At 35.1% G+C, this 115,343-nt stretch carries 94 protein-coding genes, 4 tRNA genes and 1 pseudogene (1 of these 99 cut by a window edge); 62 read left to right on the plus strand and 37 right to left on the minus strand.

Features of this window, described 5'->3' with window-relative positions; genetic code table 11:
* Positions 1-19 precede the first annotated feature (19 nt).
* Positions 20-415 (plus strand): hypothetical protein, encoded by a 396-nt coding sequence (locus tag AAGD99_RS05010; protein WP_341822763.1) that lies wholly within the window; start codon positions 20-22, stop codon positions 413-415.
* A 1-nt stretch (position 416) separates the two neighbouring features.
* On the opposite strand, the gene lpdA (AAGD99_RS05015) is transcribed toward AAGD99_RS05010, so the two are convergent.
* The 5 genes from lpdA (AAGD99_RS05015) to AAGD99_RS05035 form a co-directional block, all read right to left on the minus strand.
* Positions 417-1,802 (minus strand): dihydrolipoyl dehydrogenase, encoded by a 1,386-nt coding sequence (gene lpdA / locus AAGD99_RS05015; RefSeq protein ID WP_341822764.1) that lies wholly within the window; start codon positions 1,800-1,802, stop codon positions 417-419.
* 803 nt (positions 1,803-2,605) lie between these two features.
* A complete protein-coding gene (gene gyrB, locus AAGD99_RS05020) occupies positions 2,606-4,993 on the minus strand; it encodes a DNA topoisomerase (ATP-hydrolyzing) subunit B (RefSeq protein ID WP_341822765.1) in 2,388 nt (795 codons plus the stop codon).
* Between the two features lie 466 nt (positions 4,994-5,459).
* A complete protein-coding gene (locus AAGD99_RS05025) occupies positions 5,460-6,068 on the minus strand; it encodes an SCO family protein (RefSeq protein WP_341822766.1) in 609 nt (202 codons plus the stop codon).
* A gap of 44 nt (positions 6,069-6,112) precedes the next feature.
* Positions 6,113-6,808: a DNA polymerase III subunit epsilon gene (gene dnaQ, locus AAGD99_RS05030; protein ID WP_253309507.1), complete on the minus strand. Its 696-nt coding sequence runs from the start codon at positions 6,806-6,808 to the stop codon at positions 6,113-6,115.
* Positions 6,809-6,832: 24 nt separating this feature from the next.
* Positions 6,833-7,483, minus strand: coding sequence for a Tim44/TimA family putative adaptor protein (locus AAGD99_RS05035; protein ID WP_264688327.1), 651 nt, complete (start codon positions 7,481-7,483; stop codon positions 6,833-6,835).
* Between the two features lie 164 nt (positions 7,484-7,647).
* Here AAGD99_RS05035 and secB point away from each other — a divergent pair, with 164 nt between their 5' ends.
* From secB to uvrC, 13 genes are all read left to right on the plus strand, one after another.
* Positions 7,648-8,151: a protein-export chaperone SecB gene (gene secB, locus AAGD99_RS05040; protein WP_341822767.1), complete on the plus strand. Its 504-nt coding sequence runs from the start codon at positions 7,648-7,650 to the stop codon at positions 8,149-8,151.
* 14 nt (positions 8,152-8,165) lie between these two features.
* Entirely contained in the window at positions 8,166-10,742 is a 2,577-nt protein-coding gene (acnA, locus tag AAGD99_RS05045; RefSeq protein WP_341822768.1) for an aconitate hydratase AcnA, read from the plus strand.
* Positions 10,743-10,860: 118 nt separating this feature from the next.
* Positions 10,861-14,001, plus strand: a complete 3,141-nt coding sequence (gene putA, locus AAGD99_RS05050; protein WP_341822769.1) for a bifunctional proline dehydrogenase/L-glutamate gamma-semialdehyde dehydrogenase PutA — start codon at positions 10,861-10,863, stop codon at positions 13,999-14,001.
* A 183-nt stretch (positions 14,002-14,184) separates the two neighbouring features.
* On the plus strand, positions 14,185-14,835 hold the full coding sequence (locus AAGD99_RS05055) for a protocatechuate 3,4-dioxygenase (RefSeq protein ID WP_264735873.1): 651 nt from the start codon (positions 14,185-14,187) through the stop codon (positions 14,833-14,835).
* A 96-nt stretch (positions 14,836-14,931) separates the two neighbouring features.
* Positions 14,932-16,434 carry a leucyl aminopeptidase gene (locus tag AAGD99_RS05060; RefSeq protein WP_264735874.1) on the plus strand — a complete coding sequence of 501 codons (1,503 nt, stop codon included), beginning with the start codon at positions 14,932-14,934 and terminating at the stop codon, positions 16,432-16,434.
* Between the two features lie 245 nt (positions 16,435-16,679).
* A complete protein-coding gene (locus AAGD99_RS05065; protein ID WP_006015760.1) occupies positions 16,680-16,892 on the plus strand; it encodes a hypothetical protein in 213 nt (70 codons plus the stop codon).
* A gap of 5 nt (positions 16,893-16,897) precedes the next feature.
* The gene (nuoG, locus tag AAGD99_RS05070) at positions 16,898-18,946 is read left to right on the plus strand and encodes an NADH-quinone oxidoreductase subunit NuoG (protein WP_341822770.1); all 2,049 of its coding nucleotides are present in this window, start codon (positions 16,898-16,900) and stop codon (positions 18,944-18,946) included.
* Complete coding sequence (gene nuoH, locus AAGD99_RS05075) at positions 18,930-19,955, plus strand: NADH-quinone oxidoreductase subunit NuoH (protein WP_264687804.1); 1,026 nt, start codon at positions 18,930-18,932, stop codon at positions 19,953-19,955. The genes nuoG and nuoH overlap by 17 nt, the downstream gene beginning before the upstream one ends.
* The gene (hemB, locus tag AAGD99_RS05080; protein WP_341822771.1) at positions 19,948-20,952 is read left to right on the plus strand and encodes a porphobilinogen synthase; all 1,005 of its coding nucleotides are present in this window, start codon (positions 19,948-19,950) and stop codon (positions 20,950-20,952) included. Before nuoH ends, hemB begins: the two co-directional genes overlap by 8 nt.
* A 137-nt stretch (positions 20,953-21,089) precedes the next feature.
* On the plus strand, positions 21,090-21,848 hold the full coding sequence (locus AAGD99_RS05085; RefSeq protein ID WP_341822773.1) for a phosphatidylglycerophosphatase: 759 nt from the start codon (positions 21,090-21,092) through the stop codon (positions 21,846-21,848).
* A gap of 44 nt (positions 21,849-21,892) precedes the next feature.
* Positions 21,893-22,732: a glycine--tRNA ligase subunit alpha gene (locus AAGD99_RS05090; RefSeq protein ID WP_253307313.1), complete on the plus strand. Its 840-nt coding sequence runs from the start codon at positions 21,893-21,895 to the stop codon at positions 22,730-22,732.
* Positions 22,733-22,735: 3 nt separating this feature from the next.
* Positions 22,736-24,829 carry a glycine--tRNA ligase subunit beta gene (gene glyS / locus AAGD99_RS05095; protein ID WP_319803098.1) on the plus strand — a complete coding sequence of 698 codons (2,094 nt, stop codon included), beginning with the start codon at positions 22,736-22,738 and terminating at the stop codon, positions 24,827-24,829.
* 7 nt (positions 24,830-24,836) lie between these two features.
* The gene (uvrC, locus tag AAGD99_RS05100; protein WP_341822775.1) at positions 24,837-26,657 is read left to right on the plus strand and encodes an excinuclease ABC subunit UvrC; all 1,821 of its coding nucleotides are present in this window, start codon (positions 24,837-24,839) and stop codon (positions 26,655-26,657) included.
* A gap of 50 nt (positions 26,658-26,707) precedes the next feature.
* Here uvrC and AAGD99_RS05105 read toward each other — a convergent pair whose 3' ends face one another.
* From AAGD99_RS05105 to AAGD99_RS05115, 3 genes are all read right to left on the minus strand, one after another.
* Entirely contained in the window at positions 26,708-27,313 is a 606-nt protein-coding gene (locus tag AAGD99_RS05105; protein WP_253307316.1) for a CvpA family protein, read from the minus strand.
* A 57-nt stretch (positions 27,314-27,370) separates the two neighbouring features.
* Complete coding sequence (locus AAGD99_RS05110) at positions 27,371-27,967, minus strand: riboflavin synthase (protein WP_341822776.1); 597 nt, start codon at positions 27,965-27,967, stop codon at positions 27,371-27,373.
* A 240-nt stretch (positions 27,968-28,207) separates the two neighbouring features.
* The gene (locus AAGD99_RS05115) at positions 28,208-29,995 is read right to left on the minus strand and encodes a hypothetical protein (protein ID WP_341822777.1); all 1,788 of its coding nucleotides are present in this window, start codon (positions 29,993-29,995) and stop codon (positions 28,208-28,210) included.
* Between the two features lie 145 nt (positions 29,996-30,140).
* Between AAGD99_RS05115 and pheS the strand changes: the two genes are divergently transcribed.
* The 16 genes from pheS (at position 30,141) to ruvC (ending at position 45,002) form a co-directional block, all read left to right on the plus strand.
* On the plus strand, positions 30,141-31,184 hold the full coding sequence (gene pheS, locus AAGD99_RS05120; RefSeq protein WP_264735885.1) for a phenylalanine--tRNA ligase subunit alpha: 1,044 nt from the start codon (positions 30,141-30,143) through the stop codon (positions 31,182-31,184).
* Entirely contained in the window at positions 31,185-32,477 is a 1,293-nt protein-coding gene (gene glmU, locus AAGD99_RS05125) for a bifunctional UDP-N-acetylglucosamine diphosphorylase/glucosamine-1-phosphate N-acetyltransferase GlmU (RefSeq protein WP_253307320.1), read from the plus strand.
* Positions 32,478-32,548: 71 nt separating this feature from the next.
* Positions 32,549-33,013, plus strand: a complete 465-nt coding sequence (locus AAGD99_RS05130; RefSeq protein ID WP_341822778.1) for a hypothetical protein — start codon at positions 32,549-32,551, stop codon at positions 33,011-33,013.
* 330 nt (positions 33,014-33,343) lie between these two features.
* The gene (gene rplU / locus AAGD99_RS05135) at positions 33,344-33,646 is read left to right on the plus strand and encodes a 50S ribosomal protein L21 (RefSeq protein ID WP_096617066.1); all 303 of its coding nucleotides are present in this window, start codon (positions 33,344-33,346) and stop codon (positions 33,644-33,646) included.
* A gap of 10 nt (positions 33,647-33,656) precedes the next feature.
* On the plus strand, positions 33,657-33,926 hold the full coding sequence (gene rpmA / locus AAGD99_RS05140; protein WP_096617064.1) for a 50S ribosomal protein L27: 270 nt from the start codon (positions 33,657-33,659) through the stop codon (positions 33,924-33,926).
* A gap of 9 nt (positions 33,927-33,935) precedes the next feature.
* Positions 33,936-34,012: transfer RNA gene (locus AAGD99_RS05145), tRNA-Ile, on the plus strand.
* 133 nt (positions 34,013-34,145) lie between these two features.
* Positions 34,146-34,295, plus strand: coding sequence for a transposase (locus tag AAGD99_RS05150; protein WP_264731404.1), 150 nt, complete (start codon positions 34,146-34,148; stop codon positions 34,293-34,295).
* Positions 34,296-34,363: 68 nt separating this feature from the next.
* Positions 34,364-35,623: a DEAD/DEAH box helicase family protein gene (locus AAGD99_RS05155; RefSeq protein ID WP_341822780.1), complete on the plus strand. Its 1,260-nt coding sequence runs from the start codon at positions 34,364-34,366 to the stop codon at positions 35,621-35,623.
* Positions 35,624-35,757: 134 nt separating this feature from the next.
* Entirely contained in the window at positions 35,758-37,890 is a 2,133-nt protein-coding gene (locus AAGD99_RS05160; RefSeq protein ID WP_341822781.1) for a hypothetical protein, read from the plus strand.
* A gap of 213 nt (positions 37,891-38,103) precedes the next feature.
* On the plus strand, positions 38,104-39,450 hold the full coding sequence (locus tag AAGD99_RS05165; protein ID WP_341822314.1) for an IS110 family transposase: 1,347 nt from the start codon (positions 38,104-38,106) through the stop codon (positions 39,448-39,450).
* 170 nt (positions 39,451-39,620) lie between these two features.
* Positions 39,621-40,793 carry a hypothetical protein gene (locus tag AAGD99_RS05170; RefSeq protein ID WP_341822782.1) on the plus strand — a complete coding sequence of 391 codons (1,173 nt, stop codon included), beginning with the start codon at positions 39,621-39,623 and terminating at the stop codon, positions 40,791-40,793.
* Between the two features lie 169 nt (positions 40,794-40,962).
* Positions 40,963-42,135, plus strand: coding sequence for a methionine adenosyltransferase (metK, locus tag AAGD99_RS05175; RefSeq protein ID WP_264735890.1), 1,173 nt, complete (start codon positions 40,963-40,965; stop codon positions 42,133-42,135).
* Between the two features lie 125 nt (positions 42,136-42,260).
* Entirely contained in the window at positions 42,261-42,935 is a 675-nt protein-coding gene (locus AAGD99_RS05180) for a TenA family protein (protein ID WP_341822783.1), read from the plus strand.
* Positions 42,936-42,978: 43 nt separating this feature from the next.
* Positions 42,979-43,638: a TenA family transcriptional regulator gene (locus AAGD99_RS05185; RefSeq protein WP_341822787.1), complete on the plus strand. Its 660-nt coding sequence runs from the start codon at positions 42,979-42,981 to the stop codon at positions 43,636-43,638.
* Positions 43,639-43,685: 47 nt separating this feature from the next.
* Complete coding sequence (locus AAGD99_RS05190; protein WP_341822789.1) at positions 43,686-44,513, plus strand: cytochrome c oxidase subunit 3; 828 nt, start codon at positions 43,686-43,688, stop codon at positions 44,511-44,513.
* The gene (gene ruvC / locus AAGD99_RS05195; protein ID WP_253309367.1) at positions 44,514-45,002 is read left to right on the plus strand and encodes a crossover junction endodeoxyribonuclease RuvC; all 489 of its coding nucleotides are present in this window, start codon (positions 44,514-44,516) and stop codon (positions 45,000-45,002) included.
* Between the two features lie 44 nt (positions 45,003-45,046).
* Here ruvC and ruvX read toward each other — a convergent pair whose 3' ends face one another.
* Positions 45,047-45,514, minus strand: a complete 468-nt coding sequence (gene ruvX, locus AAGD99_RS05200) for a Holliday junction resolvase RuvX (RefSeq protein ID WP_253309368.1) — start codon at positions 45,512-45,514, stop codon at positions 45,047-45,049.
* 374 nt (positions 45,515-45,888) lie between these two features.
* On the opposite strand from ruvX, the gene gatB reads away from it, so the two are divergent.
* The 4 genes and pseudogenes from gatB to AAGD99_RS05220 all read left to right on the plus strand — a co-directional run bounded on the left by gatB (position 45,889) and on the right by AAGD99_RS05220 (position 49,212).
* Positions 45,889-47,313 carry an Asp-tRNA(Asn)/Glu-tRNA(Gln) amidotransferase subunit GatB gene (gene gatB / locus AAGD99_RS05205; protein ID WP_341822790.1) on the plus strand — a complete coding sequence of 475 codons (1,425 nt, stop codon included), beginning with the start codon at positions 45,889-45,891 and terminating at the stop codon, positions 47,311-47,313.
* Between the two features lie 227 nt (positions 47,314-47,540).
* Complete coding sequence (locus AAGD99_RS05210) at positions 47,541-47,924, plus strand: helix-turn-helix domain-containing protein (protein WP_341822791.1); 384 nt, start codon at positions 47,541-47,543, stop codon at positions 47,922-47,924.
* A gap of 100 nt (positions 47,925-48,024) precedes the next feature.
* A pseudogene (locus tag AAGD99_RS05215) lies at positions 48,025-48,673 on the plus strand (IS630 family transposase); the annotation flags it as partial.
* A complete protein-coding gene (locus AAGD99_RS05220) occupies positions 48,670-49,212 on the plus strand; it encodes a hypothetical protein (protein ID WP_341822792.1) in 543 nt (180 codons plus the stop codon). The pseudogene AAGD99_RS05215 and the gene AAGD99_RS05220, both read left to right, overlap by 4 nt.
* Here AAGD99_RS05220 and AAGD99_RS05225 read toward each other — a convergent pair.
* Positions 49,199-50,213, minus strand: a protein-coding gene (locus AAGD99_RS05225; RefSeq protein WP_341822277.1) for an IS630 family transposase whose coding sequence is annotated in 2 segments (ribosomal slippage) — positions 49,199-49,747 and positions 49,749-50,213 — 1,014 coding nt in all. Because the reading frame shifts where the segments join, the coding sequence is not laid out codon by codon here. The two genes, AAGD99_RS05220 and AAGD99_RS05225, sit on opposite strands and share 14 nt — an antisense overlap.
* Positions 50,214-50,324: 111 nt before the next feature.
* Here AAGD99_RS05225 and AAGD99_RS05230 point away from each other — a divergent pair.
* Together AAGD99_RS05230 and AAGD99_RS05235 are read left to right on the plus strand one after the other, a co-directional pair.
* Complete coding sequence (locus AAGD99_RS05230; protein WP_341822794.1) at positions 50,325-51,659, plus strand: NB-ARC domain-containing protein; 1,335 nt, start codon at positions 50,325-50,327, stop codon at positions 51,657-51,659.
* Between the two features lie 100 nt (positions 51,660-51,759).
* Positions 51,760-53,076, plus strand: coding sequence for an ankyrin repeat domain-containing protein (locus tag AAGD99_RS05235; RefSeq protein WP_341822795.1), 1,317 nt, complete (start codon positions 51,760-51,762; stop codon positions 53,074-53,076).
* Positions 53,077-53,160: 84 nt separating this feature from the next.
* Here the strand turns inward: AAGD99_RS05235 and AAGD99_RS05240 are convergent, their stop codons facing one another.
* The 7 genes from AAGD99_RS05240 to AAGD99_RS05270 form a co-directional block, all read right to left on the minus strand.
* On the minus strand, positions 53,161-53,580 hold the full coding sequence (locus tag AAGD99_RS05240; RefSeq protein WP_096560637.1) for a hypothetical protein: 420 nt from the start codon (positions 53,578-53,580) through the stop codon (positions 53,161-53,163).
* A 6-nt stretch (positions 53,581-53,586) separates the two neighbouring features.
* Positions 53,587-54,960 carry a cysteine--tRNA ligase gene (gene cysS / locus AAGD99_RS05245; protein WP_341822798.1) on the minus strand — a complete coding sequence of 458 codons (1,374 nt, stop codon included), beginning with the start codon at positions 54,958-54,960 and terminating at the stop codon, positions 53,587-53,589.
* The gene (locus AAGD99_RS05250; RefSeq protein ID WP_341822799.1) at positions 54,953-55,609 is read right to left on the minus strand and encodes an exopolysaccharide biosynthesis protein; all 657 of its coding nucleotides are present in this window, start codon (positions 55,607-55,609) and stop codon (positions 54,953-54,955) included. The genes cysS and AAGD99_RS05250 overlap by 8 nt, the downstream gene beginning before the upstream one ends.
* Positions 55,610-55,699: 90 nt before the next feature.
* The gene (locus AAGD99_RS05255) at positions 55,700-56,356 is read right to left on the minus strand and encodes an exopolysaccharide biosynthesis protein (RefSeq protein WP_264735898.1); all 657 of its coding nucleotides are present in this window, start codon (positions 56,354-56,356) and stop codon (positions 55,700-55,702) included.
* Positions 56,357-56,582: 226 nt separating this feature from the next.
* Positions 56,583-57,677: a hypothetical protein gene (locus AAGD99_RS05260; protein ID WP_341822800.1), complete on the minus strand. Its 1,095-nt coding sequence runs from the start codon at positions 57,675-57,677 to the stop codon at positions 56,583-56,585.
* 289 nt (positions 57,678-57,966) lie between these two features.
* Positions 57,967-58,134, minus strand: a complete 168-nt coding sequence (locus tag AAGD99_RS05265; protein WP_006013840.1) for a twin-arginine translocase TatA/TatE family subunit — start codon at positions 58,132-58,134, stop codon at positions 57,967-57,969.
* Between the two features lie 173 nt (positions 58,135-58,307).
* Positions 58,308-59,036 (minus strand): ABC transporter ATP-binding protein, encoded by a 729-nt coding sequence (locus tag AAGD99_RS05270; RefSeq protein WP_253309408.1) that lies wholly within the window; start codon positions 59,034-59,036, stop codon positions 58,308-58,310.
* Between the two features lie 148 nt (positions 59,037-59,184).
* Here AAGD99_RS05270 and AAGD99_RS05275 point away from each other — a divergent pair.
* The 13 genes from AAGD99_RS05275 to AAGD99_RS05335 all read left to right on the plus strand — a co-directional run bounded on the left by AAGD99_RS05275 (position 59,185) and on the right by AAGD99_RS05335 (position 75,946).
* Positions 59,185-59,261: transfer RNA gene (locus AAGD99_RS05275), tRNA-Arg, on the plus strand.
* A 783-nt stretch (positions 59,262-60,044) separates the two neighbouring features.
* A complete protein-coding gene (rpsL, locus tag AAGD99_RS05280) occupies positions 60,045-60,419 on the plus strand; it encodes a 30S ribosomal protein S12 (RefSeq protein WP_006279787.1) in 375 nt (124 codons plus the stop codon).
* A 5-nt stretch (positions 60,420-60,424) separates the two neighbouring features.
* Entirely contained in the window at positions 60,425-60,904 is a 480-nt protein-coding gene (rpsG, locus tag AAGD99_RS05285) for a 30S ribosomal protein S7 (RefSeq protein ID WP_341822801.1), read from the plus strand.
* A 21-nt stretch (positions 60,905-60,925) separates the two neighbouring features.
* Complete coding sequence (fusA, locus tag AAGD99_RS05290; protein ID WP_341822802.1) at positions 60,926-62,998, plus strand: elongation factor G; 2,073 nt, start codon at positions 60,926-60,928, stop codon at positions 62,996-62,998.
* 11 nt (positions 62,999-63,009) lie between these two features.
* Positions 63,010-64,182: an elongation factor Tu gene (tuf, locus tag AAGD99_RS05295; RefSeq protein WP_341822803.1), complete on the plus strand. Its 1,173-nt coding sequence runs from the start codon at positions 63,010-63,012 to the stop codon at positions 64,180-64,182.
* Between the two features lie 13 nt (positions 64,183-64,195).
* A tRNA-Trp gene (locus AAGD99_RS05300) sits at positions 64,196-64,268 on the plus strand.
* Positions 64,269-64,287: 19 nt separating this feature from the next.
* A complete protein-coding gene (gene secE, locus AAGD99_RS05305) occupies positions 64,288-64,488 on the plus strand; it encodes a preprotein translocase subunit SecE (RefSeq protein WP_205517846.1) in 201 nt (66 codons plus the stop codon).
* Entirely contained in the window at positions 64,478-65,314 is an 837-nt protein-coding gene (gene nusG, locus AAGD99_RS05310) for a transcription termination/antitermination protein NusG (RefSeq protein WP_341823216.1), read from the plus strand. The genes secE and nusG overlap by 11 nt, the downstream gene beginning before the upstream one ends.
* A 2-nt stretch (positions 65,315-65,316) precedes the next feature.
* Positions 65,317-65,757, plus strand: a complete 441-nt coding sequence (locus AAGD99_RS05315; RefSeq protein ID WP_253307298.1) for a 50S ribosomal protein L11 — start codon at positions 65,317-65,319, stop codon at positions 65,755-65,757.
* 4 nt (positions 65,758-65,761) lie between these two features.
* On the plus strand, positions 65,762-66,415 hold the full coding sequence (gene rplA, locus AAGD99_RS05320) for a 50S ribosomal protein L1 (protein ID WP_182183217.1): 654 nt from the start codon (positions 65,762-65,764) through the stop codon (positions 66,413-66,415).
* Between the two features lie 12 nt (positions 66,416-66,427).
* Entirely contained in the window at positions 66,428-66,946 is a 519-nt protein-coding gene (gene rplJ, locus AAGD99_RS05325; RefSeq protein ID WP_253307300.1) for a 50S ribosomal protein L10, read from the plus strand.
* A 26-nt stretch (positions 66,947-66,972) separates the two neighbouring features.
* Entirely contained in the window at positions 66,973-67,374 is a 402-nt protein-coding gene (gene rplL, locus AAGD99_RS05330) for a 50S ribosomal protein L7/L12 (RefSeq protein ID WP_341822804.1), read from the plus strand.
* 58 nt (positions 67,375-67,432) lie between these two features.
* Positions 67,433-75,946: a DNA-directed RNA polymerase subunit beta/beta' gene (locus AAGD99_RS05335; RefSeq protein ID WP_341822805.1), complete on the plus strand. Its 8,514-nt coding sequence runs from the start codon at positions 67,433-67,435 to the stop codon at positions 75,944-75,946.
* A gap of 6 nt (positions 75,947-75,952) precedes the next feature.
* Here the strand turns inward: AAGD99_RS05335 and dusB are convergent, their stop codons facing one another.
* Complete coding sequence (gene dusB / locus AAGD99_RS05340) at positions 75,953-76,915, minus strand: tRNA dihydrouridine synthase DusB (protein ID WP_341822806.1); 963 nt, start codon at positions 76,913-76,915, stop codon at positions 75,953-75,955.
* Between the two features lie 27 nt (positions 76,916-76,942).
* Positions 76,943-77,986: a hypothetical protein gene (locus tag AAGD99_RS05345; RefSeq protein WP_341822807.1), complete on the minus strand. Its 1,044-nt coding sequence runs from the start codon at positions 77,984-77,986 to the stop codon at positions 76,943-76,945.
* A gap of 335 nt (positions 77,987-78,321) precedes the next feature.
* Between AAGD99_RS05345 and serS the strand changes: the two genes are divergently transcribed.
* From serS to AAGD99_RS05380, 7 genes are all read left to right on the plus strand, one after another.
* Entirely contained in the window at positions 78,322-79,599 is a 1,278-nt protein-coding gene (gene serS, locus AAGD99_RS05350) for a serine--tRNA ligase (protein ID WP_341822808.1), read from the plus strand.
* Between the two features lie 34 nt (positions 79,600-79,633).
* Positions 79,634-80,905: a phosphoribosylamine--glycine ligase gene (purD, locus tag AAGD99_RS05355; protein ID WP_253307305.1), complete on the plus strand. Its 1,272-nt coding sequence runs from the start codon at positions 79,634-79,636 to the stop codon at positions 80,903-80,905.
* Between the two features lie 1,459 nt (positions 80,906-82,364).
* A complete protein-coding gene (locus AAGD99_RS05360) occupies positions 82,365-82,964 on the plus strand; it encodes a peroxiredoxin (protein WP_253309335.1) in 600 nt (199 codons plus the stop codon).
* Positions 82,951-83,889 (plus strand): thioredoxin-disulfide reductase, encoded by a 939-nt coding sequence (gene trxB / locus AAGD99_RS05365; protein ID WP_341822811.1) that lies wholly within the window; start codon positions 82,951-82,953, stop codon positions 83,887-83,889. Before AAGD99_RS05360 ends, trxB begins: the two co-directional genes overlap by 14 nt.
* Before the next feature lie 236 nt (positions 83,890-84,125).
* A complete protein-coding gene (locus tag AAGD99_RS05370) occupies positions 84,126-84,704 on the plus strand; it encodes an ankyrin repeat domain-containing protein (protein ID WP_341822812.1) in 579 nt (192 codons plus the stop codon).
* A gap of 53 nt (positions 84,705-84,757) precedes the next feature.
* Positions 84,758-85,772, plus strand: a protein-coding gene (locus AAGD99_RS05375) for an IS630 family transposase (RefSeq protein WP_341822214.1) whose coding sequence is annotated in 2 segments (ribosomal slippage) — positions 84,758-85,222 and positions 85,224-85,772 — 1,014 coding nt in all. Because the reading frame shifts where the segments join, the coding sequence is not laid out codon by codon here.
* A complete protein-coding gene (locus AAGD99_RS05380) occupies positions 85,769-86,917 on the plus strand; it encodes a hypothetical protein (protein ID WP_341822813.1) in 1,149 nt (382 codons plus the stop codon). Before AAGD99_RS05375 ends, AAGD99_RS05380 begins: the two co-directional genes overlap by 4 nt.
* On the opposite strand, the gene AAGD99_RS05385 is transcribed toward AAGD99_RS05380, so the two are convergent.
* The 4 genes from AAGD99_RS05385 to tldD all read right to left on the minus strand — a co-directional run bounded on the left by AAGD99_RS05385 (position 86,862) and on the right by tldD (position 92,748).
* Complete coding sequence (locus tag AAGD99_RS05385) at positions 86,862-87,794, minus strand: tyrosine recombinase XerC (protein WP_341822814.1); 933 nt, start codon at positions 87,792-87,794, stop codon at positions 86,862-86,864. The genes AAGD99_RS05380 and AAGD99_RS05385 overlap by 56 nt on opposite strands.
* A gap of 2 nt (positions 87,795-87,796) precedes the next feature.
* Positions 87,797-89,185, minus strand: coding sequence for a dihydrolipoyl dehydrogenase (gene lpdA, locus AAGD99_RS05390; protein ID WP_264735912.1), 1,389 nt, complete (start codon positions 89,183-89,185; stop codon positions 87,797-87,799).
* Positions 89,178-90,287, minus strand: coding sequence for a PQQ-binding-like beta-propeller repeat protein (locus AAGD99_RS05395; RefSeq protein ID WP_341822815.1), 1,110 nt, complete (start codon positions 90,285-90,287; stop codon positions 89,178-89,180). The genes lpdA (AAGD99_RS05390) and AAGD99_RS05395 overlap by 8 nt, the downstream gene beginning before the upstream one ends.
* 1,042 nt (positions 90,288-91,329) lie before the next feature.
* Positions 91,330-92,748 (minus strand): metalloprotease TldD, encoded by a 1,419-nt coding sequence (gene tldD / locus AAGD99_RS05400; RefSeq protein ID WP_341822816.1) that lies wholly within the window; start codon positions 92,746-92,748, stop codon positions 91,330-91,332.
* 62 nt (positions 92,749-92,810) lie between these two features.
* Here tldD and AAGD99_RS05405 point away from each other — a divergent pair.
* From AAGD99_RS05405 to AAGD99_RS05420, 4 genes are all read left to right on the plus strand, one after another.
* Positions 92,811-92,895, plus strand: a tRNA-Leu gene (locus AAGD99_RS05405).
* A gap of 70 nt (positions 92,896-92,965) precedes the next feature.
* Positions 92,966-93,436 (plus strand): hypothetical protein, encoded by a 471-nt coding sequence (locus tag AAGD99_RS05410; protein ID WP_341823218.1) that lies wholly within the window; start codon positions 92,966-92,968, stop codon positions 93,434-93,436.
* 260 nt (positions 93,437-93,696) lie between these two features.
* A complete protein-coding gene (locus tag AAGD99_RS05415) occupies positions 93,697-94,404 on the plus strand; it encodes a uroporphyrinogen-III synthase (RefSeq protein ID WP_264687969.1) in 708 nt (235 codons plus the stop codon).
* Positions 94,404-95,183, plus strand: coding sequence for an exodeoxyribonuclease III (locus AAGD99_RS05420; RefSeq protein WP_253309345.1), 780 nt, complete (start codon positions 94,404-94,406; stop codon positions 95,181-95,183). Before AAGD99_RS05415 ends, AAGD99_RS05420 begins: the two co-directional genes overlap by 1 nt.
* A 37-nt stretch (positions 95,184-95,220) precedes the next feature.
* Here the strand turns inward: AAGD99_RS05420 and AAGD99_RS05425 are convergent, their stop codons facing one another.
* From AAGD99_RS05425 to AAGD99_RS05465, 9 genes are all read right to left on the minus strand, one after another.
* Positions 95,221-96,312: a hypothetical protein gene (locus AAGD99_RS05425; protein ID WP_341822817.1), complete on the minus strand. Its 1,092-nt coding sequence runs from the start codon at positions 96,310-96,312 to the stop codon at positions 95,221-95,223.
* A gap of 35 nt (positions 96,313-96,347) precedes the next feature.
* Entirely contained in the window at positions 96,348-98,915 is a 2,568-nt protein-coding gene (gene polA / locus AAGD99_RS05430; protein ID WP_341822818.1) for a DNA polymerase I, read from the minus strand.
* Between the two features lie 1,058 nt (positions 98,916-99,973).
* Positions 99,974-101,224, minus strand: coding sequence for a citrate synthase (locus tag AAGD99_RS05435; protein WP_341822819.1), 1,251 nt, complete (start codon positions 101,222-101,224; stop codon positions 99,974-99,976).
* 80 nt (positions 101,225-101,304) lie between these two features.
* Positions 101,305-101,574, minus strand: a complete 270-nt coding sequence (gene rpsT / locus AAGD99_RS05440) for a 30S ribosomal protein S20 (protein WP_006279236.1) — start codon at positions 101,572-101,574, stop codon at positions 101,305-101,307.
* Between the two features lie 51 nt (positions 101,575-101,625).
* Positions 101,626-102,351, minus strand: coding sequence for a lysophospholipid acyltransferase family protein (locus AAGD99_RS05445; RefSeq protein ID WP_341822820.1), 726 nt, complete (start codon positions 102,349-102,351; stop codon positions 101,626-101,628).
* Between the two features lie 55 nt (positions 102,352-102,406).
* Entirely contained in the window at positions 102,407-103,393 is a 987-nt protein-coding gene (locus tag AAGD99_RS05450) for a tyrosine-type recombinase/integrase (RefSeq protein ID WP_341822821.1), read from the minus strand.
* A gap of 373 nt (positions 103,394-103,766) precedes the next feature.
* Positions 103,767-104,402, minus strand: coding sequence for a DnaA ATPase domain-containing protein (locus tag AAGD99_RS05455; protein ID WP_253309351.1), 636 nt, complete (start codon positions 104,400-104,402; stop codon positions 103,767-103,769).
* A gap of 129 nt (positions 104,403-104,531) precedes the next feature.
* On the minus strand, positions 104,532-105,605 hold the full coding sequence (locus AAGD99_RS05460) for an AI-2E family transporter (protein ID WP_264735948.1): 1,074 nt from the start codon (positions 105,603-105,605) through the stop codon (positions 104,532-104,534).
* A 49-nt stretch (positions 105,606-105,654) separates the two neighbouring features.
* Positions 105,655-106,563 carry an alpha/beta hydrolase gene (locus AAGD99_RS05465; protein ID WP_253309353.1) on the minus strand — a complete coding sequence of 303 codons (909 nt, stop codon included), beginning with the start codon at positions 106,561-106,563 and terminating at the stop codon, positions 105,655-105,657.
* 84 nt (positions 106,564-106,647) lie between these two features.
* On the opposite strand from AAGD99_RS05465, the gene ispF reads away from it, so the two are divergent.
* Both ispF and prmC read left to right on the plus strand, forming a co-directional pair.
* The gene (gene ispF / locus AAGD99_RS05470) at positions 106,648-107,985 is read left to right on the plus strand and encodes a 2-C-methyl-D-erythritol 2,4-cyclodiphosphate synthase (protein WP_341822822.1); all 1,338 of its coding nucleotides are present in this window, start codon (positions 106,648-106,650) and stop codon (positions 107,983-107,985) included.
* Between the two features lie 607 nt (positions 107,986-108,592).
* Positions 108,593-109,432, plus strand: a complete 840-nt coding sequence (gene prmC, locus AAGD99_RS05475) for a peptide chain release factor N(5)-glutamine methyltransferase (protein WP_341822824.1) — start codon at positions 108,593-108,595, stop codon at positions 109,430-109,432.
* A gap of 99 nt (positions 109,433-109,531) precedes the next feature.
* Here prmC and AAGD99_RS05480 read toward each other — a convergent pair whose 3' ends face one another.
* From AAGD99_RS05480 to virB9, 5 genes are all read right to left on the minus strand, one after another.
* The gene (locus AAGD99_RS05480; RefSeq protein WP_341822825.1) at positions 109,532-110,383 is read right to left on the minus strand and encodes a P44/Msp2 family outer membrane protein; all 852 of its coding nucleotides are present in this window, start codon (positions 110,381-110,383) and stop codon (positions 109,532-109,534) included.
* A 122-nt stretch (positions 110,384-110,505) separates the two neighbouring features.
* Positions 110,506-112,521 carry a type IV secretory system conjugative DNA transfer family protein gene (locus AAGD99_RS05485; RefSeq protein ID WP_341822826.1) on the minus strand — a complete coding sequence of 672 codons (2,016 nt, stop codon included), beginning with the start codon at positions 112,519-112,521 and terminating at the stop codon, positions 110,506-110,508.
* Between the two features lie 30 nt (positions 112,522-112,551).
* On the minus strand, positions 112,552-113,544 hold the full coding sequence (gene virB11, locus AAGD99_RS05490) for a P-type DNA transfer ATPase VirB11 (protein ID WP_253309358.1): 993 nt from the start codon (positions 113,542-113,544) through the stop codon (positions 112,552-112,554).
* A 1-nt stretch (position 113,545) separates the two neighbouring features.
* Positions 113,546-115,042, minus strand: coding sequence for a TrbI/VirB10 family protein (locus AAGD99_RS05495; protein WP_341822827.1), 1,497 nt, complete (start codon positions 115,040-115,042; stop codon positions 113,546-113,548).
* Between the two features lie 16 nt (positions 115,043-115,058).
* Positions 115,059-115,343 carry the 3' portion of a P-type conjugative transfer protein VirB9 gene (gene virB9 / locus AAGD99_RS05500; protein WP_250295789.1) on the minus strand. Its footprint extends 516 nt past the window's final position, so only the last 285 of its 801 coding nucleotides appear in the window; its start codon lies beyond the right edge, outside the window; it ends in the stop codon at positions 115,059-115,061.

The raw sequence follows: 115,343 nt of genomic DNA on the forward strand, positions 1-115,343 counted from the left end.
TAGAATTTTATTAAGCTTTATGATAGTTGAGTTAAAAATGCCTAAAAGTAGTAACAGTAAAAAAGAATCTAACGTGAAAAATAAGCCTCAAGAACAAAGAGAAGGCAGAAGCGGAGGTTTTTTAGAACTGCTAAAAAATATAATAAAAATTCTTTTCAATTCGGTTGTTGACCTACCTGAGCACGAGCAGCATAATAAAATGAAAAGCACTAATCTACAACAAGGTTTGGATACTAAAGGAAAAGGCCCAGAAGATCTTCATCCAAAGGCAAAGCTTGAAGTCAAAGAAGCAGCTAAGGGATTGAAAGAAGAGTTACAGAATTCTGATGCTGGTGGTAATCAATCTATTAAAATTAAAGTGCCTAATCAAACTACTACCCAAGACATTGACAACTCTAAAACGATGGAACGTTAGTTCAACTATTTAACGACTCATCATCTGCAGCAAGCACTGATTCGTGTATCATCTCTGAAATGGTTGGATGAGGAAAAATCGTAGATTTTATGTCGAAGTCTGTTCCTTCTAGTTGCTTTGCAAGAGCAAAATTGCTAATTAACTCCGTTACTTCTGCACCTATCATGTGGCTACCCAGAAGTTCGCCTGTCTTTTTGTCTATAATTGTTTTCACTAACCCTTCAGTTTCACTGAGTGCAATAGACTTACCATTAAAGTTAGAGTGAAATTTTCCTATTTTTACATCATACCCACCTCTTATTGCCTGTTCCTCAGTAAGGCCGATGCTCGCTATTTGTGGATGAGAATAAGTGCAATTTGGTATGCATTCTTTTTTTAACGCATGAGCACTTTTACCAGCAATCTTTTCAACGCAGATCACAGCTTCATGGCTCGCTTTATGTGCTAAACATGGTGGGCCAGCTACATCACCTATTGCATACACATTTGATTCACTAGTTTCATACCATTCATTCATTTCAATAAAACCAGAAGGGCTTAATTTAATTTTTGTATTTTCTAAACCTATATTTTCAATATTTGCTTGAATTCCAACCGCAACAATCACCCTATCAAATTCTTTGCTCTCGCCACTACTTAGTAGCACTTGAGCAGAGTCTTTACTTTTAGTAAGAGCTTTTACGCTACTGTTTGTATATATTTTTATCCCCTGTTTTGTGAATATTTCTTCTGCTAGGCCTGAAATGTCTTTATCTTCCAGCGGCAAAATAGTGCTCTTTATCTCTATGATTGTTACATCAACCCCCAAAGTACTATAAAAACTTGCAAATTCTATTCCAATTGCACCAGACCCTATGATTAGTAGTGATTTTGGTAATCTCTCTGGAGTCATAGCGTGCTGCGCATTCCATATTAAATCTCCATCTGCCTCTATTTCAGGCAGATTCCGTGCCCTCACTCCTGTTGCTAAAATGATATGTTTGGAAACAATTTCTTGTTCTTCCTTATCGCCAGCAACTTTTATAGTACTATTGCCTGCAAGTTTACCAAAGCCTTGATGAACTTTGATGTTATTTTTTTTCATCAAATATGCAACACCGCTTGACAATTTATCAACAACGTTTCTTGAGTATTTCACTATTGATTGTATATCAAAACTCGCTCCCTTTACTTCTATACCAAACTCTTTTGATCTTTTTATTAGCCTATAAACCTCAGATGCTCTAAGTAGTGATTTTGTTGGTATACATCCCCAATTTAAGCATATACCGCCTAAATTTTTTTCTTTTTCTACAATTGCAGTTTTAAACCCAAGCTGTGCCGCCCTAATTGCTGCTATATAACCACCAGGACCGCTACCTATAACCGTAATATCATACTCATTCATCAGTTTTCTTCGTATTCAAAAAGATTATATATAACAGATGGAACCCGTATGATCAATATTCAGGTAGCTGACAACATAGAAACGAAAAAACTTGCTTGACAAACTCCGCCAGCCCCCTTATTGTAGTATTAAGGGTATTTCTGACTCAAAACTTGTTTTTGACCTGCAGGCTCAATGACAAAATTCAGTAAAAAACTTAGGGTATTTTTTGGCGGATTACATAAAATTATAGCGGCTGCATGTCTTTTTTATTTTTTCTACATTCAGCCAAATCGCGCTTATTTTAAGCGTTAGCACATTATTACAGCGCCACTTACAGTAATATAGAGTCAAAACTCGCACCACGGGGCTTCTTTTGCCTTTTTTTTCGTTTGGTAAATTTCTTAATGTTTATAGCTAAAGTAACTTAAGAGACCGAAAATGGTCAGCACTCCTTTTTTTGTCATCCCAGTGCCCCTATGATGTCATTCCAGTCTGGAATCTAGTTCTTATTGTACATTTACTTGGTGTAGAGTTAAGTTTTCTGGATCCAAGTAGTCAAGCTACTCGGATGACACCTTGACAATCGTCATCCTGCTACGTGTTAGCGGATGAGATACCGCGAATGAATCGCGGTATGACGTAGGATTGCTGTCATCCCGCTACTTGTTAGCGGCTGAGATACCGCGAATGAATCGCGGTATGACGTAGAAGCTATACTTTTATACTCACCAACTCAGTATCCAATCTGGATCCAAGTGTCAGCTACTTGAATGACACAGTTTTTGCTTAAACCCGTAACGTTCGTACATTTTGCTAAAAGTTCAAATATCAACATCATGCACGTTGAGTGCATTACTATTAATAAAATCACGGCGTGGTTCAACTATATCACCCATTAATATTGAAAATATGGAATCAGCTTCTTCACAATCTCTTATTTCAACCTTCAATAAAGTTCTAGCCTCAGGATTTAACGTAGTATCCCATAGCTGATCAGCATTCATTTCACCAAGACCTTTAAATCTCTGCAGAGTTAAACCTTTTTTACCATAGTCCATTATTATTTTTGCAAGCGTACTTGGAGAAGTGATTTTTATTTCAGTTTCTTGTGACTTTAAAAATGAATCACCATTAAATAAATTACTTATACCATCAAGCAAACTTAATATGCTTTGCATATCTTTGCCTTCAAGCATACTAAGTGCAAATATATATTTGTCTGCCAATCCTTGAAATAATTTAGAGATGTGAATTTCTTTTTCTTCATCCTTTATTTCTACTTCCCAAGTATATTCACTGTACATTAATTTTAAATACTTTAATATCTCATCAGCCGATGATAGAGCATTCTTTTTGCTTAAAATTAGCAATGACTCTAAGAGATTTTGTGGTATTTCTCTATCATAATTTTTGCTAATATTAGAAATGCTAACGCATTTATTCAAAATAAGGCGCAAGTCGTTAAATTCTGTAGCTGTACCACTTAGTGTTAATCTTTTAACTGCTGAGTTTATTATATACTCTTCAAAAGTTTCGTCATCTTTAATATAAGTGTCTTTAGCATTCTTTGTAACTTTATAAAGGGGTGGCTGTGCTATGTATAAGTAGCCTTTTTCAATAACTTCACGCATATGTCTAAAAAAGAAAGTTAGAATCAAAGTTCTTATATGTGAACCATCAACATCTGCATCTGTCATGATGATAATTTTATGATATCTAGCTTTTTCAATATTGAAGTGTTCACTCCCTATTCCAGCACCAATTGCAGTAATTAAAGAGCCTATTTCTGCAGATGAAAAAATACGATCTAAACTTACACGTTCTACGTTTAGAATTTTTCCTCTTAAGGCAAGCACTGCTTGTGTTTTACGATTACGCCCCTGCTTTGCAGTACCACCTGCTGAATTACCCTCTACTATAAATAATTCCGATAACTTAGGGGCTTTTTCCTGGCAATCAGCAAGCTTTCCTGGCAGAGTTGCAATATCAATATTGTTTTTGCTTTTAACTAACTCTCGTGCTTTTCTTGCGGCTTCTCTTCCTTTTGCTGATCTGATTGCTCTTTCTACTATACTTGCTGCCAATTTGGGATCAGTTTCAAGGATTGTGCTCAATTTATCAGAAACTATGCTCTCCACAACTGTACGCGCTTCAGAACTAACTAGCTTGTCTTTTGTTTGTGAAGAAAACTTAGGGTCAGGCATCTTGAGAGATAAAACACAAGTTAAACCTTCTCTAACATCCTCTCCAGTTAAATTTACTTTTGCTTTCTTTAAAAACCCTTCATTAGTTGCATAGTTATTGATACATCTAGTTAGTGCAGATCTAAATCCTGCCAAATGCGTACCACCATCTCGTTGCCTTATATTATTCGTGAAGCATAACATATGTTCATAGTAGGAATCATTCCATTCCATCGATATTTCCAAGCTGATGCCAAGATCTTCTGCATCTCCTTTCATACTGGCAATTTTAGTTACATGTGTCTTATTCTTATCTAAGTACCGCACAAAATTCGCTGTACCAAAATTGTCTTTAGATTGATTGCTCTGATTGAAATGAGATTCTGTATATGGTTCATTGCGCAGATCACGTAAAGTAATGTCGATATTTGAATTTAAAAATGCTAATTCTCTTATACGACTTTCAAGCGTTGAGTAACTGAAATTAATGCCATTAAAAGTCTCTGTTGATGGCATGAACGTGACTTTAGTTCCTCTTTTGTTTGTATTTTCGTTGACTACCTTTAAAGGTTCAATAGACTCACCATCTTCAAAGCGCATAAAGTGTTCTTTCTTATTGCGCCAAATAGTTAATTCCAACCAGCTTGATAATGCATTCACAACTGAGATTCCAACACCATGTAATCCCCCAGAAACTTTATAGGTATTACTGTCAAATTTACCACCAGCATGGAGTTGAGTCATTATTACCTCTGCTGCTGATATTCCTTCTTCTTCATGAAGGTCAGTTGGAATGCCACGACCATTATCAGTTACAGATACTGAACCATCTTTATTTATGCTAACTTCAATTTTATCACAATATCCAGCTAAAGATTCATCTATTGCGTTGTCAACAACCTCATATACCATGTGGTGCAAGCCAGATCCATCGTCAGTGTCACCAATGTACATACCTGGACGTTTCCTTACAGCATCAAGACCCCTTAAGATTTTTATTGCATCGGCATTATAACTATTTTCCATTAGATTGCTTCGTTTATGAATGTTAATTAATATTACATCCAGATATACTAGTTAGCAACATTTTTAAACTGATAACCCACATTAAAAGCACAACTTTACGAACGTTTATTTTTTAAGGACAGCAAATGGTGTCATTCCAATGCGTCTTCCATAACTGTACGAACATTCATTTTTGAAGGTAAATTGCACAACAGATGATGTCATTCCAGTCTGGAATCCAGAAATTTTGCTTATAACTGAGCTGATGAGCTAAAGGTAGTTGTCTTACGCTAAAACAAACGTTTTTAATTAAGTTGCATAGAAGCTGGATCCCAGTGTCTGGGCACTGGGATGACACCTCACTGGTGGGAATTGCTCCCAAACTACAACGTTCGTACAGTTGTGTATGTCTTCCCATGGAGATTGCTCTCAAATCATAATGCTCATGCAGTTGCGTGCTCGACTAATTAACAGAAAAATCTATAATTCAGTTTACGTATTTTCTTATCTCAGCCAAAATCTTATCAGATTGACTTTCGTCTGAATTTAAATCAGCTGCAAAGTGTGTAACATATTTTCCTCCAGGGCCAATAAGATATATTATCGAAGAATGGTTGATTTCTTCTTCTCCGTCTACTTTGCTTGCATATACTTTATATTTCGCAACTACTTCGTCTATTTTTTCTCTTTCACCAGTTAACATTTGTATTCTATGGTCAAATTGCTGCTGAAATTCTTTAAGTCTTTCCGTGCTATCGCGCTCAGGATCAACTGTGATGAAGAATGTTTGTAGCTTGTTGGTAGTTTTCTCATCTAACTTTGCAAGTGTTTCTGAAATTATCCCAAGGTTCATAGGACAAATTCTTTTACATGAGGAAAATCCAAAGAAAATCATCATGTATTTATCTTTAAAATCACTACTGCGCAGAATCTGTCCGTCCTGATTAATTAAAGAAAAATCTCCGCCTATCTTAACTTCCGCGTTGTGAATCGCTGCCGGGGCAAATATTCCTTTTTTAGTGAAATAACAATAACCTAAAAAAACAACTGCTAATGCTGCTAGCACATTAGATAACAATCTTATAAACCTTACCATTAGAATGCTCTCAGTAAAATCAAATTGTATCTTTATTGGTTAACCTATTCAATATATTTATCCCAAAGTGTATTGTTAATTTTGTCTAACAGTTTCTTATGTTCATCAATTTCTTCACTATTTGGTGAATGTTCTCTGGGAGTTAGATTACGCACTTTATGCTGAACGAATGTAGAGTTACTGTCCTGATTGCATTCATTATCAAACAGAAAGGTTTGTAACCCTCCTGTAAGTTCAACATATACCTTTGCAAGCAATTGAGCATCAACTAGTGCTCCGTGCAATTCTCTATTCTCTAGCGATATATCAAAACGCTTACATAATGCATTCAAAGAAGCAGGTGATCCTACGAATTTTTTCCTCGCAAGAGGTAATGTATCTAGCACTCTATCTGAGGAAATTAACCCAGCATTCAGCTTGCTTAACTCCATGTTAAGGAACTTAACATCGAATTCAGCGTTGTGAATTACCAAAATATCATTAGATATAAAGTCAAGAAATTCAAGTGCAACATCTGAGAATAATGGTTTATCTTCTAAAAATTCTTCACTAATACCGTGAATCTTAAACGAGTGATAAGGTATATCTCTTTCTGGGTTAAGGTACCGATGGAGTACTTTACCTGTTGGAATACGATTAATTAATTCCACACACCCTATTTCAATAATTCGATGACCAGATCCAGTGTCAAGACCTGTCGTTTCAGTGTCAAGTACTATTTCGCGCAGCTTGCTTTCCATGGTTAACTCTAAATGAAACTAATCTTACTTGTCATTTGTCTTATCGTTATTTGTCTTTTTATAGTTAATAGAAACAAGCAACCAGCTTGGGTCTGATGAATTAACATTTTTTTTGAATTGCCATACATCCTCAACTTTATTAATGGTGGATGTGCTACCTGATATTATATTTTCTGAGCTATCTTTAATAAAGTTAATTTGCTCTGAAAGGAAATATACTGCAATAAACACTGTGTTTTTTACTAGCTTTATTTCTAAAATCTTTTGTGAAACGATAGAAACAATTATAGACTCGTGCACCTCTTTACGATGTTTAATCTTCTCTGCAAAATTATCATATAAGTCTTTATCGAGAAGTGGTTTTAACTGAGACAAATTTCCTTGATTAAAATACTTTATTATTAATTCAAAAGCTATGCTTGAACCTTCTATAAAGTGGGAAATAGAAAAATCTTTGTTTTTTTTTAATATTTGTTCATAAGTAACTTTTATTGAATTTTCATCGTTGCTATCAATGTAACCCTCAATGTTTTCTACTACATCTTCTTTACTTCGGCTTACATCCAACACACTAGTTAGCTTTTTTAGATTGAGATTGGCTGACCTTCCTAAAGAATTATACAAACGTGAAAAAATGAACGCCGCTAATAAAGTATATATTACAAGCTCTATCATAGTAACTCAACTCCTTGGCATATAAAGTATCCGAACATTATTAATTATTAATGAAAATATGTTTTTCATATCAACTTATAATCAGGTTTGCTATTCGTTTGTAAATGAATATATTATATAAGAAAGTATTAAATATCTCAACTTAATTAAAGGAGACGTAAGAAATGCCACAACAAAAAATGAGAATTCACGGTCAATATGTTAAAGATCTATCGTTTGAGAATCCGAATTCGCCATTCCTTTCTTCAAATAAAGCTCCCGATATTAATGTAATGGTTAATATCAATTCAGCGAAACTAGAAGGAATGGAAAACAAAGAAGGAGTAAATGAAGAAAAATCTTTCCATGAAATTACTTTACATATAGAAGTCAGAGCAACGATAAAAGATGAAGGTATAAAAGATGGCGTAGCTTTCATTTGTGAGACAAAATATTGTGGCATTTTTTCAATAGAAAATTTTAAAGAGTTGAGTGAGGAAGAGGTAAGACAAGCTTTGTTTATTGGCGGACCTACTTTTCTTTTCCCTTTTGCAAGAGAAACAATTGCAAGAGTTACAAGCAGTGGTGGATTTCCCCCATTGATGCTAGATCCTATAGATTTCGAAACTATGTACGAGCAGCAAAGTCAACAACAAAGAAGTAACGGTAGTAATTCCAATTTTAACTAATATGATGTAACCTGATGAATAATTCTTTAAACGCAAAAACGACTTTAAACATTGACGGGAAGTCATACAACTATTTTAGCCTAAATAGTGCTAGTGAATTTTTAGGAATAGATGTAACTAAATTGCCCTGCTCACTTAAGGTTCTGCTTGAAAATTTATTGCGCAATGAAGATGGAGTAAACGTAAAGCTGGATGATATAAAAATACTAGCAAGTTGCGTTAATAAACACGCTAATCATGAAATTAGCTACAAGCCAGCAAGGGTGTTGATGCAAGATTTTACAGGGGTTCCTGCTGTCGTCGATTTAGCTTCTATGCGGAGTTATGTCAAGAAAAATGGAGGCGATCCAAGCAGCATAAATCCGTCTGTGCCCGTTGATCTTGTGATCGACCATTCTGTTCAAGTAGATAGTTATGGAAGTGTTTCCGCATTCAGTAAGAATGTTGAGCTAGAAGTAAAAAGAAATTTGGAGAGATATCAATTCTTAAAGTGGGGAGAATCATCCTTCACAAATTTTAGAGTAGTACCGCCAGGTACTGGAATTTGCCACCAAGTGAATCTTGAGTATTTAGCGCAAGTTGTATGTAATAAGGATGGGGTTTTGTATCCTGATACTTTGGTTGGTACGGATAGCCATACTACGATGGTTAACGGGTTATCAGTCCTTGGTTGGGGTGTTGGAGGCATAGAAGCTGAGTCTGTGATGCTTGGTCAACCAATTAGTATGGTAATTCCAGAAGTAGTTGGATTTAAATTAATTGGCAGACTGCCGGAAGGAGTAACTGCGACTGATTTAGTGCTGACGGTTACCAATATCCTAAGAACAAAGGGTGTTGTTGGTAAGTTTGTAGAATTTTATGGTGATGGTTTAGATTATTTATCTTTGGCAGATAGGGCAACTATAGCAAACATGGCCCCAGAGTATGGCGCAACTTGTGGATTTTTTCCAATTGATCAGAAAACGCTAGATTATTTAAGCTTAACCGGAAGGCCAGAAAAGCTAGTTGAGGCTTATGCGAAAGAGCAAGGATTGTGGCGTGGCAATAATGAGTTAGCATTTTTTGACACACTAGAGCTTGATTTATCAAGCGTGAAGCCAGTAATGGCTGGTCCCAAAAGACCACAAGATAAGGTTTTTCTTTCACAAGTGGCAGAGTCTTTTTCTAAATCATTTTCAGTTAACGAATCAAAGGAAAGTGATAAGCTTCAAGATGGAAGTGTAGTTATTGCAGCAATAACAAGCTGCACTAACACCTCAAATCCAAGTGTAATGATTGCTGCAGGTCTTGTAGCTCGTAATGCAATTAAACTTGGATTAAAATCAAAGCCTTGGGTTAAAACTTCTCTTGCTCCAGGGTCACAAGTTGTAACAGAATATTTAGAAAAGTCTGGATTGCAGGTAGATCTAAATGCTTTGGGTTTTAATCTAGTTGGATATGGTTGCACAACTTGCATTGGGAATTCTGGTCCACTTAATAAAGATATAGAAGATGGCATTAAAAACAAAAATTTAACTGTTGCTGCAGTTTTATCTGGTAATCGTAACTTTGAAGGAAGAATTCATCCGTTAGTCAAAGCTAATTACTTGGCATCTCCTCCACTTGTTGTTGCATATGCACTTGCTGGTACTGTGCAAACTGATTTGACAAAAGATTCAATATGCAAAGATAAGAATGGAAATGATGTCTATCTCAAAGATATATGGCCAACAAACAATGAAATCGAAGATTGTGTTAAAAATGTGGTAACACGTGAGATGTTTATACAAAAGTATAAGGATGTTTTTTCTGGTGATGAACATTGGCGAAAGATAAAGTGTGAAAAAAGTGAAATCTATAATTGGGATGCAAACAGCACTTACATACAAAATCCGCCTTATTTTGATAATTTATCACCTAAAAATAATAAAATCGATATAAAAGGTGCACAAATATTGGCAATGTTTGGCGATAGCATAACCACTGATCACATTTCCCCTGCTGGAAATATTGCCTCAAGTAGTCCTGCAGGTATATATTTAAAAAATCTTGGAATTGAGCCACAGGACTTTAATTCGTATGGGTCTCGTCGTGGTAACCACAATGTAATGATGCGTGGGACTTTTGCTAACATTAGAATAAAAAATGAAATGGTAAGCATCGAAGGCGGCTATACAAAATATATTCCTTCTCAAGAAACTATGTCGATTTTTGATGCAGCAATGCGCTACAAGGAAACTCTCATCATTGTGGCAGGAAAGGAGTATGGCACAGGTTCAAGTAGGGATTGGGCAGCAAAGGGTACTTTATTGTTGGGGATTAAAGTTGTAATTGCAGAAAGCTTTGAGCGTATACATAGGTCCAACTTGGTCGGCATGGGTGTTCTTCCACTTATATTCCAAAATGGAATAACCAGAAAGATATTTGATGGTAGTGAGGTAATAAGCATAAAAGGTGAAATAGTGCCAGGTGGAAATCTAGAATGTATCATCAAAAGAAAGGATAATTCAAAGCAATCAATTCAACTCAAATGCTGTGTACAAACCGCAACTGAGATTAAATACTTAATGCATGGCGGAGTGTTAAGCTACATACTTGCACAATCCTTTTAAAGTTATTGCATGGACTTCTTTTAGCCAGCCCTGATCCCTTTATAAATAACAATTTGCTCTGTGCAAAGTTGTGATATAATTTTACCTTACATATAGTAAAAGTGTTTTATAGATAATTATGATTACCTCTATACAAGAACCTAACGAATTGAGAAAACGTTTACAAGGATTTTATCGTGCTGATGAGAAAAGTTATGTACGCCGCCTTATAGAAAAAACAGAGCTTTCGGCTGATTCAAAAAATAGAATTTATAATATAGCAAAACAAGTTATTGAAAAGATTAAAGGCAACAAATTAGATGTCATAGATTCTTTCATGCAGCAATACTCGCTTCCCAACGACGAAGGAATAGCGCTTATGTGTCTTGCTGAGTCACTACTTAGGATACCAGATGATTATACAATAGATGAGCTAATCAAAGATAAAATTGCCAATCAAGAATGGAGTAAATATTTAGGACATTCTTCTTCATTGTTCGTCAATGCTTCCACGTGGAGTTTAATGATAGGAAGTAGTATATTGAGAGATAATGAAGGCGATTCGAAGTTCTATTACGCAATTTCTAAATTACTTAAAAATTTAGGAGAGCCGATTATTCGCAAAGCAGTAAAACAAGCAATGTCTATGCTTGGTAAGCATTTTGTTATTGGAGAGACTATAGAGAAAGCACTGGAAAATGTAAAACCAAATGATAATAGCAAATTCTTATGCTCTTTTGATATGCTTGGCGAAGCTGCTCACACAGCTGAAGATGCAGAAGAGTATTTTGATTCATACATGCACTCAATAAAAGCTATAGGTGAATCCACTGAAATAAATGATTGTTTTAAATCGCATGGAATTTCAATCAAACTTTCTGCTTTACACCCACGTTATGAATTCAGCCAATTCGATAATATAGCTGAAGAGTTGAGAGCTAAACTGCTAGAGCTTTGTCATGAAGCAAAAAAGTACAATATTTCATTATGCATAGATGCAGAAGAATCAGAAAGACTTGAGATGTCATTAGTTTTATTCGAGCAATTGCGTCTTGATGACTCACTTTCTGAGTGGGAAGGGCTCGGCTTGGCTGTACAAGCATATCAAAAACGTGCTTTGTCTGTTCTTGACTTCGTGGAGGATGTTGCTATTCGGTCAAACCATAAAATTATGGTTAGGCTTGTAAAAGGTGCATATTGGGATTCAGAGATCAAGCGTACGCAAGAATTGGGATTAAATGATTACTCAGTATTTACAAGAAAAAGCTATACTGACGTATCTTACCTCGCGTGCGCACAGAAACTTTTGAGTAAACCAAACAGCTTTTACCCATGCTTTGGAACTCATAACGCCTATACTTTTGCTTCTATCATGGAACTTGCTGATAAAAACCACCCTGGATTTGAATTTCAACGCTTACATGGAATGGCAAAAGACTTATATGATTATGCAATGTCAGAACTTGCAACAAGCATCAGTTGCCGTATATATGCACCAGTTGGTAAACGTAGTGATTTATTACCATACCTTGTTAGACGTCTTCTTGAAAATGGAGCTAATAGTTCGTTTATCAATCAAATAAATGATTCTAACGTTAAAATTGAAGAGTTAGTTTTAGATCCGTCAGAAAAAGCTAAAAGCTTGGAGTATGAACCTCATCCAAATATTCCATTGCCACAAGATATTTTGAAAGAAGAAAGAAAAAATTCCTTAGGAATGGATATTAGTGATTCAATTATAGTTTCGCAACTTGCAAATGATATAAAAAAATTTAGTGAAAAGAAATGGCAAGTTGGACCAATAATTGACGGACAGTCACTTTTTGATGATGCCAAGTTTACTGAAGTGGTGAATCCTGCACATTTGGAGCATGTAATAGGAGAAGTGTCGAACGCAACAAGCGATCAAGCTTTAAACGCTCTTGAAATAGCACATAGTACTTTTACTGAATGGCAGAATGTTTCAGCAGTAGAGCGCGCTAAATACCTCGAAAAAGCTGCAGATTTGCTTGAAGAAAGGATGAAAGAGTTGATTTACATTCTGATCGTAGAAGCAGGAAAAATTTTATCTGATGCAATAGCGGAAGTAAGAGAGGCAGTGGATTTCTTACGTTACTACGCAACGATAGCAAAAAATGAACTGAACGACTGGAAAAAATTGCCAGGTCCAACGGGTGAAGATAACTTCATCTTTTTTGAAGGCAGAGGAGTTTTCCTGTGTATATCACCATGGAATTTTCCACTTGCTATCTTCATTGGGCAGGTTTCAGCTGCACTTGCAGCAGGTAATGCGGTGCTGGCAAAACCGGCAGAGCAAACGCCGATTATTGCCTACGAAGCTGTTAAGATACTACATGAAGCTGGGATACCAAAAAATGTGTTACACCTCATTCCTGGGGATGGTGGATATTTAGGCAAAATATTAGTTCCAGACAATAGAATTGCTGGAGTAGCTTTTACTGGCTCAACACAAACTGCTCAAATAATTAATAAAATGCTTGCGGATAGGGATGGTCCTATTGTACCGCTTATTGCTGAAACAGGAGGGCTCAATGCTATGATTGTTGATAGCTCCGCTCTCTTAGAGCAAGTGACTACAGATGTTGTACTTTCTGCGTTTCGCAGTGCCGGCCAACGCTGTTCTGCACTTAGAGTGCTGTTTATTCAAGAGGACATAGCAGAGAAGCAGATAAAAATGATATGTGGTGCAGCGCAAGAACTCAAGATTAGTGACCCAATACAACTTAGTACTGATATTGGTCCAATAATTGACAAAGCATCTATCGATATGCTAACTCAACATACGCAAAAAATGTCAGAGGACGAAGATTCAAATCTGTTATTTAAAGTACCCATGGATACAAATTCTCATAATGGTTATTTCTTTCCTCCATATATTTATGAGATACAAAAAATTTCGCAATTAAAGCAAGAAGTATTTGGTCCTATTTTGCATATCATACGTTTTAACAAGTCAAATTTGAATGAAGTTATAAATGATATAAACAATACAGGATATGGGCTCACGTTTTCTTTGCAGAGTCGGATACAAAGTCAAATTGACACTATAAGTAAAAAAATATCAGTTGGAAATGTCTACATCAACCGTAACCAGATAGGTGCAGCAGTTGGGATACAACCATTTGGTGGTAGAGGACTATCTGGCACTGGGCCAAAAGCTGGTGGTCCTCATTATTTACAGCGTTTTTCTACAGAAAAAGTTGTAAGTGTTAACACTACAGCATTCGGTGGTAACACTACACTTATGTGTTTGGATTAATTTGCGGGCCCTAATTTTTCTCCTATCTTACCCCTAAGCTAGACGTTCGTGCAGTTATGTACACAGCGCTAAGATCCGAAAAGGACCAGCTTATGCACTGAAATAAAGCGGCTCCAAAGGAAGTCTTATCTTTAAACAAAAGAAAAAAGCTGCTATAATCTGAATAAAAGCATTATAAATGAAATGAATGTGAAAAATATCTTATTAGCGCTTTTAGTACAAACGGTATTCAGTTTGCCGCTATTTGCAGCTGATCCTGTTTTGCTCAACTGCATTGAAACTCCAGAAATATATGACCTTGATGCAAGGCCAAAAAATTTTAGCTCTTCAAACAATTTAAGAAGGAAAGCTGGTTCTCCAAATAGTGCAATAGGAGAATTAATACACATAGTGGGTAGAATTACTGATATAAACTGTTTACCAATACAAAATGCTGTAGTTTCTATATGGCACGCGAATTCACGCGGCGTGAACCATTACGATGAGAATATAGAGGATAATCAACTCGATCCGAATTTTGCTGGATCAGGAAGGTTTGTAGTGAATAATCTTGGCTATTATAATTTTATTACGATAGCACCTGGTAAAATTGGTGAGAGAGCTCCACATATTAACTTTCTAGTTCAACATCCAGATTTTCCAGAATTCACAACGCAAATGTTTTTTGCTGACCATAATTGCGATAATTGTGCTGATCCTGTTCTTGGAGATTTTGTTAGTAATGGGCTTGCAAGCCTTCTCATAACACCATTTACTTACAGTGATCAGGTCATAAAAACCTATACGTTTAACATTACCTTGGGTGGATATAATAAGTTCTCTAATAAAAGATAAAAACCCTTGCATGTAAGGTAGTCCATAGTAAACTTGAATGTTATTGTACTTAGGATGTATATGAAAAATATCTTACTGATGTTTTTGCTATGTTTTATGTACAGTTTACAATTATTTGCAACGGAGATGCCAGCAATGAAAATAACAATTTCTAAAATTTCGCCCGATTTTAAAACAATAGTAATGGGTTTATTTGAGGACAACGAAACCGTAAATGATGGCGGAGTTTTGCAAGGAAAACAGATCATAGATAATATAAAGCAATTTAGCGATTTTAATGGAAGCTTTGGTGAATTTTCTTCTACCATTTTACCAGAAGGAAAAAACGTTGTAGTTGTTGGACTTGGTAAGAAGGATGAATGGAATGAAAATAAAGAATTAAATATTGGTGGTAAAATATATTGTGAGCTAAGCAGATTAAAAATTAAGAAAGCAGCGATTTTAATCGAAGGTAGTGCAGCAAATGTTGCATATGGTGCGTTTCTGCGTAGTTTTAAGTTTGATAAGTATAAAACTAAAAAGGATGAGAAAATTACAGAGGTAGAGGAAATTACCGTATTAGTAAAAGATGAGCAATTAAGTAATGCTGAAAGATCATTTGAGCACTCAAGGCAAGAAGGTGAGAGTATATTCCTTGCGCGCTCTTTTATAACAGAGCCTCCTAACATTCTATATCCAGAATCCTATGCTGATCATATAAAAAAAGAGCTTACTAAGCTTGGCCTTGAAATCGAAGTGCTTGATAAAAAGCAGATGGAAGAGAAAAAAATGGGAGCCTTGCTTGGAGTCGCACAAGGAAGTAGTAAAGAACCAAAATTAGTAGTGATAAAATGGAATGGGGCTTCTAAAGAACAAAAGCCAATAGCTTTTGTTGGTAAAGGTATAACGTTTGACACTGGTGGAGTATCACTCAAACCTTCACGTGGTATGGAGTCGATGAAATATGACATGGCAGGCTCTGCTGCTGTAGTTGGGGTGATGCATGCTTTAGCAGGACGAAAAGCAAAAGTAAATGCAATCGGCGTGGTTGCACTTGCAGAGAATGCAGTGGGTGGTAATGCTCAAAGGCCGAGTGATGTAGTAACTTCAATGTCTGGACAGACGATAGAAGTGTTGAACACCGATGCAGAAGGAAGGCTCATACTTGCAGATGCTTTATGGTATACGCAAGACAGATTCTCACCAAAATTTATGATTGATCTTGCAACTTTAACTGGTGCTATAGTGGTTGCACTTGGAAATAACGAATATGCTGGTCTTTTTTCAAATAATGATGAATTAGCAAACCGTCTGATTGATGCAGGAAATGAAGTAAGTGAGAAGTTATGGCGTTTTCCTATGAATGAAACTTATGACAAAATTATTGATTCACCGATTGCTGATGTTCAAAACATCGCTCCTGCAGGCTCTGGTGGAGATAGCATAATGGCTGCACAGTTTTTACAGCGTTTTGTGAATGAAACTTGCTGGGCACATTTAGATATCGCAGGCACTGCTTGGTACGAAAAAGGTACTGACATTTGTCCAAGAGGAGCAGTAGGTTTTGGTGTAAGGTTACTTAATAAGTTGGTTAAAAAGTACTACGAAGCCAATGATTAAAGGTCTTTATACTGGATTTATGGCTTGACTCACAGCTACATGAACGTTTATTTTCGAGGCGCAGCAAATGAAAGTAGCTGATGCATATTTCTTTTTTTCTGGTCAAGCACTGGAATGATATCAAGGAGTAACTTTTTATTTAAACAATGATTATAATAAGAGATCTATTGAAATTTTAAAGTTATTAAATATTGACGCTATATACTTAAGTGTTAAAATAGAATGAAAAGTTTTTAGGAGTTTATATGGCAGTAGGTGGGAAAGCAAAGACAGCTAGTAAAAATAACCCTACTCAGCGTAAGAAGGCCGAGCAAAAAATGTATAAAGATAAACCGGTAAAACCTGTTAGATATATAGATCGTGACTCGCGCATGAATTATATGTCTGCTCAATATGACAACGGCAATCTGGTTGAAGATGAGGTAAGCGGCAATCCTATAAAGTGGGAAGCTGTATAATAGTTGTGGTTAAAGTTACTATTAATTCTAAGGAATGTGAAGTAGAGCATGGGCTCACTATAATTCAAGCTTGTGAAGTCGTGGGCGTTGAAATTCCACGTTTTTGCTATCATGAGCGTTTAGCAATTGCTGGTAACTGCAGAATGTGTTTGGTTGAAGTTGAGGGTGGGCCTCCAAAACCAGTAGCCTCTTGTGCAATGCCAGTTGCAGAAGGGATGGTTATTCACACTGATACCCCTAAGGTTAAAAAAGCACGTGAAGGTGTGCTTGAGTTTTTGCTAATTAACCACCCGCTTGATTGCCCAATTTGCGATCAAGGTGGTGAATGCGATTTGCAAGATATCACGATGGCTTATGGGAAAGGAACCAGCAGACTTGATGAGCATAAGAGGGCTGTGCCAAAAAAACACTTCGGACCACTGATTGAGACTGCGATGAATCGATGCATTCATTGCACTCGGTGTGTTAGATTTTTGTCTGATGTTGCAGGTACAAATGAACTTGGAGGAATCGGAAGGGGAGAAAATGTAGAGATTAGCACTTACATAAAAAGGCATATTAGTTCTGAATTATCTGGAAATATCATAGATCTCTGCCCGGTAGGGGCTTTAACTTCAAAGCCTTACTCCTTTACAGCGCGTCCATGGGAGCTATCACATTGTGAGACTATAGATGTGCTAGATGCTGTGGGAAGTAGCATTAGAGTTGATTATCGTGGCCTGGAAGTTATGCGAATATTACCAAGACTGAGCGAAGAGGTAAATGAAGAATGGATATCAGATAAAACCCGCTTTGCCTATGATGGACTAAAAGTTCAGCGTCTTGATCAACCTTATGTAAAAAAAGATGGTAAATTAGCCCCAGTTGATTGGAATGAAGCATTAACTATTGCTGCAAAGAAATTAAAGAATACAAAATCAAATAAAATAGCTGCAATTGCAGGTGATTTAGCAGATTGTGAGTCTATGCTTCTACTCAAAGAAGTGATGCAGAAGCTCGGCTCGGGGAATATAGACTGCAGGCAAGATGGTGCAAAGCTTATACCAAGTAATCGCGGATCTTATGTGTTCAATACCACTATCCAGGGTATAGAGAATGCAGATTTGTGTCTGCTTATAAATACAAATCCAAGGATAGAAGCACCGATCATTAATGTAAGATTGAGAAAGAGATATTTACAGGGCAACTTTCCTATTGCAAGTGTTGGTCCTAACATTGAATATTTGTATCATGTTGAGAAATTGGGCGATAATCCTGATGTTTTGAGTAAAATAGCAAATGGAAATCATAAGTTCTGTGAGCTGCTGGTAGCCGCCCAAAACCCTATGCTGATCATTGGTCAAGATGCATTAATAAGAGATGATTCTGAATCAATTCTAATTCTAGCTGGCAAAATTGCAGAAAAATTTAACATGATCAGAGATGATTGGAATGGCTTTAATGTGCTGCATAAAGCTGCAGCAAGAGTCGGTGGTCTGGACGTTGAGTTTGTTCCTGAAAAAGGTGGAAAAGACACTAATCAGATACTGGAAAATGCAGAAAGTGGTGACATAGAAGTGGTTTATCTTCTTGGTGCAGATGAAATTGATACATCAAAATTAGAAAATACATTTGTAATTTATCAAGGTCATCACGGTGATAAGGGTGCACATGTGGCAGATGTTATCTTGCCTGGTGCTGCATATACAGAAAAATATGCAACTTATGTAAACACTGAAGGTCGAGTGCAAAGAACAAATTTAGCTGTATTCCCACCTGGTGAAGCAAAGGAGGATTGGTTAATTATTAAAAATCTTTCACAATATTTAGACCTTTCTTTACCGTATGATAGTTTATTTGATGTGAGAAAAAAATTAGATACTATCGGTCCACAGTTTAGAAATGCCGATCAAGTGGTAAAAAACACATGGGTGCCAATTAGCAATGATGGGATAAGCTTAAGTAATACACCTTTCACTTTAAAGGAGTGTAATTTTTATATGACGGATTCAATAAGTCGCGCTTCAAAAATAATGGCAGATTGTACTAAAGCTTTTTATGAACACGCTAGTTAATATTTTATTTATTTTAGTACCGCTACTACTTTCAGTTGCGTACTTGGTATACTTTGAGCGTAAGGTTATTGGTGCAATTCAACTGAGACACGGCCCAAGTGTAGTTGGACCTTTTGGGCTATTGCAGCCATTTGCAGATGCTATTAAGCTACTGATTAAAGAGCCGATAATACCATTTAGAGCGAGCACCATACTGTTCATTATGGCTCCAATGCTTACCTTTATCTTGGCATTAATTGCCTGGGCAGTTATACCGTTTGGTGCTGAAGTAATTGTAGAAAATGGCCAGCAAGTAGTGATTCCTAAGGTTATAGCAAATATTAATGTTGGAGTGCTTTATGTGCTAGCTATATCGTCGCTGGGAGTATACGGCGTAATTATTGCAGGCTGGTCAAGCAATTCTAATTATGCATTTCTTGGCGCTATACGGTCGGCTGCTCAGATGATTTCATATGAAGTTTCAATAGGCTTAATAGTTGCTACAGTTGTTGTTACAACTGGTACGTTGAACCTTGGAGAGATGGTGGTAGCGAAACACAACATGCCATTTTGGGTTGATTTGCTACTAATGCCTATAGGAATAATATTTTTTATTTCTTTGCTTGCAGAAACTAATCGTCACCCATTTGATTTACCAGAAGCTGAAGCAGAGCTTGTCTCTGGATATAACGTTGAATATTCATCCATGCCTTTTGCCCTCTTTTTTCTTGGAGAATATGCAAATATGATTCTAGCAAGTGCTATGATGACGATATTCTTTCTAGGAGGATGGTATCCGCCGCTGGAGTTCAGTTTACTTTACAAAATTCCAGGTTTGATTTGGTTCGTTTTGAAGATAGTTATACTTTTGTTCGTATTTATTTGGATTAGAGCAACAATACCTCGCTATCGATATGATCAGCTAATGCGTCTTGGTTGGAAAGTGTTTCTGCCAATATCGGTGCTTTGGGTGGTACTCATTTCAGGAGTGTTGCTCTTTACTGGGAATTTACCTGGGTCCAATGTTTAATTTTCCAAATACAAGATTAAGGCGCAGGCGCTCGAGCAAATGGGTTCGCAATTTAACAAGTGAAAATAGTCTATCAGTAAATGATCTGGTTCTTCCTCTGTTTGTTCACGACAGAAAAGAAACAACTGAACCAATTTCTGGCTTACCAGGCGTAAAGTGTTATTCAATAGATGGATTAGTGTCTATAGTTAAGGAAGCTAAAGATTTAGGAATTAATGCTGTTGCAATTTTTCCTGTAGTTGATAGTAAACTAAAATCTGAAAACGCTGAGGGAGCATATAATTCTGACAACTTAATCTGCAAAGCAATCCGTGCTGTAAAATTAAAGGTACCTGAAATTGGTATTATTGCAGACGTTGCACTGGATCCATACACTATTCATGGCCATGACGGCATTTTAAAAGATAATCAGATGGATGTAGAAAACGATGAAACTATATCAGTACTGTGTAAGCAAGCACTTGCTTTAGCGAAGGCAGGATGTGATATAGTTGCTCCTTCTGATATGATGGATGGTAGAATAGGAAGAATCAGAAAATCATTAGATGATAATAACTTTCAAGACGTATTAATATTATCTTATGCGGTGAAATATTGCTCTAGCTTCTATGCTCTATTCAGGCAAGTCGTTGGTTCATGTGGGCTATCACATTCTATAGACAAAAGTGGTTATCAAATGGATTATAAAAATGCGCACGAAGCAATGTGCGAAATTGAAATGGATATAAATGAAGGTGCAGATTTTATTATGATTAAACCAGGTATGCCATATTTGGATATTATCAAAACAGCAAGTGATAAGTTTAATTTTCCGATTTTTGCTTACCAAGTAAGCGGTGAGTACGCAATGATAAAAGCTGCTGCAAATAATGGCTGGCTAGATTATGACAAGGTGATTTATGAATCTTTGATTGGTTTCAAACGTGCGGGTGCAAGTGCAATATTCACTTACGCTGCACTTGATATTGCAAAAAATTTAAGTGCACAAGCCCTATAAAATTACTAAATTTTTGGCGCATGTTCTTCTACTGTTGCTGTATATTACCTAAAATTTTCCAATACATGTTTTAAGTTATTGATAAGTCCGTTACAATACAGTATTATAAATAATATAAACCAAGTGTTACTTAGAGCATGGGGATTTTTTTTAAATTTTTGGGAAAGATGCTAGGTAAGGTTTTTCCTGCCAAAACAGTAAGCTCTTTTTTGGGAATAGGATATTTACCAGGTTGGCAGAACTATTGGTCTTCTTTTTTAATATTATTTATTGTCGATGTTATATTGATTTTTACATATGGAGGCGAATATTTACTATATAAAATGCCAAATTCAGGAATAGTTGTAGCTGCTGTTTTTACAAAATTGGCAATAGTTATGTTAGTAATACAATTAATTGGAATATTTATTTTTCATGCTCAGGACCCTTCAGCAAACAGTGGTGAAGAAATAGTAATACAAATAGCGTCAGGGCAAGTATTGACTGTAGCACTTTCAATGCCAGCAATAATGTCAATTTATTATACTGTAAGTAAACTCTATGGGAGTATATGTAAGCAGATGTTTCAATGCCCATTTTGGTTTAATGATTTTATGCACTTTTTCTTTTTTCTTATGATACCTTACGTATTTTTTAATGTCGTAGAAGTGATAAAACCATGGCCAATAAGTTCAATACAACTCAGCTATAATAATGCAATTTCAATTACATTTGAGGGGATTTTTCACACATTTTATGCGGTGATTTTACTGTATTTAACAGCATTTATATTCTGCGATTTAACTATGCATGATGCAATTGTCCTAAATAAAAGCATAATTCAGTATGTGAGGGAAAGTTCAGCAGTTTTAGGTGATTATTTACATAGTGCTGCAAAAAAAATAAATATTGAATAGTACTTATTTATTTATATATTTAGTATAAAAAGTGTGCAATTTGTGTGAATTTACAAAGTATAATAAAAGAGTTGCAAGATTTTTGGGCTGGTGAAGGGTGCGTTATACTTCACCCATACACATCTGAAGTTGGTGCTGGTACATTACATCCTGCAACAATTATGTCTGCAATTGATACAAAACCGACAAAAATTGCATATCTACAACCAGTAATTAGGCCAGCAGATGGACGCTATAGTGATAATCCTAATCGCTTGTATCAACATCACCAATATCAAGTTATAATAAAGCCATCTGGTAATAATTTACAAAACGTCTATTTAGATAGTTTAAAAGCTCTTGGCATATCTACAGAAAAATATGATATTAAGTTTGTTGAAGATGATTGGGAAAACCCAAGTGTTGGTGCATCAGGACTTGGATGGGAAGTTACATGCAATGGAATGGAAGTAACACAGCTTACTTATATACAGCAAGTTGGAGGGATTGACTGCAAGATGATTCCTGGTGAGGTGGCATATGGGTTGGAACGTTTAGCAATGTGCATACAAGGTGTAGATAATGTTTACGATATAACTTGGAACGATAACGGTGTAACTTACGGAGATATTTTTAAACAAAGAGAATATGAATTTTCTTATCTAGCGTTAGATTATTATGATACTAAAGTGGTACAGCAGCAATTTGAAGATACGGAAAAATTATGTAAGTTCCTTATTGAAAAGGAGCTACCAATTGCAGCTTATGACCAATGTATTAAAACTAGTCACCTACTTAATCTGCTTGATGCAAGAGGTGTGCTTGGTGTCAATGAACGTACAGCGCATATTGGTAGAGTTAGAGAGCTGACAAAAAAATGTTGCGAATTGTACATGAGTAAATAGCGTATGTCGTTGCAGTTGTTATTTGAGTGCCTTTCAGAAGAAATACCATCGAGAATGCAGAATGTAGCTGCAACTCAAGTTAAGAGCTGTATTGCCAATGTTTTTAACAAAAATAATGTAAAATTTACATCAATGGAGGTTTTTGTAACGGCACGTCGCATTACCCTATTTGTTGACAACATAAATGCTTTGGAGCTAAAGGATTCCAATAACGAAGTTAAGGGACCAAACATTAACGCACCAAAAAGTGCTATCGAAGGTTTTTTAAGAAAATATCAGAAAAATGAAGAAGATTTGCTCGTTCGAAAAGTAAATAATGAGGATTTTTACTTCATTAAAAGAGAAAGCTGCTCATTTAACATCAGAGAATTCCTCAAAAATCAACTGGAGGAAATGCTCAAAAACTTTTCTTGGTTGAAGAGCATGAGATGGGGCGAAGGAAAAGAAAGGTGGGTTAGGCCAATTAAAAACATTTTATGCATTTTAAATGACGAAATAATACCTGTGTCTTTTGCAGGGATCACAGCATCTAACACAACATATGGCCATCGATTTCTCTCAAGTGATGCGACGTTAACTATTAAAGCACCTAAAGACTATTTTGAATTGCTAGAAAAAAACAGCGTAATTCTCCAGATGGACAAAAGAAAGCAATTTATACTAGATCAGATTAATAAATTCACAAAAGAGCAGAATTTACAACTTGAGAAAAATGATTATTTACTAAATGAATTGACAGGGCTTATAGAGTGGCCAATCGTACTGTTTGGTGAAGTGAATCAAGAAAAGTCATTTGGATTACCGAAGGAAGTAATTCTTAGTATAATTAATACGCAGCAAAAATATCTTGCTTTAAGTAATGGAAAGAGAATTTCACACTTTGTCACTGTTGTCAACGTCAACAATGGTGAAGTTGTTAAAGGACACGAAAGAATATTAGAAGCACGTCTTGCTGATGCACAATTTTTGATATCTCAGGACAAAAAGGAAGATCTGGATCATTATGTCAAAAAATTGGGTTCGATATTATTTCATGCTTTTCTTGGCAGCGTGGGGGAAAAGGTGAAGCGTATTACGTCTCTGTCAAAGTATATAGCTATATTTATTCCACATGCTTCGCTGATAAAAGTTGAACGTGCTGCATATTTGGCAAAAGCTGATTTGGCAACATCGATAGTAAGAGAGTTTCCAGAATTACAAGGAGTAATGGGTGGGTATTATGCTTCTTATTTTCAAGAAGATAGAGAAATAGTGGAAGCTATAACTGAACACTATAAGCCAATCGGGCCAGAGCAGGAGTGTCCTAAATCCCCTTCAGCAATTGCTGTATCAATTGCAGACAAAGTGGATAGCTTAGTTGGTTTAATTGCAGCAGGTGAGAAAATCTCTGGTTCGTATGATCAGTTTGGTTTGCGGAGAATGACAATTAGTATAATTAGAACAATACTTGAAAATAATTTGCATATTCCAATTAGGCTATTGATAGATAAGTCAGTATCTTTATATTCAAGGCTTCTATTTAATGAAAATACAACGTCAGTTGATAAGCCAAATAGAAAACAAATTTCAGAACTAGTATTTAGATTCTGCTTAGAAAGATTCAAGGTTATTTTAAAAAATAGAGATATAAGGCAAGATGTCGTAGATTCAATACTATATAAAATCGATATTAATGATCTGCTGACAGCAGAAAAGCAAACTGTTATATTGGATCGTTATCTTAGTACGCCAGAAGGTGAACAGATTCTAAGCACTTACAAAAGAGTCAGTAACATGATGAGCAAAGTAAGGAAAAGTGATGGCACTACTTATAGTGCATCTTACGGTAAGAGATTTTTGATTGAAAATGAAGAAATTGCGCTATCAAATTGTGCTATAACTGCTTGTAAAAACATAAAACAAGCGATAAAAAATAACCACTTTAATGCAGCGCTTGATGAACTTGCTGGTTTTGCTCCGTTTATCAATCAGTTTATGGACAGTGTAAAGATTAACTGTGATTCTGATAAGCTGAGAAGAAACAGATTATCTTTGCTTGAAAATGTAGTTTCCGTCTTTCATTTAGTAGCAGATTTTAACCTCATACAAGTCAAGTAATGGATAAATGTTCAAGCAATATAAAGAACAGATAAAATTATCTCCGCAGTCTTGTGGTGTGTATAAGATGATTGGAGATAAGGATAAAGTTTTATACATTGGTAAAGCAAAAAACTTGAAATCGAGATTATCTGACTACCTTCAATTCGAAAACCTTTCTGAACGAATTAGAGTTATGCTCTCACAGGTTGTTAAGGTTGAAATATTCATCACTGAGAATGAAATCGAAGCACTGCTTCTTGAAGCACAGTTAATAAAATCATTGAAACCACTTTATAATATTGTGCTCAAGGATGGAAAATTTTATCCTTATATAACAATTTCCAAGCACGATTATCCAAGAATAGCAAAATATAGAGGCAAATTTAAGAAGAATGAGTTTCATTATTATGGTCCCTTTACATCTGCCGCTGCTGTTAAGCAAACTATATTGTCATTGCAAAAAGCTTTTCTCCTAAGAGTATGTTCAGATCAATACTTTTCCTCAACAAAAAGACCATGTATTGAATATCAAATTAAGCGCTGCTCAGCACCATGCATAAACAAAATCACAAAAGACGACTACTGCCAATCAGTAAAACAGGCACGAAATACATTGCTTGGAAGAAATAAGGAAGTGAAAGAACAGTTACTTTTCACAATGAGAAAGTGCAGCAGTGAAGAAAACTATGAGCTTGCTGCTATATATAGAGATCGGGTAAAGTTTCTTGAGCAAATTCAAATACAGCACACGGATTTTTCTTTTGAAAAAGATGCAGATTTCTTCAGTATTGTACGTGAAGAGGATCTAGCATGTATTAGTGTGTTATCGTTCAGAAATAAAGACAACTACGGCAGCACTCCTTACTTTGCCGAGAACTGTGGTGATCACTCAAATGATGAAATTTTATCCACCTTTTTGGTCAATTTTTATAATTCAGCTAACATATCTCCAATACAAATTTACGTTCCAGATTCTATTGTGGATAAGGAAATTATAGAACAAGCACTATATAAGGTTGCTCAAAAGCCAGTAAAAGTTCTGCATGCAAAGAATAAAAAAGAGCGTGATTTATTGAAATTTGTTTATGATAACTCTCAGCATAGCTTAGAGCAGAAGCTTATCGATTATAGAAATAACCTAGAAAAGCTTGAGGAGCTTAGCAAAATCTTCTTGTTACCAAACATTCCAAAGCGTATTGAGGTTTATGACAATAGCCATATATTTGGAAATCAACAAATTGGTGTAATGGTTGTTGCAGGGCAGGAGGGTTTTTTAAAAAGTGAGTACAGAAAATTTACTATAAAGGAAAAATTTTCAGGCGATGACTATAAAATGATGAGGGAAGTGCTAACCAGACGTTTCTCCGGCAATATAAAAGGCATAATACCTGATTTTTTACTGATTGATGGTGGACCAGGACATGTTTCCATAGTACAGAATGTACTGGAAGTATTGAATATAAACGTTCCTTTTGCTTGTATGGCAAAAGGTCCTGATCGTAACGCAGGAAATGAAACATTTTATATGCTGGGCAGGGAAGAATTCAGTCTGGCAAATGACAGCAAAGTCATGCTTTACTTACAATTGCTGCGTAATGAAGCCCACCGTTTTGCGATAACTTCACATAGAAAAAAACGCGATAAACAGTTTATAGTTTCACAATTAAGCAAAATACCCGGCATTGGCAACAAAAGGAAAAAGGCGTTGATGTCTTATTTTGGTTCAGTGAAAAATATAAGCAAAGCTTCTCTGGCTGAAATTCAAAACGTACATGGAATTAGTAAAGGTTTAGCAGAAGTCATTCTTAAATACGTGAATTATAAGAGAGGAGTGCTCTTAACCTGACACATATGGCTTTTTGAATACTCCTAATGAACATATTTATAAATAAATATTTACTCTTCTTTTTTATTGTTTTTGGGTTTTTCTTGATCAACCATTTCTCCACCGATCTCTTTTATTTTTAGTATCAACGACTCTGGTACATACATGTCAATTACTTCTTCTGCTGTCACAAATAAAGCCTGATAAGAGTGTGAATTTATTATCCAATTAGGCAATATGTCTTCTGCTTTTATTTCAGAATGTTCCTCTTTTTTGCCATATTCTTTTTTGTCATATACTGTGTAGCAATATAAGTGCACAGCAAAAAATAATACATAAGAGAGCAATATTCCTTTAAGCACTCCGAGAAAGATTCCAGTAACTCTATCGATAAACCCCAACCTTATGGGTGATAATATGTACATTAGCCAGTTGTTTATTATCATGAATATAAGATTAAGTATAATAAATACAGAGATTGTAGAAAGTATGTTTAGTATAACTTTAGAATCAAAATATTTACTATAATTTGGAGTGAAAAAATCATAGTGATTAGCTGTCAGAAAAATTGATAAAAATAGAAACATCAATGCGCATAGCTCTTTTATAAAACCTCTAGTTACCGAGATTATTACGCATAGAACAACAATGAAGATAATTAGGCTATCGAAAAGCATATTTTATATCTATATGGTTTTCAAGATATAATAGTTGTAAATAACAAGGTTGTAAAATTAATTGTATTTATGCTGCATCAATTGATCTAAATACCTAGCGATAATGTCAATTTCTAAATTCAGATAATCATTTATTTTGTTGTACTGAAAAGTTGTATTTTCCCATGTATAGGGAATTATATTTACTATAAATTCCTGATTAATAACTGAATTCACTGTGAGGGAAACCCCGTCTAGTGTAACGGAGCCTTTTTTTGCAACAAATTTAATTAATTCTTGTGGGCACGATAGTTTGATTTCATGAGAATCTAAATTTCGCTCAATTGTTAAAATTTTTACTATCCCATCAACATGACCCTGAACCAAGTGGCCATCGATTCTGTCGCTTAGCCGCATTGCTTGTTCTAGGTTTATTTTTTTTCCTATTCTCCACGTATTTAAGTTAGCAACCTTCATAGTTTCTTGAGACACTTGAACTGTGAATACATCGTTCAGTATGTTCACAACAGTTAAACATATACCAGAGCAAGCTATTGAATCTCCTTTGTTTATAGAGGGTAAATTTTGTGTTTTGATATGGAAAATTTGATCAAAGTTGGAGTGAGTGGTAGTATCAGTTATAGTCCCGATATCCGTGATAATTCCTTTAAACATATGGTGAAAATAAATAATTTTACCATGAAAAATTTTTTACAACAACTTACTTCTATTTTGTTATAGCTAAAGTAATTCTGGTTTACCGACGATTTAAAAAACGACAAATTCGTCATTCCGCTGCTTGTTAGTGGGATCTATGTGAGATACCGTGACGGTATGACGTAGGACTGCTGTCATCCCGCTGCTTGTTAGCGGGATCTATCCGCGGCGGTATGACGTAGGAAAACTGAGCCTGCACTAGCTATAGGCGCGAGAAAGGGGATCGTTTTCACTTACTTGCTTAACAGATTCTATAGAATATTCAGAATATATAAAGTAAGCTAAACTCAAAACACATAATGTAATCAATGTCGGTAACCCTATGTTCAATGCTAACCCAATATTTTCTCTTTTTTCTGGTGGCACTAATCCTTTTAACATTGACACTTTTCCTAATGGAAAATGCCATAAGCAAAGTGTTGATGCAGATGCTACTATTATAAATAGACAAAAATAAGCCTTTTTTGAGGAAAATACAGTTTTTAACGGTGATTTGAGTGTAATGTTAGTAGGTGGTAGAGTTTTAGCTTCATTTGTTGCTGGTGAAGGATCTTTAGATTTATTTATTGGTAAAGGGTTTGTAGATTTATGAGGAGTATTTTCATGTTGCGTAGGAGGTTGTTGTATATAAACACCTGAAACTAATTTGAGCAATTGCTCTTTTTTTTTATATACTTGCTTATGTAAATACTCTTTTGGAAAAGAAGACTTGCCAGATGGTTGTGGTATTTCTAGTATTTCTAATACTTCTGATATCTCACCTGACTCCAATATTTCATGTAATTGTTTATCTTGAAAATAAACAATATTGAATATTGAGTTAAAAACATTGCGAAATGTTTCTGGATCTTGATTTTTGTATCCATTCATCACTTCAATAAATATTTCATCGAGTTTTTTTCCCCTGCGCTCAATCTGGTTATCTAACATAGCTACTCTAGCATCATTTTGTGCTTGTTTTATGGCTAATTGTTTTTCTTTCTCTGATAGTTCTTTGGTCTGCTTTTTTGACTTCTTTTTTCTGTTAGCCTTAAAATACTCTGTGTGCGAAGTAGTTTGACCTACATTCTGTTCTGCTCCTTGAGGTATTGGATTTCCTATACTACTTGTCATCCAAGTAGCTGACACTGGGGTCCATTTTTCTTTTTTTTTCTGGATTCCAGCGTCAAGCGCTGGAATGACACCAAATGGTATATTGTTGCTCTGTATAGAAGGTTTTGGTGTTCTTAAAAGGGATAACCTTATTACATCATTAAAAAAATTGGATAAGGGAAGGAAGATTCTATATTTTGGTATATTAGCTTTTATTGCAGCAGTAACCACTGGAGCTTTACAATTTACTTTGCTTGCTACGTTAAAGCCAAACGAGCCTGTAAATGGTACAATTTGTCTATTTTGTGCGTTTTTTTGCTTAGTTTCACTCTGTTCTTGTCTGTCTTTATTTTCTGCTTCTTTTACTTGTAGTGTAACTTGACTCTGTTCCTCATTTTCAGTTTTTTCTGCATGTTTTAGCTTTTCATTTAAAAATGACCCTATTTGGTGCAAATTATCTAAGTTAATGTCTTTAACATTTGTTTGTAGTATGATTGTTATTCCTTGCAGAAGGATTTGAGGCGGAGCATTATTTACGAATTCTTCTACAGTTTTATCACTATTAGTTTTACAGTAGTTATTATATAATTCACTGCTTTCTTTTGGTACTTTTATGTTGACTGTAAAATTTTTTTCCCGAGAAAGGCAGATTTTAAAAAAATCAATTAAAGATTTTATTTGAAATGGTCTTGTATTAAAGGTGTCTTTACCTGTTGCTGTTAGCTCAAATGAAAATTCTTGTATATTACTTTCAATACTTCTCGAGCGAATGGTACTGATCTTAATTATTTTGCTAGAAAATGCTTTACTTATGTTTTTGGATCTTTCCTTAAAGAACTTAGGTAAATCCTCTATTTTGTACTTATTATCAGTTTCAGTGTCACTGTTGTGCATGGTTGATACAGCAAATTCATCAACACAAAGGTAAATAAAAAAAACTAATTGGTCAATAAATTAATAATCAAAATGGGACAGTTTTTAGATTGTTGATGCTATTCAAGATTTTACTATAATTAAAGTTTAAGCCAGCGTTTCTAAGATGAATAAAGAGTTACTGAATGAAATACCTTCACTTGAAGATAAAGCGGTCTCTGAAATTGAGAATGCTTCTTCTTTACAAGATTTAGAAAAAGTCAGGCTATCATATTTGGGAAAAAAGGGTGTAATTAAAGCTTATTTTGACAACTTAAAAGAGATAGAAGACGCAGGAAAAAAGCGCAATTTAGGCGAAGTTATCAACGTTTTACGTAATAAGCTAGATCAGCTTATAATGAATAAGGAAAATGCACTAAAAGCCGAAGAAGTTAACTTTAAATTGCAGAACGAGGCGGTTGATATCACGTTGCCCGTTAGACCAGAAAAAATGGGCAAGGTCCATCCACTCAGTAAGGTTCTAAATGAAGTAAAGCTTATTTTTGCACATATGGGTTTTAAAGCAGTTGATGGCCCTGACATTGAAGATGAATTTCATGTATTTGATGCACTGAATACTCCAAGTCACCACCCTGCGCGGGAGGAGCAAGATACCTTCTACTTAAAGAATAAAATAAACGACAAAAGAATGGTGCTGCGCACTCATACCTCATCTGTGGAGATCAGAACTATGGAAAAAGCGAAAACTTTTCCGATTAAAATCGTATCTCCTGGTAGAGTATACAGAAACGACTTTGATGCAACTCACACCCCTATGTTCCATCAAATAGAGGGGTTATATGTCAATGAGAATGTCAATATGGGCCAGTTAAAATTTACTATTCATCACTTCCTTAATAAGTTTTTTGGAGATAAAGGGCTGAAGATACGTTTTCGTAATAGTTTTTTCCCTTTTACCGAGCCTTCTGCAGAAGTGGACATAAGTTATAAAGGTAGTAAATGGATAGAAGTACTGGGATGCGGTATGACGCATCCAAATGTATTTCAAAATGTTGGAATAGATCACACTAAATACAGCGGTTTTGCGTTTGGCATTGGTATAGAAAGGCTTGCAATGCTAAAATATCAAATTAGCGACTTAAGGAGCTTTTATGACAACAAAATCAGCTGGCTTGATCATTACGGTTTTCATTTTTCATCTTTAAGATAAGTGATAAGTAAAACTCATACGTTCGTTATACTTGCTGCAGGGCATGGCAGGCGGATGAATTCAGATTTGCCTAAGGTCCTACACAAAATAGGCAGTTTTTCCATGCTCCAGCATGTCATTTACAATGCAAAACAGTTAAATCCTGAAAATATTGCTGTTGTAGTTGATCTGCCTTTAATTGAAAGACTAAAGTGCTTTAAGGATATACAGTTAATTACACAAGAATTAACACTTGGCACGGGAGATGCAGTCAAAACTGCGATGAGAAACCTGAAAGAATTGCCAGATTCGAGCATAATTATTGTGCAGTATGGAGATACCCCACTCATAAAAAGCAGCACAATAACTAAAATGGTTAGTTGCTTAGAAGGCAAGGCTCTAGTTTGCCTAGGTTTTAGGACAAGCAATAAAGAATACGGTAGGTTAATTATTGAGAATGGTTCCTTAAGAGAAATCGTAGAAGCAAAGAGTGATAAAAATAATCATGAAGAGTTTCTTGCAAATGCTGGAATAATGGTTGCATGTGCAAAGAATTTACGTGAATTGGTGGAGAAAATAGAGTGCAATAGCTCAACTCATGAATATTATTTGACCGATATAGTTTCCATTGCAGTGAAGAGTAATTTAAATGTCGGTTACGTTATTACCGGTGGAGAAGAGGCAACGGGAATAAATAACAGAAATGACCTTATAAAAGCTGAATTTTACTTTCAAGAAAACAAAAGAAAATTTTTTACCAACTCTGGAGTAACGCTTGTTGCTCCAGAGACTGTTTTCTTTTCTCTTGATACGCAAATTGCCAGAGATTCAGTTATTTACCCATATGTTTTTTTCGGTACTGGAGTGAAAATAGAGTCTGGTGCGAAAATACTGCCATTTTCGCATTTAAAAAACTGCTTAATTAAAAGTAATGCTGAGGTCGGTCCATTTACCAGAATACGCGGAAACACAACAATTGGTAATAAGGCAAAAATAGGAAATTTTGTGGAAGTGAAAACAAGTGAAGTTGGTCAAAACACTAGAATAAAACACTTAAGTTATATAGGAAATGCTAAAGTAGGGCAGAGGAGTAATATAGGAGCAGGTACTATTGTTTGTAATTATGATGGGAAAAAGAAACATAAAACGAACATAGGAAGCAATTGCTTTATTGGTGCCAATAGCTCACTCATTGCACCGCTTAATGTTCATGATGACTCTGTAATTGCGGCAGGTAGTGTTATAGTGGAAGATGTACCAGAAAAAAGCCTTGCAATAGCAAGAGAAAAGCAGGTGATTAAGAGAATAAAGTAATTCGCTGTAATTATATTATTTTTAATGCTTATATTTGTATACATGCGTATATCAATATTTGGAGGGTAAAAATGAAAAAATTACTTACCTTAGTAGCTATATTGCCTGCTGTTTCTTTGTCAGTACCATGTTTTGGAGTTGATTGGGTTAGAGATAGGATCTATACTTCTTCGTCATACAGTTCTGGCAATTTTAGTCATAGTATCGGTTATCACTACACAAACAGCGTAAAAATTTCAGTTGAGCCTATGATTTCAGTTGCAAATATTTTTAAATATAGACTGCAAGGAGGAATTTTAGCAAATTTACGTTATCATTACGAGTTTACAAACACGGATATCACTCCGTATGTCAATGTTGGTATAGGCGCTGCTATCGATTTGAGTAAGTTAGAATTTGGTTTCTCATATAAAATAAGCTCTGGTCTGGACCTTCCGCTTTCTTCAAGGACAAGTGCTTTTGCTGGTTATAGTCTATTGAAAGCATTTGAAGATTATAATCATGGATTTGAGCTTGGAATAAATTATAACTTATAAAACCCCAGCTGAATAGCAACAGGTTGTACTTTTTTCAAATTGAAGCTGAATTTTTGCTAGATAATTAATAAGCCATATTATGGAGTTTTAATTAGAGACCTACCGCAAAAGCAAAGTGAGGGAGATTAAAAATGATCAAGTTTTGCTTCTGTTCAAAACAAGATTTTTTGAGAATTAATTATTGTCTGAGAAAAAGCAGATAACAAGGTGAAAAAAGATAGAAGTATTTAAGTAGCTCAGAAGGAGCATTAAGTCATGTTTTTTATTTATATTGACAGCATATATGACATCGTTTACGATTAAAGTTAATAACAATAATTTATATTTATCATGTTTGCAGTAATTGAGACTGGTGGAAAACAATATTTAGTAAAAGAAGGCAGTATAATAAAAGTAGAGAAGTTAGAAGTTGAAGAAAAAAAAGAGGTAGAAATCAATAAGGTGATTTGTATTTCAAATAATGGCTTATCTTATTCATCTAATGCTACTGTTAAAGCTGAAGTATTGGAGCAGTGTAGAGGAGAAAAAATTATAATCTTTAAGAAGAAAAGAAGAAAAAATTACCGTAGAAAGACTGGTCATAGGCAGTATATAACTGTTCTTCGTATCAATGAAATTAATCTTCAAAAGTAAGAGGTAAGATATGGCAACTAAAAAATCAGGTGGTAGTTCCTGTAATGGTAGAGATTCAGCAGGTCGTAGGTTAGGAATAAAGAAGAATGGGAAGGTTATTCCTGGTAACATAATTGTGCGCCAAAGAGGCACAAAATTCCATCCTGGGAAGAATGTTGGTATAGGTAAAGATCATACGATTTTTGCCAAAGTAGAAGGCTGGGTCAGCTTTAGAAGGTCAGCAAATAAAAAGACTTTTATTGATATCTTGCCTACAGATAATATGAAAGCTTCAGCTTGAATAAATCAGGGGTCTGTAGCTCAGGTGGTTAGAGCGCACGCCTGATAAGCGTGAGGTCGGAGGTTCAACTCTTCCCAGACCCACCATTTAACCTATTCGAACTTTTCTCTATAGTAATTTAACATAGCACAAAACTGACCTTAACCAGAAAAAGTGGAGAGAAAGAAAGGGCGTTTTTTATAGTGAAAATATTTTTTCAAGTTTGAATAATGAATAGTGATGGCAAACAGAAGAGAATATACAGTTGAGTTTAACATTAGGAGCTGTAAAGCTAGTGAGAGAAACGATTACAAAAATAGCAAGAGACTAGGTGTAAGTGATGGTGTGTTGGGCAAATGGGTAAGGAAATATAATAAAAAAAATCATTGATATTTCGTGTTAAGTTAAGTATACTAAAAAGCTACTCACAAAGTAGGATATAATAGAGAGGTAGAACTGTGGGTGCACAGGTACTTAGCAAATTTAATGATGAATTCAAAGCAAGTTATATTGAAGGATTAAAAAAAACTTATTTTGGTGTTTTGTTGTCAACAACCTCTGAAGTTAGAGAAGAAATAGAAAAGTTAATAGAAGACAATCTAACTAAAGGTAAGATAACTATAGATGGAAAAGAAGTTTACGTGGGTTTAATACATCAAAATGATGATACGTATAGTGTTGAATTTAGTGAGGATGATTCTCAGCTAGGTATAAAGGGTGCGTATGTTTATGAACTGCTAATCAACAAGGGTAGGGCAGGTAAGAAAATATTAAGTGTGAAAATTAAAGGTGATAGTAAGGGAAAAGATACTATAATAGGTGGTCCAGGTAAAATCTCAATATTTCCACAACATCTACTTTACGTAAAAGAAGCAATAGCCCATTTGGAAGATGGTGGGAACCCTATTACGGAGTTAGCACTTGCAACAGGAACTGGAAAAACTTTTATAGAATTGCTTGTAGGATATCTGCCAGCTAGACTAATGGGCATACATTACATATCTTTAGCACCAGATACTGATTTAGTAGAACAGAAACGTGATGATTGGAAAAAACTATTATCTAATGTAGGCGTTAATGATATTAAGTTAAATGGAATCAATAATAAAGGAAATTGTGCTATATTAAGCAATAAGGGTCTTCTGGAGAATTGGAATCAGTTCTTGGAGGTTGTAGGTCTTGAGAATCTTCCTGGTATTATAAAAGCCTTGGGTATTCAGGATAAAGAATTTAAAGTAAGAGATGGAAAAATAAGTATAGATGGTAAGAGTTTTGTAATTCACAAGAATGAAATTCAGTTTGGCGATCAGAAATACAAGGTTAAAGATGGCAAAGTTAAAATTAATAATGAAGAATTTACTCTTGATATTGAGAAGCTAGTATTCCTATCTTTTGATGAAGAACATAGGGTAGATAAAGAAGAGATGTATAAGTATCGCATGGGATTGTTGTCTGCACTTTGTCCTACGTTGTTTTTGAGCGCAACACCTTCTGGCAATATTTATGAATATGTTAAAAACAATAACGGCTTGATAAAAACACTTTCTCTGAAAGATAAAATGGAATCTGGTGCTTACGGCCCTCTGGAGCTTAAAGTTCATCAAAGCGTAGAAGAACCCTTGGTCACTAAATATATTAGTGAGCTTGAAGGTGCGGTAACTTTTAGGGAGGAAGCAAGAAGTAAAAATCTTTTTATCATACGCCGTGCACAGACTTAGAGGATGAAGATTTAAAAAAGGATATAGAAAATTATATATTCTACAATATTCAAAGCGTAGTTGGTGAACCAGCTCTCGTTTTAGCAGAGTCTAATAATCTGAAAGGTGAGTTCAGGAAGAAGATTACCCATGACGTGTTTAAAGACGGGATTAGTTACGGCTATAATACGGTTGGCAAAAAACGCAATGAAATAATAAATCACTTAATTGATGTATATGGAAGTGATAAAAGCCATATAATCAAGGAAGTTGTTGACGGTACTCTCGATTATAAGAGTGAAGTTCACGATTATTCCGCATTTCGTGTTATGCATGGAGTAATTGAGAACACACTTTCCTTCCTTACGGGGCTTTCAAGGAGTGAGTTAGATATAGCAAGGTTTTCAAATTTTAAAGATCTGGGTTCACAAGTTAAAGAAAGTTTGGATAAATGTTCCGCAGGAGAAACGCAAGCAGGCCTGAGAAGGTATTTGACAGAGCAAGGTATCATGAATGACAAAACAACGAGTGATATTATACAAGGAATGCTAGATGTAGTTAAATTGTTGCAGGATAAAAAAGATACAGACCTGTTTACAAGATTGGTAAGAAACTGGAATCAAGATAAACAACTTCACACTATGATACCGATAAATCTTCCAGTGGATGCATATGGTCTTAATAAACTTGACAAAGAAAAGATTTTAAAATCTTTGGGAATAGGGGCAAAAGAGGTTTTGTTCACAAACCTTGGTGACTTTACGGAATGTGAAATGTTTGACACAACAAGATCACTTTCAGGAAGAAGATTTACATTTGATGAAAAAAAGTTGAAAGATATTTTCCAGTACTTAAAAGATAATTATGAAATAAATGGCAATATTACAAAGATAGAAGAGGAATGCTTGGAAGCGTACAAGCAATTAGAAGAGAGTGAGAGAAAGAGGCAAGAATATTATGATCAGCATATGTATCCACTTGAAGATAGAGTACGTGCTATAAGCCCTAAAGGATATACATATAGTCTTAGTAACGGAGGGTTTTGTAAGCTTCGGTCTTGGAGGATCAGTGATACCTTAAGTCCTCAAGCTCTAAATGAATTTGAGGAAAAAATCAGTAAAGACAAAGAAGAGTTTAACAAGTATAAAAATGGCAAAGATTACTTAGACTTAGACTCATTGGTGCATCATAGTAAGGAAAATTTATTTGAAAGATTTTGTCAAGTGAAAGAGCAGTTTAAAATGCAAGAACTATATCCATTGCTTAAGCTAAGGAAGTTCTCTGATAAATACAAATATATAGAAGGGAGTGTCCAGGATCATGATGCACTATTGCGTATGGGGCTTTGTGGTAATTATGTTAACCATGAGAAAGTGCAGGGCTTTAATGCCATTGACTTACAGCATGTTGTGATGCTTATAGATCAACGGTCTGATTTTCTTAATAATCCACCACAACTTATACAAGGCCCTGGTAGGCTTAGGTGTTTGAACCTTGCAAGACCTTCAACCTTTTTCTGTTACTCAAGTGAAAGGCTAAAGTTTGATATAAAGTTGTTACAGAAGGGAGACTACATAGACGATTACAACAGAACAGTGAATCAGGATAATGCAAAAACTCCAGAGCAGTTTGGTGATGAGATCTTAAGTATGATAGATAAGCTCATTGAGAATGAGGTATCTAAGATAATAAAAGGAAAAAAAGAGACTGACGTAAGCTCGAGTAATGAAGGGGAAAAGCTGCAATTTAAAGAGGTTGATGATTTAGCAGTTGAAGTTCTTGATCAGCTAATTTCTGCATTTGAAGCAGCCTATAATAGTAAAGGCCATAATGGTGCAGAAGCACAAGACTACTTTGTTCAAGCTCTTAAACGCGTAACTTATAAAATTGAGGGGCTATTTAGAGGTAGAGTAGATAATCTGGGTATTGAGCACAATATTAGGGGTATTCAATCTAAAATTGATAATATAGTGAATAAGATTCAGGAGAATAACAAAAATAAAGGAGAAGTTGAGGCAAAATTGAAAGTTGATGGAAATATTATAAAAAGATTCCTAATTAAACTTTATCGCTTAGTAAGGCGTTTAATATTTTGCAGAATAAAGCTTGAAAGAGAAAAAATAGGACTTGAAAAAGAAGGAAGAAGTCTTAATCAAGAAAAGACAAAGTTTGAAAAAGAAAAGTCACGATTTGAGGCACAGATAAAAACCGAAGAGAAAGAAGAGTTCATAGCACCGAACAGAAAAATCTGTCAAACCAGGAAGAAACTCTCCAATTTAAGTTTTTAGCAGTTTTTAAGTACAATTGTACAGGAGGTGCTTTTGCAGTTATAACCGAATTTTTCACTGGTGCCATAAGTGCCCGTTTCATAGCATGGTTTTGGGAGGAACGTTCGAACCATTGATGGAGCCATATTTTATGACTACCCCGTTTAGGAGATTGTATAATCTTAACCATTCCCAAGCTGAAGCACTTCGTTATTACAAATTATAGGAGCTACCATGAAAAAAGCAAAAAGTAAATTAGAGATAATGAATCCTAACGCAGCAGGAATAGATATCGGTTCATCTGTGCATTATGTATGTGTACCTGAAGAAAGAGATGAACAACGTGTACAAAAGTTTAGCTGCTTCACAGAAGATCTTCACAATATAGCAAAGTGGTTAAAGAAGTGTAAAGTTACTACAGTAGCTATGGAGTCAACAGGAGTATATTGGATTCCTTTGTTCCAAGTACTTGAATCGTATGGATTCGAAGTAAAACTGGCAAATGCAAGGCATGTAAAAAATGTACCTGGGAGAAAATCAGACGTCCAGGATTGCCAATGGCTACAACAACTACACAGTTATGGGTTAATCCAAGGATCGTTTAGGCCAGATGATCAAATGTGCATATTGCGTAGTTATGTTCGGCAACGTAAAAATCTTACAGAAAGTGCGACTACACATATTAATAGGATGCAAAAGGCGTTAGTACAAATGAATATTCAGTTACATAAAGTAATAAGCCATATAACAGGTGTCACTGGAATGCAAATTATTAAGGCTATAATCGAAGGTGAAAGAAATCCTAATAAATTAGCTGAATTAAGGGATGTGCGAATAAAGAGTGATAAATCGGCTATTGCCAAAGCACTAACAGGTGACTACAGAGAGGAACATTTATTTGCATTACAGCAGGAATTTGAACTATACAATGTTTATCAGGAAAAAATAGCAGAGTGTGACAAAAATATTGAAAACCACTATAAGACATTTGAAGCGAAATCTGACGAGAGTAAAGAGTTAAGCAAGGAAAGAAGTAAGTATCGAAAAGATAAGCCAAACTTTGCCTTGCGTGAAGAATTGTATCGAGTAACCGGTATAGATTTTACTAAAATTCCTGGATTTGATGTACTAACTGTACAAGCTATTATTTCGGAAATTGGTATTAACTACAGTAAATGGCGATCAGAAAAGCATTTTACTTCATGGTTAGGGCTAAGTCCTGCTAATAAGATTACAGGGGAAAAAGTATTTAGGACAAGAACTCGTGAGGTTATCAATCGTGCTGCAAATGCCTTTCGAATGGCTGCTTATGCCGTGGGAAAAAGTAAGAGTGCATTGGGTGCATATTATAGAAGATTAAAAAAGCAACTAGGATCCCCAAAAGCAATTACTGCTACAGCAAGGAAATTAGCGTGTATCTTCTATCAAATGTTGAGATACGGACAAAAGTATGTAGAAAAAGGAATGAACTATTACGAAACACGTTACAAAGAGAGAGTCGTGAAAAATTTGATCAAAAAGGCACGGGATTTTGGTTATATCTTGGTGCAACAGGAAGAGCTAGTTGAGGGAGTTTCTTAGGAGGAATAATCAAAAAGAAAGAGAGTATAAAAGGGAAAAATATAACAGAGGAGGAGAGAAAGTATATAATAGAAAATGACATAGAAATTACAAAGGAAAATTTAAAAGAAGTAGAAACCATTCTTGGGCAGATTACAGCACTGGAAGTATTAAAGAGAGAAGAATGGTTTATGCAGCTTGTTAAAATTGAATTTAATACAAAAACAACATTATCTTTATTAGAAGAGATAAAATCGCTTGTAGCTAACGCTAATACGGAATTAGACGAAACAACTCAGATTAATGTATATGCAAAACAACTGATAGATCAGCTTAAACATATGAGTAGTGAAGTGGATAGTACTATTAATGAAGCACGTCTAGAGTTTGTTAGAATAAGATTAGAAAAGCTTAAGGAAGAAAAAGCAAAGATAGAAGAGCTTGCAAATAAAAAGCAAGAATCGCAACAAAAAAAGGAGAAGTTTGAAAAAATACTAAATTATAAGGAAGATAGTATGAAATATAATAAGCATTACGACAACGTAGTTAACTTATTTTTAACAAAAAGTAGCATCAAGAAAAATTACTTGCAAAATAAAGTTGAGTGGGTACGTAAGATATATCCAGAGTTTATGGAGGTATTTTTTAGCCAATACTATACAGAAGACCGTAAGGGTTCTCAACAGTTAGAAGAACATGAAGACATTCATCAGTTAGAAGAACATATTATCTGTTGCACAAAGAGTTCGGTTTTCTTGGAGCTGTTTACCAATGTTGTAATGCCGCTGTACAATGATGGTATGCTGCAGATAGCACTGGATACAATTTACTGTGATGAAGATAACACTTTAAAAGTGGGAGAAATTAATAAATTTTATGAAAGCGTGTTAGAAGGAAAGCCTAATGTAGGACAGGCTAAAGAGGTCATAGACTATATGACAGCAATACAAAAAATGATCTGTAAGAATATAAAACCACAGCCTAATAGTTTACGCGAATATACAGTATACAATGCAAGATCAGAAATTAAGAAATTAGAAAACAAGGAAGCTCATAAGGTAAAATCGGATATTTGTAGATATATCATAAAGCCAATCGTGGAAAAATTGTCAAGTTCTTCTACTATAAAGTATTGGGTAGATGATAATCCATCTAGGCAAGAGAAAGTTGCATATGCTGCTGAAAGTGTTGGAGAAAGGTTAAAAAGCGCAAAACCTTTGAACTGCGAAGTTATTATATCTCCAAACACGGAGTTCACTAATCCTATCCGAGCACAGTTTTCCAAAGGTAATATATCAACTGAGCTGAATGATGTTGTTTCTCAAAAATGGTGCGGGGAATCATTGGATTTAAGGTTATCTTAATTTATGCACATAAATATTATCTAAAATGCATAAAGTACTGCTAATTTTGCCCGTTTAACAAGAAGGTTGTGAGAGGAGTTTGTTTTTGGTATTATTGGTCCACCATTTAACAGTTAGTAGATGTATCCTTTATAGCGACTTTAATATTGTATAAGCAGAAACCTAAAGCATGAGTTTATATAAAAATTTAGTAACCAGTGAGTCAGTGGCTGCTGGTCATCCAGATAAAGTAGCAGATCAAATTTCAGATGCAATACTTGATGAATACCTTTTCACTGATCCTTTTGCGCGAGCTGCAATAGAGACTTTAGTCACCAAAGATAACGTTATTATAGCTGGGGAAGTATTCGGACCTAACATCAAAAATAGCAGGATTGAAAGTATTGTACGGAATACAATAAAAGATATTGGTTATGAGCATGATGGTTTCCACTGGAGAAAAGTGAAGGTAAATATACTGCTGCATGAGCAATCAAATGACATTGCAATAGGGTTGGATCAAGGTGCTGGCGATCAGGGCATAATGTATGGCTATGCAACAACAGAGACAGAAAACCTTATGCCAGCACCCATTTTTTATGCACACTCGATTCTGAAAAATATCATGAGCGCAGTTAAAGAAGCAAAGCTTGGTCCGGATGCAAAATCACAAATCACTTTGGCATATGAGAATAACCTCCCGGTACGTGCTGAAAGTATCATTGTCTCAATACAGCACCCTGAGGATTTGGATCAATCAAAAGTAAAAGAAATAATTTATCCTTACATAGTTTCATCTTTACCTAAAGGGTGGATATGTCCTGAGGAAAATCTCTTAGTCAATCCAACTGGTAGATTTGTTATTGGTGGACCGGTTAGTGATTGTGGATTAACCGGACGAAAAATTATGGTTGATACCTATGGAGGTTATATTCCACACGGTGGAGGGGCATTTTCCGGAAAAGATGCAACCAAAGTTGATAGATCTGCAGCTTATATGGCAAGATACCTTGCTAAAAATATTGTCTTTGCAGGTTTAGCTGAACGTTGTCTTGTGCAGCTTTCTTATGCAATTGGTGTATCAAAACCTACTTCATTCTATATTGATACATTTGGTACGAATGCGGTGGAGGAAAGAGTAATTAAAGAGTTTATCGAGAATAGTATAGATTTATCAACAAAAGGCATAATCAAGCATTTATCGCTTAATCGCCCTATATATAAACGTACAGCCTGTTATGGACATTTTGGTAAAGAGTCAGAAAATGACGGTGGATTTTCTTGGGAAAGCATGAACTTGTCTGCTGATCTTTGTAGAGAATTCAATATAGAAGATAATAGTAAAATTTCTTTAGATTGCTAAAATTTTTGATTTACAGCCTCATATTTATATACTAGCTTATTGTTGAAGTATAATTGCTTTTTCATAATAATTATACTATATTAGTGATAATTATTATATTCAGTTTTTATTGTGAGGCTCATAAAATGTATAACGAAATAGAAGAAGAATTCTGTAGCATAGCTATAAAAGAATCATCTGATCTTATTGATAGAATAGAAGAACATCCTTTTTATGTTGAATTGATGAATGGCAAATTAAGTTATAAGAAGTTCAAGTTCTACGTTCAACAGACTTTTTTATGCTTAGTGGATTGCACTCGTGCTTTTTTAATTATTGCAGCTAGAGCTAATGATATTGAAACAATGGATAAATTAACCTTTATAGCTCGTAAAATATTCAGTATGCGAAGTCTATGCGAGGAGCAGTTTACAGAATGTAACTCATCCGATAATCACAAAAGATCGAAATCTAGTTCTGCCTTTATTGATTTCTTCATGCGTGCTGCATACCATAATTCAGTAGCTGAAGGCTTAGCAGCTTCTTATCCATGTTTTGGTATGTGTCAGATCACCTTTCAACATACGGTAAAAGATAGCATTCCTTCAAGCAATAAGTATAAAAAATGGATTAATCTCTATAATACTAATATAGTGGATAACACAGCTGATGCTATAACTGAGATTGTGAATAAGCTGTATAGAGAATCTAGTAATAAGGAGAAGAAAAAGATGCTCGAGTTTTTTCGTAACGGATTAGAACTTGAGGTAATATTCTGGGATGAGATGTATTACTCTAATATATCTAGCAAAGAATATTAGCAGCGGATTATTTACGTTGACTTGATCTTTATCGGTAACTACAGTGTTCAGTGGCATAATTAGGAGCTGTTACGGGTCAAATCTTTTAAAGGATATAATTGAGCATCCTTTTAATGTTAAGTTGGCGAATAACACCCTAAATATAGAGAACTTCAAATTCTATGCTCAACAAAAGACGTTGCTCTTAGGTGATTATATTCGTACCACCTTAATTACTGCATCCAGAATGGAAGATTATAGTAGTATTATCTCGCTTACTGAAGTAGCCCAAAGAGCAGTGACTGTTAATAGAGTGCTATATGACTACTACTTTACTATGTACAGTATAAGTCGTGGAAAGAAATCTCTTGAGTGTTTTAATTTCACTAATTTTCTTTTATCCATCCCGTATAGTAATACCTATGAGGCTATGACGGTTTTGTATTCTTGCATGTTTATATACAAGACTGTCGTTGATAGCATGAAAAATAGATTCAAAAAAAATAATAGATATAGGGATTGGTTTTATTTTTGTTACAGTGATTCAGTAAAGTCTGGATGCATTATTTTGGAAAATATTATTGATGGATATTGCAGCAGAGCAAGAGAAAATGAAAAGAGCAAAATGCTTGAGTTGTTTAGAATAACTGCACAATTTGTGTTAGATTTTTTGAACGGTGCATATAATTTTTCAAGATTCAATCAATTTCCTAAGGAACATTGACAATTTTAAGCTAATTTGTATCCTTAGTAAGTATTTTTTAAAATGCTATGAAAAGTAAAGAACATGATTTTCATTTAGTGGACCCAAGTCCTTGGCCAATTGCTATATCAGCAGCAATTCTTATTCTTGCACTTGGATTAGTTGGCGCGCTTCATAAACAAATTTTCGGAATGTTTTGTTTAGTTCTGGGAATCTCCGCAGTATCAGGGGTGCTGTTCTATTGGTGGAGAGATGTAATAAGGGAGGCCATTTATGATAAATGTCATACTACCATTGTAAAACATGGACTCAAATTTGCAATGTACTTATTTATTCTCTCGGAGGTCGTATTTTTTATAGTGTTCTTTTGTTCATTCTTTAAAGCCTGGCTTGATCCAGTTTTTTTATTTGAGGCGTTTTCTCCTGCAAAAAAAGTTGAATGGCCCCCTGAGGGAATTTTGCCACCTGATCCGTGGTCACTACCATTCATGAATACATTAATATTATTGCTTTCTGGTACAACAATTACTTGGGCAAATCACTCTTTACTTGAAAATGATAAAAAGAGCATGATTAAAATGCTGTCCATAACTATATTGCTTGGGGTTTTTTTTATAATAGTGCAAGCAATAGAGTATCATGAAGCGAGTTTTTCTCTACAAGAAACAGGAGAAAAGCTTATTTATACATCCAATTTTTATATGATTACCGGTTTTCACTGCGCACACGTTATAATAGGAATAATATTTTTATCAGTGTGTTTATTTAGAGCGCGGAAAGGCCAGTTTACACCTCAGGACCATTTGTGCTTTGAGTTTGCCTCCTGGTATTGGCACTTTGTAGATGTAGTCTGGATGTTTTTATTTTTGTTTGTCTATTGGTTAAGCGTTTATTAAGTGGTTAAAATAATAGGTCTAGATCCAGGGATAAGCAAGACTGGTTGGGCCATTATCAGCCTGAACGAGAAAAATAATATTGAATTTTTGGGCGGCGGTACCATATCAACTGATGGTAAATTGGGTACAGGTGAACGCTTACATATAATTTTTGAACAATTAAAGAAAGTAATATTTCAATATTCTCCGAATGAAGCTGCAGTAGAAAAAATTTTTGTTAATAAAAATCCTAAATCTTCACTAACTTTAGGATATGCAAGAGGGGTTGTAATTTTAGCGTTAAAAATAACAAAGCTAACTATGAATGAATATGATGCAAACTATGTAAAAAAAAGCATTACCGGAAATGGCCATGCTGATAAGGATCAGATTATATTTATGGTGAAGCAAATAGTTAAAAATTTGAGTATAAAATGTCACCATGCTGCTGATGCTCTTGCTGTAGCAATTTGTCATGCTTATACGAAAGGTTCTTGTTTTGTTGAGTAACTTTTATATGAGATTCAGTTTGAAGATTTCCAGATCTGAAAAAACTATTTGATTGTATTTATCTTGTCTAACGTTCGTTGCAAAATAATACATGCGGAGATTTTATCATCTATTTTTTTCGATTTTGTGATTGATATTCCAGTGATTTTTAGTGTATGAGTTGCGATAGATGTTGAGAAGCTTTCGTCTTGTAAGTATATATGTACTTTATATTTTTTTATTATTTTATTTGCGAATTGGATTATGGTTTTACACCATTTAGTTTCTTGCTCGTCCATTTTTAATGGTAGTCCTATTACCATTGATCCAGCTTCATTTTCTTTGAATATTCTATGCAGATAACCTAAATCTTTGCTCATATTTTTCCTATAATATACACTATGAGCTGTGGCTATAAGCTGTGTTTTATCGCTAAATGCTATGCCTATTTGCTTTTCTCCCATGTCAAGGCACATTATGCGCTTATCTTTTGGAATAGACTTTAGAAACTCATCTGGATTTCTATGTAGCATCTATTAGACTTCCTTTAAAGTGACCTTACCCAGAAAAAGTAGAGAGAAAGTCAAGAAAATTTTTTACAAAAAGAATAATGAATCAAATTGCTCAGGAATGCAATAATTAATAGCAGAATGTCTACGCTGTTTAATACACAGCTTCTAATTAAAACTCAACTGTATATTCTCTTCTTTTTGTCATTACTACTCCCTTTGAAAAAACATTTTTATTATAAAAAAACGCCTTTTCTTTCTCTTCACTCTTTCTGGGTAAGGTCATATTTTAATTACTATAGGTTAAAAAGTTAAGACAAAAAATAAAAATGTGGGTTTTGTTTTGACTTTTTGTGTTAATTTTGCAGAATATTAAGATTATCATTTAAATAAAATACATGACGAAAGAGGATTGGGAAGCGGTAATTGGGCTTGAGGTGCACGCTCAAGTTTCTTCTAATACGAAGCTATTTTCTAGCTCATCAACGGAGTTTGGTGCTGAGCATAACACTCAAGTTTCTCTAGTTGATACGGCAATGCCAGGTACGCTGCCAATACTAAATTATTACTGCATAGAGCAAGCAATACGCACCGGTCTTGCACTTTCTGCAGAAATTAATAAGTGTTCTTACTTTGATCGGAAAAATTATTTTTATCCTGATTTACCGCAAGGTTACCAGATAACCCAGTTTTTTGAGCCAATAGTTAAAAATGGTAGAGTATTTATCAACGACAATGAAAAGGAAATAAGAATTGCGAGAATTCATTTAGAGCAAGACGCAGGAAAGAGCGTTCATGAGGAAAGCAAAACTTATGTGGATTTAAATCGTGCAGGGGTTGCTTTAATGGAAATTGTTTCAGAACCAGATCTCCGTTCATCTGCGGAAGCTGCAGAATGCATGAAAAAATTGAGGCAGATTTTGCGTTACATTGGTTCATGTGATGGTGATATGGAAAAGGGATCACTTCGTTGTGATGCAAATGTTTCTGTCCGCCTAAAAGGCAGTAGCACATTTGGCACTCGTTGTGAGATAAAAAATCTGAACTCGATACGTTATATTGTGCAAGCTATAGACTATGAAATACAAAGACAAATTGAAATTTTAGAAGGTGGGGAAGAAATAAGTCAAGATACCTTATTGTTTGACGTTGCTTCGGGAAAAACAAAAGTGATGCGAAACAAAGAAGATGCAAGCGACTATAGATACTTCCCTGAGCCTGATTTATTACCTGTTGAGGTAAGCCAGGAGAAAATTGATTTAATTCAATCATCTTTGCCTGAGTTGCCAGAGCAGAAAAAGCAGCGATACATTGAAAAATTAGGTATCAACGAATACGATGCAAACGTCATTACTTCCGATAAGGCGATTGCTGATTACTTTGAGGAATTGATAAAAAAACATGATTCAAAGCTCGCGGTCACCTGGTTAACTGTAGAGCTTTTCGGTCGTTTAAATAAAGCAAATATTGATATTGCTGACTCTCCAATCAAAGCAAATGCTTTGTCCGAACTCTTAGATTTTATCGTTGATGGAACAATCTCTGCTAAACTTGGCAAACAAGTATTCGATAGTATGTTTGAAACTGGCAAACCTGCATCTCTCATCATAGAAGAGCAGGACCTAAAGCAAATAACCGATAAAGGTCAAATATCAGAAGTTATCGACACAATCATCAATAACAACCAAGATAAAGTTCAAGAATACAAAAGCGGTAAAACAAAATTATACGGATTCTTTGTCGGCGAAGTTATGAAATCCACCAAGGGAAAAGCCAGCCCTGATATCGTGAATTCAATTTTGAGTGAAAGATTAAGTAATTAGTCACATTTTTTTATTTACATAACAGCACATCTCGTAGATATTCTCAGATTTACGCTACGATATCTTTAATCTCATGACATATAATTTTATTATTTTTTTACCATTTGTCGGCACCATCTTTAAAATTATGTGAGGTTGAGGATGCCTGTAATACCAATTCCTAAAAATAAATAGACGAATAAAGAAAAATTTCTAAAATAGAATAATTTAAGAATTAGTGGGGAGTTATGGCAGGAAAAAGTAAAGCAATAGGAGAAGAATTATATAATAAGTGTAACCTGGAATTAAAGAAGCACGGCATAAGAGGAGAGATAGGAAGAAGATTACAGGCAATAATATCTGCAAAAGAATATGGAATAACAAAAGTTGCTCAAATATACCGAATTACTAGAACTACATTGATGAAGTGGATTACAAGATTTAAGGAAGGAGGAGTCAATGCGTTTAAAATACAACCAGGACGTGGAGTAAAGCCGAAGTTGAGCTACAAGCAGCAAGAAGAAATTAAAAATGTCATAGCAGAAGAAGGAGCCAACCTAACGGCTAAGAAATTAAAAATCATAATTGAGAAAATGTTTTCTATTGAGGTAAGTAATACCAATTCTCAATAATAATGAGACAAATGAAAAAGAGTGCTTTCCGCCTATAACTGGAGGTTTAAGTGAATTTATCGTATATTCTATTTGTCTTCCCAATAACGAAGTTTGGTATAAGTCTACAGCACATAGACTGATGCAAAAGTTAGGTTTTTCGTATATTACTCCAAGGCCTGTGCACAATAAACAGGATAAAAATAAACAAGAAGAGTTTAAAAAAAAATCTTAATGAAACTATTGTCACGTATCCCGAAAAAGAGCTATTTTTCTTCGATGAGTCGCGGTTTGGCACACATTCAAAGATTGGACACGGGTGGTTTAAAAAAGGCATTAGGACACAGGTTAAGGTAAAATTAGGTAGGCAAAACTTTTATCTCTATAGTGCAGTTAATCCTAGAAATGGAGAGAGTTCTAGCTTATTCGTACCAAACGTCAATACTGATTGTATGAATATATTCCTTGAGCAGATGTCACAATATTTAGGAACAAGGGAGGCATTTCTTGTTGTGGATTGTGCAGGATGGCATAGATCCAAAGGTTTAAAAATACCACAAAATATTACCTTAATCTATTTACCTCCATATTCACCAGAGTTAAATCCAGTAGAGCGTTTATGGCAATATTTGAAAGACAATCTCATTAAAAATAGAATATATGACTCTGTTAGTTTATTGGAGGATACTGTATGTGCATTCATTCGTAATATTACGGAAAGTTCGATCAAAACCATTTGTTCTGTGAGTTATTTGCCTACTTATTTATGAGATTTGGTATAAGATTATCCTGCTCGGCGGTTAAGCGCACCTTTCATGGTATTATGTATCAAGCGAGATGGCTAATGCTGTTTCCTAAACATGCAGTAGATAGAGAGTATTCTTTCCGCCTATTCACAGAGAAAAAATCAGCTAAGGATTTTGATGATATTGTTCTTCGGTATGAACAAGATGGGAAAATAGTACATAGATTCATACAAGTCAAGCACAGGCAGGGTAGGCACAAAAAGATCAGCATAGGTGACTTATTAACACCGGGAAAGAATGGTGCGTTTGGCTTAATAAAATATCTCATTGCTTATTTAAAGATCAAAAGTAGTGGAGAGTTTGAGGGTGAAATAGAGGATTTTGTCATTATTACAAATGATGATTTTGATTCCGCGGATTTGACACTGCATCCAGTAAGAAAGCTGAGAATGATGTCGAGTAGGAAGAATAAAGGAAAGGAAATTTCAGTCATAAGAATAGACACACAAGATGAGTTTCTGGATGTAGGTGATGGTGTAGTACCAAATCTCATAAATAAGTAGGCAAATAACTCACAGAACAAATGGTTTTGATCGAACTTTCCGTAATATTACGAATGAATGCACATACAGTATCCTCCAATAAACTAACAGAGTCATATATTCTATTTTTAATGAGATTGTCTTTCAAATATTGCCATAAACGCTCTACTGGATTTAACTCTGGTGAATATGGAGGTAAATAGATTAAGGTAATATTTTGTGGTATTTTTAAACCTTTGGATCTATGCCATCCTGCACAATCCACAACAAGAAATGCCTCCCTTGTTCCTAAATATTGTGACATCTGCTCAAGGAATATATTCATACAATCAGTATTGACGTTTGGTACGAATAAGCTAGAACTCTCTCCATTTCTAGGATTAACTGCACTATAGAGATAAAAGTTTTGCCTACCTAATTTTACCTTAACCTGTGTCCTAATGCCTTTTTTAAACCACCCGTGTCCAATCTTTGAATGTGTGCCAAACCGCAACTCATCGAAGAAAAATAGCTCTTTTTCGGGATACGTGACAATAGTTTCATTAAGATTTTTTTTTAAACTCTTCTTGTTTATTTTTATCCTGTTTATTGTGCACAGGCCTTGGAGTAATATACGAAAAACCTAACTTTTGCATCAGTCTATGTGCTGTAGACTTACTTACCTCAATAGAAAACATTTTCTCAATTATGATTTTTAATTTCTTAGCCGTTAGGTTGGCTCCTTCTTCTGCTATGACATTTTTAATTTCTTCTTGCTGCTTGTAGCTCAACTTCGGCTTTACTCCACGTCCTGGTTGTATTTTAAACGCATTGACTCCTCCTTCCTTAAATCTTGTAATCCACTTCATCAATGTAGTTCTAGTAATTCGGTATATTTGAGCAACTTTTGTTATTCCATATTCTTTTGCAGATATTATTGCCTGTAATCTTCTTCCTATCTCTCCTCTTATGCCGTGCTTCTTTAATTCCAGGTTACACTTATTATATAATTCTTCTCCTATTGCTTTACTTTTTCCTGCCATAACTCCCCACTAATTCTTAAATTATTCTATTTTAGAAATTTTTCTTTATTCGTCTATTTATTTTTAGGAATTGGTATAAGATATAAATTTGATAATAGTATTATCTCATACTTGCAGGAAAATAAGGATTTTGTAAAGCGTGAGGTAGGTAGAGAAGTCAGCGATAAAGAAATAGAAGACTTTTTAAATAAATTAGTATTTGCAGTCAATTTGCCAAGCGGAACTGAACTTAGTGAAATTATTAAGAGTGAATTGGGCAAGGAATTCAGCAATACTGATGCAAGTCACTTCTACAGCCGTTACCAGGAAGAAGTGCTGATTTTATTGGAAAAAGAGGGGGAGGAGTTTCTATCATACGAACAGGCGAAAGCCCTAATTGAAAAAATAAGAGAGGAAATTTTAGGAGCGGTTTGGTTTGATGTAATAGAGCCAGTGGCATCTTTTACTGGCAGAGGCAGAGTGTTAACAGCTCTGCATAATGTGCTACAAAGAAGTGCAAAAAAACAAGCGGTGATATCGCAGGTTGCCTCTATTAGTGGTCTTGGAGGGGTAGGTAAGAGTGAGTTAGCTAGGAAATATGCTTACAAATATGGAAAGGATTATTACGGTAATGTTATATGGATAAGTGCTGAAAACTCTAAGACTATGGAAAGTTCTTTTCTGGACTTAGCTAAAGATGATAAACTAGGCATTTCTCCCCAGGATAAGTACGGAAATGACAAGATGATAGAAACTATTGTTAAAGAAACATATGCTTTCTTTGCAAGAAGGGGAAGGAAAAGCCTATTCATTTTTGATAATGCTGAAGGGTATAAAGATATTAGTAAGTTTTTACCGCTCTCCTTGGATAATAAGCCCTATATTTTAATTACCTCTCGTAATAAGGATTGGGGAATATCAGAAGATAAAGGAGAGATAAAAACAATACAGTTAGGTGTATTCAAAGAAACGGAGGCTTTGAAGTTTGTTAAGAGGGCTTTAAATATAAGAAATAATTTACAAGATGAAGAAATAAAAAACCTAACAGAGGAATTACAATATTTCCCGTTAGCTTTAAAACAAGCAGCTGCATATATTAATGAAAAAAATGTTGTACTAAGTTATAGGGGTAAAGAAAAAATTGGTGTTAGTGACTATCTGAAAAGATATGAAGAAGAGGCAAAAAAGCTGCTTGATTTTGAACTCAAAAATAAAAGTGACCGTTATACTAAAACAACATTCATAACTTGGAAAATTACAATTGACGCTATAGCACAAAAAGAATGTGGTTTTGAAGCTTTGAGTATTCTGGAAATAATGGCCTACCTTGCTCCTGACAAGATTCGTATAGAAGAAATCTTTTCAAAATTAATAGCAGATGATGAAGAAAAGCTGTGGAATGCTGTTAAGTTATACCAATTCTCAATAATAATGAGACAAATGAAAAAGAGTGCTTTCCGCCTATAACTGGAGGTTTAAGTGAATTTATCGTATATTCTATTTGTCTTCCCAATAACGAAGTTTGGTATTACTCGATAGATATTCAATGATTGACTTAAAAGAGGGAGTGGCAAACATTCACAGACTAGTGCAGAAAGTAACTGAATTGAATTTACAAAAGGAAGGCCGAGAAGAAGAAGTTCTCAGAAAAGCCCTAGAATTAATAAATAGTGGTAATATAGTAAAAGATAGTACAATTCATGTTGCATCTGTTTGGGGATATGCAAGTAAACACAGTGGGTTAATTGATGATTTTTATTTTGACTCGGTTTATACCTACCAGGAAATTTCTTATACGGAGATAAGTACCCCTTTGCATTTACTTGCTGAGAATGGTAACTATAAAGCAATTAAGGCTCTATTAACACATATAGAAAAAGAACATTCAAGTAGTTTTAATAACATTATTAATGCTAGGAAAAATTATGGTAGGACAGCACTACACGTTGCTGCTAAAAATGGGAAATTGTATGTAGTAAAATACCTAATTAGTAAAGGTATTGATATTAACTCCAGAGATGAAGCTGACTGGACTCCTTTGATGTCAGCTGTTTATGGTGGAGAATTGAATACAGTAAGGTACCTAATTGATGTAGGTGCTGACATTAATGCCAAGAGCAGACTTTGCAGTACTTCATTGCACTTTGCTGCTGATAGTGGAGAATTGGACATAGTAAAGTGCCTGGTCTTTAAAGGTGCTAACGTTAATGCTAAGAACATAGATTGTAGAACTCCATTGCACTTTGCTGCTGATAATGGAAACTTGAGTGTAATAAAATATCTTATAAGGAAAGGAGCTGATATTAACGCTGAAGATGAATATGCTAACATCCCTCTATACTTTGCTATTCGGAATAGAAAATTGGAAATAGTAAAATATCTAGTTGATAAAACTGATATTAATAATAAATATAATGATACTCTATTGCATTTGGCTGTTTGTAGTGGAGAACTGGATGTAGCAAAGTATCTCGTGAGTAGAGGGGTTGACATTAATGCTAAGAGCAAGTTCCTTCCATTACATCTATCTAGTTTACGTGGGCTGGATATAGTAGGATATTTTGTTAAGAAGGTTGCTAGTGCTGAGGGTGGATATTATGAAACTCCACTACACTATGCTGTTTTTCATGGAAACTTAGAAATAACAGAATATCTTATTGAAAAGGGTGCAGATGTTAATGCCAGAAATAGAAATAGTGATACTCCACTACACCTCGCTGCTATGAAGGGAAAGATTGATGTAGTTAAGATACTACTAAAGCATAACGCAGACGTTAACACTAAAAATAATGAAGGAAGAACAGCATTGTATTATGCAGCTAATAATAATCACCAAGAACTTGTAGAATTGCTTTTAGCTCATGGTGCATCCCGTGACTATTGAAATTTTGCATTTAATTTATAGCTCCGCTTCTATCAGGGCATAGGATGACAGAAGTGGGCTTTAATAGCTGTAATACTATAGCTGTTATACTCCAAAAGTAAGTATTAGATATAACAAATAGAAGAAATTAGATAGAATGATTAAAGGGGCAAGGATATAAAGGTTTAACTTGAAATAACCTGATAAAATTTGAATCACACTTCCAAGTGCTGGCACCCATGAAAGTAATAAAGTTGCAAAAATTAGCAAATTTTTTGTAACTTTTGGCATTGTATATTCGTTTTCTAATTTGTGGTATGATTTTCGTATAGAGATTGTTATTCTACCTAAGTACCAATTAACTATTCCACCAAGGCTTGATCCTAGTACTCCAAAAAATAACATAAGTAGTAGATTGTGATGTGATCTAAAGTACAGCATAGCTTCAAACATAAAGCCTTGGTGTATAGGCAAGATTAACGATGATAATAGGCTATCTTTAAACAGCAGAAAGTAATCTTCCATATAAGTTTACCAAGTTGTTGTACCATCTTCATTGTCAGAAATTGTAACCCCCATTTGTTTCAACTGATCCCTTATTTTGTCTGCAGTATCGTAATTTTTATTTTTTTTTGCAATTTTTCTTAAGTCTATCAACCTTTCTATTTCTTGATGATTTACATCCACAGCAAACCACTCTTGATAACTTGACTCAAGAAGACCAATAAATCTGGCACTCTTAACAAAACTCTCAGTTAATTTAAGCTTTTCACTTTCATTACTCATTTTGTTGATTTTTGCAGCCATTTCATGCAGTATAGCTAGAGCTTCAGGAATGTTTAAGTCGTTTTTTAAAGCGTCTATAAAATCTTTAGAAATCTCTGCGTTACTTTCATCAATATTCGTTGTATCTAAGCCACGTAATAACCGATAAAATTTATTTAAGGTTTCCTGTGCATCAGAAATAACGTTTTCTGTCCAATCAAGTGGTTTTCTGTAGTGAGTTTTGAGCAGTGCATAGCGTATTACTTCACCCTTTATTCCACTATCTAGCAAATCTCTTACTTTGACTATATTAAATAAGGACTTGCTCATTTTTTCTTCATTTACTGTAAGAAAGCCGTTATGTATCCAGTATTTTGCAAACATTGATCCAGCAAATGCAGACTTACTCTGTGCAATTTCATTTTCATGGTGAGGAAATTGTAAATCTATGCCGCCACCATGAATATCAAAATCTTTGCCAAGATAAGCATATGACATTGCTGAGCATTCTATATGCCATCCAGGCCTGCCCTCTCCCCATGGGCTATCCCAATAACTTGAAAGTTTGTAGTCAATATCACTTGCAGGCTTCCACAGTACAAAATCTCCAGGGTGCTTTTTATTTTCATTAACTTCAACTCTGCTACCTGGAACCAATTCATCAGTTTTTTTTCCTGATAAAGCACCATATTCATGGTAAGATTCTATATTAAAATACACGTGTTTGTCAGATTCGTAAGCGTGGCCTGATTGCAGTAAATGTTCAATTAATTCTATAATATAATCTACGTTTTCCGTTGCTTTTGGTTCGTGTGTTGGCTCTTTACAATTTATGCTTTCCATATCATCATGAAAAGCTTTAATGTAATATGTGGTTATACTTTCTATGTTGCTATTTTTCTCACTTGCTGCATTGATTATCTTATCATCAATGTCGGTTATGTTACGCACATAGGTAACTTTGCCATAACAAAACTTAAGTAGCTGAAATAACACATCATACACAACGACAGACCGTGCATTGCCTATATGTGCTGTGTCATATACTGTTGGTCCGCAAACATACATTTTCACATGATCTTTATCGATTGGTGTAAAAAGTTCCTTTTTTTTTGTTAAGGTGTTGTAAAGCCTAACCATATACGAAGCTTTTGAGAAAAGAAAATGCCCCAATGATAAGTTGTGGCCCTTTGACTACTACAACAAGAGTAAGCAATAGTCCGCACAATGATATTAAAACTCCCAATATGGATAGAAACCCATCTTTACTCATAATACCAAGTGAAATAAGAGTCGTACCAATTGCAGGAATAAAGTTGGTAAGAGGTAATGGAAGAGCTATTGATAATGCACAAAGCAACATTACAAAAGCTAAAATTTTTTCGCCAGGCCCATAGAAAATAAAAGACATTCTTGGTTTCATGAACTTTTCTATTTTTTTTAATGCTGGAGAAGTTTTCTCCACCACAAGAGCTAGTGTTGAACGCTGAAAAGATCTTCTTTCTAGCCAACTGGGCATCCAAGGAGAATCAAATCCAAATAGAAGCTGCAGTGAGAATAAGATTAAAGGTATAGAAAGAATAGTTGTATAACCAGGTGGAACCGGTATAGGCACCGATAGTGGCAAGGAGAAGATGATTATTAAAATACCAAAACCGCGCTCATGCAAAGCTGTTTTAATATCGAACAAAGTTACTTTATCGCTATCATTGTTATTAGTATCTGCAACCTCTTTTAGAATATCAGAAGCTAGTTTATCACTTTTAGTCAACTTATCATTTTGTGACACGAAAAACCCTTGATAAAAGTAATTCTTAACACAATTATTATTTTATTTCAATATGCATTATTCATTTCGCGCTAGTACTTCATTCTTTTGTTAAAGTGTTGTAAAGCTTTTAAGAAGAGAAAGTGCTCCGGTTATAAGTTGTGGTCCTTTGACTATTACAACAAGAGTAAGCAACAACGCACACAATGACACTAAAACTCCCAATATGGATAGAAACCCGTCTTTACTCATAATACCAAGTGAAATAAGAGTTGTGCCAATTGCAGGAAGGAAGTGAGTAAAAGGTAATGGAAGAGCTATTATTATTGCACAAAGCAACATCATAAAAGCCAGAATCTTCTCACCAGGCCCATAGAAAATGAAAGATAGTCTTGGCTTCATGAATTTTTCTATTTTTTCTAATACAGGGGAAGTTTTCTCTACCACAAGAGCTAGTGTTGAACGCTGAAAAGACCTTCTTTCTAGCCAACTGGGCATCCAAGGAGAATCAAATCCAAATAGAAGCTGCAGTGAGAATAAGATTAAAGGTATAGAAAGAATAGTTGTATAACCAGGTGGAACCGGTATAGGCACCGATAGCGGCAAGGAGAAGATGATTATTAAAATACCAAAACCGCGCTCATGCAAAGCTGTTTTAATGTCAAACAAAGTTACTTTATCGCTATCATTGTTATTGGTATCTGCAACCTCTTTTAGAATATCAGAAGCTAGTTTTTTATCTTTAGTTAGTTTCTCACTTTTTTGCACAATTATCCTTTAATCAAACTATTCCTTTTAAACTAACGTAATTATTGCTGTATTTCAATATACATTTATTATTGTTAATTGTTAGAGTTAAAGTACAATCGTAATTTTGTCATTATACTTGCAGTTGGTGCAAATGAAGTTGTTTGTTACAGCATCAATGCAATACAGTTTTCCCTTGCGTGTTTTTTGGGTTACACGCAAGGGTTAAACTACCTATAAAAAAAAGTTATAGTATATCATTAGTATCTGACTGTGAATAATGACTTTCGTCACTTAATGGATCAGAATACAATGAACTCTGTGATAATTCGATAGATTCACTTTCTTCTTCTGTGCCCCATATCCATGATATAAAACTTCTAAAAATAGATGCAATAGATGAAAATACACCAGGTTCACTCGTTTGTGTAGATTGACTTTCTTCTGTATTGTCATCTAGCTTGGTGGTTTCTTTTTGCACTTCTCTTTTTTCTCTATAGAGTTCTTTGTTATTATATAGTGTATCTCCTTCTGTTTCCTCTTCCTCCACTATATTTGTTTTTTTATCATCTTCATTGCTTTCTCTAAGCTCTAATGCCTTGTTATGAGCTGGATTTTCATATTCTTCAGTTTGATATTCTTTTATCTCTCCACTATCTATATCTTTTTTGTTTTCTTTTTCTACTTGACTCCCAATTAAATTTCCAACTAATTCAGGGTCTAATGAATTCTTCATACTTGTTAATAGCTCATTTTGGAACACATGGCCCAGCTCATGACCTAAAACAAAGTCCATACCGGCAAATTTGTATACTACTATCGCTTTACCATCAGTTGCACCATAAGCATTATCTGCATCAATGCCAGCTAATTCATTATATTTCTGGTAATCATTCTTGTTGTTAAAAACATTAACTTCTAAATTTAAAGTTGTTTCAGGTTTGTTTACATCAAACAATTTTTTAAAATTTTCATAAGCAGCATGAATGTCCTTTTGAATTTGGAACTTCTCTTGTGATGACATGTCATCATACCTTATATTATATTTTATACCTTCATCTTGGAATGAAAATACTTTTGGTAATACTTCCTCTATAGTTTCTGGTGCTTTGTCAAAGATCTTTGACTCTGAAGGCTTATATATCTTATTAAAGAATTTTGGTATACATTGTTCTCTAATGTTATATATATGATTCCCATCCATATCACGAACTTCATAATTGTATACAGGATTTGAGTTATTTTTGATTAATTGAAACTTTTGTCCATTAGTGTTAATACCTATTTTACCATTATAATCTTCAGAATAGTTTTTGTATTGTTGATTGTTATTTTTACTCATTTTCGTACCTCACTATTTAAATAAATTTACTCTTACATTATCAGTATAGTATGTATAAAAATTTATTAATAATAATGATTGTATTTTTAAATTTTCACTACAAGACTTGTTTGTATGCTATATAAAGTGACCGCGAAAATTTCTATAAAGCATTTTAACAATATTAGAAAAATTATGAATTCAGAGGAAGGTGAAGCAGACGCAACAGCTTAAGCGGAAAGATTGAAAAATAATTGATGCTTTAAGTGAGTAACACGCACCTTAGTGCGTGTCACGAAGTATGAGGACGCTAACGATCTGGTTCATTAGACGATAATTTTTCTGAGTCCTTAAGCTCCTGTTTAAGGTTTTTGATGCCTTTTCCTAAATCACCCATAACTTGCGGTAATCTGCCTGCACCAAATAGAACTAAAATTATTATTAAGACTAGAAACAATTGCCATGGTCCTAAACTCATTTTCACCTCCATTTAAAATATTGACCTTTAAATATTAAAACTTGACTGAAGTCAAGTAACACATAGATTATATCACCTTTATTTAATTATAAATCAAGGTTTTTTAATTATTTTATAACAATTCCAAACTAGATTGTTTTCTTGCAGCGAATAAGTGGAAACTTTTCGCTTAACTATAGAGTAGAGGAGAGCTCACTAAAAAACTTTGCTAGCGTATCATCTTTAGGCCTATGGTATATATCGCTAGAAACTCCTGATTGAATAATTTTACCATTTTTCATTACGTAGATAAAATCTGCAACTTTCAATGCTTCTTGCGGGTCATGAGTTACCATTAGCACAGGGATATTTTTACTTCTAAAAAGGGACAATATATGTTGTCTTATTCGGCACTTGAGCAGTATATCCAAATTAGAAAATGGTTCATCTAACAACACAACATCAGGGTTTTGTGCCATCACTCTTGCTATTGCAACTAATTGTTGCTGTCCTCCAGATAAGGCGTTAGGGTACATATTTTCATATTTTTCTATATTGAGTAACTTCAAGATTTCCAATGCAATTAGGTGCTTTTCTCTCTTGGAAGAGCTGCGGATAGCAAAGGTTATATTTTCTACTACTGTTTTGTGAGGAAATAATGCAGAATGCTGAAAAATCAATCCGATATTTCTATGCTCTATAGCGACTGATGCCTTATTGCTTGCAACTAACCTATCATTTATAAAAATAGTTCCAGATTTTGGATTTTCTATCCCTGCAATTAATTTCAAAATTGTTGACTTGCCACAGCCAGAATGCCCCAATAAACATGCAACACTTCCTTTTTTTACTTTAATGTTTATATTGCTTAAAGCAAAGTCGTCTTGATTGTTATAGAAATAACCAATGTTGTTAACTAGCATTAATCTTACTTAAACCATGTTATTAAATATAATAGCATTATACTCAAGAAGTACAGAAATGTTTCTTGTCGTCATAAATTGGTTATGCAAGAAATCTAGAAAAGAGAAGGATTTTTTGCTATAACTTTACATAAATGGTAGGAAACACGGGACTATAGCTCAGCAGGATAGAGCGTTGGACTCCTAATCCGAAGGTCGTGCGTTCGAATCGCACTAGTCCCACCACATTGCTTCACAAATTTCATGGAGATTTTTTTTCACAAATACACACACCTATTCCAGTGTCAAGCACTGGAATGACAAGTTCTTGGCAACCCCTACGTCATACCGCCGCGGTATCTCTTAGCATAGATCCCGCTAACAAGCAGCGGGATGACGAGGTTATCGTCATGCCACCGCGAACCGTCATACCGCCACGAACCGTCATACCGCGATTCATTCGCGGTATCTCTTAGCATAGATCCCGCTAACACGTAGCGGGATACTTGACCTTTACAGGGATGACGGTTGTCGTTTAGTTATAAATATTTAAGAAATTTACCAGGCAGAAAAAAAAGGCAAAGAACTCCCGTGGTGCGAGTTTTGACCCTATAATAATTTAAACTGGCGCTGTAATAATGTGCTAACGCTTAAAATAAGCGCGGTTTGGCTGAATGTAGAAAAAATAAAAAAGACATGCAGCCGCTATAATTTTATGTAATCCGCCAAAAAATACCCTAAGTTTTTTACTGAATTTTGTCATTGAGCCTGCAGGTCAAAAACAAGTTTTGAGTCATAAATACCCTTATTGTCATAATAAGGGGGCTGGCGGAGTTTGTCAAGGAAGTTTTTCGTTTCTACTGAATGACAATTGTGGCTTGGGAGGTAGTGCAAGAAGTCTACTGATGGCTTTCAAAGCAGTTGAGCTTAATTATTAGAGTAGTAATGTTTATTTTTATATTGACTATTGAGGTTTATTATTTTATAACTAAAAACTTAGTTATTTTAATGAGCTTGAGTTTATAACATATGCCTACGATAAATCAATTAATACGTAAGGGTAGATTAGGATTGACCCATAAGAAAAAGGTACCAGCTTTGGGAGAAAGCAACCCTCAAAGGAGGGGTGTTTGCACTAAGGTGTATACTACAACTCCTAGGAAGCCTAACTCAGCACTCCGTAAAGTAGCCAGAGTAAAAATTAGTGGGTATGGTGAAGTGACAGCTTATATACCTGGTGAAGGTCATAATTTACAAGAGCATTCTGTTGTTTTGATACGTGGTGGGCGGGTTAAAGATTTGCCAGGTGTGCGTTATCACATAATAAGAGGTGCCCTTGATCTGCGTGGCGTGCAAAATCGAAAGAAAGCTCGTTCAAAATATGGTGTAAAGAAATCTGGTTAAAATTTATGGCTCGTCGGAATAAAGTAAAAAAAAGAGAAATAAGTCCTGATTCGCGTTATGGCAGTGTTTTGCTGATGCGTTTCATTAATACAATCATGAAATGTGGTAAAAAATCTACTGCAGAAAAGATTATCTATGACGCTTTGTCTTTAGCTGAAAAGAAAATAGGCGAAGGTGGGTTATCAATTTTTGAAACAGCGGTAGGAAATGTTACTCCTTCTATAGAAGTGCGTTCTCGACGCATTGGTGGTGCAACTTATCAAGTGCCTGTTGAAGTTCGACAAGATAGAGCGATTTCTTTAGCGTTAAGGTGGATTGCTAAAGCAACTTCTGCTGCTCGAAAAAAGAGTGGAAAAACCACTGTTGATTGTTTGCAATCTGAAATACTGGATGCTTATAATAAACGCGGTGGTGCGTTTAAGATGTGCGAAGAAAAATATAAAATGGCTGAGGCTAATAAGGCATTTTCTCATCTTCGTTTTTAATGTTAGCTAATTAATTGTGATATGGAAATTGGGATATCTAAATACAGAAATATAGGAATAATGGCTCACATAGATGCTGGTAAGACTACCACAACAGAGCGTATTTTATTTTATACTGGTAAGCAAAATAGAATTGGTGAAGTGCACGATGGGGCAGCTTCTATGGATTGGATGGAGCAGGAAAAAGAGCGTGGTATTACAATCACATCTGCTGCAACAACATGTTTTTGGAATGATCATAGGGTCAATATAATAGACACTCCAGGTCACGTTGATTTCACTATTGAAGTTGAGAGATCTTTAAGGGTTTTGGATGGTGCAGTTGCTGTATTTGATGGAGTTGCTGGAGTTGAACCTCAATCTGAAACAGTTTGGCGTCAAGCTGATAAATATAGCGTTCCTCGTATCTGCTTTGTTAATAAGATGGATAGAATAGGGGCACATTTTTATCGATGTGTTGATATGATAAAGACGAAGCTTGGTGCAGCACCTTTAGTCATTCAGTTGCCAATAGGAAGTGAGAAAGATTTCAAAGGTATAATTGACCTTATTTCTATGAAAGCCATTATATGGCAAGAAGAAACGTTGGGTGCTAAATTTTCTTATGAAGATATTCCTTCTGATTTGCTTGACAAGGCTCAAGAATATCGAAATCTTTTATTAGATGCTGCAGCTGAGATGGATGATGAAGCGATGAATACTTACTTTGAGTCTAATGATCTGCCAGTAGATTTACTGAAAAAATGCGTGAGAAATGGAACCATCAAAGGAAAATTTGTTCCTGTATTATGTGGATCAGCTTTTAAAAATAAAGGCGTACAACCACTTTTAGATGGTGTGGTTGACTTTTTACCTTCTCCTATTGATGTTGATGTAATTGTTGGAACTGATCCTAAAGATTCAGAAAAGAAAATTGAGATCAAACCTTCAGAAAAAGAGAAATTCGTTGCTCTTGCGTTTAAAGTGATGACGGATAAGTTTGTAGGCAGCTTGACGTTTATTCGTATTTATTCCGGTAAGTTAAAATCCAAATCCGCTGTGTTAAATGCGGGAAAAAATGAGACTGAAGGAATTGGCAGAATGCTGCTTATGCATGCAAATAACAGAGAAGATATAAACGAAGCTAAAGTTGGCGATATAGTTGCCTTAGTTGGATTAAAGAGAACAATTACTGGTGACACTTTATGTTCACCTGATTTTCCTATATTATTAGAGCGTATGGAATTTCCTGAGCCTGTTATTGAAATTGCTGTGGAACCTAAAACTACTTCAGATCAGGAAAAATTAGGTGTTGCTTTAAATAGATTGGTTGCAGAAGATCCTTCTTTAAGAATGTCAGTAAATGCGGAGAGTGGACAGACTATATTGAAAGGCATGGGTGAGCTGCATCTTGAGATTATTGTTGATAGAATGAAGCGCGAGTTTAACATTGAAGCTAACGTCGGTGCGCCTCAAGTTGCATATCGTGAAACTATCACTAAATCTGTTGAAATTGATTATACTCATAAAAAACAGTCCGGCGGTGCTGGCCAATTTGCAAAAGTAAAGATTATATTTGAACCTCTTGAGCCTGGTTCTGGGTTTCAATTTGAAAGTAAAATTGTAGGTGGTGCAATTCCAAAAGAATATATTCCTGGTGTACAAAATGGTTTAGAGTTGATAAAAGAAGGAGGCATGATCTCTGGTTTTCCGGTTATTGATTTTAAGGCTACCCTTATTGATGGTGCTTTTCATGAAGTTGATTCTAGTCCTTTAGCTTTTGAACTTGCTGCTAAAGGTGCTTTTAAAGAGATGGCAAATAAAGCTGGTCCAAAAATGTTAGAACCTATAATGAAAGTTGAAATCATTACGCCTGAAGAGTATATGGGCGATATCATGGGCGATGTAAATAGCAGAAGGGGGCAAGTTTCAAGTATGGAAACGCATAATAGTAGCACTATAATTCTTGCTTTCGTACCTCTTGCGAATATGTTTGGTTATATAAATGTTTTGCGTTCTATATCTCAGGGAAGAGCTCAGTATAGTATGCATTTTTCTTATTATGAACAAGTACCACAATATGTGGTTGATGAGTTAAAGTTAAAGTATAATTAAGGGTAATAATTATGACAGCAGTAGTGGAAGCATTTGGAAAGCCGCATGTAAATGTGGGAACAATAGGACATGTGGATCATGGGAAGACAACGTTAACAGCGGCGATAACAAAGCATTATGGAAATTTTGTAGCGTACGATCAGATAGATAAGGCGCCAGAAGAAAGGAAAAGGGGAATAACGATAGCAACAGCGCATGTTGAGTATCAGACGGAAAAAAGGCATTATGCACACGTTGATTGTCCTGGACATGCTGACTATGTAAAGAACATGATAGTAGGTGCAGCACAGATGGATGCGGCGATATTGGTAGTGTCGGGGGTTGATGGGCCAATGCCACAAACGAGAGAGCATATATTGCTAGCGAAGCAGGTAGGTGTTGGATATATCGTGGTGTATATAAATAAAGCTGATGTTGCTGATGCTGATATGATAGATTTGGTAGAAATGGAAGTGAGGGAATTGCTGAATAAATACGGATTTCCAGGGGATGAAGTGCCTGTGGTAGTGGGGTCTGCATTGAAAGCGCTGGAGGATGACAGTAGCGAATATGGAAAGAAATCAATAGATAAATTGATGGAAAAGTTAGATGAGTATGTGGCGGTTCTACCAAGGCCTGTGGATTTACCATTTTTATTGCCAATCGAGGATGTATTTTCGATATCGGGGCGAGGAACGGTGGTAACAGGAAGGATAGAGAAGGGAGAGATAAAGACGGGAGAAGAGATAGAGATAATAGGTCTGAAAGCGACGCAAAAGACGATATGCACAGGTGTAGAAATGTTTAAGAAGTTGCTGGATAAGGGGAGTGCAGGACTCAATGTAGGAATATTGTTAAGAGGAACAAAAAGAGAAGAAGTGGAGAGAGGGCAAGTATTAGCAAAACCGGGGACGATAACGCCGCATAGAAAGTTTAGGGCGGAGGTTTATATATTAAAGAAAGAGGAAGGAGGAAGGCATACACCATTTTTTGCGAATTACCAGCCACAGTTTTATTTAAGGACAACGGATGTAACCGGGAGCATAAAATTGCTAGATGGGAAGGAGATGGTAATGCCAGGAGATAATGTGAGTGTAGAAGTAGAATTGCAAGTACCGATAGCAATGGATAAGGGATTGCGTTTTGCGATAAGAGAAGGCGGTAGAACTGTTGGTTCTGGTGTTGTTTCTGAAATTTTGGAGTGAGAGTTTGAGTTATAGGAGTGTAGCTCAATTGGTAGAGCGCTGGTCTCCAAAACCAGAGGTTGTAGGTTCAATTCCTATCGCTCCTGCATTAATGTTGTGGTGAAAATGTTAAAAAGTTTGTGTGTTTTTTTCTATGATATAAAGCAAGAAATACGAAGAATTGCTTGGGTAAAGAAACAGGAGGTGTTGTCATCTCTATTTGTTGTGATGATTGTTATATTATGCTTTTCGATTTTCTTCTGTTTTGTGGATTTTATGTCTCTTTACGTAATTAAGGCTTTATTTGGAATTATTTATGGAATGTGAATATAAATGGTATATCATTAGAGTTGATTATGGATATGAGCAAAATATACGCGAATTGGTAAGTAATGCTGTTTATTTTAAGGAAGTGTTTATTCCTTATCAAACGGTATGTAATTCAAAGTCTGATATAAAAGAGTTATGTGAAGTGTATGTATATATGCATCTATGTGATGAAAGCAAAAATATTTTGAATCAAACGCCTGGATTCTGCAGTGGCGAATCTGGTGATTTTGAGATGATTTCAGATGATGAGATAAGTTTAAAGTGTAAAGAATTTAATAGATATAAATGGTATATCTTGAGAGTTGCTTCCAATTGTGAAGAGAAAGTGCGCCAACATATATTGGAAAATTCTATGAGATTGGGTGTTAATGATTACTTTAAGGAAGTTTTTATTCCATATGAAGAGCTAAGTGAAGTAGAGTTGAAATCTAAGAAAATTGCTACACGAAGGAAATGCTTTCCTGGTTATGTCTTTTTATACGTGAATTTATGCGATGAAGTATTGAATTTTATCAATAATATACCAAAATCTCTTAAGGTTTATGGATTTTTGAAAAATGGTAATATTCCAAAGGTGATTTTGGACGATGAGATTCACTCAATGTGTAATGCACTTTATAATGCTCAAGAGACAAAGAAGTTAGGTTATGGTTATGAAAAAGGTGAAAAAGTGAAAATTAATGATGGTCTTTTTCAAAATTTTACTGGTAAGGTAAATATGGTAAACGATGAGAAAAAAATTATTAATGTGGAAGTATCAATTTTAGGTAAGCCGACAATAATAGAGCTTGATCTGGCTCAAGTAGAGAAAATAGAGGATTAATTATGAGTGTTATAGTTGCTAAGATTAACTTACTTATGGAAGCTGGGAAAGCAATTCCAGGACCGAAAATTGCTTCAGTACTTGGTCCACGTGGTATACCTGTTCCTAAGTTTTGTGAAGCTTTTAATAAAGTTACTAGCGCTGCTAACGCTAATTATAAAGTAGGCGATTTAGTAACAGTGCGAATTTCCATAAAGGATGATCGCTCTCATGATTTTACTGTCAGCGGTCCACCTGTGGCTTATTTACTTAAGCAGGAGGCTAAATTAAGTAAAAGTTCTGGTAATCCTGGTAAAGAATTAGTGGCTAAATTACCTATGTCTGCTATAATTAAAGTGGCAAAGTGCAAGATGGTTGATATGAAAGTGGATAATGAAGATTCAGCAGTGAAAATGGTTGTAGGCACTGCAAAATCTATGGGTATAGAAGTTGTGGAAGGTTAGGTAAATGAATACATATAATGATAATCCTAAGCAGTGTTTAAAGAAGATTATTGAGTCTGCTTCAGCAAAATTTAATGAATCAGTTGATATTGCAGTCAATTTAGGCGTAGATTCACGTAAATCTGAAGAGCAGGTGCGTGGTACAGTAGTTTTGCCTAAAGGTATCGGGAAGAATATTAAAGTAGCTGTTTTCGCTCAAGATAAACATTTATTAGAAGCTGAAAAAGCTGGTGCTGATATTGCAGGAGGAGAGGATTTAGTTGAAGAAATAAAAAAGGGTAGAAAATTAGATGTTGATTGGTGCATTACTACTCCTGATTTTATGGCAAAAATCACTCCTATTGCAAAAGTATTGGGTGCTAAAGGGCTGATGCCTAACCCTAAATTTGGTACTGTGACTTCTAACATTGCAGAAGCTATTAAAACCATTAAGTCTGGTCAGATAAAATTTAGAACAGATAAAAATGGTGTTATTCATGGTAAATTAGGAAATATTAAATTTGATATTGATGACTTGCTAGAAAATTTAAAAGCCTTTCTTAAAGTAATTAAAGATAATAAACCTATTTCTGCGAAAGGAATTTACTTTAAGGGTGTTTTTTTAAATTCAACTATGGGTGAAGCTTATAAGATAAGCAAAGTGGAAGATATAATTTAAGGGAGTGATACCGTGAAGCGTAAAAATAAGGATGAATTTATACAGAGCACAATAAACGTATTTGTAAATAATGATTTCTTGATATTAGTAAATTTTAAATCTATAAATGCTAATGATTCATTAACTCTGAGGAATAGCCTGAAGTCTATAGCAGGTGGGGTATTAGTAGTTAAAAACACTCTAGCGCGCTTGGCTTTGGAAAGGACTGGTAAATTTTCTTATTTATCAGGCAAATTTTCTGGTTCTGTTGCTATTATATACTCTAGTGGCATAGTAGAAGCTGCAAAGTTAATAGTTGATTTTATTAATGCTAACAAAGAAAAAATGTCTGTGATTTGCGCGGCTCATATAAATGAATTGTTAACAGTGGAAGATGTTAATAAACTGGCTAAGTTGCCTTCTTTGGATGAGTTGCGTGTTAAAATTATGCGTTTAATATCTTATGATATTCCTGCTCGATTGGCGTTGTCTATTAATTCATCTTCTATGAGGCTTATGAGAGTTTTGGATTATTATAGTTCTAAAAAATAAATTTGTTGTTAAGTAAGGTGGTAATTATGAGTAATGTAACAAGTGATTTGGTTGATAAAATATTATCTTTAAACCTATTAGAGGCTTCTGAACTTGTAAAAGTTCTAGAAGAGAAAATAGGGTTGCCTGCTGGTTCTTTTCTTGGTAGGGCTGTTGGTGCTGGGGCGCCTATTAGTGATAATGCTGCTGCTCCTGCTGCTCAAGAAAAAGCTGAGTATAAAGTTGTGATTAAAGAAATTGATGCGAAAAAAAAAATAGAAGTTATTAAAGCTGTGAGAGAAGTTAATTCTACATTGAATTTAAGAGAAGCAAAAGAGTTGGTTGAATCTTTACCTAAAGATTTAACTGCTAATGTTCCTAAAGACGAAGCAGAAAAAATCAAGCAAAAACTTATTGAAGCAGGAGCAACTAAAGTGGAGCTTGAATAACATTTAATGTATTAATTTTATATTGATATAGCTCTTTTAATTAGTTTGGGGTATTTTAATGGTTGATTCTTCTTATATGTACGCTTCTGGTGCTTTTGTCCCTAGAGTTTCTTATTCTAGGTCGATTGATTTAAAAGATTCTTTATTGGATTTGGTTAAGGTTCAAAAAGAATCGTATGATTCATTTGCTCCTAAGAATAAGGGTAATGAAAGACTTGAAGTTATCTTTCATACAATCTTTCCAATAAATGATCCTTTGCGTAGGGCTACTATTGAGTTTATAAGTTGTAGGGTAGATGATCCTAAGTATGATGAATCTGAGTGTATAAAGCGTGGTGTAACTTTTTCTGCTCAGGTTATTGCTTCTATACGTCTTGTTGTTATGCAGGATGGTATTTCTCTTGATGAATATAAATCGATTAAAGAGAGTGGAGATCATTCTAAACTTGCAACCGTTGTAAAATCTATAGAAGAGCAGGAAGTCCACTTTTGTGGGTTGCCTATGATGACTGATAAGGGCACTTTCATCATTAATGGTGTAGAAAAAGTTATTGTCTCACAAATGCATAGGTCTCCTGGTGTATTTTTTGATAGCGATAAGGGAAAAACTTACAATTCTGGTAAATTGATCTATTCTGCTAGAATTATTCCTTATAGGGGTTCTTGGCTTGATATTGAATTTGATGTTAAAGACCATTTGTATTTTCGTGTTGATAGAAAAAGAAAATTGCCAATCTCAGTTTTGTTAAAGGCGTTAGGTCTATCAAATAATGATATACTCGATAGATTTTATGAGAAAATAAAGTATGTAAAACATAAAGATGGTTGGAAAGTGCCTTTTGTTCCTGATAAATTTAAAGGAGTGAGGTTGCCTTTCGACTTAATGGATATTGAAGGTAATGTGCTGCTTAAAGCTAACGTTCGTATCACCTCAAGACTAGCTAAAAAGCTATATGATAATGAATTGAAAGAGTATCTGGTTCCTTTTAATTCTATATGTGGTTTATTCCTCGCAGAAGATTTAATGGATAGTGCTAGCTCTACGAAAATTTTATCTGCTGGTGAATCTATAAAGCTGGAAGACATAAAGAAGCTTGAGTTATTGTCTGTGGATGAAATATCAGTATTGAACATAGATAATGTATCTGTTGGACCTTATATATTAAATACGCTTTTCTTAGACGAAAACATGTCTTATCAGGATGCGCTATATGAAATATATAGAGTTTTGCGTCCTGGTGAAGTTCCTGTTTTAGAGATAGTAGAGGAGTTTTTCCGTAATCTTTTCTTCAGTCCGGAATATTATGATTTGTCTAACATTGGTAGGTTGAAGCTTAACTCTTACCTTGGATTAAATTATGATGAGGATTTAACTGTTTTAACGTATGAAGATATTATTGAAATTGTAAAAAAAATAGTATTGTTACGTGACGGTCAAGGATCTGTAGATGATATTGATCATTTAGGAAACAGAAGAGTAAGATCAGTTGGAGAGTTTATAGAAAATCAATTTAGAACTGGGTTGTTGAAATTGGAACGCGCAATAGTTGATTCTATGTCCACTTCTAGTTTAGATAAAGTTTCTCCATCTGATTTTATTAATCCAAAAGTGTTAACTAATGTCTTAAGAGATTTCTTCAATTCTTCTCAATTATCTCAATTTATGGATCAGACTAATCCGTTATCTGAAATAACACATAAAAGAAGGTTGTCCGCGTTAGGTCCTGGCGGTTTAACAAGAGAACGGGCAGGATTTGAAGTGCGTGATGTTCATCCAACTCATTATGGAAGAATTTGCCCTATTGAGACTCCTGAAGGGCAAAATATAGGGTTAATCAACAGTTTAGCTATATACGCGCGTATTAATAAATATGGTTTCATTGAAAGTCCTTATAGAAAAGTAGTTAATAGGGTTGTTACTGATCAAATTGAGTATCTGTCTGCCATAGATGAAGGTTTATATTATATAGCTGATACCAGCGCAAAGCTCGATGAAAATAATTGCTTTGTTGATGATATGCTATACTGTAGATATGCTAGTAGTTTCATTATGGTAAGTAGTGATCAGGTGAGTTACATTGACGTATCTCCTAAGCAGGTAATATCAGTTGCGGCTTCCTTGATTCCATTTTTAGAAAATGATGATGCTAATAGAGCATTAATGGGCTCAAATATGCAACGTCAGGCCGTACCTTTATTGAAGCCTACCGCTCCTCTGGTTGCTACTGGTATGGAGTCTTTTGTAGCTTCTGGCTCTGGTGCTGTAGTTTTAGCAAAACGCGATGGCATAGTTGATAGTTCTGATAGTAACTCTATAGTTATACGTGCTTTTGATAAAGAAAGGGTTAACTACTTGGACGTAGATATTTATCATCTAAGGAAATTTCAGCGTTCTAACCATAATACTTGTATTAATCAAAGACCGCTAGTGTGCGTAGGTGATTATGTTAAAAAGGGTGATGTAATAGCTGATGGTCCTGCAATTAACAGTGGTGAGTTGGCGCTTGGTAAAAATTTGCTAGTCGCTTTTATGTCTTGGCAAGGTTATAATTTTGAAGACTCTATTATTATTTCTAGTGAAGTTGTTAAAAAAGATCTCTTTACTTCTATTCATATAGAAGAATTTGACTGTGTTGTACATGATACCCCTTTAGGATCAGAAAAAATAACTCGTGCTATACCTGGTGTTAATGAAGAAAATCTATATCACTTAGATGATAGTGGTATAGTGAAAATTGGTACAAGAGTTGGTCCAGGCTATATTCTGGTAGGTAAAGTTACACCTAAACCTTCTCTTTCATTGCCTCCTGAAACGAAGTTATTAATGACAATTTTTGGTGAAAAGTCATTCGATTGTGCGGATTCCTCTTTATATACATCTCCAGATGTTGAAGGGACAGTAATTGATGTACAAGTCTTTACACGCAGAGGGGTTGAAGAAAATGAAAGGGCATTACTCATCAAACAAAAAGAGGTAAATGACTTTGAGGAAGAGCGAGATTATATAATCAATGTTACTAGTGAATATTTCTATGATGAACTGAAGAAACTTCTTATTAATTCTGGTTCTCAAGATCGAGAAAAATTTGACTCTATTGAACGTGAGCAATGGTGGGGTATAGGACTAAAAAACCAATCCATTTCTGAGCAAGTTAAGAGCTTAAAAAAAGATTTTGATGAAAAAGTATCACATGCAATAGCACAGTTTAAGCGAAAAGTAGAAAAATTACATGAAGGTTATGACCTGCCTCAAGGTGTGTCGATGTCAGTAAAAGTTTTCATTGCTGTGAAACATAGTCTGCAACCAGGGGATAAAATGGCTGGTAGACATGGGAATAAAGGTGTGATTTCTCGAGTTGTGCCAGTGGAAGATATGCCTTATTTGGAAGATGGTACTCCTGTTGATATTATTCTTAACCCTCTTGGTGTTCCTTCACGAATGAATGTAGGGCAAATACTGGAAACGCATGTAGGTTGGGCTTGTAGAAAATTAGGGGAAAGGGTAAGTAATATTCTCGATGAGATCAATAAAATCAAAAGTGCTTTTTGCAAGGGAATTAGGTCCCTTAACGATGATAATTTTACACAATTTGCAGTAGCATACCTTGACAATAAAAAAATTGAAAATATTGATGATGATGAAATAATGGCTTCTGTTTTAAATACACCTAATAAAAATGCACTAAATGACGAGTTGAATGCGTTAGTAGAGAACTATTTGAACTCTTGTAAAAGTTCATACAGCAATTTACGTAATTTCCTGATTGAGGTTTATAGCTATGGTAGTAACGTATCTATCTGTAATGATATTCGTAATATTAGTGATAATAATCTCATTGAATTTGCACGTAAATTACGTGATGGCGTTCCTGTTGCTGCACCTGTATTTGAGGGTCCAAAAGATGAACAAATAGCAAAATTATTTGAACTTGCTGGTTTGGATAACTCTGGACAAGCTGTATTATATGACGGTTGCAGTGGTGAAAAATTCGACCGCAAGGTTACAGTTGGTTACATGTACATGCTTAAGTTGCACCACTTGGTTGATGGTAAAATTCATGCGCGTTCAGTAGGGCCTTATAGTTTGGTTACTCAACAACCTCTAGGAGGAAAATCTCATTTTGGTGGTCAGCGTTTTGGTGAAATGGAATGTTGGGCATTACAAGCCTATGGTGCTGCTTATACTTTGCAGGAAATGTTAACTGTGAAGTCTGATGATATTAATGGTAGAGTTAAGATTTACGAATCGATAATAAAAGGTGACAGTAATTTTGAATGTGGAATTCCTGAATCCTTTAATGTGATGATAAAAGAACTACGTTCTTTATGTTTAAATGTAGATTTAAAGCAAAATGATGTAGTGATTGAAGATATATCTCACACTAACATTGCACAACCTTTTAATGAGGTTAGCATATCGATTGCTAGCCCTGAAAGTATTAAGCGTATATCTTGTGGTGAGATAGAAGATGTTTCAACTGCAAATTATCGTACGTTCAAAGTTGAGAAAGGTGGATTATTTTGCCCTAAGGTTTTTGGCCCTGTCAATGACGATGAATGTTTATGTGGAAAATACAAAAAAAGAAGACACAGAGGTCGCATATGTGAAAAATGCGGAGTAGAAGTTACATCTTCTAAAGTAAGAAGAGAAAGGATGGGTCATATAGAGCTTGCATCTCCTGTTGCTCATATATGGTTTTTGAAATCGCTTCCTTCAAGAATTGGAGCATTATTGGATATGTCTCTCAGAGATATTGAGAATATTTTATATAGCGATAATTATATCGTGATAGATCCTCTTGTTTCGCCTTTTGAAAAAGGTGAGATTATTAGTGAAAAAGCTTATAATGAAGCTAAAGATAGCTATGGGATCGATAGTTTTGTAGCTATGCAAGGTGTTGAAGCTATAAGAGAGTTGCTAACGCGCCTTGATTTACATGAAATTAGGAAGGATTTAAGACTAGAATTAGAGTCTGTTGCTTCTGAGATAAGAAGAAAGAAAATTATAAAGAGATTGCGTATTATTGAAAACTTCATTAAATCTGGAAATAGGCCTGAGTGGATGATACTTACAACTATACCTATTTTACCACCTGATTTGCGTCCTTTGGTATCGCTTGAAAGTGGTCGTCCTGCAGTTTCTGATCTGAATCATCATTATAGGACTATTATTAATAGAAATAACAGGTTGAGGAAATTGTTGAGCTTAAATCCTCCTGAGATTATGATTCGTAATGAAAAAAGGATGTTACAAGAAGCAGTTGATTCTCTTTTTGATAATAGTCGTCGTAATACTTTGGTAAACAAAGCTGGTGCTGTTGGATATAAAAAGTCCATTAGTGATATGTTAAAAGGAAAACAGGGTCGTTTTCGCCAGAACCTCTTAGGAAAAAGGGTAGACTACTCTGGACGTTCTGTAATAGTTGTTGGTCCAACTTTGAAACTAAATCAGTGTGGATTACCAAAAAGAATGGCTCTTGAACTATTCAAACCTTTTGTTTACTCAAAGCTTAAGATGTATGGTATGGCTCCAACTATTAAGTTTGCTAGTAAGTTGATAAGAGCAGAAAAACCAGAAGTTTGGGATATGCTTGAAGAGGTAATAAAAGAGCATCCTGTTTTGTTGAATAGAGCGCCTACGCTACATAGACTTGGTATTCAGGCTTTTGAGCCAATCCTTATTGAAGGCAAAGCAATACAGCTTCATCCGCTTGTCTGTACGGCGTTTAATGCTGATTTTGATGGTGACCAAATGGCAGTGCATGTGCCAATTTCATTGGAAGCTCAGCTTGAAGCTAGGGTGTTGATGATGTCCACTAATAACGTTTTAAGTCCTTCTAATGGCAGACCGATTATAGTTCCTAGTAAAGATATAGTACTTGGTATATATTATCTGATTTTACAAGAACCTAAGGAAGATAATTTACCATCTTTTGGTGCTTTTTGTGAAGTTGAGCATTCTTTGAGTGATGGTACTTTACATATTCATTCTAGTATAAAGTATAGGATGGAGTATATTAATAGCAGCGGTGAAACTCACTATAAAACTGTTTGTACAACTCCTGGCCGTTTAATATTATGGCAAATTTTTCCTAAGCATGAGAATCTAGGCTTCGATCTAATAAATCAGATATTAACAGTCAAGGAAATAACTGGTATAGTTGATTTAGTATATCGTAACTGTGGTCAAAGTGCTACAGTGGCATTTTCTGATAAATTAATGGTACTTGGCTTTGAGTATGCCACATTTTCTGGTGTTTCTTTTGGTCGTTGTGATCTGGTTATACCTGAAACTAAAGCTACACATGTTGATCACGCGAGGGGTGAAATTAAGAAATTCTCTATGCAATATCAAGATGGGCTAATAACTAGAAGTGAGAGGTATAACAAGGTTATAGATGAATGGTCTAAGTGTACGGATATGATAGCTAATGATATGTTAAAAGCAATATCTGTATATGATGGAAATAGTAAGTACAACTCAGTGTATATGATGGTTAACTCTGGTGCAAGGGGTTCTACTTCACAGATGAAACAGCTAGCAGGAATGCGAGGGCTCATGACCAAACCTTCTGGTGAGATTATAGAAACACCTATAATTTCTAATTTCCGTGAAGGATTGAACGTATTTGAATACTTTAATTCTACTCACGGTGCGCGTAAAGGTTTAGCTGACACTGCGCTTAAAACTGCAAACTCTGGATACTTAACTCGTCGTTTAGTTGATGTGTCTCAAAATTGCATAGTTACAAAGCATGACTGTAAAACAAAAAATGGTCTTGTTGTGAGAGCTACAGTTGAAGGAAGTACTATAGTTGCATCTCTAGAGAGTGTTGTGCTGGGTAGAACATCTGCAAATGGTATATATAACCCAGTGACAAAAGAATTATTAGTAAAAGCAGGGGAATTAATTGATGAGGATAAAGTAAAGCAAATCAGCATTGCAGGTCTTGATGCTGTAAAAATTAGATCGCCTTTAACTTGTGAAATAAGTCCTGGTGTGTGTTCTTTGTGTTATGGAAGAGACCTTGCAACTGGTAAAATTGTTTCAATAGGTGAAGCAGTTGGTGTTATAGCTGCTCAATCTGTTGGAGAGCCAGGTACTCAGTTAACGATGCGTACTTTCCATATAGGTGGGGTAATGACTAGAGGCGTTGAATCCTCAAATATTATAGCTTCTATTAGTGCTAAAATAAAGTTAAACAATAGTAATATAATTATAGATAGAAACGGAAATAAAATTGTGATAAGCCGTTCCTGTGAAGTCGTGTTGGTTGATAGCCTTGGTAGTGAGAAGTTGAAGCATAGTGTACCTTACGGTGCTAAACTTTATGTGGATGAGAGTGGGTCAGTAAAAATTGGCGATAAAGTTGCGGAATGGGATCCTTATACATTGCCTATTATCACGGAGAAGACTGGTACAGTGTCTTATCAGGACTTAAAAGATGGAATTTCGATCACTGAAGTGATGGATGAATCTACAGGAATATCAAGCAAAGTAGTAAAAGACTGGAAATTGCATTCTGGTGGAGCTAGTTTACGTCCTCGTATTGTGCTGCTTGACGATAATGGTGAAGTAATGACACTCGCAAGTGGCGTTGAAGCATGTTATTTTATACCAATTGGTGCAGTGCTCAATGTACAAAATGGCCAGAAGGTTCATGCAGGTGATGTTATTACAAGAACACCAAGAGAGTCAGTTAAAACTCGTGATATTACTGGTGGTTTACCGAGGGTTATAGAGTTATTTGAAGCACGTCGTCCTAAAGAGCATGCTATTGTTAGTGAGATAGATGGCTATGTAGCGTTTTCTGAAAAAGACCGTAGAGGAAAACGCAGTATATTAATTAAACCTGTAGATGAACAAATTTCTCCAGTTGAATATTTGGTATCAAGAAGTAAGCATGTAATAGTCAATGAAGGTGATTTTGTACGTAAAGGTGATCTATTGATGGATGGTGACCCTGATCTCCATGATATTTTACGTGTGCTTGGGTTAGAAGCTTTAGCGCACTATATGATTTCTGAAATACAGCAAGTTTATAGATTGCAGGGTGTTCGTATAGACAACAAGCATTTAGAGGTGATCTTAAAACAAATGCTACAAAAAGTGGAAATTACTGATCCTGGTGATACTATGTACTTGGTTGGCGAAAGCATTGACAAGCTGGAAGTTGATAGGGAAAATGATGCTATGAGTAACTCTGGCAAACGGCCTGCTCATTATCTTCCTATTCTGCAGGGGATTACTAAGGCAAGTCTTGAAACTAGCTCCTTTATTTCTGCTGCTTCTTTCCAAGAGACAACAAAAGTACTTACAGAAGCAGCATTCTGCGGGAAGAGTGATCCTTTAAGTGGATTAAAAGAAAATGTTATAGTAGGAAGATTAATTCCTGCTGGTACAGGTTTGATTATGAATAAGATCAGAGCACTTTCACTTTGTGATAATATAGATAAATATGAAAAATATTTTGATATTGAAACTTATGACGAGAAATGGTTTATGGATAATAATTGTCATTTACACTCTGGTGAGGAAGAGAGCGTAGTGGCATATGATCAGTCGAATTGAGTACAGCTAGTGTGTCTCTTGACCAAAAAAGCCAATAATATTTTCTTTCACTTCTGTGCTATCTGTCATGTTATTTACTCTCATGCGAAATTCAGATGAGCTTTGAAGCCCGCTACTGTACCAACCTATGTGTTTGCGGGCCATCTTTATTCCTGTGTTATTTCCATAGTACTCAAGAATATTGTCGTAATGCTCGAGTATGATGCTTAATCTCTCTGAAGCTGTTGGCTCAGAAGTTTCACTTCCACTGAGAAAGTTCATTGCTTGATTAATCAGCCAAGGTTTACCGTAGGCACCACGACCTATCATCACTCCGTCTGCTCCAGATTCTTTGAGAGCATTCTGAATATCATTTAAATTTTTAATATCGCCATTTACTACAACTGGAATTTTCACTTGCTCCTTAACATTTCTAACGAATTTCCAATCTGCTTGGCCGTTATAGAGCTGTGCCCTCGTTCTTCCATGCACAGTGATCATTTTTGCTCCTAAGTCTTCGGCAATTTTCGCAAGCCTCGGTGCATTGCGATTTTCATCGTTCCATCCAGTGCGCATTTTCACCGTAACTGGCACATTCACTGCTTTGACCACGGCCTCAATTATCTCAGCGGCTTTTTTCTCATCACGCATTAGCGCTGATCCTGCATAACCGTTTACAACTTTTTTAACAGGACAACCGAAATTTATATCTATTATTTTTGCACCCATATCCTCATTTAGTTTTGCAGCTTCTGCCATTACATCCGGCTCGCATCCAGCAAGCTGCACAGCAGTTAATTCATCGACTTTTGCTTTTTGCAGACTCTGACGAGTTTGCATAATCATAGCTCTGCTTGCAATCATCTCTGAAACTAACAAACTTGCACCTAGCTTCTTTACAATACTTCTAAACGGATAATCAGTTACCCCTGACATTGGAGCTAAAATAACTGAAGAATCAATCGTCAAACTTCCTATTTGGAGGGGCATACATTCTATGTGTTCAAACTTAATGCATTAGCATATGCTGCTGCAGCACCTTGTAGAGCCGAATTTACTTTTTTCCATAAGAGAAGGCTCTGCCTCTACTACCTTAGCTCTCTTGTAATGACCAGGTTTTAAGTATATTGTTTCTTGTCTTTTATCACCCCATAACTCGTCGTTTAATTTATAACTTCCACGACCAAATATGTGATTTAGCAGATCATCATTTATCATTTGTGGATCTGGCTTAAACTCCTCGTGCTTCTCGTTGTTATTGTCTTTATAATAGACATTAATTTTAATGTTAGCTAAAGAAGCTAAAATAGGGATTTCTTTGATAAAAATATAATAGCACGGATTATTTATTGCTTCTAAATAAGCTTTGTAAAGTTCAGGGTTATTAAGAAATGAATTTGTAATAACGTCACTATTGTATTTTGTTTTGTAAATCTCTTCATCAAAATTATCTGGATCAAGAGCTTCTGCATATTCTCTTAGATCGCTGATAGCTTTATCATGCGATACATTAAAATTTCTAATAACTCTACCTACTAGCTCCCCAACCTTATCTTTAGCATTTCTAGTCTTTTCATTTGTCTGTTCAACCAGCTTCTTTATTTCATCTGACCTCCCAGTTAGATCTCCTGGCTTGTTTAAAAACATATTAAAAAGCGTTTCTAGATGCCCTCTTAGAGAAGCTGGCATACTTGGATCATCCAAAGATTTAAATTGACTTAAAAATTTGTGCCACTCCATTCTCATATCTTGTGCTTTTTCAGCCTTATATTGACCAGAGCTATTATCACCAAATACCGCATGGAAAAAGCAGTTACCGTCCCCTGCAGTATTATATGTAACAATTTTTGAGTTCATATCCAAACCACTATCTACTGAAGCATCAGAATTTCTACGACTTCTATTCTCTGGGCTTTCCGTGCCATCTGGTACAACACCACTATCTCCATCTTGAGTTTTTTGCTCACCTTGACCTGCTCCTTTTCCATTAATATAGTTCTTTGCTAAGTAAAATAAAGGTTCAACAACCATTTTGTATGCTACTGTAAGAATTATTCCCATTAAAACCCAAACTATGGGGTTAGAGTGAGCATAGCAAGTGGAAAGGTCAATAGAGGGACCTATTATCAACCCCAAATAGCCAACAGCAAATGTGGCTGCTAGGCATACACAAGTAGCGTAGATAACGAATTTTCCACCAGCAAAGTAAGTGCTCTCTTTAAATTGATTATATTTTTTTATGATGCCCGACATACTATATCCTATGAACGCTAAGTTAATTAAATTTTAACAAATTCTAACAAAAAAATCAACCATAATAATTTTAGTAGTATGAGAAAATATTGAATATTAAGAGCTTTTGAAGTACAGTAATAATGTTAGTAATAGCACAATATATGCACGATATAGAATATATACGCAAAAACCCTGAAGGATTTGAAAAGGCAATGAAAAGCAGGGGGATAAGAGAGTTTACTGCAAAAGAGATATTAGAAATTGATCACGAGAAAAGGTCATTAACCACTAAATTGCAAGATTTAAATAGGCAGCGCAATGAAATCACAGAGGAAATAAAGAAGCTTAAAATGAGCAAAAGCCCCTGTGAAGAGCAAATAAAATCATCAAAAAACATTACGAATGAAATAGAGGCAATTAGCTTAAAAGAACAAGCAGAAAAGGATAAGTTAGTGAATGTTTTATCTAACTTGCCGAATATTTCTGCGCAAGATGTGCCAATAGGCGCAGATGAGAACTCTAATTTAGAGGTGAGAAGATATGGAGGAAAAAGACAGTTTGATTTTGTACCAGAATCTCATTATGAACTCGGAGAAAAATTAGGTTTAATGGACTTCGAACAAGCGGCGAAAATTTCCGGATCAAAATTTGCGATATTAAAAGGACAGTTAGCTAAGCTTGGACGAGCGCTAATAAATTTTATGCTTGAAATGCATGTTAATGAATTTGGCTATACTGAGGTGTACCACCCAGCTTTGGTGAAAAACGAAGCTATGTATAATGTTGGTCAGCTACCGAAATTTTCTGACGATTCGTATTTAACTACCGACGAATTGAGGTTGATTCCCACAAGTGAAGTGTTTTTAACAAATTTGGTTGCTGATAAAATAGTAGAGGAAAAAGAACTGCCTATTCGTTTTACTGCGTATTCAGAGTGTTTTCGTAAAGAAGCAGGCAGCGCAGGGCGAGACACGAGAGGCATGATAAGGCAACACCAATTTGGTAAAGTGGAGTTGGTGAGTATTACAACTGAAGACCAATCAAATGATGAACTTGAGCGCATGACGAATGTTGTTGAAGAGATATTAAAAAAACTAGAATTACCGTATAGAGTAATGCTACTGTGTAGTGGTGATATGGGTTTTGCTGCACAAAGGACTTATGACATAGAGGTATGGTTACCTGAGCAAAATAAATATAGAGAAATATCAAGCTGCTCAAATTGTGGTGCATTTCAAGCAAGAAGGATGAACGCTAAATACTCTTCAGAAACTGATAAAAAGATAAAAAAATATGTTCACACTTTAAACGGCTCAGCTTTAGCTATAGGAAGAACGATTGTTGCCATAATGGAGAATTATCAAAATTCTGACGGGTCGATTGCAATACCAAACGTGTTGCAAAAATATATGAGTAATGATACTGTTATAAGCAAATAATAATTTTGACATATAGAAAAGCGAGGAAATAAAGATGAAGGTTCTGGTTATAGGTTCTGGTGGACGTGAGCACGCTCTACTTTGGGCTCTAAAAAAATCTCCTATCTTGACTGAGTTATATGTAACTCCTGGTCGCCAAGCTATGAAAGATCTTGGGACTCTTGTGGATGTAAATATTCAAAATTCAGTGGATGTTACACAATTTTGCAAGAGAGAAAATATAGAGTTGGTTGTTATTGGTCCAGAACAACCAATAATTGATGGGCTTGCTGATGATTTAGTTGCAGAGGGAATAAATGTTTTTGCTCCGAGTCAAGCAACTGCAAAACTTGAGGGATCAAAGTCTTTCACCAAAGGACTATGCAAGCGATATGGCATACCAACTGCCAAGTACGAGTGTTTTGTTGATGAAGGATTAGCTAAAGATTTTGTACGTAGCAATAAAATAAAGTTTCCACTTGTAGTGAAAGCAAATGGAATTGCGGCAGGGAAAGGCGTGATGATATGTTGCGCAGAAAACGAAGCTTTTTCAGCAATAGATTCAATGCTAGTGGAGAAAGAATTTGGTGAATCAGGTGAAGAAATAATCATAGAAGAATTTTTAATTGGAGAAGAAGTAAGCTTTTTTGCTCTTGTTGATGGGTTGAAAGTAGTAACTCTTGGGTGCGCAAAAGATTATAAGAGAGTGAATGAAAATAATGAAGGCCAAAATACTGGGGGTATGGGATCGTACTCATCACCTTCAATTATAAGTAAGGACATGGAGCAAAAAATCATCCAAAAAATAATATACCCTACAGCTCAAGCATTGGTTAACATGGGTACGCCTTATAAGGGAGTACTCTTTGCTGGTTTAATGATTTGCAGAGATGGCCCAAAACTTCTCGAGTATAACGTTAGATTCGGTGATCCAGAAACGCAATCTATATTACCTAGATTTGATTCAAATTGCGATTTGTTAAAATTGATGTTGTCAGTTGCAGAAGGAAAGTTAAATGTCAAAATGGTGGAACTTAACAACAAATCTACAGTTTGTGTAGTTGTTGCAAGTAAAGGCTATCCGGGTGATTATCAAAAGGGAGAAGTAATTAAGGGATTAGATAAAATTGAAAGCATTCCTGGTATATTGGTATTTCACGCTGGTACTAAATTAGATGAGAGTGGTAATTGGGTTTCAGATGGCGGAAGAGTGCTAAATATAGTAGCAGAAGGGAGCACTATAGAGGAAGCCAAAAGTAAGGTGTACTCAGCATTAAATTTTTTAGAATGGCCAGGGGGCTTCTTCAGATACGATATTGGTAGTTAATGTTAGCTGTCGGTTAGCAGGTAGCTCACAGAAATGCAAAACTTACTTGACAAACTCCGTCAGCCCCCTTATCATGAAACTGAAGGTATTCAGTTATCTTCATCTGTGCAGATTAAACAGCAAAAAAACAACGTAGTTGGCGTCTTATTTTTAATTTTTTGCACTATGTGCACCTTATGTCTTCACAATATTTCTAGGTTTTTACCTACACAAGCTGAAACGCGCTTATAAGTCGTTTAAGACAGCATAGTACGCCAATTTGCAGGATTAGAGAGTGACAACTAGCTAACACGGGATTTCTTTTGCCTTTTTTTCTGCTTAGTAAATTTCTTAAACATTTGAACTAAGGTGAGTTGCACTTAAAAGCAGCTAAATTGCAGTGTTTAAGACTTAAAAAAACGCCAATACAGAAAATAGACAATGACCAGGGTTTCTTTTGCCTTTTTTTTACTTGGTAAATTTCTTAATGTTTATAGCTAAAAGAGCCCAAGAGAGGTGTCATTCCAGTGCCCCTGTGATGTCATTCCAGTGCTTGACACTGGAATCCAGTTTTCCATATAATCTCATCGAAAACGTTGTAACCACTTTCTATGCTAGTTTGCTTGTAAACAAGCAAACTTTCCTGGATCCCAGTGGGCTTTGTTGCATCGCTAGCTATGATGGATTAAAGATAAAAAAGATAGAGAATATCAGTAGCTTATTATTCTGGTATTTATAACAAGAACGGTCAGTGAATACCTAAATTTGAGTAAAAGAAATTTCACTACCACTCACTAATCCGGCTAAAATTCAAGAATTTCAATGCTTTAGCTATTTTCAATAGAATTAAATTTATTAATATAAATAATAAATTACTATTCTTAAATTTGATCAGATTGATTGCAAAAAAACAAGATTTTCAATAGGTTGCTTATAATCCTAACTATAGTTAGCCTTTCATAAATAGCGATGCAACAAAGCCATCCCAGTGTCTGGGCACTGGGATGACACCATTCTTTTTCCTGGATTCCAAACTGGGATGACAGCTAGCCTGACAATCGTCATCCCGCTGCTTGTTAGCGGGATCTAGAGATACCGCGGCGGTATGACGGTTCGTGGTGGAATGACGATAAGCTCGTCATCCCGCTGCTTGTTAGCGGGATCTATGTGAGATACCGTGAATAAATCACGGTATGACGTAGAAGCTATACTTTTATGCTTACCAACCCAATCAAAATCCTGGATCCCGCTGCTTGTTAGCGGGATCTAGAGATACCGCGAATGAATCGCGGTATGACGGTTCATGGTGGAATGACGTAGAATTTTATACTCACCAACTCAGTGTCCAATCTGGATTGTATCTTATCGGTAAAAAAGAAGAGCTATTTTAGGAAGTTTTTATAGGGCTAAAACTAAAGAAAACTTGCATATAAGTTCATCAAGTGTAAAATTAGAGTTGTTTTAAAAGAATAGGTCAATTATGAATCTTGTAACAAAATCTGCTATCGATTTTACTGCTTCAGCTGTTCTCTCCGGCGGAGAAATTGTTGATGATTTCTGTCTGAGTAAGCACATAAAAAATAAGTATGCTGTCCTTTTTTTCTATCCACTTGATTTTACTTTTGTTTGCCCAACTGAATTGATATCGCTCAATAATAGAATAAATGAGTTTGCAAAGCGTGGTATTGAAGTGATAGGAATAAGTGTAGATTCAAAATTTTCACATTATAAATGGCGAAACACTCCAGTTAATGATGGTGGTATTGGAGAGGTTAGCTACACTTTAGTGTCTGATATCAAAAAGTCTATATCAAGAGACTATGGGGTCTTATATGATGACTCAATTGCGCTGAGAGCAACTTTCGTTATTGATGATAAATTTATTGTACGTCATCAATCGATAAATGATTTGCCTTTAGGGCGTAATATCGATGAATTCGTTAGAATCATTGATGCAATTAAACATAATGAGGAGCATGGTGAAGTATGTCCAGCAGGGTGGAAAAAAGGTAAGCCAGCAATGCAGGCAAGCGATGAAGGAGTAGCTGATTATCTAAACTCATACAGTGAAGAATTATAGATTTAGTACAAAAGTTCTTATTATTGGATCTGGAGCAGCGGGTTATGCTGCTGCTATATATGCAGCACGTGCAAACTTAGAGCCAATTGTAGTAACGGGAATGCAGCCTGGTGGTCAGCTTACAATTACTACAGATGTTGAAAACTATCCTGGTTTTGTTTCAATACAGGGTCCAGAACTAATGGAGCAAATGAGGTTGCATGCAGAACAGGTTGGAGCAAAAATAATAGATGATGAGATAAAAAGCGTTGAACAACTTGAGGATTCTAATGAATATAGGTTTAGATCTTCTGGTAATATCAATGACTACTACTCAGATGCAATTATAATTGCATCTGGTGCGCAAGCGAAGTGGCTTGGTTTGGAGAGTGAAAAGGAATTTCAAGGTTACGGAGTTTCGGCTTGTGCAACTTGTGATGGTGCATTTTTTAGGAATAAAGTTGTAGCCGTGATTGGTGGTGGAAATACCGCTATTGAAGAAGCAATATTTTTAACTCGATTTGCCAAAGAAGTGATATTAATACTCAGGCGTGATAAATTGAGAGCGGAAAAGGTAATGCAAGATAGGCTCTTTAAAAATGATAAAATAAAAGTAATGTGGAACCATACCGTAGAGCAGATTCTTGGAGAAGAAAATCCGAAAAAAGTTACTGGTATTATAGTTAAATCAACGGAAGCTCAAGAATTGAAAGTCGATGGAGTGTTCATTGCAATTGGGCATGCACCAAATACAGGTATTTTTAAAGGCTTTGTTGAAATGGATGAACAGGGTTACATAATTACAAAACCTGGAACAACTTTAACTAGTAAAGCAGGAGTATTTGCTGCAGGTGATGTTCAAGATAAGGTATATCGCCAGGCAGTAGTTGCAGCAGGAACAGGGTGCATGGCTGCACTTGATGCAGAGAAGTTTCTAGAGTCGTAATTAATTAACTCAGAATTAGGATTTTATAGCTAAAGTGACTTAAGTTCATCGATAATTTTAAAAACAAAAATTCGTCATTCCGCTACTTGTTAGCGGAATCTATGCTGAGATACCGCGAATAAATCGCGGTATGACGTAGGAAAACCTTTCTTGGGTTAGCTATAGATAAATCGCTTGCAATTTTCCTTTTTTTTTACATAATTATATTAGTAAATCATTAATAAAGAGGGTTTAGTATGCCTTATAGAAACGGTGTAACATATTATGGAGCTTATGGAGGTGGTGATAACACGGCATCGCAAGCTCGAAATCCGACAACTTCAAGACAGCTAAGTGAATCAACAAAACAGTTATTTAAAGCTATTGATGATGAAAACCTAGAGAATTTTAAACAAGCTCTAGCAGAAGGTGCGGATGTTAATGCGTTTGATGAGGGATATACACCACTAATGACTATTATCATGAATGGTGATGACAGCCCTATATGCTTAAAAATGATGATGTTGCTTTTACAACATCAAAATTTAAATATTAATGCTCAAGAAACTAAAAAACGCAATACAGCTCTACATCTAGCTTTTCATATGGGAAATAGGAATTTTGTACAGATGTTACTTAGACATCCTAAATTAGATATAGATGTTAAAAATAGTTATTTAGTTATTAAACCTGAATACCAACGATTCCCTGAAGAACATCTTCATGATTTTCATAAAGAGCGTTTCTTTCATACTCCTAAAGAATATATTGAAAAAATAGGGCGAATACAAAAAAAGGACTTTTCGCATCTTATACCAATTCCTAAAAATAAATAGACGAATAAAGAAAAATTTCTAAAATAGAATAATTTAAGAATTAGTGGGGAGTTATGGCAGGAAAAAGTAAAGCAATAGGAGAAGAATTATATAATAAGTGTAACCTGGAATTAAAGAAGCACGGCATAAGAGGAGAGATAGGAAGAAGATTACAGGCAATAATATCTGCAAAAGAATATGGAATAACAAAAGTTGCTCAAATATACCGAATTACTAGAACTACATTGATGAAGTGGATTACAAGATTTAAGGAAGGAGGAGTCAATGCGTTTAAAATACAACCAGGACGTGGAGTAAAGCCGAAGTTGAGCTACAAGCAGCAAGAAGAAATTAAAAATGTCATAGCAGAAGAAGGAGCCAACCTAACGGCTAAGAAATTAAAAATCATAATTGAGAAAATGTTTTCTATTGAGGTAAGTAAGTCTACAGCACATAGACTGATGCAAAAGTTAGGTTTTTCGTATATTACTCCAAGGCCTGTGCACAATAAACAGGATAAAAATAAACAAGAAGAGTTTAAAAAAAAATCTTAATGAAACTATTGTCACGTATCCCGAAAAAGAGCTATTTTTCTTCGATGAGTCGCGGTTTGGCACACATTCAAAGATTGGACACGGGTGGTTTAAAAAAGGCATTAGGACACAGGTTAAGGTAAAATTAGGTAGGCAAAACTTTTATCTCTATAGTGCAGTTAATCCTAGAAATGGAGAGAGTTCTAGCTTATTCGTACCAAACGTCAATACTGATTGTATGAATATATTCCTTGAGCAGATGTCACAATATTTAGGAACAAGGGAGGCATTTCTTGTTGTGGATTGTGCAGGATGGCATAGATCCAAAGGTTTAAAAATACCACAAAATATTACCTTAATCTATTTACCTCCATATTCACCAGAGTTAAATCCAGTAGAGCGTTTATGGCAATATTTGAAAGACAATCTCATTAAAAATAGAATATATGACTCTGTTAGTTTATTGGAGGATACTGTATGTGCATTCATTCGTAATATTACGGAAAGTTCGATCAAAACCATTTGTTCTGTGAGTTATTTGCCTACTTATTTATGAGATTTGGTATTACAATGGAAATAACAAAAGCACAAAAAGGAAAAAAATTATTAGATGCTCTTTTTAATGGAAATATTAACCGAGCAAAAACACTGTTGGCTCAAGAGCTTAATCCTAATTGCTGGAAAAGAAACCAAAATGGAGAAATAGAAACACCCCTGAGCTTAATATGTTTACAAGGAATAACACAAGATAACGAAGAAGTATTGATTAAACTTTTAAAACATAAAGACCTAGATTTTAGTCAAATAAAGCCAATACGAGCTATAGAGCAAAATTCACGGTTGAAGAAAATAATTGAACAAGCTATTACAGAGCGATTAACTGATGCTATTAATAGAAAAGATTTAGATGATGTAGAAAAGTTAGTAGAGGATAATTGTTTCATAAATCGTGCAATTGTTACTGCTGCATTTGAAAGTATTGAACGTATCAGAAATTATCTAAATGAAAAATTCCCTACAAGTGCAGAGCAACCTGTAGCAAATACGAATAATATACCAGCAGATTTTGAGGAGTTTGCACAAGAACTTGTAGATGAACTTGAAAAGACAAAAGCTCAACTTGCAGAAACAGAGCAAAAGCTGGATAAGGTTGTGCGTGAAAAAACGAGCGAAACTAGCAAAATTTCACAATTAGAAAAAGATTTAGTACAAGTAAGGCAGGAAAAATCGGCTCAAAAAACAAAAATCAATGATCTAAATAGTGAAGTAACTCGACTTAATAGAATTGTGTATGGAAGAGCAAGCGACACTGTCGAAATTTTACAATTAAAAAGAGATTTGAAACAAGTAAGGGAAGAAAGAGATAGGCTTTCATCAGAAATCCGTACTAAAAGTCTGAGTAATAAAAACGAAAAATCCTCACAAGCAATTTCTCCTGGTAAAAAACAAAGCAACTATGCTTATGCATTTTTTATATTATCTGGAGCATTGACTGGTTGTGTAGGTTTAGCAATTTTATACGATTATCTAGTAATAGGTGCTTGTCTTACAGCAGTTGCACTGGTTCTTTTTTTAGTAGGATATTATTTATGTAAAGCGGATGAACGAGATATAGGACCTGGTGGTACCACCGACAATCTTCAAGTTACAAGGGTTTTGATTTCTTCTCCAGGCCCTGCTGAAAATTTTTGTACATGTTAAAAACATCTTGATAATTGAGGTGAGTGTAAACCTGGGTGGTTTCCAGGCTTGAGTGGCCAAGCAGTTGTTGTATTGATCTTATGTCAATATCTTCTTGAAGCAAATGAGTAGCAAAACTATGACGAAATGCATGTGGAGATAAGATTTCTGGCAGATTTAATATTCTCCTTATTTTCTGCAAACGATTAGCCACATAAGTTCTTCCCAATTTTTTTCCTCTTACTCCCAAAAAAAGATATTGTGTTTCATTATTAATGCCAAGATAAGGACAGGCTTTTACATATTCCTGTATACACTTTTTTACTACCGGAAGAATGAATACCTGCCTTTGTTTATCTCCCTTACCTGTTACTATTAAACTTTCATTGTTAATATCACTAACCCCAAGGTTCAACGCTTCACTGATTCTTAAGCCTGTACCATATAGCAGGACGATAATTGCAATTTCTCTTTTTACCACCCAAGGTTCGCTCAAGTCAGATAATTTCATTTCTTTCACCAAAGTTTTTATATCAGGTATTGATAATGCTTTGGGCAGAGTTCTTCTCTGAATTGGCCTTGATAAGGAAAATACAGCTTCATTGTCTATATTGTAGTTGTTTTTTATGTACTTGAAGAAATTTCTGATTACTGACAATGCACGAGCGTTAGATCTTGCATTCACACCTCTTGCATAACGAGAGGTAAGCCAACTTCTTAACTCAGGTACGCTCAATTTTTCCAAAGTGCCGACATTTACTTCTCCACCAATGTGAGTATTTAGGAAACTTATAAGATCCTTCAAGTCCCTCATGTATGACTCTAAAGTGTTTGGTGAATAAGATCTGTTGCACCTCAGCCACTCATACCATTTTTCAATGATTGAACCGAGGTCCACAATTATTTTTTAAAGAAAGCATCGATGCACGCATCTCGAAAGGCTTCATTTATATCAGGATGAGAGTGACAAATTCTGTATATATCCTCTGCTGCTGCGCCATATGCCATTGCAACCGCTGCTTCGTTGATTAGCGTATCAGCGTATGCTCCTATGATATGCACACCTAGTATTGTATCTGCTCTGCTACAAGTCAGCACTTTCACGAATCCTTCAGCATCATCAGTGATTTTTGCTCTGCCGTTTGCAGCAAATTGACATTTACCAACTTTGTACTTATAGCCAGCATTTTTGAGTTCCTCTTCGGCTTTACCGATCGAAGAAACCGCAGGGTGAGTGTAAATGACAGATGGTATAATTTCATAATCAACGTGAGGTGACTGTCCTGCTATTATCTCTGCAACTGCCACTCCTTCTTCCTCTGCTTTATGAGCAAGCATTGCTCCACCAATCACATCACCAATAGCAAATATTCCTTTCACATTAGTTTCATATCTGTTGTTAACTTGAACGAAACCGCGATTATCTTTTTCTATTTTTTCATCAATACCAAGACCATCAGTACATGGTTTGCGTCCTGCTGCCACCAATACCTTATCCGCTTCTATAGTGTTTGTTTGATTATCTTTTACAGAGCAAACTTTCACACTCAAAGAGTTACTACTTTGTTTTATTCCCTCAACTTTAGTGCTAAGTAAAAATTTTATTCCTTGTTTTTGTAGACTAGAAAGTAGAGACTTACTTAATTCTCCATCCATTGCTGCAGCGATTCTGTCAAAAAATTCTACTACAGTGACTTCAGACCCTAGCCTCCTCCATACAGAAGACATTTCAAGCCCTATTGCCCCGGCTCCGATTACGACAAGTTTTTTTGGTACTTCAGTTAAAGACAATGCACCAGTTGATGAAATAATACTTTTCTCATCGATATTAATTCCTGGCAAAGAAATAACGTCAGAACCGGTTGCAATTACTATATTTTTTGTCTTCAGCACCTTATCTTCAACTGAAACTTCAAGATTACCTTGGTCAAAAGAAGTAATTTTCCCAAGTCCATTGATTTTAGTGATTTTGTGAAGGTTAAACAGATATTCTATACCTTTTCCAAGTTCCTGAACTCTGGCGTCCTTATAGCCTAGCATTTCTTTTAAATCGAAACTTGCATCCTTAATTTTTATGCCAAGCTTCGACAGATCATTTTTCGTGTGAGCATACTGATAGGAAGAATGAAGTAGTGCTTTGGAAGGTATGCACCCAACTCGCAAGCATGTACCACCAAAAATGCTATTTTTATCTATGCAGGCAACTTTCAATCCAAGTTTTGCAGCAGCGATAGCACACTTATAACCGCCTGGACCACCACCTATAACAATCAGGTCATAATCAATCATAAAGAACAAACCTATTTTCTAAAGAATAAACACCATTTCCCTCAGTTGTTACATATATTTTATCGTGAGTAAACACTGGAGTGTGAAACACATTACCAGGTACTTTGATTACCTTTCCTGCACTTTCAGATCCAGGAAAAGCAAGCATTGAACCTTTATTGCTTGTCACCCACAGTGTATGGGCATGCACAATTGGAGCAAACAATTGCGTATTTTCTATTAAATCAGATGCCCAGACTGTTTCTCCATTTTTTATATCCAGGCCGATTATTTTATTATCTTCAGTTACTATAAAAATTCTTCCGCCTTCTTTTTGTTTCTCTGCAGGAATAAGAGGACTATAATATGACTCAATGTCTGATACACTTTTTACTTGCAGTGACTTTGACCACAAAATATTTCCTGATTTCACGTCAATACCATAAATATAAGAATTGTTTGTAGCTATTAAAGTATCGCCAAGCACTCTCGGTGTAGTAGTTACATCTGTGAGCTGTGTATCCAAAAGGTTTGTAGCCAATTTTTGGCTCCACAATTTTTTACCGTCTTCATTAAAAGCTATTAACTCACCATTTGAAAATGGTGCTATTATTTTATCGTTAGAAATTGTTGGCGATATGGAATACAAACCTCGAACCTCATTGATACCGTTTTGATAAGCCCAAACGGAACTGCCATCTTTTATATCAAACACGTACAGATAATTATCAATAGTCAATACTACCAATTTATTATTTATTACTGCTGCTTTCCCTCTTACTGGAGCTCTCAATTCTTTTTCCCACTCAATCTTGCCAGTTTTTGCATCTATTGCGTGTAAAGTGTTATCCACTATAAAGAAAACATTTTTTTCATAATGCGATAGGCTCATGTTACCAATTTTTTTCCTATGTGAGAGGTGTAATTTCCAATTCATAGCCTTTGAGTTATCAATATCAAAGGAATATAAAGCGCCGTGCTTGTCTGATAAAATAACGCTATCTTCTGTAAGCACTGGAGCTACATATCCTTGAGATAGTTTTTTATCCACTAGACTTATTCGCTCGCTTGCCATTGTGTAACTGCTACACAATAACATTATTATAACAATTATTACTTTCATTACTTAGTTGAGAACAAGATTTATTAATATACATACTAGAAATCTTAATCACAATGAAAATGTTCTTGTTGTACGTTGAAACATTGATTTATGAACAGAATATTATATTATTATGTAAAAATCATACTCTTAGAGGTAATACACCTCATCCACTATGCGGCAACGTGCATAGCTGTATGAACATTGAGATATAAAAGTAATTTATACCAAGAAGAAAGATGTCATCCAAGTAGCTTGACTACTTGGATCCAGATTGGATACTGAGTTGGTGAGTATAAAAGTATAGCTAACGCGAGCTCTGCGTCATACCGTGATTAATTCGCGGTATCTCAGCCGCTAACACATAGCGGGATGACAGCAATCCTACGTCATACCGCCGCGAACCGTCATACTGCCGCAGATCGTCATACCGCGATTCATTCGCGGTATCTCTTAGCATAGATCCCGCTAACAAGCAGCGGGATGACGGTTGTCATAGTGTCATGAAAGTAGCTGACACTGGTTTCCATCCAAGAGGGTGTCATCCGAGTAGCTTGACTACTTGGATCCAGAAAACTTAACTTTAAATAAGTGGCTGCATAATAAAGACTAGATTCCAGCGTCACGCGCTGGAATAACACCATTTTCGGTCTCTTAAATTGCTTTAGCTACAAACATTAAGAAATTTACCAAGCGGAAAAAAAGGCAAAAGAAGCCCCGTGGTGCGAGTTTTGACTCTATATTACTGTAAGTGGCGCTGTAATAATGTGCTAACGCTTAAAATAAGCGCGATTTGGCTGAATGTAGAAAAAATTTAAAAGACATGCAGCCGCTATAATTTTATGTAATCCGCCAAAAAATACCCTAAGTTTTTTACTGAATTTTGTCATTGAACCTGCGCAGATCAAAAACAAGTTTTGAGTCAGAAATACCCTTAATGTCATGATAAGGGGGCTGGCGGAGTTTGTCAAGCAAGTTTTTTCGTTTCTGCGGGCTACTTGAATAACGGCTACAATGTTTGTACAATTGTTCGTCATGCGCTGGAACCCGTTTTAGCCCTTATCTATATCTCAGTTCCACCAACAGTTATTGCGTCGACTTTGAGTGTTGGTTGACCAACTCCAACGGGCACATTTTGTCCATCTTTTGAACATGTGCCAACACCGGGGTCCAACTTTAAGTCGTTGCCAACCATGGATACTTTTTTTAGCACTGTTGGCCCATCACCAATTAGTGTTGCTCCTTTGACTGGCTGTGTAATTTTACCATTTTCTATTAAGTAAGCTTCTGAAGATGAAAAAACAAATTTCCCTGACGTTATATCAACTTGCCCACCACCGAAATTTACTGCATACAGACCTTTCTTTACGCTAGATATTATTTCTTCCGGCGTATGTTTCCCTGGTAACATATAGGTGTTTGTCATGCGCGGCATAGTAACTTCTTTATAACTTTCTCTTCTACCATTACCAATTGGATTCACACCCATGAGTTTAGCATTCATATGATCCTGCATGTAGCCTTTGAGAATTCCATCCTCTATCAACACATTATAACTGGGTGGAGTACCTTCATCATCTATGCTAATAGAACCACGCAAATTAGGCAGAGTTCCATCATCAACTACTGTGATGCCACTAGCTGCTACTTGTTTACCAATAGAATTTGAAAATGCTGAGACTCCTTTACGATTAAAATCGCCTTCGAGTCCATGACCCACAGCTTCATGCAACAATACTCCCGGCCAGCCCGGACCTAGAATAACTGTCATTTCTCCGGCTGGAGTTGGAATTGCTTCAAGATTTACCAGTGCTTGTTCCAAAGCCTGGTTTGCAACTTCTTTCCACTTTTTCTCAGAAATAAACTTACTATAAGAATCCCTTCCACCGTGTCCTGCGGAGCCTCTCTCGGTACGGCCATCCTTTTCTACAATGACTAGCACATTAAAACGTACCAGAGGCCTGATATCGCTTAATCTGTGATCACCCTTTATTATTTGTACGACTTGCCATTCTCCACTTAGAGTTATTTTTACTTGCTTCACGCAGTTATTTTTGGACCTTACATACTCATTAACCTCATTGAGTAGTTTAATCTTTGAATTCAGATCCATTTCATTTGTAGGGTTAATCCTCGAATATAGGCTTTTTGTCTCTTCGTTTAAATTTATTGAATTTGTCTTGTTTAAAGACACTGAGCTTTTTACCATAGAAGCAGCATTACTAATTTCTTTTTCGCTAATCTCAGAAGAACAAACGAAAGATGTACTATCCTCACAAAAAGACCTTAAACCAAATCCCCTTCTGGTATTCAAATCCACGTGTTTTAATATATTGTCATCAAAAACTAGGGACTCCGACTGGCAAAATTCTAGAAACAGCTCACCACCATCGCTATTGCTCAAAGCGTTATTGACTATTTTATATACGTTATTAATATTAACATTGTTTTGAGCGAAAAATATTTGATCTAGATTTGGCATTACCTTTGAACTAAAAATTGTTTAAGTATATTATTTAACTTTAACATAGTAAACTATAAAAAGCCCGGGTGGCGGAATTGGTAGACGCGCTAGCTTCAGGTGCTAGTAACTTTTTAAGTTGTGGAAGTTCAAGTCTTCTCTCGGGCACTCTTAGCTTCCATATTGCTTGTTGAATTAGTTAATGCTACAATATAACGTATTAGGTAATATTTATGCTATGTATGGTGAAAAAGATAAGTTAGCCTACAGAAAGAAGGTACGAACTTACTCGAAACGCTTAGTTACTACACTATCTACTGCTTCTTTTATTGGATATATAGCAGCATTAGCCTTTAGTATTCCTGTCTTAAGTCTGTATTTTAGTATTGCCGGCACTATATTAAGTGTACTTTCGTTTGCTTTAAATATATGGTCATTAAAGGATCATTTCCTACAGAAGCAACTTGGTGTAGCAGGACAAAAAAAACTAACAAAGATCTGTCTTGATATTACATCTAACGTTTCGTTTTTAATAGGAGGAATTGCATCTATATTGCCTCTCGAATCTCCTATCATTCCTTTTGTTTCTACTGCCTTTTTTATTCTAGGCTGTACCTTTATGGCAGCTAATATCGTTCGGACTTTGATCAGCAAACCACAGGCAGAAAAACCTACTGATACCCTCTCTCCATCTGTAAAAGCAGTTTAAGTGTCAACAAGTTAACTTATTTGACTTGTATAGGAATATTAGCTATATAATTCCATTGAAGGGAGCCATTCAAAAGAGCTCAACCTAATTAGCATTAAAAAAGTATAAGTGAATTTAAAGCTTAGTGGTAAATAGGGGACTGAGTATCCTTATTTCAACATCAATTACTTGAATAGTTGCTCAAGCCATCAAAATAAAAATTTTTATTCAGTAATTTGTGTATAAAGGGTACTATTTTACTAGTAGTGAAATAAATCAGAATGAAGTCTATTTTATTAACGAGGCCTTTATTGGATTCGTTCAATACAAGAAATATATTGAGAAAGTATGGATACAAAGTTTTTATAGAACCAGTATTCACAATAAAGTACTTAAATCCTGATATATCTGCGTACGAATTTGACGTTGTGATATCTACAAGTAAAAACAGTGTAAAGGCTTTTAGTCAAATATGCAAAGAGGATGACTTTCCGATTATTACAGTTGGTAATTCAACCATGCAGGCTGCAAAAAATTTGGGATTTTCTGATATAATCTCAGCAGACAGCAACGTTGATGGTCTGATATCATTCATAAAAGCTCATTATTCAAACGCAATAAAGTTCTTGTATATAAGGGGACAAGAAGTATCATGTGACCTAAAAAAGAGATTATCTGAAGAAGATTTTAATGTAAGAGAAGTTGTACTCTATAAAACAATTATAAAAAGGAGTCTAACTAATAGGTGTAAAAATTTACTGTTGGATGGTAAAATTGATAGTGTTGCTTTTTTTTCCTCACAGACAGCAAGGGTATTTTGTTCATTAGTTCTAAAAAGTGGGCTATCTCATGTGATGAATAATACAGTTGCATATACCATGAGTAAAAACATTGCTGATAGTTTAAGGTTAATCAAATGGAAAAAAATTATAACATCGAGGTTGCCTACTGGGGAGAGTTTAATTGATATAATTAATAAGGATTGTTGATGCTAAAGATTGCAACTTGGAATGTAAACTCCATACGTAAAAGAGTTAACCAACTTTGTAGTTTTATAGTTGACAGTCAGATAGATATAGTTTTGCTGCAAGAGATAAAATGTACGGAAGAGCAATTTCCTTATGTAGAGATAGAAAAGTTAGGATATGAATATGCTATCTATGGACAAGTTGCAAGAAATGGCGTTTGTGTTTTATCTAAATATCCGATACTGGAAAAATTAAAAATTGATGTTGTAGAGAGTCATCAAGAAGCACGTTATATAGAATGTGTGATAAAACACACCAATCATAAGGTAAGGGTAGGAAGTGTATACGTTCCAAATGGTCAAAGCCCAGACTCTCATATGTTTGAGTATAAACTCAAGTTTTTTGATAACCTATATGAAAGGATGAGCACTTTGTTGAAAAATGAAGAGTTAACTATTATAGCTGGCGATTATAATGTTGCACTGGATGAAATTGATGTTTTTGATTCAAATTTATTGAATGGCCAAGTGTGCTTTCATATAAAAGAACGTGAGAAGTTAAGAGCAATCTTGAATCTTGGGTTTAAAGACACGTTTAGAATATCCCACCCCAATTTGCAACAATTCACTTGGTGGCATTATCAAGGCAATTCACTCAGAAACAATCAAGGAATGCGAATAGATTATATGCTATTATCGCCACAAGCTGTAGATAAATTGGAAACATGCTACGTAGATGATAGATTGCGTAAGCTAGAAAATCCGTCTGATCATACTCCTGTTGTATGCGTTATAGAATAATAGTAGACCTCTTACACAACTCACTTTATTGGCAAACTTAGGTAGTCTTACTTGGTTGCTGCCCTGTGGTTTTTTGCTGATCTAAAGTAACTTGTTCAAGCACAGTAGACTGCTCACTCTTTTGAGTAAGTTGCTCCTCAGTTGTTACAGCAGGTTGATTACCCTGCCCAGTTTCATTAACTTTGGATCCTAAAATTTTACTAATACCATCAAGAATTTTCCCATCCCATCCTTCTTTTTTCTTTTCATCTCGTGAATGAGGGTTATATAAAGTACCTTCTTTGTCATTTGAAAAAAGAACCTCAACTCCCCCTTTTATGGCGAATATTGTACCAATAACGGCAGCAACTATCGCGAGTGTAGTAGGACCAAAAATTAATATTGAAGCAATGGAAAAAGAAATAGGAAGAAAAATCTTACGTAAGAATGCTGTTGCCATCTCTTCATCACTGAGTGGTGGTTCATCCTCCTCTTTTTTACCTTTACCTAAGAATGGTACCTTTTCTAGTAACCCATCTTTAATAGAGCCAAGAGCGTTTTTAGGATCTACCTTTACTCCAAGCGGCCACCCAGCAAGCTTTATGAGTGAATCTTTAGCTTCTGTACCGCGTATATCAGCTACACATTCAGCTACTTCTTGCTTTATTTTGTCATTCTTTAAATTCTCTTCACTAGCTAAATTTTTTTCTCTAATTTTTTCAAATACGGAAAGTAAAAGCTGACAAAAGTTTTCTTCACTTAGTAACTTTATATCTTCTTGATTAATATTATTGAATATACTTTCATGATTTTTTGATATAAAAGTAAAAATTTTCTTTTCATTTCCATTCTGTAATCGCTCTAATCGTTCATCTAATGACTTCAGATCATCCTGTAATTCTTGTTTTTCTCGATCTGGAAGTTCTTCTTTCAATTTCTGTTCCTTCTTTTCTATTTCCTGTTTCGTTTGCTTTTTTAGATTTTCTAGAGTTTCTGGATTTTCTAAAGTATCTAGGAAAGCACGATAGATTAACTGGTGCTCCTCGTTTTTAAATTTAAAAACTTTCTTATCTTTGTTAGTTACCTGATTTGAAGGTTCCAAATTCTTTGTTTGTGGAGTTAATATTTTTGTCATAACTAAGTTACTCACATTTACTATACTTTAATTGTAGCATATTTTTCATATTAATTCAAATAATCTATACTCTTAGAATCCGCCATGTTTAAGTCATAATTAAGACCCCAGTTGTCGCCAATTTTTATTTCTACTTCAAGTGGTATAGAAATTTCTATTGCATTTTCCATTACGTCTTTCATAAGTTTTGCTGTTTCTTGCACCTTTTCGTCCTCTACTTCAACCAGTAGTTCATCGTGAACCTGGAGGATTATTTTACCTATCTTCAGCTGATCAAAAAGCTGAATCGTCGCACGTTTTATTATATCAGCAGCGGTTCCTTGCAGTGGTGCATTTATTGCTGCCCTTTCTGCAAATTGTCTTACATAAGGAATTGTATTGTTTATGTCTCTTACAAAGCATCTCCTGCCAAACAAAGTTTCTACATAACCATGCAATCTTGCGATAGACACTGCTTTTTCCATATAGACCCTTATTTCTGGGTAACAGGAAAAATAGTAATTAATGTATTCAGCAGCTTCCGCAATGGTAATTCCAAGCCGTTTTGCAAGGCCAAACGGGCTGATTCCATATATAATTCCAAAATTAATGGATTTTGCTTTGCGTCTTAATTGCTCATCTATTTCTTGCACTCCAAAAACTTGCCTAGCGGTGATATCGTGAATATCTTGTCCGTTTGCAAAAGCTTCTTTAAATGCTGCAACGTTTGCAACGTGTGCCAGGAGCCTCAATTCTATTTGCGAATAGTCAGCAGAGATTATCTTGCACCCTTTTGGCACAATAAATGCTTGTCTGATAAGATTTCCCTCTTCGCTTCTGATAGGAATATTCTGTAAATTAGGATTGCTGGAGCTCAGCCTTCCAGTTGCAGTTGCAGTTATTGAAAAGCTTGTGTGTATTCTATCATCGAGCGGATCAACCTGTTTTATTAATGCATCAGTGTAGGTACTCTTCAATTTACTTAAATGTCGCCAACTTAAAATTTTACCTGCAATTTCTACCCCTTCTTCTTCGAGTGCCTCTAGAACTTCATAATTGGTGCTATACGATCCAGATTTTTTTGACTTTTTCTTTTTATTAAGCCCCATTTTGTTGAACAAAACATCACTTAATTGTTTTGGCGAAGCAATATTAAATCTTTCTCCTGCCAAATTATATATCTCATCTTCAAGCACGGCAATTACCTGCTGAAATTTATCGGACAGCTCCTGTAATTTTTGTATGTTCAGTAATATCCCATTTTTCTCCATATCAAATATTACTTTCATAAGTGGCTTATCGAAGCGCTCGTAAATTGTGAACAATTTTTCCTGAAATAACCTTTGCTTTAGCTTTTCATGAATTGCTATTAAAGTTTTTGCCGAGAAAATTTCTGCATTTTCACTCAAATTATGCGCAACTATGTTTGGAATACTGTGATCATGCTTTCCTGTATCCAAGCTATACGACATTATCATCAAATCATCAACTGAATCTAACATCTTCTCTATTGCAGGGAAGATTTTCCTGATCTCTTTAATGTTATGTATTATTTTAAGCACCCCATTTGAGAGTAAAGTTGAGTTAATTATAACGAGTGCATTTTGTATGCTGTCTTGCTCTATATAAAAAATATTACTTTCGCTATAAGATAAACTTAATACATTGTTTTCAAGATGGCAATGAATTGCAATTTTGCCTTCATATCTACAGTGCTCTAAAAATTTCTCTAACTCTTCACTACTATATTCTGTTTTCTTTTCTGTGCTAGACCCATTATAGGAAAAAAGCTTTTCCATTTTACCTATTAAGGAATTGAATTCATACTTCTTTAAAAAGGATAATAGTTTCTCCATGTTTGGAGAATGGACTTCATATTTTGCAATATCATGTTGAAGGTCTACTTTTTCGCATAGTGATAAAAGTTCTCTTGAAATCAATGCTTTTTCCTTATGTTCGGTAAGAATATTACGAATCCTCGTTTGCTCGATGTTATCAATGTTCTCTATAATATTATTCAATGAATCAAATTCATCTAATAATTTAGTGGCAGTTTTTGGGCCTATTCCTGGAACGCCTGGAATGTTATCGGATGCATCACCAGTTAGAGAAAATAAATCAAGAAGCTTGTGTGAGTTTACACCAAATTTTTCTACTATTTGTTTTTCATCTATATATATATTTTTAATGGGGTCGAATATTAAAATATTGTGGTTCAAGAGTTGAAATAAATCTTTATCTGATGAAACGACTACCACTTTAAAGTCTTGGTGGTTGGCGTATTTTGCAGCTAGTGTTGCGATTATGTCATCTGCTTCATAACCTTCAATTTCTTCATAGCTGAGGTTAAAAGCTTCTACCGCTTCCCTCAGTATGGTGAACTGTGGAATTAGATCCTCAGGAGGCGTTACTCTGTTTGCTTTGTATTCAGGATATAAATTGTGCCTAAAATTCTTTTTTCCTGCATCAAGTGCTATAGTTAAGTAGTCCGAATGGGCAATGTACTTAAGAATCATATTCAGAAAGCCATATACACCACCTATTGGCATTCCTGTTGTGGTAATTAAGTGAGGTAGTACATAGTAAGCTCTGAAAAGAAAACCATAGCCATCGATGATTGTGAAAGTTTTTTCTTTCATTGTAGATATTTATGCGTGCTTTTGATGGTCCACTATTTAGCTGCGAAAATCAAGTTTTTGTTTTTCTGCTTTTGAGCATTGTAAGAGATTCTGCCGAAAATAGCATTCATGCATGGTTATACCAATTAGACTTCTTGCATAACCATATGACGAACTTTTATTGGGAATAGAAACGAAAAAACTTACTTGACAAACTCCGCCAGCCCCCTTATCATGAAACTGAAGGTATTCAGTTATCTTCATCTGTGCAGATTAAACAGCAAGAAAACAACGTAGTTGGCGTCTTATTTTTAATTTTTTGCACTATGTGCACCTTATGTCTTCACAACATTTCTAGGTTTTTGCCTATATAAGCTGAAACGCGCTTATAAGTCGTTTAAGATAGTATAGTACGCCAATTTGCAGGATTAGAGAGTGACAACTAGCTAACACGGGGTTTCTTTTGCCTTTTTTTCTGCTTAGTAAATTTCTTAAACATTTTAGCTAAGGTAAGTTGTATTTAAAAGCAGCTAAATTGCAGTGTTTAAGACTTAAAAAACGCCAATGTTTTTAAATAGATATTAATCGGGGCTTCTTTTGCCTTTTTTTTTATTTGGTAAATTTCTTAATATTTGTGGCTAAACGACAATCGTCATCCCGCTGCTTGTTAGCGGGATCTAGAGATACCGCGAATGAATCGCGGTATGACGGTTCGCGGCGGCATGATGATAAGCTCGTCATCCCGCTACTTGTTAGCGGGATCTAGAGATACCGCGGCGGTATGACGGTTCGCGGTGGTATAGTAACTCGTCATCCCGCTACTTGTTAGCGGGTGAGATACCGCGGCGGTATGACGGTTCGCGGTGGTATGACGATAACCTCGTCATCCTGCTACGTGTTAGCGGATGAGATACCGCGAATGAATCGCGGTATGACGGTTCGCGGTGGCATCTCGTCATCCCGCTACTTGTTAGCGGGATCTAGAGATACCGTGAATAAATCACGGTATGACGTGTTAGCTATACCTTTTTTCTACTTAGCTTGGGTTATACAAGAAGTCTAATGAAGTGAAAATAAATTTATTTACCAAAATAGAGTTGCCTTGGTCTACAGATCTTAGTTTCTTTATCATTTATCATTTCATACCACTGAGTAACCCAACCAGTGGTTCTTGCAAGTGCAAAAATAGGCGTGAACATATTTGAGGGAATATCGATAGCATTCATTATTATACCTGAGTAAAAATCAACATTTGGATATAACTTACGCACGATAAAATATTCATCCTTTAAAGCTATTTCTTCAAGTTTTTTTGCAATTTTGAGCAATTCATTATTTTGTTCTAGTTTACTTAGAACCTCATGACAAGCGTCTTTCAATATCCGCGCGCGCGGATCATAATTTCTATAAACACGATGTCCAAATCCCATCAATTTAAATGGATCTTTATCATCTTTAGCTTTTTCGATGAATTTATCTATATCTTCACTTTGCTCTATCTCTTTTAGCATATTTATAACTGCTTCATTAGCTCCACCATGTGCTGGTCCCCAAAGTGTAGCAACTCCTGCAGAGAGGCTTGCAAACAGATTAGAGCCAGCCGATCCCACCAATCTGACAGCCGCCGTAGAAGCATTCTGTTCATGATCAGCATGGAGAGTAAATATTTTATCCAGAGCTTTTGCAAAAAGGGCGCTTTTATCATTATCAACAGCATCGCCAAATATCATCTTTAAGAAATTTTCACTGTAACTTAATTCATTGTTAGCATTTATGAATTCCTGATTGTTGATATGCCTATAAATCATTGCAACAATTGCAGGAACTTGTGCTATTGCAGAAATTCCAAAATCTAAATCTTCACCATTGACATTGTTGCCATGTGTTTCATGGTAAGATGCTGACAAATTTGCAAAACATGCAACTAAAATCGACATAGGGTGAGCAGTTTTTGGAAATGCTTTGATTACATTTGTAACTTGCTCTGATACTTTGGATGATTCTTGTATTTTGAGAAGAAATTTTTTGTGTTGCTCTGAACTGGGTAGTTCACCATAGAGTAATAAATAAATCACAGCAGTAAAACTATTATTCTCTGCCAAATCAGCTATATCATGTCCCCTATATTTAAGAACTCCTTCATCTCCATCAATAAATGTAATCGAAGAAGAACATGAAGCTGTGGAAACAAACCCCGGATCATAAGTGAATAATCCTGTCGTCTTATATAAATCCTTGATATTTAACACGTCAGGACCTATTGTTCCACTTAATATGGGTAGCTCAATTTTTAATCCATTACTTAGTTCTAATAGCACTTTTTTATCCATCACTTAAGCTACTTAAATTTTATACAGAATATACAAACTGAAGAGTATATATTAATACAGTTAACTTTACATTAACCGTATTAAGCGGTCATCAATGCTTTTACTTTTGCATTTAAGCGACTTATTTTACGCGCAGCAGTATTCCTATGAATAACACCTTTATTCACACACTTGTGTAAATTAGATTCAGCATTCCGAAATGCCAGAACAACATTTTCTTTGTCGCCAGACTTGATTATATCAACCAATTTTCTAATAGCGGTGCGAGTTTTACTTTTCCGCATCTTATTTATTAAAGTGCGCTTTGCTATTACCTTTATCATTTTTTTAGCACTCTTATGATTTGCCATATATTAATACCTAAAATACTGTACTTTTTTTTTAATTATAAAGTTTTTTTGTTAATTTGCAATATCAGTTTTTTCTATGGTTAATCTACTGCTTCTCTCTTCAATAATTTTTTCTAAACTTTGCAAGAATTCATTTTTGTTTAACCCAGGATATATTGGGGGCAATATTTCTATTACTGCCTTTCCGGGATTCTTTCTCAGAGAAAGTATGCTTTTTGGCCAAAACAAACCAGTGTTTAAAGCAACCGGTAACACAGGAACAGATAATACGCTATATAAAGCAGCAATACCTGGTTGATATTTTATATTTTGGTTTATAGTTGTTCTCGTACCTTCAGGAAATATTATTATGCTTCTATTTTCTTTTATACGCATTTTTGCTAGTTTAATTATATGGCGTATAGCACTGATACCATCTGAACGGTTAATAAAAATCATTTTCAGCGCTATAAGATGTAAACCAATGAATGGAATCCATTTCAATTCACGTTTTAAAATAAAAACCGCTTTTCTAAATAGTAGTATAAAAATAAATGTTTCAAATGGAGATTGGTGTTTAGATGCAATGATAAAAGGTTGCTTAGGAATGTTTTCCATTCCCCTCACTTCATATTTAATGCCACATAATAAACGCAGCATGAATAATACAACTCTCACCGAACAGACGAGGAAAATGGTTATTACATACTCAGGAAAGAAAATTACAGGGAGAGCAATTAAAGTATAGAATACTTCCCATAATATAAGGAAGAAATTAAACAATAAACTTGAAATCACAAACTCACATAAACTTATTTGAATTTAACTTTACTACAAATTAAAAGCAATAAGTTTAATTATTGATCATCTGAGTAATAGGATGCGAATCAGCTAATTTGTCCTTTAACTTTTCGTTAGCAATATGAGTATATATTTGTGTTGTAGAAAGGTTAGTATGGCCAAGAACTTTCTGTATCAACACAATATTTGCTCCGCTATCCAGTAGATGGGTAGCAAAAGAATGCCTAATCACGTGTGGAGAGATCTTATTTTCATCAATATTGCATTTTCTTGCTAACTCCTTCATTAATTGACCGACCCTCTGCCTTGTAATTGGTTTATTAGGTTTATTACCTGGGAATAGCCAATCGGATTCCTTTTCGTTAGGGATCAGATTGTCACGAACTGATAAATAATTTCTAAGGCTCTGCAATGCTTGTTCATTAAAAAGAATTTGCCTCTCTCTACCACTTTTTCCTTTTATTATTATATAGCATTCTTTGTTATTACTGTTTATTAAATGTGACACTTCACATAACTTCATATCAATTAGTTCAGAAACACGCATTCCAGAAGAGTAAAGGATATCTAAAATCGCACATAGCCTTTTACTGCTTATCTCTTTATTCGATTCGCTTGCTGATTTTCTCACTGCGTCCATTAGCAAAAATATTTCTTCGACACTTAAATACTTAGGCAAAGGACGAGAAACTTTTGGATTCTTTAATTCAGCATCATTAGCCGGTGCTGGATTAAAATCTATTATTCCGTCATTAAATAGACACTTATAGAAATTTTTCGTAGCGGATATTTTTCTTGATATAGAGCTACTTTTATATTTTTTTTGTGTACATAAATATTTCACATAATCTTTAATATTGGTTTTGTTTACGCCAACCAAGGTAGTGCCGCTTTCTAATAAAAATTCTTCAAACTGGTGTAAATCCGAACGATAACTTTCCAGAGTATTTTGTGTAGCGGACCTCTCTGGAGCCAAAGCATCTATGTAATATGTTATGTAAAGATTTTCTTTTTTATTTTGCGACTGTTTATTTTTCATTATCAGCTCCTATATTTATTTCTTTGGCTATAATTTGATTGGAAGTGTTTCCTATGTGTCTTATGAGAAAATATGAGACAAATAAGGCATTTATCAATAGAGTGAACATCACAAACCTTTGCTTTAACCTTTTTTTTAAATTTAATCTTACTCTTATCATAGTTAAATTATAACGTCAAATCTATAAAAAACACCTTATAAAGTGAGCTCTACTATAAATATAGAATACTTCTTAGCTGTATCTATCTATATTTATTATAACATAACATTTATTATAATTCTAACATGGACAGATAGAGATTTCAATTACGTTAGTGTTATGGGTGTTAATAAATTTTTAATATATACAATGAGTACTTTACAAAAGAAGAAATCAAATGGCATCTTTTTTAAATAAAGTGCTAATAAAAGGAACGGTCACATTTGACCCTATAGATTCATTATCTATCTTCTCTATAATTTTATCAATGCTATAGAAAGAACGTTCTATTCTTGCTAAAATATAATTAATCACTTTTAAATCAATTTTTAACTGTTTATCTGAAAATCGTTTTATTAGCATGATTCTTAATAATTCTTCGCTTGCAGGCAAAATTTTTACGCTGATAGTTGATAATATTCGAGAACTTAAATCTCTTAGTTTGAAGTTAAGTTTTTTTGGTGAAATTGAAGAAGTGATTAGCAGCTTCTTATCATTTTCTTTCATGTAATTGTAACAATGTAATAACATTTCTTCATCTTTAATGTTTTGTACGTCTTCTAAAATAAAAGCATCGCTATACCTAATCTCGCTTACAAAGTTATTCACATTGATAAAAATTGCATCGTTTATTGACTGCCAAATATGAGCAAGATGAGTTTTACCAGAGCTTTTAGGTCCAAAAAGAATGAGAGATTTCCAAGATAAATCCTCAATTACTGAATTATATATGTGCTTATTTTCATCTAAGATGATGTAATTTTGCCGACTATAATCAGCTTGATTGTTGTTAAATAAATTTAATTGCACATTAAACCTCTTACGTAACCTCTTTCTGGTAGTAATTTTTGCGCAGAAATTTACTTACGCTCCTCAAATATCTCAGGTATTCTGGGCTCATTTCTCCTCTTACCATAAATTGATTATGCAAAAGGTCTGTTAGCCGTTTTTATAAAGCTCACTTTTAAAATATTTATTGATTGCATATTCTACTGATACATTGAACATTGCTATTATTGGAATAAAAAGTAATATACCTGTAAATCCAAAATATGAAGCGCATATAGTAATTCCCAGAATAATTACAGTTGGATGTATATGAACTTTTTTTCCTATTAATAAAGGAACTAATATGTTTGAATCTATTAATTGTCCAACACCAAATAATAGCAAAACGGCAGCACTTTCAAACCATTCACTAAATTGAGTAATAGCGCTCAAAAACCCAATAATGGTATATAATAATGGTCCTACGTAAGGTATGAACGTTAATATTCCTGATAAAATTCCAATAACAATAGAGTGTTTCAATCCGATTATGCTCAGGCTCACAGAGTAAAAGACCATCATGACAATACATACATTTACCTGCCCCTTTAGATAATTAGATATGATGAAATCCACTTTGGAAAAATAATTTGCAACTTTTTCTCTATAAGAAACAGGAATTAATTTATTAGCTTTTTCTATAATTAAAGGCCAATCACGTAATATATAGAAAAACACTACAGGAGTAATCACCATTAATGATACCGTGTGAATCAAGCTAAAGCTTGAACTTAACACTTGGATTATAAAGTTACTAGCAATATCAAGAGCATTTATGAAATAAGATACATAGTCGCTGTAATTTTCTGCTAGATTTTTAGATAAGTGATCAAATAAGCTATCCTCGATTTTTATATTAAGAAATTCTAATACAGAGGGGATTACTTTAAGTTTTAATGAAGGCACTTTACTCACTAAGAAATTTAATATTGAAGTAATTTGAACATATATAATAGGTAAAACAAATGTTATAACTAGTATAAAAGCTATTAATAAAACAAGTATTATAAAAATTACAGAACATGAACGCGGTATTCTATACTTTTCAAACTTGACTACTAGCGGATTAAACAAATATGCAATAACAATAGACATTAAACATGGAAAAATCATAGGACGCATCAGGAATAACATCCCTATTATAAAAAGCAGTATAAAACAAATAGTTATATGACGTTTTTGCATGCGTTTAGCATAGTCAATTTACTGAAAAATATACAGTTTATTGTAAATACTATCTATTCATTGTTTTATCAATTTTATTAAGTATTAGGTCAATCAAATTTTCACCCAATTCCCAACTAGATAAAACTCCGTTATGTGGATCATCTTCATACCTTTTCGAATTAACAATCTTGATCAATTTTCCACGTAGCAATACATCATTTTCTATTGCGTGCGCCAATTGTGCAGGTTGTGGTATTAAGTAATCTCTTTTGCTATTAATAACTATTATTGGCATATTCAATTTTCCCTCATCTCGCAACTTTCGTATATCGTTCACTAAATCAAAATCTAGATCTAAAGCCTTTAGCAATTTTTTAAAAATGGATGAGGGCAACATACTTAAAATTTTTGCTTGAGGGATCGGAAAATGCCCTATTGCTGTATGAAAAGAGCTGAAAGTGCTAGTAAAAATAACACTTCCAAGTTTAACGTTTTTGTCTGCAAAGTGCTTCAAAACTGCCGATGCAACTGCTCCTCCAAAGGAATGGCCAAAAAGTATAATGTTTTCAGGCCTCACACCCTTGTCCATTAATTCATTGATTTCTTCTATCGAGGGCTTAAGCAAACTTTGATCTCTATTTATAAAGGGAATAATAATAAGCATTACGGATAAAAAAATGCAAGTTAGAGCAGCTAAGCTTGCTAAACCAACTACTCCAGCTGTTATGGGGCTTATAAGTAGTAATATTGCAATGGGCGCTGATACAGATGCCACGAGGAACAAAAAGCTAACTGCAGCATAAGTTATGTAGTTTTGGAATATAGCCGGATATTTATGTGTATGAGCAATAGCTTTTAGCCTATTTCTGCCACATAAATGCTGTAAGCATTGTTGAGCATTTTTATGATTATCCCCTATTCCATGAAAGAATATAAGGTGTATCTCATTTTCTTTATTACACTTAGTAATGTGCATTCTAGCATCGTATTATATCTTATAAGATAATACACTCTTTTTTTAAAACTGTAAATAACTTGTTACTATACACTTACGCTGAAAATGATAAATATGCACACTAACAGACTTAAGAAATACAAAATAGCAGCATTAATAGTTGCAGCAGGAGTAGGCAGTAGATGCAGTAACACAATTCCTAAGCAGTATACAAAACTTGCAGGTAAATCTGTTTTATTTCATGCAATTAAAAGATTTCTGGCTAACCAATATATAGATTACATAAGAATAGCAATTAATAGAGACCATGAAAGTTTTTATAGGGAAGCAATGGATCTCTTATCCAACCATTATTTAAGTGAAAAATCAGCAGTACACTCCTTGATGTCATTCCAGCGCGTGACGCTGGAATCTAGAAAAAAAGAAAGTATGGATCCAAGTAGTCAAGCTACTTGGATGACAGGAGGTGTAGATACTAAATTACTAAGTCCAATATATGGAGGAGAAAACAGGCAAAATTCAGTTAAACTAGGGCTTGAAAGCTTACAAAAAATTAACCCAGATTTTGTAGTTATACACGATGCTTGTAGGCCTTTTGTGTCAGATGTTCTGATAGATAACTTGGCTCAGTCCATGATTAATGATCAATATACAGGAGTAGTACCAGCAATAGAAGTCGAAGACACTATGTCATTGGTGGGTAATAATTTCGTTGAATCTACGATTTCAAGAGGAAAACTCAGAGCCATACAAACTCCTCAAATTTTTAATTTCAAAGAATTATTATCGTGCCATCAATCAGACAAAGAATTTACTGACGATTCATCACTAATGGTAGAGCACAAAAAACATGTTGCGATTATTAAAGGTGAGAAAAGCAATTTTAAGTTAACCACAAAAGAGGATATCAATATGGCAAAGCTTCTCTTTGAAGAGCCAAAATTTCGTGTCGGAACTGGTTATGATATACATAAGTTCATTAAAGTTCAAAATGGTGCTGAGAGCTTTATAAAAATTTGCGGTGTGAAAATTGAACACAACATGGCAATAGAAGCGCACTCTGATGGTGATGTTGTAATACATGCAATCGTTGATGCAATACTCGGAGCACTGGGATGTGGCGACATAGGAGAGCACTTTCCTCCTAGTTCCTCTGAATGGAAAGATTGCAATTCATCTCACTTTCTTGACTTTGCTGCTAAAAAAGCAAAGGAAAAAGGGTACAGCGTGTCTAATTTAGATATTACTATAGTTTGTGAGGAGCCTAAAATATCGCCTTACAAAGTAGAAATGAAGAAATTCATATCAAAAGCATTAGAGATTGATGATGAATTCGTAAATGTCAAAGCAACCACTGCAGAAAAATTAGGTTCTCTTGGAAGAAATGAAGGAATAGCAGCATATGCTTCTGTGTTATTGCATACAAACTTTTATTGGGAATAGAAACGAAAAAACTTCCTTGACAAACTCCGCCAACCCCCTTATCATAAACACTGAAGCTATTTATTTATCTTCTCTGTACAGATTAAATGACAAAAAAACTCACGTATCTGGCGTTTCATGTTTAATTTTTTGCACTATGTGCACTCTATGTCTTTATAAAATTTCTAGGTTTTTACCTAATATAAGCTGAAATGCGCTTATAAAGCATTTAAAACATTAAAAAACGCCAACTTAAAAAATGGATAGTGAATAACTAGCTACCCTAGGGTTTCTTTTGCCTTTTTTTCTGTTTAGTAAATTTCTTAACGTTTATAATTTAGATTAGTTGCGGTTTAAAAGCAGCTGAATCGCGGTTATTAAGTGTTTAGAATAAAAAAACGCCATACTTGAAAGTATAATGTAAGTAATTAGCCAACCACGGGGCTTCTTTTGCCTTTTTTTTCATTTGGTAAATTTCTTAAATATTTATAGCTTATATCTAAAATAATACCTTGTATCTTTTTTCTGTTTAGGTTATGCAAGAACCCATGCTTGACACTTGGATTTAGTGCAGCTACCCTAAATTGGAATTGCTATTCTTGGCTGAAAGGAACACATTTTTAGAATAATGAAAACAATCAGCACTTTAATTCAAGAAGGATCGGAGTTATTATCGTCACATAAAGTTGAATCACCACATTTAGATTGTGAAATCATCATGCAGCACGTACTTGGAGTGGAAAGATCATTCATAATTATGAACCATGCTGATCAAGTGCCAATGGAGAAAGAACTTTTATTTTGGAAATTAACAAAAAAAAGAGCGGAAAGATATCCAATATCGCAAATAATAGGTAATCGTGAATTCTGGAGTAAAAATTTTATAGTTAACCAGCATGTTTTGGATCCAAGACCAGATAGTGAAACATTAATCTCAACAGTGTTAAAATATTACCCAAATAAAAAGCAGAGACTAAAAATTGCAGATTTTGGTACAGGCACAGGTTGTTTATTGATATCCGTACTTAGTGAGTATGAAAATGCCGTTGGGATCGGTTTTGAAAAAAGCTTGGAAGCATACAAAGTTGCCTATCAGAACACAAAGAAACATAATCTTCTCAGCAGAGCCAAAATATTTCCAAGCTCATGGACAGAGTGCAGAGGTTCATTTGATCTTATAATTAGCAACCCTCCATATATTAAAAGAAGCAAATTGAAAGACTTGCAAGCTGAAGTGCAAAAAGAGCCAAGAATTGCTCTTGATGGTGGAATTGATGGTTTAAACTGTTACTTGAGTATTTTTTCAATATTAAGGAGGTGTCTTAAAAAAAATGGGTTTGCGATATTGGAGATAGGTGAAGATCAAAATGATATTGACAAAATAATAACCTCATACAAATTAGCTTTTCAGGAATATGTACATGATTTGGCAGGAATGAAGAGGTGCATTGTTGTGCAAAAAACATAGCTAATGTTTTCTTGTATTATCTCCTTCATCCCATATTATCCTATGTCATCCCAGTACCCTCTACCTCGTCATCCCAGTGCGTGACACTGGGATCTATATTTAAGCTTTGCTGGCAAAGTGGAAAGTAAGGCCAGCCTCTATGCCGTGTGTATGAAAAAAGCCATTCTGTATGGTAGTAGATACTTGATTATCACCTGTTTGTTCAACCATTTTACCTTTTGGCTTACCTGCGCCATTATTAAAATTGGGATCCCACTTTGAGGTTTCTAGTTTGAACTCACTGCTACCAATAGCACCAAAACCTCTATATCCAATATGCATATTTACATCTTCGTTTATGCGATAATCAAGGCCAGCTTTTAATTGACCTGCAGGTCTTATTGACGGTTTTTCAAACATTTTCATTCTTGTTGCACCGATTCCAATACCAACGTAAGGAGAAAAAGAGAAACGGTCACTTTTCCAATGATGATAAACATTTGCCATTAAAGACGCGTTTTCTATCTGGTCATGATTGACTATTGCTCCATATTTCTCTTTTAGTGTAGTTTTATCCTTTATGTAGGATATTGTCATCTGGCTGCTTGTTAAATCAATATTATCCACTTTTACGGAAGAATACATTCCTTCTAATTCAACTCTGTAGCTGTTATTACCCAATTCTCCTGTGTAACCAAATGCTACATTTGCAGCAAAAGGCGGGTTATAATCTCCTTTATACTTACTTAGTAATTGACCTTCTGTATTCTGAGCATCCCTGTCATTTACAGATACCTTATTGGCAGATGTAGCAGCAGTATCTCCAATTTTTGCTTTCAACTCACCCATGTAATTTAAATATTGACCGTAATACCCACTGCCAAAGTAAAACCCTTCTGTTTCACTTGCAAAAGATTGTTGTGACAACAGCAAAGCAAGTGCTGTAACCGCTAATGTTTTTTTACTAATCATTACTACTCCCCTAGTTAAAATAGCTAATCTAATACTAATTAATTAAAAATGGCTTAATATGAAAAACCTAATTATTTGCATAACTTGCACTTTTCTGAGCTAAAAATAGGCAAAGTTAACCTTTATTTTTGATCATTTTTTAATTTATCGTCAATATCCTCATCTTCAAATTCATCCTCCTCGTCTTCGTCATCAAACCCATCATCGCTCCTCTCGTCATCAAACCCGTCATCATCATCTTCAAACTTATCGTCAATATCTTCATCATCAATATCTTCGTCTGCAAATTCATCTGATTCATCATACACTGCATCCTCTGTTTTAGTTTCAGCAGGATAATCAACTGAATTAGGCCCCTCAAGAGCATTATTCCCCTCGTTATTAACCTTATCTTTGCTCGCAGCAGCAGAAAGAACTTTGTTTGGGTCATATGGTTCTTGTGTAGGCACACGAGTTTGCTTGAGCAGTCTTTTTGTGAAGGTGCTATTACTATAGTACAAAATTTTCTTTGATTTAATTGGGTAAGTTGACTCTATTAAAATTATCTGATCGTCGCGTGGCAACATAATAACTTCTTGAGGCAATAGCAATGCCCTCTGTGTTTCAGAGATATGCAACGACCTTGAAGCAGGATTTAAATCTAAAAATTTAGGCTTATTCAACGATTCTTGTTGTACAGTTTTGTTTCCTATAAGTTGCGATATTAAATTAGCTGTTTCAATATTATTGGCTGCAAAAGTTATTCTGTAAGTCGAGTTTGACAAAAAGGAGTTCATTCCTGCTTCTTCGTATATTCCTTTGAGCTGCTCAGTATCTTGAACAATTAAGAATAACCTAACTCGATAACCACGAAAATATGCAATACCTGTTTGAAATTGCTCCATTTTTCCAAGTGTAGGAAACTCATCCATTAAAAACAATACGCCATAAGGCTCGTCATCCGATGGCAATTTTCTACATAAAAACTCAGTTGCCTGTTGGTAAAAAACCTGCATTAAAGGCCTGAGCCTAGTCAAGTTGTCAGGAGTTAAACCAACATAAACTGTAGTTTTCTTCTTTTTAAAATCTAAAATATTAAAATCACTTGACGCAGTTGCAGTATCAATCAATGGGTTTGCCCACAATTCAAGCGATGAGTTCATAGTTGATACAACACCCGACCTTTCTTTATCAGCTTTTTGTAAAAAAGCTGCAATATTCATATATGCTACAGGGTGTAGTATTTTACCCATTGTATCAAGAGCAACAGCAAGATTATAAACTACGTCATCACTACGCATCGTACGCACAACTTCACCAAAAGATTTAACTTTCTCTGGTGCAGCAAGTAAGTATAATACCACTCCAACAAATAAGCTTCTTGCTTCATTTTGCCAAAAGTCTTGTTCAGGCATGATGAGGTTAGCTATTTTTTGCACATCGTCAACCATCTGCCCAGGTTTTTTACTAATCCATTGTAATGGATTGTAACAGTGACTTATTCCATCTGGCTGCGCTGGATTCCATACGTATACTTTTTGTCCTTGTCGTTCTCGCCAACCACTTGTTATTTCATAGTTTTCTAATTTTATGTCGTGTACAATTACCGAGTCAGTCCAAAATAATAAATTAGGAATTACAAAGCCAACACCCTTACCAGAACCTGTAGGTGCAAATAACAATGCATGCTGAAACCCATCAGCAATAAAGTATCCTCTTTTATCTTTACCAAGCAATAATCCCTTTTTGCTTCTTAATCCTGCTTTTCGTATGTCTTTCTCTGATGCCCACTGCGAGTCTCCATGAAGTGATTCTTTCTTTTTAAATGGTCGCCACTCAATTATCCTTTCTCTTAAATTCCATAAGATAATCATTAAAACAACAATAGGCATTGTAGAAGATAGAATTAATTTAAATTTGAGCTCAAGGCTATATAACTCTGGGTGGTGCCAACAATATTGTATATGATCAAAAATCGTTGGCCAAAGAGCTTGAGGGAAAGGCGTCAAACTAGGATTAATTGCCTTAAAATCCACAGCATCCGGACCGTCAACTAATAGAAAGAACAATATACCAGATAGATAGAAGCAAAACTCAAGTACGCTAAAAGCTACTACACCTCCTATGAGAATATTACGTAGGTAATTTCCATTACTCATAAACTACTCTTTTTTAACTTATGTATAAATTTAAGCATTTTCGCTTGCAGATCTAGTAAATAATATCTCAGAAATGCTTCTTTTGCCCCCACCGGTTCTTTTTAGCTGAATAACAATATCAATCACATTTCTAATGTATGGTATAATTTGGTCTGGAGGAATGCCAAGATTTGCCTGCATAACCATCAATTTTATTTGCTCAAGGGCCATTGTTGGACTATCCGCATGAAGGGTTGATATTGATCCAGGGTGACCAGTATTTATCGCCCTAAGAAAACTAAAAGCTTCCGCTCCACGGAGCTCACCAACTATTATTCTGTCTGGCCTTAAACGTAAGCACGCCTCTATCAAATCTTGAGTGGTTACTTTTGCTCTGCCCTGCCCTCCTTTGGAGGCAATCAGATGCACTCTATTTGGATGATCGTTCAAAACGATTTCCCTTGCATCCTCAACAGTAATAATTCTTTCCTCAGTTGGAATAGCACGCAAAGTAGCATTAGTAAAAGTAGTCTTACCAGTGGAAGTTCCACCGCTAATTATAATATTTTTCTTACTTATTACAGCGTATTCTAAAAACTCTTTTATTTTTTTTTGCCTTAACAGTAAATCCAAATGACGGTCAACTGGATTATCAGTTGCTTCTGTAACAGTTTCAGAAAAAGCCCCCATTTTTTCGTAATCATCGAGTGCTAATTGCATGCTAGAAGGCTTACGAATCGACATGACTACTTTATCAGGTTCACATGCTGGTGGAAATACTATCTGTATACGATAACCATTTGGTAATGTTGCCGAAAGTAAAGGTGCTTCTTCGCTAAGTTTTTGTTCTGTAGCTTGAGCAATCAGTCTGCCAAGAGATTTCAAATGGTTAAGATCGAATACTTCTAATTTTTCACACCTTATTTCACCGCGATTTTCAATCCATACTTCCTTTGGCTTATTTATTGATATTTCATTTACGCCTTCTTCTTGAAATATGCCTTGTAATGGCTCCAAATATGTATCAAGTGCAGCATAATTCATTTCATTGATTTAATATTGCCTGTGAAGGAAATACTATATCTTGGTTAACAAATACTTTCAATGCGGTGCCTTGATCGACATAAATAGTTGGTTTTTTATCTGTATATCTGCCCACTATATCTCGCATGTCTTTAGAAAAATCATTGATTGACTTCCCGATTGCTTCATCATAAACAGATTTGCTTCTTTTCTGAGTTTGCCTCAACAGTTGACGTACATCGTCTAAAGTTATACCGATATTGTCACTAGTAATTGCATCAACTCCACTAGCTCCAGAACTTTTTATCACACTTACTATTTCTTCCTTTATTATTCTCAGTAAATCCTGATCACTTTTAGCATTCCGAATTTTTTCAATAGCCCTAAGACCCAATTTCCATTTTTCGTCTCCTACGTTCCCAACTTCAGTTTTTATAGCATCCTCCAATCTCTCAACAATAGCCCCTTTGAGAGAAGAAATATCTATTTCAGTTGCAGTGATGGATCTCACCGCATCCATAGCAGTTAGCGTATCAATAAGATTAGAGGCCTTTTGCCCTATAACAGCCGAACCAATTGAAACACCAGCAAGTGCCACTGAAGAGAATAATGCACCTACTATTTTATTATCAACTATTCCAGCTATTCCTGCTCTGCCAAGTTCATCCGTACCAAGTGATGAAATAGCAATATCTATTCCATGAGGAAGAATGACCCTACTCCAGTTTATATTTACACGAGCTCTTGCGACATTCGAGTCAAATGAATAACTGCCTATCAATCTTGAGCCTTTAGGTATTAAAACTGTATCACCAGTTTCTGCATAAACATCTCTACTCACCATAGCACGCAGCATTCCTTGCAGATCAGAGTTTATTGCAGTTTCAAGAACAGCATCAATAATTTTACCTTGAGTAACCATTAAACCAAGCTTTCCTACTCTGGTAGCTTTGCTCGATTGTGCTGAAGTGTCAGATAAAATAGCATCAGCAGCCTTATTCTCTCCACCATCACTTGAAATTGTTAACATTTGTGCACTACGTCTGTCTCTAGGATAACCGCTACCCCCTATTGTAGGAAACGAGGTAGGTAAATTGCCCATAACATTACTAGAAGGAAAATTTTGCTTTGGCAAAATAGGTATATTTGACACAGGAGTTTCTTTTGGTTTCTCTTCTTCTTTTCTAATTTGTTTTATTTCTGGTATGATTGGTGGTGTAGGAAGAGGAGGTAAGGGTGGTAAGGGATCAGTTATTATTCTTTCAGGAACCATTACATTATCTGGAACTTGTTCCAACTTTCCCTTCAATTCTTGAACATTTTGCTTTGTTTCCTCTTTTTTAATAACTTCTGAACCCTCTTTATGAGAAGGACTAAAATAGAGATAATACACTCCACCAACCAGAAGCACTAAAATAATGACCATCAATGCCCTATGACCTTGATTAGAGCCAACTGTTACTACCTTGTTCTCTATTTCTGATTCATCTTCTGAATTGTTACGCCTTTCTTTATTCATATTGCATATACCACAGCTAAAGTGACCTATTTATAATTTCAACTTCACCATCTTCATAACGCATAAATAGCTTTTTATGTACTCCTTTTATTATAACATAATCATCAAATAACAGCCTTTTACAAGGTTTATCCTCCTCTTCTACAAAAATCTGAGGTATTTTATTATTATTTCTAAATTTTAAATAGGTTAAATAACCATCATCAAATAGCTCAATCGGAACTATATCCGCATTACCACCTTCATCAATATATGTATAATTGTACTTCGTATCATTTTCTTGTATTATTTTTTCTGGCTT

The sequence above is a fragment of the Wolbachia endosymbiont (group A) of Clivina fossor genome (assembly GCF_964026865.1).
Taxonomy (GTDB): Bacteria; Pseudomonadota; Alphaproteobacteria; order Rickettsiales; family Anaplasmataceae; genus Wolbachia.

What these genes read in the sequence shown, in the direction of transcription:
- AAGD99_RS05010 (WP_341822763.1), top strand. Translation starts at nt 20, where the DNA reads ATGATAGTTGAGTTAAAAATGCCTAAAAGTAGTAACAGTAAAAAAGAA.
- lpdA (WP_341822764.1), bottom strand. Translation starts at nt 1,802, where the DNA reads ATGAATGAGTATGATATTACGGTTATAGGTAGCGGTCCTGGTGGTTAT.
- gyrB (WP_341822765.1), bottom strand. Translation starts at nt 4,993, where the DNA reads ATGGAAAATAGTTATAATGCCGATGCAATAAAAATCTTAAGGGGTCTT.
- AAGD99_RS05025 (WP_341822766.1), bottom strand. Translation starts at nt 6,068, where the DNA reads ATGGTAAGGTTTATAAGATTGTTATCTAATGTGCTAGCAGCATTAGCA.
- dnaQ (WP_253309507.1), bottom strand. Translation starts at nt 6,808, where the DNA reads ATGGAAAGCAAGCTGCGCGAAATAGTACTTGACACTGAAACGACAGGT.
- AAGD99_RS05035 (WP_264688327.1), bottom strand. Translation starts at nt 7,483, where the DNA reads ATGATAGAGCTTGTAATATATACTTTATTAGCGGCGTTCATTTTTTCA.
- secB (WP_341822767.1), top strand. Translation starts at nt 7,648, where the DNA reads ATGCCACAACAAAAAATGAGAATTCACGGTCAATATGTTAAAGATCTA.
- acnA (WP_341822768.1), top strand. Translation starts at nt 8,166, where the DNA reads ATGAATAATTCTTTAAACGCAAAAACGACTTTAAACATTGACGGGAAG.
- putA (WP_341822769.1), top strand. Translation starts at nt 10,861, where the DNA reads ATGATTACCTCTATACAAGAACCTAACGAATTGAGAAAACGTTTACAA.
- AAGD99_RS05055 (WP_264735873.1), top strand. Translation starts at nt 14,185, where the DNA reads ATGAATGTGAAAAATATCTTATTAGCGCTTTTAGTACAAACGGTATTC.
- AAGD99_RS05060 (WP_264735874.1), top strand. Translation starts at nt 14,932, where the DNA reads ATGTACAGTTTACAATTATTTGCAACGGAGATGCCAGCAATGAAAATA.
- AAGD99_RS05065 (WP_006015760.1), top strand. Translation starts at nt 16,680, where the DNA reads ATGGCAGTAGGTGGGAAAGCAAAGACAGCTAGTAAAAATAACCCTACT.
- nuoH (WP_264687804.1), top strand. Translation starts at nt 18,930, where the DNA reads ATGAACACGCTAGTTAATATTTTATTTATTTTAGTACCGCTACTACTT.
- hemB (WP_341822771.1), top strand. Translation starts at nt 19,948, where the DNA reads ATGTTTAATTTTCCAAATACAAGATTAAGGCGCAGGCGCTCGAGCAAA.
- AAGD99_RS05085 (WP_341822773.1), top strand. Translation starts at nt 21,090, where the DNA reads ATGGGGATTTTTTTTAAATTTTTGGGAAAGATGCTAGGTAAGGTTTTT.
- glyS (WP_319803098.1), top strand. Translation starts at nt 22,736, where the DNA reads ATGTCGTTGCAGTTGTTATTTGAGTGCCTTTCAGAAGAAATACCATCG.
- uvrC (WP_341822775.1), top strand. Translation starts at nt 24,837, where the DNA reads ATGTTCAAGCAATATAAAGAACAGATAAAATTATCTCCGCAGTCTTGT.
- AAGD99_RS05105 (WP_253307316.1), bottom strand. Translation starts at nt 27,313, where the DNA reads ATGCTTTTCGATAGCCTAATTATCTTCATTGTTGTTCTATGCGTAATA.
- AAGD99_RS05110 (WP_341822776.1), bottom strand. Translation starts at nt 27,967, where the DNA reads ATGTTTAAAGGAATTATCACGGATATCGGGACTATAACTGATACTACC.
- AAGD99_RS05115 (WP_341822777.1), bottom strand. Translation starts at nt 29,995, where the DNA reads ATGCACAACAGTGACACTGAAACTGATAATAAGTACAAAATAGAGGAT.
- pheS (WP_264735885.1), top strand. Translation starts at nt 30,141, where the DNA reads ATGAATAAAGAGTTACTGAATGAAATACCTTCACTTGAAGATAAAGCG.
- AAGD99_RS05130 (WP_341822778.1), top strand. Translation starts at nt 32,549, where the DNA reads ATGAAAAAATTACTTACCTTAGTAGCTATATTGCCTGCTGTTTCTTTG.
- rplU (WP_096617066.1), top strand. Translation starts at nt 33,344, where the DNA reads ATGTTTGCAGTAATTGAGACTGGTGGAAAACAATATTTAGTAAAAGAA.
- rpmA (WP_096617064.1), top strand. Translation starts at nt 33,657, where the DNA reads ATGGCAACTAAAAAATCAGGTGGTAGTTCCTGTAATGGTAGAGATTCA.
- AAGD99_RS05150 (WP_264731404.1), top strand. Translation starts at nt 34,146, where the DNA reads ATGGCAAACAGAAGAGAATATACAGTTGAGTTTAACATTAGGAGCTGT.
- AAGD99_RS05165 (WP_341822314.1), top strand. Translation starts at nt 38,104, where the DNA reads ATGAAAAAAGCAAAAAGTAAATTAGAGATAATGAATCCTAACGCAGCA.
- AAGD99_RS05170 (WP_341822782.1), top strand. Translation starts at nt 39,621, where the DNA reads ATGCAGCTTGTTAAAATTGAATTTAATACAAAAACAACATTATCTTTA.
- metK (WP_264735890.1), top strand. Translation starts at nt 40,963, where the DNA reads ATGAGTTTATATAAAAATTTAGTAACCAGTGAGTCAGTGGCTGCTGGT.
- AAGD99_RS05180 (WP_341822783.1), top strand. Translation starts at nt 42,261, where the DNA reads ATGTATAACGAAATAGAAGAAGAATTCTGTAGCATAGCTATAAAAGAA.
- AAGD99_RS05190 (WP_341822789.1), top strand. Translation starts at nt 43,686, where the DNA reads ATGAAAAGTAAAGAACATGATTTTCATTTAGTGGACCCAAGTCCTTGG.
- ruvX (WP_253309368.1), bottom strand. Translation starts at nt 45,514, where the DNA reads ATGCTACATAGAAATCCAGATGAGTTTCTAAAGTCTATTCCAAAAGAT.
- gatB (WP_341822790.1), top strand. Translation starts at nt 45,889, where the DNA reads ATGACGAAAGAGGATTGGGAAGCGGTAATTGGGCTTGAGGTGCACGCT.
- AAGD99_RS05210 (WP_341822791.1), top strand. Translation starts at nt 47,541, where the DNA reads ATGGCAGGAAAAAGTAAAGCAATAGGAGAAGAATTATATAATAAGTGT.
- AAGD99_RS05220 (WP_341822792.1), top strand. Translation starts at nt 48,670, where the DNA reads ATGAGATTTGGTATAAGATTATCCTGCTCGGCGGTTAAGCGCACCTTT.
- AAGD99_RS05240 (WP_096560637.1), bottom strand. Translation starts at nt 53,580, where the DNA reads ATGGAAGATTACTTTCTGCTGTTTAAAGATAGCCTATTATCATCGTTA.
- cysS (WP_341822798.1), bottom strand. Translation starts at nt 54,960, where the DNA reads ATGGTTAGGCTTTACAACACCTTAACAAAAAAAAAGGAACTTTTTACA.
- AAGD99_RS05260 (WP_341822800.1), bottom strand. Translation starts at nt 57,677, where the DNA reads ATGAGTAAAAATAACAATCAACAATACAAAAACTATTCTGAAGATTAT.
- AAGD99_RS05265 (WP_006013840.1), bottom strand. Translation starts at nt 58,134, where the DNA reads ATGAGTTTAGGACCATGGCAATTGTTTCTAGTCTTAATAATAATTTTA.
- AAGD99_RS05270 (WP_253309408.1), bottom strand. Translation starts at nt 59,036, where the DNA reads ATGCTAGTTAACAACATTGGTTATTTCTATAACAATCAAGACGACTTT.
- rpsL (WP_006279787.1), top strand. Translation starts at nt 60,045, where the DNA reads ATGCCTACGATAAATCAATTAATACGTAAGGGTAGATTAGGATTGACC.
- rpsG (WP_341822801.1), top strand. Translation starts at nt 60,425, where the DNA reads ATGGCTCGTCGGAATAAAGTAAAAAAAAGAGAAATAAGTCCTGATTCG.
- fusA (WP_341822802.1), top strand. Translation starts at nt 60,926, where the DNA reads ATGGAAATTGGGATATCTAAATACAGAAATATAGGAATAATGGCTCAC.
- tuf (WP_341822803.1), top strand. Translation starts at nt 63,010, where the DNA reads ATGACAGCAGTAGTGGAAGCATTTGGAAAGCCGCATGTAAATGTGGGA.
- secE (WP_205517846.1), top strand. Translation starts at nt 64,288, where the DNA reads ATGTTAAAAAGTTTGTGTGTTTTTTTCTATGATATAAAGCAAGAAATA.
- nusG (WP_341823216.1), top strand. Translation starts at nt 64,478, where the DNA reads ATGGAATGTGAATATAAATGGTATATCATTAGAGTTGATTATGGATAT.
- AAGD99_RS05315 (WP_253307298.1), top strand. Translation starts at nt 65,317, where the DNA reads ATGAGTGTTATAGTTGCTAAGATTAACTTACTTATGGAAGCTGGGAAA.
- rplA (WP_182183217.1), top strand. Translation starts at nt 65,762, where the DNA reads ATGAATACATATAATGATAATCCTAAGCAGTGTTTAAAGAAGATTATT.
- rplL (WP_341822804.1), top strand. Translation starts at nt 66,973, where the DNA reads ATGAGTAATGTAACAAGTGATTTGGTTGATAAAATATTATCTTTAAAC.
- AAGD99_RS05335 (WP_341822805.1), top strand. Translation starts at nt 67,433, where the DNA reads ATGGTTGATTCTTCTTATATGTACGCTTCTGGTGCTTTTGTCCCTAGA.
- dusB (WP_341822806.1), bottom strand. Translation starts at nt 76,915, where the DNA reads ATGCCCCTCCAAATAGGAAGTTTGACGATTGATTCTTCAGTTATTTTA.
- AAGD99_RS05345 (WP_341822807.1), bottom strand. Translation starts at nt 77,986, where the DNA reads ATGGGAATAATTCTTACAGTAGCATACAAAATGGTTGTTGAACCTTTA.
- serS (WP_341822808.1), top strand. Translation starts at nt 78,322, where the DNA reads ATGCACGATATAGAATATATACGCAAAAACCCTGAAGGATTTGAAAAG.
- purD (WP_253307305.1), top strand. Translation starts at nt 79,634, where the DNA reads ATGAAGGTTCTGGTTATAGGTTCTGGTGGACGTGAGCACGCTCTACTT.
- AAGD99_RS05360 (WP_253309335.1), top strand. Translation starts at nt 82,365, where the DNA reads ATGAATCTTGTAACAAAATCTGCTATCGATTTTACTGCTTCAGCTGTT.
- AAGD99_RS05370 (WP_341822812.1), top strand. Translation starts at nt 84,126, where the DNA reads ATGCCTTATAGAAACGGTGTAACATATTATGGAGCTTATGGAGGTGGT.
- AAGD99_RS05380 (WP_341822813.1), top strand. Translation starts at nt 85,769, where the DNA reads ATGAGATTTGGTATTACAATGGAAATAACAAAAGCACAAAAAGGAAAA.
- lpdA (WP_264735912.1), bottom strand. Translation starts at nt 89,185, where the DNA reads ATGATTGATTATGACCTGATTGTTATAGGTGGTGGTCCAGGCGGTTAT.
- AAGD99_RS05395 (WP_341822815.1), bottom strand. Translation starts at nt 90,287, where the DNA reads ATGAAAGTAATAATTGTTATAATAATGTTATTGTGTAGCAGTTACACA.
- tldD (WP_341822816.1), bottom strand. Translation starts at nt 92,748, where the DNA reads ATGCCAAATCTAGATCAAATATTTTTCGCTCAAAACAATGTTAATATT.
- AAGD99_RS05410 (WP_341823218.1), top strand. Translation starts at nt 92,966, where the DNA reads ATGTATGGTGAAAAAGATAAGTTAGCCTACAGAAAGAAGGTACGAACT.
- AAGD99_RS05415 (WP_264687969.1), top strand. Translation starts at nt 93,697, where the DNA reads ATGAAGTCTATTTTATTAACGAGGCCTTTATTGGATTCGTTCAATACA.
- AAGD99_RS05420 (WP_253309345.1), top strand. Translation starts at nt 94,404, where the DNA reads ATGCTAAAGATTGCAACTTGGAATGTAAACTCCATACGTAAAAGAGTT.
- polA (WP_341822818.1), bottom strand. Translation starts at nt 98,915, where the DNA reads ATGAAAGAAAAAACTTTCACAATCATCGATGGCTATGGTTTTCTTTTC.
- AAGD99_RS05435 (WP_341822819.1), bottom strand. Translation starts at nt 101,224, where the DNA reads ATGGATAAAAAAGTGCTATTAGAACTAAGTAATGGATTAAAAATTGAG.
- rpsT (WP_006279236.1), bottom strand. Translation starts at nt 101,574, where the DNA reads ATGGCAAATCATAAGAGTGCTAAAAAAATGATAAAGGTAATAGCAAAG.
- AAGD99_RS05450 (WP_341822821.1), bottom strand. Translation starts at nt 103,393, where the DNA reads ATGAAAAATAAACAGTCGCAAAATAAAAAAGAAAATCTTTACATAACA.
- AAGD99_RS05460 (WP_264735948.1), bottom strand. Translation starts at nt 105,605, where the DNA reads ATGCAAAAACGTCATATAACTATTTGTTTTATACTGCTTTTTATAATA.
- AAGD99_RS05465 (WP_253309353.1), bottom strand. Translation starts at nt 106,563, where the DNA reads ATGCACATTACTAAGTGTAATAAAGAAAATGAGATACACCTTATATTC.
- ispF (WP_341822822.1), top strand. Translation starts at nt 106,648, where the DNA reads ATGATAAATATGCACACTAACAGACTTAAGAAATACAAAATAGCAGCA.
- prmC (WP_341822824.1), top strand. Translation starts at nt 108,593, where the DNA reads ATGAAAACAATCAGCACTTTAATTCAAGAAGGATCGGAGTTATTATCG.
- AAGD99_RS05480 (WP_341822825.1), bottom strand. Translation starts at nt 110,383, where the DNA reads ATGATTAGTAAAAAAACATTAGCGGTTACAGCACTTGCTTTGCTGTTG.
- AAGD99_RS05485 (WP_341822826.1), bottom strand. Translation starts at nt 112,521, where the DNA reads ATGAGTAATGGAAATTACCTACGTAATATTCTCATAGGAGGTGTAGTA.
- virB11 (WP_253309358.1), bottom strand. Translation starts at nt 113,544, where the DNA reads ATGAATTATGCTGCACTTGATACATATTTGGAGCCATTACAAGGCATA.
- AAGD99_RS05495 (WP_341822827.1), bottom strand. Translation starts at nt 115,042, where the DNA reads ATGAATAAAGAAAGGCGTAACAATTCAGAAGATGAATCAGAAATAGAG.